The 115,343-nt window shown below is 68.1% G+C and carries 107 protein-coding genes and 1 pseudogene (1 of these 108 running past the window's edge); 79 read left to right on the forward strand and 29 right to left on the reverse strand.

What is annotated here, in order from left to right; all coding sequences use genetic code 11:
• Positions 1-148: 148 nt before the first annotated feature.
• Positions 149-610, reverse strand: a complete 462-nt coding sequence (locus DFQ14_RS15805) for a tRNA (cytidine(34)-2'-O)-methyltransferase (RefSeq protein WP_114454076.1) — start codon at positions 608-610, stop codon at positions 149-151.
• Between the two features lie 164 nt (positions 611-774).
• On the opposite strand from DFQ14_RS15805, the gene DFQ14_RS15810 reads away from it, so the two are divergent.
• Positions 775-2,829: a primosomal protein N' gene (locus DFQ14_RS15810; protein ID WP_114454077.1), complete on the forward strand. Its 2,055-nt coding sequence runs from the start codon at positions 775-777 to the stop codon at positions 2,827-2,829.
• Between the two features lie 30 nt (positions 2,830-2,859).
• Here DFQ14_RS15810 and DFQ14_RS15815 read toward each other — a convergent pair whose 3' ends face one another.
• Positions 2,860-3,885: a polysaccharide deacetylase family protein gene (locus DFQ14_RS15815; RefSeq protein ID WP_246195600.1), complete on the reverse strand. Its 1,026-nt coding sequence runs from the start codon at positions 3,883-3,885 to the stop codon at positions 2,860-2,862.
• Between the two features lie 273 nt (positions 3,886-4,158).
• On the opposite strand from DFQ14_RS15815, the gene DFQ14_RS15820 reads away from it, so the two are divergent.
• From DFQ14_RS15820 to hypB, 34 genes and pseudogenes are all read left to right on the forward strand, one after another.
• Complete coding sequence (locus DFQ14_RS15820; RefSeq protein ID WP_114454078.1) at positions 4,159-5,775, forward strand: putative glycoside hydrolase; 1,617 nt, start codon at positions 4,159-4,161, stop codon at positions 5,773-5,775.
• A gap of 303 nt (positions 5,776-6,078) precedes the next feature.
• Positions 6,079-7,061 (forward strand): annotated as a pseudogene (locus DFQ14_RS15825) (ABC transporter permease).
• Between the two features lie 13 nt (positions 7,062-7,074).
• Positions 7,075-8,010 (forward strand): ABC transporter permease, encoded by a 936-nt coding sequence (locus tag DFQ14_RS15830; RefSeq protein WP_114454079.1) that lies wholly within the window; start codon positions 7,075-7,077, stop codon positions 8,008-8,010.
• A 50-nt stretch (positions 8,011-8,060) separates the two neighbouring features.
• Entirely contained in the window at positions 8,061-10,166 is a 2,106-nt protein-coding gene (locus tag DFQ14_RS15835) for a dipeptide ABC transporter ATP-binding protein (RefSeq protein ID WP_114454080.1), read from the forward strand.
• Between the two features lie 101 nt (positions 10,167-10,267).
• Positions 10,268-11,989 (forward strand): ABC transporter family substrate-binding protein, encoded by a 1,722-nt coding sequence (locus tag DFQ14_RS15840; protein WP_141921327.1) that lies wholly within the window; start codon positions 10,268-10,270, stop codon positions 11,987-11,989.
• Positions 11,990-12,188: 199 nt separating this feature from the next.
• Complete coding sequence (gene fmt / locus DFQ14_RS15845) at positions 12,189-13,115, forward strand: methionyl-tRNA formyltransferase (RefSeq protein ID WP_114454082.1); 927 nt, start codon at positions 12,189-12,191, stop codon at positions 13,113-13,115.
• Positions 13,112-14,533, forward strand: a complete 1,422-nt coding sequence (locus DFQ14_RS15850) for an RsmB/NOP family class I SAM-dependent RNA methyltransferase (RefSeq protein WP_114454083.1) — start codon at positions 13,112-13,114, stop codon at positions 14,531-14,533. The genes fmt and DFQ14_RS15850 overlap by 4 nt, the downstream gene beginning before the upstream one ends.
• A gap of 91 nt (positions 14,534-14,624) precedes the next feature.
• Positions 14,625-15,089 (forward strand): nucleoside deaminase, encoded by a 465-nt coding sequence (locus DFQ14_RS15855; protein ID WP_114454084.1) that lies wholly within the window; start codon positions 14,625-14,627, stop codon positions 15,087-15,089.
• A 138-nt stretch (positions 15,090-15,227) separates the two neighbouring features.
• Positions 15,228-15,641, forward strand: coding sequence for an OsmC family protein (locus DFQ14_RS15860; RefSeq protein WP_114454085.1), 414 nt, complete (start codon positions 15,228-15,230; stop codon positions 15,639-15,641).
• 148 nt (positions 15,642-15,789) lie between these two features.
• Positions 15,790-16,470, forward strand: a complete 681-nt coding sequence (gene rpe, locus DFQ14_RS15865) for a ribulose-phosphate 3-epimerase (RefSeq protein ID WP_114454207.1) — start codon at positions 15,790-15,792, stop codon at positions 16,468-16,470.
• A 76-nt stretch (positions 16,471-16,546) separates the two neighbouring features.
• Positions 16,547-17,539, forward strand: coding sequence for a bifunctional diaminohydroxyphosphoribosylaminopyrimidine deaminase/5-amino-6-(5-phosphoribosylamino)uracil reductase RibD (ribD, locus tag DFQ14_RS15870; RefSeq protein ID WP_114454208.1), 993 nt, complete (start codon positions 16,547-16,549; stop codon positions 17,537-17,539).
• Positions 17,540-17,550: 11 nt separating this feature from the next.
• Entirely contained in the window at positions 17,551-18,198 is a 648-nt protein-coding gene (locus tag DFQ14_RS15875; protein ID WP_114454086.1) for a riboflavin synthase, read from the forward strand.
• 60 nt (positions 18,199-18,258) lie between these two features.
• Positions 18,259-19,527, forward strand: a complete 1,269-nt coding sequence (locus DFQ14_RS15880) for a bifunctional 3,4-dihydroxy-2-butanone-4-phosphate synthase/GTP cyclohydrolase II (RefSeq protein ID WP_179951595.1) — start codon at positions 18,259-18,261, stop codon at positions 19,525-19,527.
• Positions 19,524-20,024 (forward strand): 6,7-dimethyl-8-ribityllumazine synthase, encoded by a 501-nt coding sequence (ribH, locus tag DFQ14_RS15885; protein ID WP_114454088.1) that lies wholly within the window; start codon positions 19,524-19,526, stop codon positions 20,022-20,024. Before DFQ14_RS15880 ends, ribH begins: the two co-directional genes overlap by 4 nt.
• Complete coding sequence (locus DFQ14_RS15890) at positions 20,021-20,482, forward strand: PH domain-containing protein (protein ID WP_114454089.1); 462 nt, start codon at positions 20,021-20,023, stop codon at positions 20,480-20,482. The genes ribH and DFQ14_RS15890 overlap by 4 nt, the downstream gene beginning before the upstream one ends.
• Before the next feature lie 38 nt (positions 20,483-20,520).
• Complete coding sequence (locus DFQ14_RS15895) at positions 20,521-21,543, forward strand: beta/alpha barrel domain-containing protein (RefSeq protein ID WP_246195601.1); 1,023 nt, start codon at positions 20,521-20,523, stop codon at positions 21,541-21,543.
• A gap of 52 nt (positions 21,544-21,595) precedes the next feature.
• Positions 21,596-23,728 (forward strand): excinuclease ABC subunit UvrC, encoded by a 2,133-nt coding sequence (gene uvrC / locus DFQ14_RS15900; RefSeq protein WP_114454090.1) that lies wholly within the window; start codon positions 21,596-21,598, stop codon positions 23,726-23,728.
• On the forward strand, positions 23,725-24,603 hold the full coding sequence (gene rapZ, locus DFQ14_RS15905) for an RNase adapter RapZ (RefSeq protein ID WP_114454091.1): 879 nt from the start codon (positions 23,725-23,727) through the stop codon (positions 24,601-24,603). Before uvrC ends, rapZ begins: the two co-directional genes overlap by 4 nt.
• A gap of 50 nt (positions 24,604-24,653) precedes the next feature.
• Complete coding sequence (locus tag DFQ14_RS15910) at positions 24,654-25,616, forward strand: gluconeogenesis factor YvcK family protein (protein ID WP_114454210.1); 963 nt, start codon at positions 24,654-24,656, stop codon at positions 25,614-25,616.
• The gene (gene whiA, locus DFQ14_RS15915) at positions 25,607-26,635 is read left to right on the forward strand and encodes a DNA-binding protein WhiA (RefSeq protein WP_114454092.1); all 1,029 of its coding nucleotides are present in this window, start codon (positions 25,607-25,609) and stop codon (positions 26,633-26,635) included. Before DFQ14_RS15910 ends, whiA begins: the two co-directional genes overlap by 10 nt.
• Before the next feature lie 123 nt (positions 26,636-26,758).
• Positions 26,759-27,769, forward strand: a complete 1,011-nt coding sequence (gap, locus tag DFQ14_RS15920; RefSeq protein ID WP_114454093.1) for a type I glyceraldehyde-3-phosphate dehydrogenase — start codon at positions 26,759-26,761, stop codon at positions 27,767-27,769.
• Between the two features lie 265 nt (positions 27,770-28,034).
• Positions 28,035-29,237, forward strand: coding sequence for a phosphoglycerate kinase (locus DFQ14_RS15925; protein WP_179951596.1), 1,203 nt, complete (start codon positions 28,035-28,037; stop codon positions 29,235-29,237).
• Positions 29,238-29,239: 2 nt separating this feature from the next.
• Complete coding sequence (gene tpiA / locus DFQ14_RS15930) at positions 29,240-30,025, forward strand: triose-phosphate isomerase (protein WP_114454095.1); 786 nt, start codon at positions 29,240-29,242, stop codon at positions 30,023-30,025.
• Between the two features lie 103 nt (positions 30,026-30,128).
• The gene (gene secG, locus DFQ14_RS15935) at positions 30,129-30,365 is read left to right on the forward strand and encodes a preprotein translocase subunit SecG (protein WP_114454096.1); all 237 of its coding nucleotides are present in this window, start codon (positions 30,129-30,131) and stop codon (positions 30,363-30,365) included.
• Between the two features lie 103 nt (positions 30,366-30,468).
• Complete coding sequence (locus tag DFQ14_RS15940) at positions 30,469-30,831, forward strand: RNA polymerase-binding protein RbpA (RefSeq protein ID WP_114454097.1); 363 nt, start codon at positions 30,469-30,471, stop codon at positions 30,829-30,831.
• 430 nt (positions 30,832-31,261) lie between these two features.
• The gene (locus tag DFQ14_RS15945; protein ID WP_114454098.1) at positions 31,262-31,885 is read left to right on the forward strand and encodes a D-sedoheptulose-7-phosphate isomerase; all 624 of its coding nucleotides are present in this window, start codon (positions 31,262-31,264) and stop codon (positions 31,883-31,885) included.
• The gene (locus tag DFQ14_RS15950) at positions 31,882-32,121 is read left to right on the forward strand and encodes a HypC/HybG/HupF family hydrogenase formation chaperone (RefSeq protein ID WP_114454099.1); all 240 of its coding nucleotides are present in this window, start codon (positions 31,882-31,884) and stop codon (positions 32,119-32,121) included. Before DFQ14_RS15945 ends, DFQ14_RS15950 begins: the two co-directional genes overlap by 4 nt.
• A gap of 5 nt (positions 32,122-32,126) precedes the next feature.
• Positions 32,127-32,855, forward strand: a complete 729-nt coding sequence (locus DFQ14_RS15955) for a D-sedoheptulose-7-phosphate isomerase (RefSeq protein WP_114454100.1) — start codon at positions 32,127-32,129, stop codon at positions 32,853-32,855.
• 70 nt (positions 32,856-32,925) lie between these two features.
• Complete coding sequence (locus DFQ14_RS15960; RefSeq protein WP_114454101.1) at positions 32,926-33,639, forward strand: NifU family protein; 714 nt, start codon at positions 32,926-32,928, stop codon at positions 33,637-33,639.
• 140 nt (positions 33,640-33,779) lie between these two features.
• Complete coding sequence (locus DFQ14_RS15965; RefSeq protein WP_114454102.1) at positions 33,780-34,052, forward strand: HypC/HybG/HupF family hydrogenase formation chaperone; 273 nt, start codon at positions 33,780-33,782, stop codon at positions 34,050-34,052.
• Between the two features lie 36 nt (positions 34,053-34,088).
• Positions 34,089-35,216, forward strand: coding sequence for a hydrogenase formation protein HypD (gene hypD / locus DFQ14_RS15970; protein ID WP_114454103.1), 1,128 nt, complete (start codon positions 34,089-34,091; stop codon positions 35,214-35,216).
• Entirely contained in the window at positions 35,213-36,430 is a 1,218-nt protein-coding gene (gene hypE / locus DFQ14_RS15975; protein ID WP_246195602.1) for a hydrogenase expression/formation protein HypE, read from the forward strand. The genes hypD and hypE overlap by 4 nt, the downstream gene beginning before the upstream one ends.
• A 15-nt stretch (positions 36,431-36,445) precedes the next feature.
• Positions 36,446-36,775 carry a hydrogenase maturation nickel metallochaperone HypA/HybF gene (locus tag DFQ14_RS15980; protein WP_114454104.1) on the forward strand — a complete coding sequence of 110 codons (330 nt, stop codon included), beginning with the start codon at positions 36,446-36,448 and terminating at the stop codon, positions 36,773-36,775.
• 2 nt (positions 36,776-36,777) lie between these two features.
• Entirely contained in the window at positions 36,778-37,602 is an 825-nt protein-coding gene (hypB, locus tag DFQ14_RS15985; protein WP_114454105.1) for a hydrogenase nickel incorporation protein HypB, read from the forward strand.
• Positions 37,603-37,612: 10 nt separating this feature from the next.
• Here the strand turns inward: hypB and hypF are convergent, their stop codons facing one another.
• Both hypF and DFQ14_RS15995 read right to left on the reverse strand, forming a co-directional pair.
• Entirely contained in the window at positions 37,613-39,907 is a 2,295-nt protein-coding gene (gene hypF, locus DFQ14_RS15990) for a carbamoyltransferase HypF (protein WP_114454106.1), read from the reverse strand.
• 135 nt (positions 39,908-40,042) lie between these two features.
• A complete protein-coding gene (locus tag DFQ14_RS15995; RefSeq protein WP_114454107.1) occupies positions 40,043-41,197 on the reverse strand; it encodes an FAD-dependent monooxygenase in 1,155 nt (384 codons plus the stop codon).
• 123 nt (positions 41,198-41,320) lie between these two features.
• Here DFQ14_RS15995 and DFQ14_RS16000 point away from each other — a divergent pair, with 123 nt between their 5' ends.
• Genes DFQ14_RS16000 through rraA form a run of 3 tightly spaced genes read left to right on the forward strand, consistent with a single transcriptional unit; the run spans position 41,321 to position 43,337 of the window.
• The gene (locus tag DFQ14_RS16000) at positions 41,321-42,190 is read left to right on the forward strand and encodes a metallophosphoesterase family protein (protein WP_114454108.1); all 870 of its coding nucleotides are present in this window, start codon (positions 41,321-41,323) and stop codon (positions 42,188-42,190) included.
• A complete protein-coding gene (locus DFQ14_RS16005) occupies positions 42,187-42,843 on the forward strand; it encodes a 4'-phosphopantetheinyl transferase family protein (protein WP_114454109.1) in 657 nt (218 codons plus the stop codon). The genes DFQ14_RS16000 and DFQ14_RS16005 overlap by 4 nt, the downstream gene beginning before the upstream one ends.
• 20 nt (positions 42,844-42,863) lie before the next feature.
• Positions 42,864-43,337 carry a ribonuclease E activity regulator RraA gene (gene rraA / locus DFQ14_RS16010; RefSeq protein ID WP_114454110.1) on the forward strand — a complete coding sequence of 158 codons (474 nt, stop codon included), beginning with the start codon at positions 42,864-42,866 and terminating at the stop codon, positions 43,335-43,337.
• A gap of 17 nt (positions 43,338-43,354) precedes the next feature.
• On the opposite strand, the gene DFQ14_RS16015 is transcribed toward rraA, so the two are convergent.
• The 9 genes from DFQ14_RS16015 to DFQ14_RS16055 all read right to left on the reverse strand — a co-directional run bounded on the left by DFQ14_RS16015 (position 43,355) and on the right by DFQ14_RS16055 (position 56,744).
• A complete protein-coding gene (locus DFQ14_RS16015; protein WP_158546710.1) occupies positions 43,355-44,869 on the reverse strand; it encodes a glycosyltransferase family 39 protein in 1,515 nt (504 codons plus the stop codon).
• Between the two features lie 182 nt (positions 44,870-45,051).
• Positions 45,052-47,121 carry a prolyl oligopeptidase family serine peptidase gene (locus DFQ14_RS16020; protein ID WP_114454112.1) on the reverse strand — a complete coding sequence of 690 codons (2,070 nt, stop codon included), beginning with the start codon at positions 47,119-47,121 and terminating at the stop codon, positions 45,052-45,054.
• An 88-nt stretch (positions 47,122-47,209) separates the two neighbouring features.
• Positions 47,210-47,956 (reverse strand): 6-phosphogluconolactonase, encoded by a 747-nt coding sequence (pgl, locus tag DFQ14_RS16025; RefSeq protein ID WP_114454113.1) that lies wholly within the window; start codon positions 47,954-47,956, stop codon positions 47,210-47,212.
• Complete coding sequence (gene opcA, locus DFQ14_RS16030; protein WP_114454114.1) at positions 47,953-48,966, reverse strand: glucose-6-phosphate dehydrogenase assembly protein OpcA; 1,014 nt, start codon at positions 48,964-48,966, stop codon at positions 47,953-47,955. The genes pgl and opcA overlap by 4 nt, the downstream gene beginning before the upstream one ends.
• On the reverse strand, positions 48,963-50,492 hold the full coding sequence (gene zwf / locus DFQ14_RS16035; protein WP_114454115.1) for a glucose-6-phosphate dehydrogenase: 1,530 nt from the start codon (positions 50,490-50,492) through the stop codon (positions 48,963-48,965). Before zwf ends, opcA begins: the two co-directional genes overlap by 4 nt.
• Complete coding sequence (locus DFQ14_RS16040) at positions 50,489-52,144, reverse strand: glucose-6-phosphate isomerase (protein WP_114454116.1); 1,656 nt, start codon at positions 52,142-52,144, stop codon at positions 50,489-50,491. The genes zwf and DFQ14_RS16040 overlap by 4 nt, the downstream gene beginning before the upstream one ends.
• A 94-nt stretch (positions 52,145-52,238) precedes the next feature.
• On the reverse strand, positions 52,239-53,342 hold the full coding sequence (gene tal, locus DFQ14_RS16045) for a transaldolase (RefSeq protein ID WP_114454117.1): 1,104 nt from the start codon (positions 53,340-53,342) through the stop codon (positions 52,239-52,241).
• 47 nt (positions 53,343-53,389) lie between these two features.
• On the reverse strand, positions 53,390-55,459 hold the full coding sequence (tkt, locus tag DFQ14_RS16050) for a transketolase (RefSeq protein ID WP_114454212.1): 2,070 nt from the start codon (positions 55,457-55,459) through the stop codon (positions 53,390-53,392).
• 316 nt (positions 55,460-55,775) lie between these two features.
• Positions 55,776-56,744, reverse strand: coding sequence for a quinone oxidoreductase family protein (locus DFQ14_RS16055; RefSeq protein WP_114454118.1), 969 nt, complete (start codon positions 56,742-56,744; stop codon positions 55,776-55,778).
• A gap of 151 nt (positions 56,745-56,895) precedes the next feature.
• Between DFQ14_RS16055 and DFQ14_RS16060 the strand changes: the two genes are divergently transcribed.
• The 5 genes from DFQ14_RS16060 to DFQ14_RS16085 all read left to right on the forward strand — a co-directional run bounded on the left by DFQ14_RS16060 (position 56,896) and on the right by DFQ14_RS16085 (position 59,544).
• Positions 56,896-57,237: a hypothetical protein gene (locus DFQ14_RS16060; RefSeq protein ID WP_114454119.1), complete on the forward strand. Its 342-nt coding sequence runs from the start codon at positions 56,896-56,898 to the stop codon at positions 57,235-57,237.
• The gene (locus tag DFQ14_RS16065) at positions 57,237-58,133 is read left to right on the forward strand and encodes an ATP-grasp domain-containing protein (RefSeq protein WP_114454120.1); all 897 of its coding nucleotides are present in this window, start codon (positions 57,237-57,239) and stop codon (positions 58,131-58,133) included. The genes DFQ14_RS16060 and DFQ14_RS16065 overlap by 1 nt, the downstream gene beginning before the upstream one ends.
• A gap of 233 nt (positions 58,134-58,366) precedes the next feature.
• Positions 58,367-58,822, forward strand: a complete 456-nt coding sequence (locus DFQ14_RS16070; protein WP_114454213.1) for a GbsR/MarR family transcriptional regulator — start codon at positions 58,367-58,369, stop codon at positions 58,820-58,822.
• Between the two features lie 229 nt (positions 58,823-59,051).
• Positions 59,052-59,252 (forward strand): hypothetical protein, encoded by a 201-nt coding sequence (locus DFQ14_RS16080; RefSeq protein WP_114454121.1) that lies wholly within the window; start codon positions 59,052-59,054, stop codon positions 59,250-59,252.
• A complete protein-coding gene (locus DFQ14_RS16085; RefSeq protein ID WP_114454122.1) occupies positions 59,212-59,544 on the forward strand; it encodes an ECF-type sigma factor in 333 nt (110 codons plus the stop codon). Before DFQ14_RS16080 ends, DFQ14_RS16085 begins: the two co-directional genes overlap by 41 nt.
• Positions 59,545-59,577: 33 nt before the next feature.
• Here the strand turns inward: DFQ14_RS16085 and DFQ14_RS16090 are convergent, their stop codons facing one another.
• The 5 genes from DFQ14_RS16090 to mptB all read right to left on the reverse strand — a co-directional run bounded on the left by DFQ14_RS16090 (position 59,578) and on the right by mptB (position 64,870).
• Entirely contained in the window at positions 59,578-60,546 is a 969-nt protein-coding gene (locus tag DFQ14_RS16090; RefSeq protein WP_179951597.1) for a COX15/CtaA family protein, read from the reverse strand.
• Positions 60,547-60,596: 50 nt separating this feature from the next.
• The gene (locus DFQ14_RS16095) at positions 60,597-61,466 is read right to left on the reverse strand and encodes an SCO6745 family protein (RefSeq protein ID WP_114454123.1); all 870 of its coding nucleotides are present in this window, start codon (positions 61,464-61,466) and stop codon (positions 60,597-60,599) included.
• Positions 61,467-61,497: 31 nt separating this feature from the next.
• Positions 61,498-62,199, reverse strand: coding sequence for an ABC transporter permease (locus tag DFQ14_RS16100; RefSeq protein WP_114454215.1), 702 nt, complete (start codon positions 62,197-62,199; stop codon positions 61,498-61,500).
• 95 nt (positions 62,200-62,294) lie between these two features.
• Complete coding sequence (locus tag DFQ14_RS16105; protein ID WP_114454216.1) at positions 62,295-63,233, reverse strand: ABC transporter ATP-binding protein; 939 nt, start codon at positions 63,231-63,233, stop codon at positions 62,295-62,297.
• Between the two features lie 11 nt (positions 63,234-63,244).
• Entirely contained in the window at positions 63,245-64,870 is a 1,626-nt protein-coding gene (mptB, locus tag DFQ14_RS16110; RefSeq protein WP_170206344.1) for a polyprenol phosphomannose-dependent alpha 1,6 mannosyltransferase MptB, read from the reverse strand.
• Between the two features lie 85 nt (positions 64,871-64,955).
• On the opposite strand from mptB, the gene DFQ14_RS16115 reads away from it, so the two are divergent.
• The 7 genes from DFQ14_RS16115 (at position 64,956) to DFQ14_RS16145 (ending at position 71,595) form a co-directional block, all read left to right on the forward strand.
• Complete coding sequence (locus DFQ14_RS16115; RefSeq protein ID WP_420810181.1) at positions 64,956-65,774, forward strand: helix-turn-helix transcriptional regulator; 819 nt, start codon at positions 64,956-64,958, stop codon at positions 65,772-65,774.
• A 14-nt stretch (positions 65,775-65,788) separates the two neighbouring features.
• A complete protein-coding gene (sufB, locus tag DFQ14_RS16120) occupies positions 65,789-67,255 on the forward strand; it encodes a Fe-S cluster assembly protein SufB (RefSeq protein WP_114454125.1) in 1,467 nt (488 codons plus the stop codon).
• 2 nt (positions 67,256-67,257) lie between these two features.
• Positions 67,258-68,448 (forward strand): Fe-S cluster assembly protein SufD, encoded by a 1,191-nt coding sequence (gene sufD / locus DFQ14_RS16125; protein ID WP_114454126.1) that lies wholly within the window; start codon positions 67,258-67,260, stop codon positions 68,446-68,448.
• Between the two features lie 109 nt (positions 68,449-68,557).
• The gene (sufC, locus tag DFQ14_RS16130; protein WP_114454127.1) at positions 68,558-69,331 is read left to right on the forward strand and encodes a Fe-S cluster assembly ATPase SufC; all 774 of its coding nucleotides are present in this window, start codon (positions 68,558-68,560) and stop codon (positions 69,329-69,331) included.
• Positions 69,328-70,677, forward strand: coding sequence for a cysteine desulfurase (locus tag DFQ14_RS16135; RefSeq protein ID WP_114454128.1), 1,350 nt, complete (start codon positions 69,328-69,330; stop codon positions 70,675-70,677). The genes sufC and DFQ14_RS16135 overlap by 4 nt, the downstream gene beginning before the upstream one ends.
• A 10-nt stretch (positions 70,678-70,687) precedes the next feature.
• Entirely contained in the window at positions 70,688-71,149 is a 462-nt protein-coding gene (gene sufU / locus DFQ14_RS16140) for a Fe-S cluster assembly sulfur transfer protein SufU (protein WP_114454129.1), read from the forward strand.
• 92 nt (positions 71,150-71,241) lie between these two features.
• Complete coding sequence (locus DFQ14_RS16145) at positions 71,242-71,595, forward strand: metal-sulfur cluster assembly factor (RefSeq protein ID WP_246195667.1); 354 nt, start codon at positions 71,242-71,244, stop codon at positions 71,593-71,595.
• Between the two features lie 163 nt (positions 71,596-71,758).
• Here DFQ14_RS16145 and DFQ14_RS22665 read toward each other — a convergent pair whose 3' ends face one another.
• Positions 71,759-74,365: an MFS transporter gene (locus tag DFQ14_RS22665; protein ID WP_114454131.1), complete on the reverse strand. Its 2,607-nt coding sequence runs from the start codon at positions 74,363-74,365 to the stop codon at positions 71,759-71,761.
• 44 nt (positions 74,366-74,409) lie between these two features.
• Here DFQ14_RS22665 and DFQ14_RS16155 point away from each other — a divergent pair, with 44 nt between their 5' ends.
• Positions 74,410-74,652 carry a hypothetical protein gene (locus DFQ14_RS16155; RefSeq protein ID WP_114454132.1) on the forward strand — a complete coding sequence of 81 codons (243 nt, stop codon included), beginning with the start codon at positions 74,410-74,412 and terminating at the stop codon, positions 74,650-74,652.
• 33 nt (positions 74,653-74,685) lie between these two features.
• Here DFQ14_RS16155 and DFQ14_RS16160 read toward each other — a convergent pair whose 3' ends face one another.
• Entirely contained in the window at positions 74,686-76,506 is a 1,821-nt protein-coding gene (locus tag DFQ14_RS16160) for a GGDEF domain-containing protein (RefSeq protein ID WP_114454133.1), read from the reverse strand.
• A gap of 181 nt (positions 76,507-76,687) precedes the next feature.
• The gene (locus tag DFQ14_RS16165) at positions 76,688-77,902 is read right to left on the reverse strand and encodes a lycopene cyclase family protein (protein WP_179951598.1); all 1,215 of its coding nucleotides are present in this window, start codon (positions 77,900-77,902) and stop codon (positions 76,688-76,690) included.
• Positions 77,903-77,968: 66 nt separating this feature from the next.
• On the opposite strand from DFQ14_RS16165, the gene DFQ14_RS16170 reads away from it, so the two are divergent.
• From DFQ14_RS16170 to DFQ14_RS16200, 7 genes are all read left to right on the forward strand, one after another.
• Entirely contained in the window at positions 77,969-79,552 is a 1,584-nt protein-coding gene (locus DFQ14_RS16170) for a deoxyguanosinetriphosphate triphosphohydrolase family protein (protein WP_114454134.1), read from the forward strand.
• A gap of 73 nt (positions 79,553-79,625) precedes the next feature.
• Complete coding sequence (locus tag DFQ14_RS16175) at positions 79,626-80,297, forward strand: acVLRF1 family peptidyl-tRNA hydrolase (protein WP_114454135.1); 672 nt, start codon at positions 79,626-79,628, stop codon at positions 80,295-80,297.
• Between the two features lie 213 nt (positions 80,298-80,510).
• On the forward strand, positions 80,511-82,139 hold the full coding sequence (locus tag DFQ14_RS16180) for an ABC-F family ATP-binding cassette domain-containing protein (protein ID WP_114454219.1): 1,629 nt from the start codon (positions 80,511-80,513) through the stop codon (positions 82,137-82,139).
• 261 nt (positions 82,140-82,400) lie between these two features.
• Complete coding sequence (locus tag DFQ14_RS16185) at positions 82,401-82,610, forward strand: helix-turn-helix domain-containing protein (protein WP_114454220.1); 210 nt, start codon at positions 82,401-82,403, stop codon at positions 82,608-82,610.
• A gap of 171 nt (positions 82,611-82,781) precedes the next feature.
• Positions 82,782-83,603, forward strand: a complete 822-nt coding sequence (locus tag DFQ14_RS16190) for an enoyl-CoA hydratase/isomerase family protein (protein WP_114454136.1) — start codon at positions 82,782-82,784, stop codon at positions 83,601-83,603.
• A gap of 298 nt (positions 83,604-83,901) precedes the next feature.
• The gene (locus DFQ14_RS16195) at positions 83,902-85,131 is read left to right on the forward strand and encodes an RNA-guided endonuclease InsQ/TnpB family protein (RefSeq protein WP_114454221.1); all 1,230 of its coding nucleotides are present in this window, start codon (positions 83,902-83,904) and stop codon (positions 85,129-85,131) included.
• Between the two features lie 38 nt (positions 85,132-85,169).
• Complete coding sequence (locus DFQ14_RS16200; RefSeq protein WP_246195605.1) at positions 85,170-85,904, forward strand: Imm1 family immunity protein; 735 nt, start codon at positions 85,170-85,172, stop codon at positions 85,902-85,904.
• A gap of 41 nt (positions 85,905-85,945) precedes the next feature.
• On the opposite strand, the gene DFQ14_RS16205 is transcribed toward DFQ14_RS16200, so the two are convergent.
• Together DFQ14_RS16205 and DFQ14_RS16210 are read right to left on the reverse strand one after the other, a co-directional pair.
• Positions 85,946-86,578 (reverse strand): nucleoside/nucleotide kinase family protein, encoded by a 633-nt coding sequence (locus DFQ14_RS16205; RefSeq protein WP_114454138.1) that lies wholly within the window; start codon positions 86,576-86,578, stop codon positions 85,946-85,948.
• Positions 86,579-86,581: 3 nt separating this feature from the next.
• Positions 86,582-87,508: a S66 peptidase family protein gene (locus DFQ14_RS16210; RefSeq protein WP_114454139.1), complete on the reverse strand. Its 927-nt coding sequence runs from the start codon at positions 87,506-87,508 to the stop codon at positions 86,582-86,584.
• 307 nt (positions 87,509-87,815) lie between these two features.
• On the opposite strand from DFQ14_RS16210, the gene DFQ14_RS16215 reads away from it, so the two are divergent.
• The 13 genes from DFQ14_RS16215 (at position 87,816) to DFQ14_RS16270 (ending at position 101,265) form a co-directional block, all read left to right on the forward strand.
• Complete coding sequence (locus DFQ14_RS16215) at positions 87,816-88,382, forward strand: DUF3090 domain-containing protein (RefSeq protein WP_114454140.1); 567 nt, start codon at positions 87,816-87,818, stop codon at positions 88,380-88,382.
• 6 nt (positions 88,383-88,388) lie between these two features.
• A complete protein-coding gene (locus tag DFQ14_RS16220) occupies positions 88,389-89,180 on the forward strand; it encodes an SCO1664 family protein (RefSeq protein WP_114454141.1) in 792 nt (263 codons plus the stop codon).
• A 26-nt stretch (positions 89,181-89,206) separates the two neighbouring features.
• Positions 89,207-90,154, forward strand: coding sequence for an MBL fold metallo-hydrolase (locus DFQ14_RS16225; protein WP_420810183.1), 948 nt, complete (start codon positions 89,207-89,209; stop codon positions 90,152-90,154).
• 6 nt (positions 90,155-90,160) lie between these two features.
• On the forward strand, positions 90,161-90,298 hold the full coding sequence (locus tag DFQ14_RS21910; RefSeq protein WP_158546711.1) for a hypothetical protein: 138 nt from the start codon (positions 90,161-90,163) through the stop codon (positions 90,296-90,298).
• Between the two features lie 61 nt (positions 90,299-90,359).
• Complete coding sequence (locus tag DFQ14_RS16230) at positions 90,360-91,763, forward strand: sigma 54-interacting transcriptional regulator (RefSeq protein ID WP_246195606.1); 1,404 nt, start codon at positions 90,360-90,362, stop codon at positions 91,761-91,763.
• Entirely contained in the window at positions 91,763-93,733 is a 1,971-nt protein-coding gene (locus DFQ14_RS16235; RefSeq protein ID WP_114454142.1) for a vWA domain-containing protein, read from the forward strand. The genes DFQ14_RS16230 and DFQ14_RS16235 overlap by 1 nt, the downstream gene beginning before the upstream one ends.
• A gap of 344 nt (positions 93,734-94,077) precedes the next feature.
• On the forward strand, positions 94,078-95,763 hold the full coding sequence (locus DFQ14_RS16240) for a BCCT family transporter (RefSeq protein ID WP_114454143.1): 1,686 nt from the start codon (positions 94,078-94,080) through the stop codon (positions 95,761-95,763).
• 113 nt (positions 95,764-95,876) lie between these two features.
• Entirely contained in the window at positions 95,877-97,112 is a 1,236-nt protein-coding gene (gene mshC / locus DFQ14_RS16245; RefSeq protein WP_114454144.1) for a cysteine--1-D-myo-inosityl 2-amino-2-deoxy-alpha-D-glucopyranoside ligase, read from the forward strand.
• Between the two features lie 139 nt (positions 97,113-97,251).
• Positions 97,252-98,571, forward strand: coding sequence for a sensor histidine kinase (locus tag DFQ14_RS16250; protein ID WP_114454145.1), 1,320 nt, complete (start codon positions 97,252-97,254; stop codon positions 98,569-98,571).
• Positions 98,568-99,011: a roadblock/LC7 domain-containing protein gene (locus DFQ14_RS16255; RefSeq protein WP_114454146.1), complete on the forward strand. Its 444-nt coding sequence runs from the start codon at positions 98,568-98,570 to the stop codon at positions 99,009-99,011. Before DFQ14_RS16250 ends, DFQ14_RS16255 begins: the two co-directional genes overlap by 4 nt.
• 17 nt (positions 99,012-99,028) lie before the next feature.
• On the forward strand, positions 99,029-99,400 hold the full coding sequence (locus DFQ14_RS16260; RefSeq protein ID WP_114454147.1) for a DUF742 domain-containing protein: 372 nt from the start codon (positions 99,029-99,031) through the stop codon (positions 99,398-99,400).
• Positions 99,375-99,971 (forward strand): GTP-binding protein, encoded by a 597-nt coding sequence (locus tag DFQ14_RS16265; RefSeq protein WP_246195607.1) that lies wholly within the window; start codon positions 99,375-99,377, stop codon positions 99,969-99,971. The genes DFQ14_RS16260 and DFQ14_RS16265 overlap by 26 nt, the downstream gene beginning before the upstream one ends.
• Positions 99,972-100,035: 64 nt before the next feature.
• Positions 100,036-101,265 (forward strand): styrene monooxygenase/indole monooxygenase family protein, encoded by a 1,230-nt coding sequence (locus tag DFQ14_RS16270; protein ID WP_114454148.1) that lies wholly within the window; start codon positions 100,036-100,038, stop codon positions 101,263-101,265.
• A 36-nt stretch (positions 101,266-101,301) separates the two neighbouring features.
• Here DFQ14_RS16270 and DFQ14_RS16275 read toward each other — a convergent pair whose 3' ends face one another.
• Entirely contained in the window at positions 101,302-102,183 is an 882-nt protein-coding gene (locus DFQ14_RS16275; protein WP_114454149.1) for a PAC2 family protein, read from the reverse strand.
• On the reverse strand, positions 102,180-102,332 hold the full coding sequence (locus tag DFQ14_RS21915; protein ID WP_158546712.1) for a hypothetical protein: 153 nt from the start codon (positions 102,330-102,332) through the stop codon (positions 102,180-102,182). The genes DFQ14_RS16275 and DFQ14_RS21915 overlap by 4 nt, the downstream gene beginning before the upstream one ends.
• Positions 102,333-102,460: 128 nt before the next feature.
• Between DFQ14_RS21915 and DFQ14_RS16285 the strand changes: the two genes are divergently transcribed.
• The 4 genes from DFQ14_RS16285 to DFQ14_RS16300 all read left to right on the forward strand — a co-directional run bounded on the left by DFQ14_RS16285 (position 102,461) and on the right by DFQ14_RS16300 (position 105,435).
• Positions 102,461-103,252 (forward strand): HAD family hydrolase, encoded by a 792-nt coding sequence (locus DFQ14_RS16285; RefSeq protein ID WP_257233747.1) that lies wholly within the window; start codon positions 102,461-102,463, stop codon positions 103,250-103,252.
• Positions 103,249-103,512 carry a phosphoribosyl-ATP diphosphatase gene (locus DFQ14_RS16290; protein WP_114454151.1) on the forward strand — a complete coding sequence of 88 codons (264 nt, stop codon included), beginning with the start codon at positions 103,249-103,251 and terminating at the stop codon, positions 103,510-103,512. Before DFQ14_RS16285 ends, DFQ14_RS16290 begins: the two co-directional genes overlap by 4 nt.
• 32 nt (positions 103,513-103,544) lie before the next feature.
• Complete coding sequence (gene hisG / locus DFQ14_RS16295) at positions 103,545-104,417, forward strand: ATP phosphoribosyltransferase (RefSeq protein ID WP_114454152.1); 873 nt, start codon at positions 103,545-103,547, stop codon at positions 104,415-104,417.
• 169 nt (positions 104,418-104,586) lie between these two features.
• Positions 104,587-105,435: a VOC family protein gene (locus DFQ14_RS16300; RefSeq protein WP_114454153.1), complete on the forward strand. Its 849-nt coding sequence runs from the start codon at positions 104,587-104,589 to the stop codon at positions 105,433-105,435.
• Between the two features lie 155 nt (positions 105,436-105,590).
• On the opposite strand, the gene DFQ14_RS16305 is transcribed toward DFQ14_RS16300, so the two are convergent.
• Together DFQ14_RS16305 and DFQ14_RS16310 are read right to left on the reverse strand one after the other, a co-directional pair.
• Positions 105,591-106,382 carry a thioesterase family protein gene (locus DFQ14_RS16305; protein ID WP_246195608.1) on the reverse strand — a complete coding sequence of 264 codons (792 nt, stop codon included), beginning with the start codon at positions 106,380-106,382 and terminating at the stop codon, positions 105,591-105,593.
• A gap of 55 nt (positions 106,383-106,437) precedes the next feature.
• Complete coding sequence (locus DFQ14_RS16310; protein WP_114454155.1) at positions 106,438-107,319, reverse strand: RecB family exonuclease; 882 nt, start codon at positions 107,317-107,319, stop codon at positions 106,438-106,440.
• A 98-nt stretch (positions 107,320-107,417) separates the two neighbouring features.
• Between DFQ14_RS16310 and DFQ14_RS16315 the strand changes: the two genes are divergently transcribed.
• Positions 107,418-108,560, forward strand: coding sequence for a site-2 protease family protein (locus DFQ14_RS16315; protein WP_114454156.1), 1,143 nt, complete (start codon positions 107,418-107,420; stop codon positions 108,558-108,560).
• A gap of 90 nt (positions 108,561-108,650) precedes the next feature.
• Positions 108,651-109,481, forward strand: a complete 831-nt coding sequence (locus DFQ14_RS16320) for a tRNA (adenine-N1)-methyltransferase (protein WP_276513328.1) — start codon at positions 108,651-108,653, stop codon at positions 109,479-109,481.
• 80 nt (positions 109,482-109,561) lie between these two features.
• Here the strand turns inward: DFQ14_RS16320 and DFQ14_RS16325 are convergent, their stop codons facing one another.
• Complete coding sequence (locus DFQ14_RS16325; RefSeq protein WP_114454157.1) at positions 109,562-110,932, reverse strand: FAD-binding oxidoreductase; 1,371 nt, start codon at positions 110,930-110,932, stop codon at positions 109,562-109,564.
• A 953-nt stretch (positions 110,933-111,885) separates the two neighbouring features.
• Here DFQ14_RS16325 and arc point away from each other — a divergent pair.
• Positions 111,886-113,679: a proteasome ATPase gene (gene arc, locus DFQ14_RS16330; protein ID WP_114454227.1), complete on the forward strand. Its 1,794-nt coding sequence runs from the start codon at positions 111,886-111,888 to the stop codon at positions 113,677-113,679.
• A gap of 94 nt (positions 113,680-113,773) precedes the next feature.
• Positions 113,774-114,727 carry an aldo/keto reductase gene (locus DFQ14_RS16335; protein WP_114454158.1) on the forward strand — a complete coding sequence of 318 codons (954 nt, stop codon included), beginning with the start codon at positions 113,774-113,776 and terminating at the stop codon, positions 114,725-114,727.
• 156 nt (positions 114,728-114,883) lie between these two features.
• Here the strand turns inward: DFQ14_RS16335 and DFQ14_RS16340 are convergent, their stop codons facing one another.
• Positions 114,884-115,343, reverse strand: partial view of an NUDIX hydrolase gene (locus DFQ14_RS16340; RefSeq protein ID WP_246195609.1) — the 3' portion only. 56 nt of this gene lie beyond the right edge of the window; 460 of the gene's 516 nt are visible here — the last part of the coding sequence; its start codon lies beyond the right edge, outside the window; it ends in the stop codon at positions 114,884-114,886.

The following is a 115,343-nucleotide window of genomic DNA, read 5'->3' on the forward strand; positions in this document are numbered from 1 at the left end:
CTGCACCCGATCTACGCGCCGACGGCGGCCTACGGGCACTTCGGCCGCACCGACGTGGACCTGCCCTGGGAGCGCACCAACCGCGTCGACGCCCTCCGGGAAGCCGCCCGGACGTGACCGGCGACAAGCGAGCATGCCCGCAGCGGGCTCACGGCATGGTGAAGCCCTGCTGACGCCATGCCTCGTAGACGGCCACGGCCGCCGAGTTCGCCAGGTTCATCGAGCGTATGCCGGGCAGCATGGGAATGTGGACCTGCTGGGTGAGCTGCTCGGAACGCAGCACCTCGTCCGGAAGTCCGGTCGATTCGCGGCCGAACAGCAACACGTCGCCGGGCCGGTAGGCAATCGTTTCGTAGGAGTGTTGCGCCGATGCGGTGAACGCGATGACCCGCTGCGGCTCCAGAGATCGCCATGCCGCCTCGATATCGGGATGCACGTGCAGAACGGCCTTGTCGTGATAATCCAGACCGGCACGCCGCAACTGGGCGTCCTCGACCGAGAACCCCAGCGGCTCGATGAGGTGCAGGACGCAGCCGGCCCCGGCGACCATCCGGATCGCGTTGCCCGTATTGCCCGGGATTTCGGGGTGGTGGAAGACGACGTGGAACACCTGCGCCCCTTTCGCGTCGTCGGTCCCGCCACTTCCCGCGCGGGCGCCATCGTAACGAGTGCGCGGCAGGCCGTGTATCGAGCCCGGGCGGTGTGCGTTCAGCCGATGTGCGCAGCACCGGTTGCCGCCCTGTCGCCTCCCCTGCTTCTGGTACACAGGTGCGTATGACAGGTGCGGGTTCCCGGCGCGGGAAGGCGCAGGGGGCGCCCCGGAAGTCCGCGCAGCGCGAGAGCACGCGTGTCGCCGCCTCCGAACTGCCGGTCGCGCGTGTTGCCGTCGATGTGTCGCCCCCGCATCTGGACCGCCCTTTCGACTACCTCATCCCCGAACGCCTCGATGCCGAAGCCGTACCCGGTTGCCGTGTCCGGGTGCGCTTCAATCGCAGGCTGCTCGACGGTTTCCTGCTGGAACGCGTCGCCGAGTCCGATTTCGCGGGGCAGCTGTCCTGGTTGGAACGGGTCGTTTCTCCCGAGCCGGTGCTTTCCGAGGACCTGCTGCGCCTGGCTCGAGGAGTGGCCGGGCGCTACGGGGGGACGCTCGGCGATGTGCTGCGGCTGGCCGTGCCACCACGCCATGCGCGGGCGGAGGGTGAGGCTCCCTGGGCTCCCGCCGCCTCCCCGCAGCGCCCGGCCGTACAGCACTGGTCCCGTTACCAGCACGGCACGTCGTTCCTGGACGCGGTGTACGCGGGCATATCGGCCCGTGCGGTGTGGCAGGCGCTTCCGGGGGAGCAGTGGTCGGACCGGCTGGCCGAGGCGGCCGCCACGGCTGCCGCGGCAGGACGCTCGGCGGTGATCGTCGTGCCGGATCACCGCGATGTGCGCCGCCTGGAGAAAGCGTGCGCCCGCCTTGTGGGGCAGCACGGTGTGGTGGCACTGACCGCCGAATCGGGCCCCGCCGAGCGGTATCGCCGCTGGCTGGCGGTGCTGCGTGGCGCCGTGCGGGTCGTGGTCGGAACCCGCGCGGCCATGTTCGCGCCGGTGCGTGATCTGGGACTGGCCGTGGTGTGGGACGACGGGGACGAACTGCATGCCTATCCTCAGGCGCCGTACCCGCATGCCCGGGACGTGCTGACCCACCGGGCGCATGCCGCCGGGGCGGCCCTGCTGGTCGGTGGGTTCGCTCGGACGGCCGAAGCGGCACTGCTGATCGAATCGGGGTGGGCCCGTGAGGTCGTGGCGCACCGGCAGGAGGTGCGCGCGGCGGCGGCTCGCGTGACCGCGATCGGCGAGGACGATACACAGCTGGCAAGGGATCCCGCTGCGCGGGCGGCACGTCTGCCGTCGGTGGCGTTCGAGGCCGCCCGTGCCGCGCTGCGTGCGAACACACCCGTGCTCGTCCAGGTTCCGCGGCGCGGCTACATGCCCGCGCTGGCGTGTGCACGGTGCCGTGAACGTGCGCGATGCCGCCGGTGCGCGGGGCCGCTCGCGTTGCCGGGAGGGACCGAGGAGGGAGTTCCGAAACCGGCCGCGTGCCGCTGGTGCGGGGCGACGGAGGCGGCATTCCGGTGCCCCTCGTGCGGGGACCGGCGATTGCGGGCGGTGGTGATCGGAGCCGGGCGCACCGCCGAGGAGCTGGGGCGCGCCTTCCCCGGCGTGACCGTACGCACCTCGGGCGGTGGGGAAGTGCTCGAATCGGTTCCCTCCGGGGCTGCTCTGGTCGTGTCCACTCCCGGGGCCGAACCGGTTGTCGAGGGCGGTTACGGAGCCGCACTCCTGCTGGACGGTCGTGCTCTGCTGGCCAGGCCGGAGCTGCGCGCCTCCGAGCAGGCCTTGCGCCTGTGGTTCGCCGCGGCGGCGATGGTGCGCCCCGCCCGCGACGGGGGACGCGTCGTGGTGATGGCCGATTCCGCACTGCAACCCGTGCAGGCACTGGTGCGGTGGGACCCGTCCTGGTTCGCGTCGCTGGAATTGGCCGAGCGGGAGGAACTGGGTTTCCCGCCGACGAGACGGGTCGCCTCGGTGGATGGCTCTCCGGAGGCCGTGGCGGACATGCTGGATTCCGTGGCGCTCCCCGACAGCGGTGAGATCCTGGGGCCGGTGCCGCTGGGAGAGGTCGACGACAGCGGCAACTCCGACCGCGAGCGTGCCCTCCTGCGGGTCGCGCGCCAGGACGGCCGGGCGCTGGCCGACTGCCTGTACTCCGCCCAGGCCGTACGTGCTGCCCGGAAGGGCGCCGAGCCGGTACGTGTTCAACTCGATCCGCTGGAACTGCTCTGATCGGTGGGACACGACCGGCTCGGCGCTCTCTCAGTACGGGTGTGCCCGCGTTGCGAGAGGTTCGGCGATGCTCCCGTCGCTGCCGTCGGGAAACGAGATGCGTTCGGGGTCACCGTCCGATGTGTACCGCCGCTGTGGGTTCGCGGCGAGCTTGTCGAGCCAGGCCGTCGACCCGAACCGTGCTCCCTTGCCGGAGTCGCCCTGCGAGCGGATACGCGGGATATTGAGCGGGTCGAACTCCTGCGAGAACGGTGACGGCGCCGGTCCGGCTCCCACCAGCAGCACCGCCTCGTGCCGGTACCGCGTCCCCTCGAAGGAACCGGACCGGGCGAGTTCCTCGTTGTCGGGAGCGACCCCCAGCGGCAGCGCCATGGTGCGGACCCGGGCGTCGGGAACCGCGGAGGTGATCTCCTGCTGCATGGTGGCGATCTGGCGCTGCACTTCTCGTGCCGAGACCTGGCCGAGGTTGGGGTGCTGCCGGGTGTGGTTGCCGATCTCGAAGCCGTGCTCGTGCAACCAGCGGAGAGTGCGCTGGTTGTCCTGCTTTCCGAACACCGGTTCGGTGACGTAGAACGAAGCCACCGGTCGAAAGTCCGGATGGTCGGCGGCCACGTCGAGCAGGATGCGCACCGCGGTGCCTTGTGCCGGTTCGCCGTTGGCGTCGAGGGAGAACTGCGAGACCGAAGAGTCGTCGAATGTCAGCACCACGGGATGGCTCCCTGCCGGGATGTCCATGTTGCCGGTGGCGTATTCGGCTGTCGTGACGGGAACGTAATCCTCACGAGCGAGCCGCTCCAACTCCGCGCGGAATTCCTGCGGAGTCCGGTCGTAGACGCTGGAGGGGTTCGGGGTGATCCGGTGATACATCAACACCGGCACCTGCCCCAGTTCGTTCGCCGCGACGGAGGCGGGGGGAGGTGGTGGTGAGGTGGTGGCCGATGAGGTCGTGGGCTGTGGCGGGTCCTGCGTCGCAGCCGGTTCGACCTCACGTGGAGCACCGCAGCCGGTGACCAGAGTCAACCCGGTGACCGCGATGAGCGCGGTGAGCCCGGACATGGTGCTTCGCCCGGATGGAGGAGAACGGAAGAGCCGTCCACGATTTTCACTGATCGAGAGCATAGGTACCACACTGTAGGGAATGGAAAGTCGGTCTTGATTACTCCAAGTCGGTCTTGCTGTCGCCGATGATCACCTGCCGGTGTGAGTGACTGATACCGTCCTCGGAGGATGCCGATACCTGCCAGGACGCTTTCGGCGGCACCGGCGGTATCCAGGGTGGCAGCCTGGGATATTTTCGGCCACTGTGGTCGGTAACCGAGGAGGCGCACGATGGTCGATTCGACACAGGAGGAAAATGCACCCGCATCCGGCACGGAAAAGCGACCATCGTCGTGGTTGAGCAAAAGCCTGCTCGCCGCTGCCGCTCTCGTGCTCGTGGTGGGAGGTGTCTGGCTGCTGCACCTGTCGTCCGGCTGGGGTGTGAAAATCGCCGGAATCGGTGAGCATCCTGTCACTCCCTCAGCGGTGTCCGACGGGGCCATCCAGGTACGCGGAGAATCGGTGAACCATCTGCGAGCCTACGTGGACGGTCGCCCCGTGTCCGTGCACGTCGGTCAGGGCCACGCCGAGATCCGCCCGGAGGACCTTGCCGACGGGCGTCACGAGCTGCGGATCTCCGTACCGTCGGTGATCCCGCTGCTGGGCGATCGCAGTTTCACCGAGCAGTTCACCGTGGACGGCACAGCGCCACAGCTGGCCACCGAAAAATCCCTGAGCAGCGAGTCGTTCGATGCTCCCGTGACGGTCTCCGGTACCGCGGAGGGAGCGGCACGCGTCACCGTCGCGGGTAATCCCGTGCCACTGGACAAGTCCGGGAAGTTCACCACCTCGATGCAGCAACCGCCTGCCACGATCCCGGTCGTGGCCAGCGATCGAGCCGGTAACCGCACCGCTGTCGACGTCACCGTCAATGTCACTCACCCCGGCATGCGTGCCGTGCACATGACCGGCCACGCGTGGACGAGCGATCAGCTGCGCGAGCCGGTCCTGCAGATGGCCCGTGAGGGCAAGATCGACACGGTCGAACTGGACATCAAGGACGAGAGCGGCGAGATCCCCTACGACTCGCAGGTTCCACTGGCCAACAAGATCGGCGCGGACAAGGGCTATTACGACGCCCGCAAGGTCATCGACAAGTTGCACAGCATGGGTGTGCGCGTGGTGGGCCGTCTGGTCGCCTTCAAGGACCCGATCCTCGCCGAGGCCTCGTGGCAATCCGGGCACCGCGAGCGGGTCGTGCAGACCGCAGGCGGCGGCGCCTACAACGGTGGATACGGGAACTTCTCCTTCACCAATTTCGCCAATCCCGCGGTACGCCAGTACAACATCGATATTGCCGCCGAGGCCGCTGCCCTGGGATTCGACGATATTCTCTACGACTACGTGCGGCGCCCGGACGGCAACATCGACAGCATGCGGTTCGCCGGCCTGGAAAGTGCCCCCGGGGAAAGTATCGCCTCGTTTCTCCAGCAGACCCGCGAGCGGATTCGCGAGCACGACACCTTCCTCGGTGCCTGCGTGTTCGGCATCACCGTGACCCGCCCCGAATCGGTCGGGCAGAACATCCCCATGATGGCCGAGCACCTCGACTACGTCGCACCGATGATCTACCCCTCGCACTGGGGGCCCGGTGAGTACGGTGTCGCCAACCCGAACCGGGAGCCGTACAAGATCGTGCACCGTTCCCTGCAGGACTGGCGCGAGGCGGTGCGCGGCACCAACACCCAGGTCTTCCCGTGGCTGCAGGACTTCAGCCTCGGTGTGGCCTACGGCCCCGAGGAAGTCAAGGCCCAGATCACGGCCAGCCGGGACAACGGGATCGACTCGTTCCTGCTGTGGTCGCCGGCCTGCCGCTACACCACGGCAGCGCTGTCCGCGCGGCCGTGACCTTTCCGTAGCTGTACGGAAGACGTGCGCCGTTTCCGTCCGGGCGAGGCCGGACGGAAACGGCGCGGATCGTCGGCACCGGGTGGTCACGGCCGCGCCATGGCGCAGCGGCGGCCACGCCGCGATGGCGATGTCCCGCAGAATTGTTTTGCCGATTTTCCCGGAATTCCGTCCTCCGGGAAGCGCGATACGGCCACGCAAGTAACGTTTTGACAAATAGCCCTTGCGTGGTGTGCATCACCCAATAAACTCCCGTGCCAACCGAAATCGAACGCGATCGAGTGTGGAACGGGAGGCGCTTGAATGGCGAGATTCCTGTTTCGCCGGTTGTTGAACTACGCGATTCTGGTCATTGTGGCCTCGAGTGTCGCTTACCTGCTCGCCGCGGTGAGTCTCGATCCGCGATCGAATTTCGCGCAACGAAATCCGCCTCCGCCGCCGGAGGTCGTGAATGCGACGCTGTCCGAGCTGAACATGAACGACCAGGACCCGTTGCTCGCCCGTTACGGGACCTGGGTGGGGGTGTTCTGCAGGGAGACTTCGGCAAGACGATCGACGGCGGTTCCGTCAATGCCGAGATGGGCCGGCGAATCGGGGTCAGTCTGCGGCTGCTGCTCATCGGGACCGTTCTCGGTACGGGACTCGGAGTGCTGCTCGGCGCGTGGAGCGCGGTCAAACAGTATCGATTGTCCGATCGGGCGATCACTCTGCTGTCATTTCTGTTGCTTGCCGTTCCCGTCTTCCTGACCGCGGTGATGCTCAAGTACGCCGCAGTCAATGTCAACGACATGCTGGGATTTCGGGTGTTCGAGTACACCGGCGAGTACACCCCGGCTTCGGATACGGGATTCTGGGGAAATCTCGGCGATCGGCTCAGTCATCTCGTGCTGCCCACGCTCACGCTCATCCTCGTCGAGGTCGCCCGGTACAGTCGCTATCAACGCAGCACCCTGCTGGACGTGCTCGGCAGTGACTACCTGCGTACGGCACGAGCGAAGGGATTGCCGCGCTCCAAAGCGATCCTCAAGCACGGGTTGCGCACCTCCATGATTCCCGTCGCGACGTTCTTCGCCTACAACTTCGGATTGCTGCTGACCGGTTCGATTTTCGTGGAGAAGATCTTCGCCTGGCACGGCATGGGCGAATGGTTCATCGACTCGGTGCACCGCCAGGACGTCAACGCGGTTGCCGCGGTGAGCCTGTTCGCCGGCGTCATGGTGCTCGTCGCCGGACTGCTGGCCGATGTGATTCTCGCGTTGCTCGACCCCAGGGTCCGAGTCGGTTAAGGAGCGTCCAACCATGGTGGAACCCGGCAGGACGGTGAGTGCTCTCGAAGCCGACGAGGTGGCCGACGGCGACGTCGAAGAGCCGGAGCCGGCAGGAATTCCCCGGCGCAGGCTCGTATTTCGCCGCTTCCTGCGCAACAGGATGGCGCTGGTGGGGCTGGTGGTGATCGTGCTGCTTTTCGCGATCGCCTACCTCGGGCATTACCTGACTCCCTGGGACTACAACGAGCAGGATTTCACCTCGTTTCTCGAACCCCCTTCGGCGGAGCACTGGTTCGGCACCACCCGCACGGGGGGCGACGTGTTCGCCCTGACGATGCGAGGGCTGCAGAAATCACTGGTCATCGGTTTGCTGGTAGGACTGATAGCCACCGGATTCGCCACCGTCATCGGCACGTTCGCCGCCTACTACGGCGGAGCAGTGGACCGCGTCCTGATGTGGGGCGTCGACCTGCTGCTGGTACTTCCGGCGTTCCTGGTCATCGCGGTTCTCTCGCCGACTTTCCAGGGAACGACGTGGTTGATGTTCGTGGCGCTGCTGGCGCTGTTCAGCTGGATGGTTCCCGCCCGGGCGATCCGTGCGATGACCTTCTCGGTCAAGGAGCAACCGTACGTGCAGGCGGCCCGCTTCATGGGGGTGTCCGGGCCGCGCATCGTGTTCCGGCACATCATTCCCAACATCTCCTCGTTCATCATCATCGACGCGACGCTGCAGGTGGGCTTCGCGGTGATCGCCGAAGCCGGGCTGTCCTACTTCGGTTTCGGGGTGCAGCCACCGGACGTATCCCTGGGCACGCTGATCTCCGACGGCGCGCGTTCGGCGATCTCCTATCCCTGGTTGTTCCTGTTCGCCGGTGGTGCGCTCGTGCTGTTCGTGCTGGCCGTGAACTTCGTCGGAGACGGCTTGCGGGACGCCTTGGATCCGGACGCGGAGGGCGGTTCCCGATGAGCACGCCGCGCGGAGAAATTCCGAAGACCGGGAGTGGGAGAGGTGGCCACATGACCGTGACCAGCCGGGTCGGTGCCGCCGAGTGCGGTGGCACGGACACGCCGGTCCTCGAAGTTCGTGATCTCGACGTCGCCTTTCCCAGTGAGAGCGGGCGAGTGCACGCCGTGCGCGGGGTGAGTTTCGATCTGGAGGCCGGCGAGGTTCTCGGCATCGTGGGGGAGTCCGGGTCGGGCAAATCCGTGTCGTCGCTGGCATTGATGGGCTTGCTGCCCGAGGAGGCACAGGTCGGTGGTTCGGCCCGGCTGCGGGGACAGGAACTGCTCGGCAAGCGCGATTCCGAACTCTCCCGGCTGCGCGGCAGGAAAGTCTCGATGATCTTCCAGGATCCGCTCAGCGCGCTCACACCGGTGTACACCATCGGCGAGCAGCTCGTGGAGGCCATCCGCACACACCGCGACACATCCGGACGCGATGCCATGACCCGCGCCGTGGAGCTGCTGCGCATGGTGGGGGTGCCCAATGCCGAGGAACGGGTGAACTCCTTCCCGCACGAGTTCTCGGGTGGCATGCGCCAACGTGTCGTGATCGCCATGGCCATCGCCAACGAGCCCGACGTGATCATCGCCGACGAGCCCACCACCGCGCTGGACGTGACGATCCAGGCGCAGGTGCTGGAGGTGCTCAGGAGGGTTCAGCGCGCCACCGGCGCGGCACTGATCATGATCACGCACGATCTCGGTGTGATCGCCGGTCTGGCCGATCGGGTCATGGTGATGTACGCGGGCAGGCCTGTCGAGGTCGCCGATGTCGACGACCTCTACCGCCGTCCCCGGATGCCCTACACGCTGGGGCTGCTGGGAGCGGTACCACGCGCCGACGACCGCGAACGCCTGCCCCTGACCCCGGTGGACGGCAACCCCCCGTCGATGGTGGACCTGCCGCCGGGATGCCCGTTCGCGCCGCGGTGCCCGATGGCCGTGGCGACCTGCCGCCGGACCGAGCCCGAACTGCTGGCCGTGGATTCCGCTCGGCACCGTGCCGCCTGCCACCGCAGCGACGTGCTCGCCGAGCGGGATCTCGCTCCCGGCGACATCTTCCCGCGTCCGCAGACCACCGGAGCGGGTGTCGGGCCGGACAGGCGTGAGCAGCGCCCGGCCGTGCTCGAAGTGAGCGAGCTGGCCAAACACTTTCCCGTGCTCAAAGGCACGGTCATCAAGCGGCCGGTCGGCACGGTCTACGCCGTCGACGGCGTCGGCTTCGACATCCGCGAGGGCGAGGCACTGGCGCTGGTGGGTGAATCCGGCTGCGGCAAGACGACCACGCTGATGCAGGTGCTGGAGCTGGCCGCGCCACAGCAGGGCGCGATCAGCGTGCTGGGCTCGTCGACCGCCGAACTCGGGCGCCGCGACCGCAAGCGGCTGCGGCAGCGGATGCAGGTGGTGTTCCAGGACCCCATGTCCTCACTGGACCCGCGCATGCCGGTCGGTGAGATCGTCGGCGAGCCACTGCGCACCCACGGCAGCGACGCCGCGGCCACCGCGAAGCGGGTGCGGGAGCTGCTCGAACTCGTGGGCCTGCGCGCATCGCACGCCGACCGCTACCCGCGGCAGTTCTCCGGCGGGCAGCGCCAACGGATCGGCATCGCGCGGGCGCTCGCCCTGGATCCGCAACTGCTCATTCTGGACGAACCGGTCTCCGCGCTGGACGTGTCGATTCAGGCCGGCGTGATCAATCTGCTCGAGGAATTGCGGGCGAACCTGAATCTGTCCTACCTGTTCGTGGCGCACGACCTGTCGGTGGTTCACCACATCTGTGACCGGATCGCGGTGATGTACCTGGGCAAGCTCGCCGAGATCGGCAGTGTCGACGCCGTGTTCAACACGCCGGCGCATCCCTACACCCAGGCGTTGCTGTCCGCCGTCCCGCTGCCGGACCCGGCACGGGAACGCACGCGGGAGCGGATCCTGCTCGACGGCGATCTCCCGAGCCCTGCCGATCCTCCGTCCGGATGCCGGTTCAGAACTCGCTGTCCGAAGTTCGCGGTCCTCGACGCAGACAGCAAGCAGCGCTGCATCGACGAGGAGCCGCCGATGTACGACCGAGGCACCGACCACGGGGCCGCGTGCCACTACGCCGAATCGCTGGAGGTCCTGTGATGTGCCGATGACGACCGGAACCAGGGATATCGAACAACGGCGCCCGGCGTGCCCGGAGCACTCCCGTGGACACCACCGGCGCCGAATCCGCAGGAGGAAAGATGCATCGAAGGCGACGCGGTCTCGTGCTCATCGCACCGGCCATCGCGCTGGTCATGGCCCTCGGTGCCTGCAGCAGTGCAGGCGGTAACGGCCAGGGCGGCGACACCGCCGAGGCGCCGGGGGTACAGGCTGTCACGATCAACAAAACACCGCGCTCGGAGATCAAGGACGGGGGCACGCTGCGGTGGCCGATCGAGCAGTTCTCCACCCAGTGGAACTACAACCACCTCAACGGGCCCGAGGTGTCGACCGCGGACGTGATGTACGCGATGATGCCCAGCCCGTATCGGGTCACCGCCGAGGGCGTTCCCGAGTTGAACCCGAACTACGTCACCGACGTGCGCGTGCGCAGGGATCCGCAGCAGGTGGTGACCTACGTGCTGAACCCGAAAGCCGAGTGGTACGACGGCACTCCGATCACCTGGAAGACCTACCGCGCGCAGTGGCAGGCGCTCAACGGTGAGAACAAGGCCTACCAGGTGGCCTCGACAACCGGCTACGACCAGATCGCCAGTGTCGAGAAGGGCGAGGACAAGTTCCACGTCGTGGTCACGTTCGAAAAGCCCTACGCCGACTTCGAGTCCCTGTTCAGTCCCCTGTATCCGGTCACGACGAACAGCGACCCACAGGTGTTCAACGAGGGATGGCTGAGTGAGATCAGAACCACGGCGGGCCCGTTCAAGCTGAGCAAGATCGACAAGGCGGCCAAGACCATCACCCTCGTGCGCAACGAGAAGTGGTGGGGGCCGAGGGCGAAGCTCGACAAGATCGTCTTCGTCAACATGAGCCCCGATGCCATGCAGGGTGCGTTCGCCAACGGGGCGATCGACTTCTTCGACGTCGGAGCCGACTCGGGCGCCTACAAGCGCGCGAAGCAGGTTCCGAACACCGACATCAGGGTCGCGGGAGCGCCCAACTTCCGGCACTTCACGCTCAACGGACGCAGTCCCGTGCTCTCCGACGTGAAAGTCCGCAGGGCGGTGGCGCTGAGCATCAATCGCAAGGCGCTGGTGCAGTCCGACCTCAAGGGATTGCCCTGGCCGGACAAGGTGCTCAACAACCACCTGTACCTGCCCAACCAGAAGGGGTATCGGGACAACACCGGCCGGATCGGCAAGTACGACCCGAAGCAGGCCAGGAAGCTGCTCGACGAGGCCGGCTGGACCGGGCAGAACGGGATACGCACCAAGGACGGCAAGAAACTCGAGCTGACATTCCTCATCCCCACCGGCGTCTCCACGAGTGAGAACGAGGCGAAACTGACCCAGACGATGCTCAAGGAGATCGGCATCAAGGTCGACATCAAGGCGGTGCCGACCAACACGTTCTTCGACAAGTACGTCAGCCCGGGCAACTTCGACATCGTCCCGTTCTCCTGGATCGGAACGGCGTTCCCCTCGAGCAGCTCCTCCATCTACGCCAAGCCCACTCAGGGCGAGAACGGTCTGAAGATCCAGCAGAACTTCGCCCGGATCGGCTCGGAGGAGATCGACAGGCTGTTCAACAAGGCGGGACAAACCCTGAATCCGGAGAAGTCCCGTAAGCTCTACAACAGGATCGACAAACTGATCTGGGACGAGGTGCACTCCCTGTCGTTGTACCAGCGCCCCGAGATCATCGCGTGCAACGCGGACCTGGCCAACTTCGGCGCGTTCGGCTTCTTCAGCGGGAGCACGAGCGGTGGTACTCCGATCTACGAGAACGTCGGCTTCGTCAAGTAACCGTTCGGGCGGGGCGGCCGTTTCCGTCGGTATGGCCGCCCCGTCGGTGATGAGCCCGCGGGCGGGAGCGCCCGGATGGTTCCGACTAGACTGACCTCCGTACCGTGCACCCGGCGTTACCTCGCCCCAGCACTGTCGACACTCCAGGGGGTTCGCGTGACCGTCCGGCCGTTCCCGGTTTTCCGAAGGGCGCACTGAGATGCGCGTCGTCTTCGCCGGTACGCCCGCACCGGCCGTGCCCGCGTTGCGGGCGCTGCTCGACTCCCCGCGCCACGACGTCGTCGCCGTGGTGACGCGTCCCGACGCACCGGCCGGGCGTGGTCGCACACTGACGCGTTCCCCGGTCGGCGCGCTGGCCGACGAGCACGGGCTCGAGGTGCTCACACCCGCACGCGCCTCGGATCCGGACTTCCTGGCGAGGCTGGCCGAGCTCGCACCGGACTGTTGCCCCGTGGTGGCCTACGGCGCGCTGCTGCCGGAGAAGGCCCTCGCCGTCCCGCGGCACGGGTGGATCAACCTGCACTTCTCCTTGCTGCCCGCGTGGCGGGGAGCCGCGCCGGTGCAGGCCGCGATTCGCCACGGTGACGAGATCACGGGGGCGACGACGTTTCGGATCGTTCCCGAGCTCGACGCAGGCCCGGCGTTCGGGGTGGTCACCGAGGAGGTCCGCGCCGACGACACCGCGGGGGCGCTGCTCGAACGATTGTCGGTGTCCGGGGCGGAGTTGCTGGTGAAGACCCTGGACGGGATCGAGGACGGCACCCTGCACGCCGAGGAGCAGCCGACCGAGAACGTCAGCTACGCGCCCAAGGTCACTGCCGAGGACGCGAAAGTGGATTTCGCGGCACCCGCGCAGGCCGTGGACCGGATGATCCGCTCGGTCACCCCGGACCCGGGTGCGTGGGCGTGGCTCGGGCAGGAGCGCTTCAAGCTCGGCCCGGTTTCGGTCGTGGACACAGAAGACCTGCAGCCGGGGGAACTCCTCCTGCAACGGCGGCGCGTACTCGTGGGTACCGCCACCACGGCGGTCGAGCTGGGCGAGGTGCAGGCACGCGGCAAGAAACGCATGGCCGCCACCGACTGGGCGCGCGGAGCCCACATCGAGCAAGGACTGAAACTGCAGTGAACCGGAACCGTCCCGGGCGGTCGTCCCGTCCGAAGCAGTCCCGCCCGCCACAGCGACGGCGAGGGCCGAGCCGACCTCCGGCCGACGACCCCGCCCGCCTCGCGGCGCTGGAGGCGCTGCGGGCGGTGCGCGAACGCGACGCCTATGCGAATCTCGCCCTGCCCGCGATGCTGAGCCGCCGGCGAGTCAGCGGCCGCGATGCGGCGCTGGCCACGGAGCTCACCTACGGTGCCTGCCGTGCGCAGGGGCTGCTCGATGCGATCATCACGGAGTGCAGCGCGCGCGATCTGTCCGATGTGGATCCACTGCTGCTCGATGCGTTGCGCTTGGGGACGTATCAACTGCTGCGGACGAGGATTCCCGCGCACGCGGCCGTCGCGGCCACCGTGGACCTGGTCCGTGGCCAGGTCGGCTCCAAACTGGCGGGATTCGCCAATGCCGTACTCCGCAGGGTCGGCGAGCACGACGAGCAGCACTGGATCGAGCGGATCGCTCCGGACCGGGACACCGACCCGGTCGGGCATCTGGCGCTGCGCTACGCGCACCCGCGCTGGATCGCGCAGTCCTTCTCCGATGCCCTGGCCACGACAGGGGAGGAGCTCGAGGCGGCGCTGGCCGCCGACGATGCGCGCCCGGCCGTGCACCTGGCCGCGCGTCCCGGTGAGATCAGCGCGGACGAACTGGCCGCGATCACCGGTGGGGACCCGGCGCCGTACTCCCCGTACGGGGTGCATCTGGATCCGGGCTCGGGCGATCCCGGAGAACTGGAACCGGTCCAGGAGGGCTTTGCCGCCGTCCAGGACGAGGGCAGTCAGCTCACCGCGCTGGCCATGGCCGGAGCGGAGCTCGACGGGACCGACACCCGGTGGCTGGATCTGTGCGCGGGGCCGGGCGGAAAGGCGAAACTTCTGGGGTCCTTGATCACGCTCGACGGTGGCACGCTCGATGCCGTCGAGCAGGCCGAACACCGCGCCGAACTGGTCGAGAAAAGCACCGAGGGGCTCTCGGTGAACGTCCACGTCGCCGATGGTCGCTCTCCCGGCCTGACCGGCGGGTTCGACCGGGTTCTGGTGGACGCGCCCTGTACGGGGCTCGGCGCGTTGCGCCGCAGGCCGGAAGCGCGCTGGCGGCGGGATCCGGCGGATGTGCCCGGGCTTGCTCGCTTGCAGCGGGAACTCCTGCTGTCGGCGATCGAACTGACTCGTCCGGGCGGGGTCGTGGCTTACGTGGTCTGCTCGCCGCACCTGCCGGAAACCGAGGGAGTCGTGGCCGATGTGGTGCGGCGCACCGGTGTGGGCACCCTCGATGCGCGGCAGCACTTTCCCGGCGTGCCGGCTCTCGGCCCGGGTCCGCACGTGCAGTTGTGGCCGCACCGCCATGGCACCGATGCCATGTTCTGCGCGCTGCTGCGGGTGTGAGCAAGAGGCAGCGACGACGCCCCGGACGGCGGCATCCGGGCAATGACAGCCGACAGCGAGGGCCCGACGGCCCACGGCGAGGAGTGGAACGATGAACACCTCACACGCGGACGCACAGGATTACCGCAGCTGGCTGGCGGTTGCGGTCGCCGAGGCGCGGGCCGGTGCGGCCGAGGGCGGGGTACCGATCGGCGCGGCCCTGGTGGGCGGCGACGGCGAGATTCTCGGGAGGGGGCGCAACCGCCGGGTACAGGACGGGGACCCTGCAGCGCACGGGGAGACCTGCGCTTTCCGCGACGCCGGTCGGCAGCCTTCCTACGCGGCGACGACGATGGTGACCACGCTGTCACCGTGCTGGTTCTGCAGTGGCCTGGTGCGCCAGTTCGGCATCGGCCGGTTGGTCGTCGGTGAGGTCCGGAACTTCCACGGTGCGCACGAGTGGCTGGCCGAGCACGGTGTCGAGGTGATCGTGCTCGACGATGCGGAGTGCGTGCGCATGATGTCCGAGTTCATCGCCGAGAAGCCACGGCTGTGGCACGAGGACATCGGCGAGTAGTACGCCACCGGGCCGAGCGCGTGCGATGTGGTGAAACGCGCAATGTGGTGAGAACGGCATCCGCAGCGCTTCCCGGGAGGCCGCGGTGACGAGTAAGTTCCACGGTTTGATTCCGCCAAACGAGTGAAACGGATACGGATGTCTTCCACACCGGTCGAGGTGCGGCGCAGTTCGCAACAACGATTCGTCGCCCGCAACGAGCGCGGGGGTGAGGTGCCCATCGGGCCGGACGGGGCTCCCGAGGCATTCACTCCGGGTGAGCTGCTGCTGGCCGCGATCGCCGGTTGCTCCGGGCTGACCGGGGAACAGCTGCTGATCCGGCGGGTCGGGGAGACGGCCCCGTTGAGCGTGCACGCCGATCGCAGCAAGGATCCGCAGGACCCGCACAAGTTCTCCTCGATCCAGGTGTCCTTCGACGTCGATCTCTCCGGTGTCGACGATGCCGAACGCGGGAAGCTGGTCGCCGCCGTGGAAAGCGCCGTCGATCGGCTGTGCACGGTCAGCCGCAGCGTCGAGGAAGGCACTCCGATCACCGTGTCGCTTCCTCGCTGACACGCCCGCGCGTTCGGACCACGGGCGTGGGCCCGAGTGACTTTCTCGCATCACCGGTGGCTTTCCGGGATCGATCTCTCGACCGACCGCACGGCCGTGGGAGGCGATCTCGGCCGAGGACTACACTTCGCGTGTGTCGAACCAGCCGATGATCGCGCCGTCCTTGCTCTCCGCCGACTTCGCCCGGCTCGCCGACGAGATGGCCGCCGTGAGCGGTCAGCCCGGCCAGGGTGCCGACTGGCTCCATGTCGACGTGATGGACGCGCATTTCGTGCCGAACCTGACACTGGGGTTGCCGGTGGTGCAGTCGTTGCTGAACAGCACCGACGTTCCGCTGGACTGCCACCTGATGATCGAGAACCCGGACCGCTGGGCGATCGGTTACGCCGAAGCGGGGGCCCACAACGTCACGGTGCACGCCGAGGCGGCCGACGATCCGGTGGCCATCGCGCGCGACCTGCGCGCCGCAGGCGCCAAGGCGGGGTTGTCGATCAAACCGGACACCCCGCTGGAGCCCTACACCGACATACTCAAGCACTACGACACGTTGCTGGTGATGTCGGTCGAACCGGGCTTCGGCGGGCAGAAGTTCATCGCGGAAGTGCTCGACAAGACCCGCCGAGCGCGCCGGATGGTCGACACCGGCCATCTCAACCTGGTGGTGGAAATCGACGGTGGTATCAACACGGACACCATCGAGCAGGCGGCCGAGGCCGGTGTCGACTGCTTCGTGGCGGGCTCGGCGGTCTACGGTGCCGACGACCCGGTCCGTGCCGTCGAGGGGTTGCGGGGCCAGGCGGCCGGCGCGTACGCGCACGTGCGGCAGTGAGGGCGTGATCGGTGTGAGCGGCGATTCCGGGGCCGGTCGGCTCCCGGCCACGATCGAGGACCCGCTCGACGCGGTGATGCGGAGCGCGGTAGCCGCCAGCGAGGAAGTACGGGGAACGACGAGCCCGAATCCACCGGTGGGCTGTGTGATCCTCGACACCGAGGGCCAGGTTGCCGGGACCGGCGCCACCCAGCCTCCGGGAGGCCCTCATGCCGAAGTGGTCGCCCTCCGAGCCGCCGGTACCCGTGCCGCCGGCGGAACGGCGGTGGTGACGCTGGAGCCGTGCGTGCACACCGGTCGGACGGGCGCGTGTACGGACGCGCTGCGGCAGGCCGGGGTGGCGCGGGTGGTCTACGCGGTGGCGGATCCGAGTCCTCGGGCAGGTGGTGGTGCTGCTGTGCTGCGTGAGGCGGGCCTCGAGGTTCGCGGCGGCATGCTGGCCGAGGAAGTGGCTCGGGGACCGCTGCGTGCCTGGCTGCATGCCGTGCACACCGGCCGTCCGCATGTCACCTGGAAATACGCGGCCACCCTGGATGGGCGGTCGGCTGCGGCCGATGGCACCAGTCAGTGGATCAGCTCGGAACTCTCGAGAGCAGAAGCTCACCGACTTCGGGAGCGGATGGACGCGATCATCGTGGGGACGGGCACGGTCGTGACCGACAACCCGCATCTGACCGCCCGTGGCGCCGACGGTGAGCTGACCCTGCGCCGGCCACTGCGCGTGGTGGTGGGTGATCGGAACATCCCCGCCGATTCCCGGGTGCTGGATCCGGTGGCCGAGACCCTGCTGCTGCCGGGCGACTCTCCCGAGTCGGTTCTCGCCGCGCTGGGTGACCGTGGAGTGGTGGACGTGCTTCTCGAAGGAGGGCCGAGCCTGGCCGGTGCGTTCCTCGCCGCCGGGTGCATCGATCGGGTACTGGCCTACATCGCACCGAGCCTGCTCGGCTCGGGTCCTGCCGCGCTCGGTGATGCGGGCGTGGCGAGTATCTCGCAGGCATGGCGCTTGCGGATCGAAGAGACCACCATGAGTGGTGCGGACGTGCGTATCAGCGCGGTTCCGGCGGATTAGGAGGGCGTCACGTGTTCACCGGGATCGTCGAGGAACTCGGCACGATCACCGCGATCGAATCACTGGCCGACGGTGCTCGGCTCACGGTGTCCGGACCGGTGGTGACCGCGGACGCCAAGCCCGGTGACTCGCTGTCCGTCAACGGCGTGTGCCTGACGGTGGTCGAGATCTCGGACGGCCGGTTCACCGCGGATGTGGTCGGCGAGACGCTGCAGCGCTCCACTCTCGGCGGCCTGCGCGAAGGCGATCGCGTGAATCTCGAGCGGGCGATGGCTCTGGGGGATCGTCTCGGTGGCCACATCGTGCAGGGGCACGTGGACGGCACCGCGACGGTGCTCAGCGTCGACTCCGATGGTCTGACCCGCTTCGAGCTGCCCGAACGGCTGTCGCGCTACCTGGTGGAGAAGGGGTCGATCACCGTCGACGGCGTTTCCCTGACCGTGGTGGATGCCGCAGCCACGGAGTTCGGTGTCGCCGTCATCCCCACCACCGCGGAACTCACCACGCTGGGCCTGCGGCACCCCGGAGATCCGGTCAACCTCGAGGTCGATGCGCTGGCGAAGTACCTCGAGAAACTGGCCGAACCACAGTTGACCTCTCTCGCTCGTGGTCACACACCGCAGCGAGAGGACAATGGAGGTGCCACGGGACGGCAGTGACAGGCTGCCGGACGAGGGACATTCGGACACGGGATACGGGACGGCAAGGGTACGAACAAGGTGAGCACGGAGAAATTCGACGACATCGAGCGTGCGTTGGCCGATATCGCGGCCGGACGGCCGGTGATCGTCGTCGACGACGAGGACCGCGAGAACGAGGGCGATCTGATCTTCGCCGCGGAGAAGGCGACACCGGAGCTGGTGGCGTTCATGGTGCGCTACACCTCGGGCTACATCTGCGTCGCGCTCACCGGTGAGGACTGCGACCGGCTCGACCTGCCGCCGATGTATCACGTGAACCAGGACTTGCGTGGGACCGCCTACACCGTGACGGTGGACGCCGCCACCGGCGTCACCACCGGGATCTCGGCCGCCGACCGGGCCCGCACGATCAAGACCCTGGCCGATGCCGACACCGAGGCGAAAGACCTCAACCGGCCGGGCCATGTCGTCCCGCTTCGTGCTCGCGACGGTGGTGTACTCCGCAGGCCGGGGCACACGGAGGCCTCTGTGGATCTCGCCCGTCTCGCCGGCCTGAGGTCGGCGGGGGCGCTGTGCGAGATCGTCAGCGAAAAGAGCGAAGGCGAGATGGCTCTTCGCGACGAGCTGGAGGTCTTCGCAGGCGAGCACGACCTCGCGCTGATCACGATCGCGGATCTGATCGCCTACCGCCGCCGGTTCGAGCGGCAGGTGGCGCGGGTCGCCGAGGCGCGCATCCCGACCGAGCACGGCACTTTCCGCACGGTCGGCTACGACAGCCTGCTCGACGGGATCGAGCATCTGGCGCTGATCTACGGCGACATCGGCGACGGCGAGGACATCCTCGTGCGCGTGCATTCGGAATGCCTGACCGGAGATGTACTCGGCTCGCTGCGCTGCGACTGCGGCCCGCAGCTCGACGCGGCGATGGCCAAGGTCGCCGAAGCCGGGCGTGGTGTCGTGCTCTACATGCGCGGGCACGAGGGGCGCGGTATCGGCCTGATGCACAAGCTGCAGGCCTACCAGCTGCAGGACAGCGGTGCCGATACCGTCGATGCCAACCTCGAACTGGGAATGGCCGTCGACGGCCGTGACTACGGGCAGGGCGCGCAGATCCTCTACGATCTCGGCATCCGGTCGATGCGGCTGCTGACGAACAATCCCGCCAAGCGGATCGGCCTGGAGGGCTACGGCCTGCGTATCGTCGGCCGTGAACCATTGCCGATCCGTCCGAACGAGGAGAATCTCCGCTATCTGCGTACCAAGCGGGACCGGATGGGCCACGAGCTGGACCATCTCGGCGACGGCGAGGACTCCTCGATCGGCGGTGACTCGGAGGTGACGGCATGAGCAGGCAGGGCCGCCCGGAAGCCGCGGTTCCGCAGGTCGGGGACCTGCGGTTGGGCATCGCCGCGATTCGCTGGCACGCGAGCATCAGCGACCGGCTTCTCGAGCGTGCCCTGACGGCCGCGGGGGAGGCCGGTATCGACGAGCCCACCGTGGTGCGGGTGCCGGGCTCGGTCGAGCTGCCGGTGGTCTGCCAGCAGCTTGCCCACCAGAACGACGCCGTGGTCGCGCTGGGTGTGGTGATTCGCGGAGGAACGCCGCACTTCGAGTACGTGTGCGAGTCGGTGACCTCCGGCCTGACGCGGGTGGCACTGGACGAGTCCACGGCGGTGGGCAACGGTGTGCTGACCTGTGACAGCGAGCAGCAGGCCATGGACCGTGCCGGGTTCTCCGAATCCGTGGAGGACAAGGGATTCGAAGCCACCGTCGCTGCTCTGGAGACCGCACGGGTGCTGCAGGAGCTGCGCGGTGGGTGGAGTCGCGAGGGAGGGTTCCTGTGAGTGCGCCTGCCGACGGTGCGGGCACGACCGTGGTGGCCCGACCGCGCAAGGTCCGCCGCCTGGTGATTCCCGTGGCGGCGCTGGTGCTGATCGTGTGCACGGTCGCCGGGATCTTTCTGCAGAACTCCACGACCGGCGTGTTTTTCACCGTGTCCGACCAGGTGGCGATGGTGGGAATCGGGGCGGTGCTGGCAGGCATCATCCTGCTGCCGATGCGGCCGCGGATGCGCGCGGACGAGAGCGGGATCGAAGTCCGCAACACCATCAACACGCATCACTACACCTGGCCGGAAGTCGAGGGGGTGAGTTTCCCCGACGGTGCGGGGTGGGCACGGGTGGACCTGCCCGACGACGAGTACGAACCGATCCTGGCGATCCAGGCGTTCGACGGTGAGCACGCGGTTCGGGCGATGCGGGAACTGCGCGAACTCCGTCGCCACATCGGCCACATCGAGTGAAGGGCGCCCGAGCCGGCGCCGGTACGAGGAGAGCGATCGTGAGCGTGACCCAGGAGCGGAATCTGCGGCTGGTCCGGGACGAACCGCGCGAGCCCGCGGTGCGGCTCGGTGACATCGCGCTGCGCAATCGGCTCGTGACCTCCTCCAGCCTGCTCGGCTACGGGGTGGCCAACAAGCCGCTGTTTCGCTGGGGCATGAGCCCCATCTCCACCTTCGTTCCGCTGGAACGCTTCGGCGCGGTCACGACCCGGACCCTGACCCTGCAGCCCCGCGAGGGGCATTTCGTCCTGCGTGACGACTGGAACCTCAACGAGCTGCCCGGACTGCTGCGTCGCTACGGCCGGGTGCTTCAGCAGGTCGACGGGGGCTGGCTCAACGCCTTCGGCTGGTGCAACGTCGGTATCGACGCCTACCTGCGCGACTACTACCCCCGAACCCGGGAGCAGAACAGGATCATCTCGGTGGGCGGTTTCTCCGCCGAGGAATTCGTGACCCTGGTCGACAGGATCAACGCGGCCGTGCCGACCGGCGAGATCGCCGCCGTCGAGTTCAACGTCTCCTGCCACAACGTCAACTTCGACTTCAACGGCATCATCGAGGAGGTACTGGCCGAGGCGGTGCCGCGCAGCAACCACCCGGTCATCCTCAAGCTCTCCCCGGACTACGACTACCTCGCCCACGCTCGACTGGCCGCCGCGCACGGGGTCTCGGCGCTCACCGCGATCAACACCGTCAAGGGTCTGCGGCTGGATCCGGACACCGGGCAACCACTGCTGAGCAACGGTTTCGGCGGGCTGTCGGGCCGTGCGATCAAGCCGGTCGGTCTGCGGGTGATCTCCGAGCTGCGCGACGCCGGGGTGACGCTGCCGATCATCGCCACCGGCGGTATCCGCAGCTTCGACGACTGTCGCGAGTACTTCTGGGCCGGTGCCGATGCGGTCAGCCTCGGCAGCGCGAGCTGGTTCGCCAGCTACCCCGGCTACGCGCTGTCCCCGCTGCATGCCGCGCGGATCCGTCGCCTGCTCAAGCGCATCGAGCACTACGAACCGCCCCGGCGCTGAGCGCCGCCCCACCAACGCGCCCGGGCGTGTCGCGCGCACGTAGGGTGGGGGCGTGGCCGACCCGTCCACCTACCGACCAGCTCCCGGGACGATCCCGGACGCCCCCGGCGTCTACCGCTTCCACGACGCCGAGGGGCGCGTCATCTACGTCGGCAAGGCGAAAAGCCTGCGCAGCAGGCTCGCCTCCTACTTCGCCGATCTCTCCGGCCTGCATCCGCGCACCCGGCAGATGGTGACCACCGCGACCGGGGTGCGGTGGACCGTGGTCAACACCGAGGTCGAGGCACTGCAACTCGAATACTCCTGGATCAAGGAGTTCGATCCGCGGTTCAACGTCCGCTACCGCGACGACAAGTCCTATCCGGTGCTGGCCGTGACGCTGCACGAGCAGTACCCGCGCCTGCACGTCTACCGGGGCCCGCGCAAGAAGGGCGTGCGCTACTTCGGCCCGTACGCCCACGCCTGGGCCATCCGCGAAACCCTGGACATGCTGCTGCGCGTCTTCCCGGCCCGCACGTGCTCCGACGGGGTGTTCAAGCGCCACGCGCAGATCGGGCGGCCGTGCCTGCTCGGCTACATCGACAAGTGCTCGGCGCCCTGCGTCGGTCGCGTCGACGCCGATCAGCACCGCGCCATCGTCGACGACTTCTGCGACTTCCTGGCCGGGCGCACGGACGCGATGATGCGCAGGCTCGACAAGGAGATGCAGCAGGCCTCCGAGGAGCTGCAGTTCGAGCGGGCCGCGCGGCTGCGCGACGACCTGGAGGCGCTGCGCCGGGCGATGGAGAAGCAGGCCGTCGTGCTCGGCGACGGCACCGACGCCGACGTGGCCGCCTTCGCCGAGGACGAGCTGGCCGCCGCGGTGCAGGTGTTCCACGTCCGCGGCGGGCGCGTGCGCGGGCAGCGCGGGTGGGTGATCGACAAGGTCGAACAGACCTCGACCACGGAACTGACCGAGCAGTTCCTCACCCAGTTCTACGGTGAGCAGGCTTCCCTGGCCGAGCAGGCCGACGCCGGAGGGGGCAGCCCCGTGCCGCGCGAGGTGCTGGTGCCGCAGCTGCCCGAGGATCCCGACGCGGTCGGGCAATGGCTCAGCGGCCTCCGGGGCAGCCGGGTCACCCTGCGCGTGCCGCAGCGCGGCGACAAGCGCACCCTGCTGGAAACCGTGGAGCGCAACGCGAAGGAAGCCTTCGCCCAGTACAAGCTGCGCCGGGCCGGGGACATCACGGCCAGGTCGGCGGCCCTGCAGGAACTGCAGGAGGCCCTGGCCCTCGACAGCGCGCCGCTGCGGATCGAATGCGTCGACGTCAGCCACATCCAGGGCAGCGACGTCGTCGCCTCGCTGGTGGTGTTCGAGGACGGCGTTGCCCGCAAGTCCGAGTACCGACGTTTCTCGATCCGCCAGGGCGCCGAAGGCGGCGACGTCGGCTCGATCGCCGAGGTCGTCCGGCGCCGCTTCGCCCGCTACCTCAAAGAGGCCGAGACCGGGGCCGAGGGGGGAGCCGGCTCCGAGGCCGGCGCTTTCGCATCCGAAGCCACCCCCCAGGGTGTGCAACCCGACGCCACCGCCGCCCTCGCGGCCGAGGACGCTGCCGCGAACGGTGATCCGGCGGCGGGAGACGAGCCGGTGACCGACAACACCGAGCCGAATCCCGGTATCGACCCCGGGACGGGGCGCCCGCGCAAGTTCGCCTACCCGCCGAACCTGCTGGTCGTCGACGGCGGCGCACCGCAGGCCAACGCCGCCGCCGATGCGCTGGCGGAGCTGGGGATCACCGACGTGGCGGTGATCGGTCTGGCCAAGCGGCTGGAGGAGGTGTGGTTGCCCGCAGAACCCGACCCGGTGATCCTCGCTCGCACCAGTGAGGCGCTCTACCTGCTACAACGGGTCCGTGACGAGGCTCACCGCTTCGCGGTCACCTATCACAGGCAGAAACGGTCCACACGCATGACAAGCTCCGAACTGGATGCGATCCCGGGCCTGGGGCAGACGCGCAAGGCGGCGCTGCTGAAGCATTTCGGATCGGTGCGCAAGATTCGGCAGGCCGGCGTCGACGAGATCAGCGCGGTTCCCGGGTTCGGGCGGAAAACCGCCGAGACGGTCCGGGAGTCCCTGAACGGGGCTTCGAAGGACGGGGTCTCGACGGACGGGGCATCGGACCGGACCGAAGGGGAGGGGCATTGAACGAGGAGCAGTCGGGCATCGAAGTGGCGGTGGTCAGCGGTCTGTCGGGGGCGGGCCGGAGTACCGCTGCGAAGTGTCTGGAGGATCTCGGCTGGTTCGTCGTGGACAACCTGCCGCCGGAACTGATCTCGACGATGGTCGAACTCGGAGCCCGCTCCAGCGGTGCCATCACCAAGGTCGCCGTGGTGATGGACGTGCGCAGCAGGGCGTTCACCGAGGACCTCGGATCGGTCATCAAGGACCTGGACGCGCGCGGCTACAAACCCCGGGTGCTGTTCCTGGAGGCCACCGACGAGGTCCTCGTCCGGCGCTTCGAGCAGGTCCGCCGGGAACATCCACTGCAGGGCGGGGGCAGGCTGGCCGACGGGATCGCCGCCGAGCGGTCGCTGCTGTCGAAGCTGCGAGCCGAGGCGGACCTGGTCCTGGACACGACGGGACTGTCGGTGCACCAGCTGCGTGCCAAGATCGAGGATGCCTTCGGCACGGAGATGACCACCAACACGCGCGTGACCGTGCTGTCCTTCGGCTACAAGTACGGCCTGCCGATGGACTCCGATCTGGTGATGGACTGCCGGTTTCTGCCCAATCCCTTCTGGATCCCGGAACTGCGCGAGTTCAGCGGTCTCGACGACGAGGTGCGCAACTACGTGCTCGGTCAGGAAGGGGCCGAGGAGTTCCTGCGCGAGTACCAGAAGCTGTTGCGGCTGGTCGGTGCCGGCTATCACCGGGAGGGCAAGCGGTACCTGACGCTGGCCATGGGGTGTACGGGCGGCAAGCACCGCAGCGTGACACTGGCCGAGGAGCTGGCCAGACGCCTGGCCGACGAGGACGGGGTGCAGGTCAAGACCGTTCACCGGGACCTGGGGCGCGAGTGAGTGTCGAGCAGGACGGCCGCCCCGACACCACGGCGCGGACCGAACGCCCGTTGCGCGCCGTGGCGCTCGGGGGCGGCCACGGGTTGCAGGCGAGCCTGGCCGCGCTGCGGCAGTTGACCTCCGATGTGACCGCCGTGGTCACGGTCGCCGACGACGGTGGCTCCTCGGGTCGACTGCGTCGCGAACTGGGCATGCTGCCTCCGGGAGATCTGCGCAAGGCACTGGCCGCCCTGTCGTCGGCCGACACGTCCGGGCAGATGTGGTCGCAGGTCTTCGAGCACCGCTTCGGCGGCAACGGCGCGTTGGCCGGGCACGCGGTGGGCAATCTCGTGCTGGCGGGGTTGCTCGAAGTGCTGGAGGACCCGGTCGAGGTGCTGGATCAGGCCTGCTGCCTGCTCGGGGTTCGGGGCAGGGTGCTGCCGATGTCGGCCGCGCCGGTGGACATGGAGGCCGACGTCACCGGGTTGGACACCGACCCCCGAGCGATTCGCACGATCCGGGGACAAGTCGCGATTGCAAGTACACCCGGTCGGGTAAAAGAAATTCGTCTCTTCACGACCGACGGGCAACGCAAGCAGCCCATCGCCACCCCGGAGGCGGTCCGTGCCGTCTTCGACGCCGACGTGGTGGTACTCGGCCCCGGATCCTGGTTTACCAGCGTTCTTCCGCATGTGATGGTGCCCGAACTGCGCGAGGCGCTGGTGACCACACGGGCTCACCGCCTCGTCGTGCTCAATCTCGTCCCCCAGCCCGGAGAGACCGCGGGCTTCTCACCGGAACAACACCTCCACGTACTCTCACAGCACGCACCGCGACTGCGGGTGGACGCGGTCCTGGCGGATACGGCTTCCGTGCCCACTCCTGATCGTCTTCGCGCTGCGGCGGCGGAGCTGGGTGCGCAGACTTTGCTTGATCAGGTCGCCACATCGGCATCACCGGGCAGGCACGAGCCCGGTGCGTTGGCGGCGTGCCTGGCGGCCGCACTGGAGAGGAGGACGGATTGGTGGCGATGACCTCGGCGGTCAAAGACGAGCTGAGCCGGTTGCCGGTGACCAAGGCATGCTGCCGGAAGTCCGAGGTGTCCTCACTGCTGCGCTTCGCCGGCGGCCTGCACATCGTGGCGGGACGCGTGGTGGTGGAAGCCGAGCTGGACACCGGTTCCACCGCGCGGCGACTGCGTGGGGAGATTCACGAGCTGTTCGGTCACCACTCCGACGTGCACATGATCACGTCGGGAGGCTTGCGCAAGGGCACGCGTTACGTGGTGCGCGTGGTCCGGGACGGCGAGAGCCTGGCCCGCCAGACCGGCCTGCTGGACCCGAGGGGACGCCCGGTGCGCGGGCTGCCCGCGCATGTCGTGTCCGGAGGCGCCTGCGACGCAGAGGCGGCGTGGCGCGGTGCGTTCCTCGCGCACGGGTCGCTGACCGAACCCGGCCGGTCGTCGTCACTGGAGGTGACCTGCCCGGGACCGGAGTCGGCGCTGGCGCTGGTCGGGGCCGCGCGCAGGCTGGAGGTGCAGGCGAAGTCGCGGGAGGTCCGGGGAGCGGACCGGGTCGTGGTGCGCGACGGGGATGCCATCGGGGCGCTGCTGACCCGCCTCGGGGCGCACACGAGCGTGCTGTCCTGGGAGGAACGCCGTATGCGGCGCGAGGTCCGCGCCACCGCCAACCGCCTGGCCAACTTCGACGACGCGAACCTGCGACGCTCGGCCCGCGCGGCCGTGGCCTCCGCGGCACGGGTCGAGCGCGGCCTGGAACTGCTGGGGTCCTCGGTGCCGGAGCACCTGCTCGTCGCGGGTCGGCTGCGTCTGGAACATCGGCAGGCGTCCTTGGAGGAGCTCGGACAGCTCGCCGACCCGCCGATGACCAAGGACGCCGTCGCCGGGCGGATCCGGCGGCTGCTGGCGATGGCGGACAAGCGTGCCCGCGAGCTCGACGTGCCGGACACCGAGTCCGCGGTGACGGCCGAAATGCTGGATGCCCACACCGCCACGCACACCTCCGCGCGCACCGATGCCCAGGCCGAGGTGTGAGACCTGCACGATCCCGGCTCCCGGCCGCGCGGACCCGCCCGGTCGAGCGATAGGGTGGTGGCGAGTCCATCAACCGCTCACCCGCCGCGTTGCCGGCCGGGTCAGTCACGAGGAGAGATCGGCGTGACCGTTCGCGTAGGGATCAACGGCTTCGGTCGGATCGGACGGAATTTCTGGCGTGCGGCGGCCGCCAGCGATCACGACATCGAGGTCGTCGCCGCGAACGACCTGGGCGATGTCGCGACCATGGCGCACCTGCTCAAGAACGACAGCGTGCTGGGTCGGCTCGCCGAAGAGGTCAGGGTGACCGACGAGGGCATCCAGGTGGGCAACAAGACCATCAAGATCCTGGCCGAGAAGGACCCGGGCAAGCTGCCCTGGTCCGACCTCGGCGTGGACGTCGTCGTCGAGTCCACCGGTTTCTTCACCCAGGCCTCCGACGCTCGCAAGCACGTCGACGAGGGTGGCGCCAAGAAGGTCATCATCTCCGCTCCGGCCAAGGGCGAGGACATGACCGTGGTACTCGGCGTCAACGACGACCAGTACGACGGTTCGCAGACCATCATCTCCAACGCGTCCTGCACCACGAACTGCCTGGCGCCGATGGCCAAGGTGCTCAACGATTCCTTCGGCATCGACAACGGCCTGATGACCACGGTGCACGCCTACACCGCGGATCAGAACCTGCAGGACGGCCCGCACAAGGATCTGCGACGTGCGCGTGCCGCGGCGGTCAACGTCGTGCCCACCAGCACCGGTGCGGCCAAGGCGATCGGTCTGGTGCTGCCGGAGCTCAACGGCAAGCTGGACGGCTACGCGATGCGCGTGCCGGTGCCGACCGGCTCGGTCACCGACCTGACCGCCACGCTGAACACCGATGCCACGGCCGAGGAGGTCAACGAGGCATTCCGGGCGGCCGCCAACGGGGGCGCCCTCAAGGGCATTCTGCGCTACAGCGAGGAGCCGATCGTCTCCAGCGACATCGTCACCGACCCGGCTTCGACGATCTTCGATGCGCCGCTGACCAAGGTGATCGGCAACCAGGTCAAGATCGTCGGTTGGTACGACAACGAGTGGGGTTACTCCAACCGGTTGGCCGATCTCGCCAATCTGGTCGGCTCGAAGCTGTCCTGATTCGAGGTACCAGGGCCGTTTCGTAGCGGCATGCTCAGCGGAACCTCAGGCGCCGCCTCGACTGTGGGATCCCCGACATCATGTGGCCACCCACACCACGTCGGGGCTGTCCGCGCGAGGCGACGCCTGAGAACCCGCGGCGGTGCCGGTTGCGTGCATGGTGAAAGCGGATGGCACCGCTTGCGGAACTGCCCTGGAAGAGCCCATTCGGACCGTTTTCGGCCGGGATCGACTTTTCCCGGAACCTTGGCGAGGAGCGACAGGCGTGAAAAACCTCGACGATCTGCTCTCCGAGGGGGTGCAGGGCCGGTACGTGCTCGTGCGTGCCGACCTCAACGTCCCCCTGGACGGCGAGACCATCACCGACGACGGCCGTGTCCGGGCGTCCGTGCCGACCATCGACAAGCTCGCCTCCGCCGGCGCGCGGGTCGTGGTCACCGCCCATCTGGGTCGCCCGAAGGGGGCGCCGGATCCGCAGTTCTCCCTGGCTCCGGTTGCTCGCCGGCTCGGTGAGCTGCTCGGCGCCGAAGTGGCTCTGGCCGACGACGTGGTGGCCTCCTCGGCCCATGCCGTCGTGAGAGGGATGGCCGACGGCTCGGTCGCCCTGCTGGAGAACGTCCGTTTCGACGCGCGGGAAACCAGCAAGGACGACGCCGAGCGCGAGGGTCTGGCCGACGACCTGGTGGGCCTGGTCGGCAGCGATGCCGCTTTCGTCTCCGACGGTTTCGGCGTCGTGCACCGCAAGCAGGCCTCGGTCTACGACGTGGCGAAGAAGCTGCCGGGATTCGCGGGCGGCCTGGTCCTGGACGAGGTCGACGTCCTGCGGACGCTGACCGGGGACCCGCAGCGCCCCTATGTCGTCGTGCTGGGCGGATCGAAGGTCTCGGACAAGCTCGGCGTGATCACCGCGCTGCTGCCGAAGGTCGACAAACTGGTCATCGGCGGGGGCATGGCCTACACCTTCCTGGCGGCCCAGGGCCACGATGTCGGCGGCTCGCTGCTGCAGGAGGATCAGATCGCCTCCACGCGGCAACTGCTCGACGAGCACGGTGACAAGCTCGTCCTGCCGGTGGACGTCGTGGTCGCCGACCGGTTCGCCGCCGATGCGCAGACCCAGGTGGTGCCCGCGGAATCCATCCCCACCGGTTGGCAGGGTCTGGACATCGGACCGCGGAGCGCAGATCGGTTCGCCGAGCTGCTCGGCACGGCACGCACGGTGTTCTGGAACGGTCCTGCCGGGGTTTTCGAATTCGCCGCGTTCGCCGAAGGCACCCGGAAGGTGGCCCGTGCCATCGCGGATTCCGATGCGTTCAGCGTCGTCGGCGGAGGTGACTCGGCCGCGGCCGTGCGCAGCCTGGGACTGCCCGAGGACGGTTTCTCGCACATCTCCACCGGGGGCGGGGCCTCCCTCGAATTCCTGGAAGGGCAGGAACTCCCCGGTGTCGCGGTCCTGGAAGGAAGAGGCTGAGCATGGCCAGGCAACCCCTGATCGCCGGTAACTGGAAGATGAACCTGAACCACCTCGAAGCCATCGCGTTGGTGCAGAAGGTGGCCTTCGCGTTGCCGGAGAAGTACTTCGACAAGGTGGAGGTGGCGGTTCTGCCGCCGTTCACCGACCTGCGCGGCGTGCAGACGCTGGTCGAGGGCGACAAGCTGCTGCTCCGGTACGGGGCGCAGGACGTTTCCGACCAGGACTCCGGCGCTTACACCGGTGACGTGTCCGCACCGATGCTGGCCAAGCTCGGCTGCAGCTATGTGGTGGTGGGGCACTCGGAACGCCGGGAGCATCACGCCGAAACCGACGAACTGATCAACCGCAAGGCCCGTGCGGTGCTCAAGAACGACATGGCGCCGATCCTGTGCGTCGGTGAGCAGCTGGAGGTCCGCGAGGCGGGCAACCACGTCGAGCACTGCACCACCCAACTCCTCAACGGGCTCAAAGGGCTCAAGGCCGATCAGGTCCGCAGGACCGTGGTCGCCTACGAGCCCGTCTGGGCGATCGGTACCGGGAAGGTGGCCACCGCCGAGGACGCGCAGGAGGTGTGCGGGGCCCTGCGGACCGCGCTGGCCGACAAGTACGGCACGGAGGTCTCCGAGGAGGTGCGGGTTCTCTACGGGGGTTCGGTGAAGTCGAGCAACATCACCGAGCTGATCGGCCAGTCCGACATCGACGGCGGCCTCGTGGGCGGCGCCAGCCTCAACGGTGACGAATTCGCCAAGATGAGCGCGATGGCCGCGGGCGGCCCGCTGCCATGACGTCCTCCTCCGGGGAGGAAGCGGTGAGCCGGACGGCCGTTCCTCCCCGGGCACCCCGACCCGGTAGGCTGTGGCCGCGAACCGCTGTGCGAACGAGGACGGTATGACACTTTTCCTGCGGATCCTGTTGCTCGTGACAAGTGTGCTGCTGGTGCTGCTGGTGTTGCTGCACCGGGCCAAGGGTGGCGGGCTCTCCTCGCTGTTCGGTGGCGGTATGCAGTCCAGCCTGGCGGGCTCCAGCGTGGCGGAGAAGAACCTCGACCGAGTGACCCTGTTCGTCATCGCGTTGTGGGTCATCTCCATCGTCGGCACCGGCTTGCTGATCAAGCTGAACGGCTGATTGCTTCCGGGCGTGCCCGGCCGGATCGATCCCCCTTCGGACGGCCGTGGGGTGCGGCAGGCCGGCTATCGACCGGTGAACGGGCGGCTTGGTGGGAGGACATATGACCGGTGACAGCACGATCCGGGGCACGCGTCTCGGTGCGGGCCCGATGGGCGAGGTGCAGCGCGGAGAGGCGGCGCCGCGGCAGCGGGTGGACTACTGGTGCGACAACGGTCACCACGTGCAGCCCTGGTTCGCCGTGGACGCCGAGGTTCCGGAGCTGTGGGACTGCCCGCGCTGCGGGCTCCCGGCAGGCCGGGACGAGGGCAACCCGCCGGCTCCTCACCGGCACGAGCCGTACAAGAGCCACTTGGCCTACGTCAAGGAACGTCGCAGTGACGCCGACGGGATGGCCCTCCTGGACGAGGCGCTGAGCAAGCTCGGGGAACGCAAGGGGCGTCAACGCCCCACCGGGAGCTTCTGAAACACGACCCGGTCGGTCGTGTCGTGGACGGTGATTCGCGGCGGGCCGGGCGAGGGGTCCTCGCCCGGCCCGCCGCATGCCGTGTGTGCCACCGAGGACGCGGGTCCGGTCGCGATCGTCGTCGGCCGGCGAGAGAACGGATGTGTGGCGGAAGAACCGTTCCCGCCTTCCCGTGGTACGTCTCGCGTGCGGGTGAAAACGAGACCCGGAGCGCTGCGAGCAAGATCGAAAATTGTCGATCACCGGATCATGCGTCGGCGCTTTCGGGTATTCGTGCCGGGTGAATCGTCAAATCTCGTGCGAGAAATGCATTCGTTTTTGATCGATTCCCTCGACCGGGGGTTTCCGGTGGGGTCGAGTTGTACGGTCCGGATTGCCGATCTAGCTTGAAAAGCGCTGCATTCTCCACCGCACGAGGAAGTGACCGACGATGGCGTGGTCGTCCGGGATCGGCGCGCTCGAATCCGTCGATCGGCTTTTCGAGCGCAGGGTCGAACCGATCAATCATGTGCTCGCGAACGCGGAAAGTGTCGCGCGAACCTGTCATGCCATGGCGCGGCGCTTCCATCACGGCGGAAAGCTCGTCGTTTTCGGTAATGGTGGGCCCAGTACCGACGCGCAACACGTCGCGGTCGAATTCGTCCACCCCGTGATCGTGGGCAAACGCGCTCTGCCCGCCATCTCGCTCACCTCCGATGTCGCGACGGTGACCGGTGTGGCCAATGGGGAGGGGCTGGACGAGGTGTTCGCGCACCAGGTGCGCCACCTGGCGGATCCGAACGATATCGCGCTCGGGATCTCCACCGACGGCAACTGCACCAACGTGCTGCGCGGGCTGCGGGAAAGCCGGAACCGGGGGCTGCTCACGATCGGCATGGCCGGTGGTGATGGCGGGACGATCGGCCGGGCCGACATCGATCACGTTCTCACCGCACGCGCCGACGATCCGCGCGTGATCAAGGAAGTCCACGTGACGATGTATCACATCCTGTGGGAGCTGGTGCACGTCTTCTTCGAGCATCCGGGCGCACTCACCCCGGAAGTGCCCGCATGAATCCCACCCCGCTTCCCGATCCCGTTCCCGCCGGGCGTGCCTGCCACGGCGATACCTGTGTGACGTGCTCCGACGAGGCCGTTGCGGTCACTGTCGTGCGATTGCTCGACGACGGATTCGCCGTCGTGGACACCGCAGCGGGGCAGGAGGAAATCAGCGTCGCTCTCGTGTCGGCCCGGGTCGGTGACACCGTCCTCGTCCACGCGAGCGAGGCCATCGCGATCGTGAAGGAGTAACCACTGTGCGGAGTTCACACGACGACCCGGCCGGCGACGCCACCGCGCTGTATCCGTTTTTGACCACCTCCGAAGGCGACGTCGAAGCCGTGCTCCGCGATGTGCAGCAGTCCACCCGGGACAAGGCGCGCGAGATCTTGGAACTGCGCAGCCACGTGCGCCACCACGAGGGGGAGAAGCTCGTCGACTGCGCGACGGCGATGGCCGAGGGATTCCGCGCGGGCGGCAGGCTGCTGGCGTTCGGCAACGGCGGGAGCTCGACCGATGCCCAGGACATGGCCAGCCTGTTCCTGCACCCCGGCCCCGACGAGCGCCCGCTGCCCGCCATCGGGCTGACCAGCGACATCGCCGTGGTGACGGCGCTGTGCAACGATGTCGGTTTCGACGTGATCTTCGCCCGTCAGATCGGAGCCTTCGGCCGGCGACACGACATCGCGGTGGGGATGTCGACCAGTGGCAACTCGCCGAACCTGCTGCGCGGCTTCGACGAGGCGCACCGGCGTGGGCTGCTGACCATCGGAATCGCCGGCTACGAGGGCGGCAGGATGGCCGAGTCGGACAGCGTCGACCACCTGTTCGTGGTTCCGTCGCCGTCGGTGCACCGGATCCAGGAGGCGCAGACGACGCTGTATCACGCGCTGTGGGAACTCACCCTGCGCTGCCTGGCCGACGAGCAGCAGACCGCCGAGACCGTGCAGGAACCTGCCCGGGCGAGCGAGGAGATCGGGACATGAACCGCCGCGGACGAACCCCGGTATCGCACCGGCGCCCCGTGGCCGGCCGGATATGGGCCGGTGAGCGCCGATGAGCGACAGGAACGAGGCGAGCGCGGTACGAACCGAGGGACGGGTCCTCGAGGCTCTCGACAGGGCCCGACCCTACCTGAGGTCGCATTCCGGTGAGGTCGAGCTGCTGAGCATCGAGGGCGGGACCACGGTGCGCCTGCGGTTGCGGGACAACTGCCACGAGTGCCCGTTCTCGGCCGTGACCACCAAGCTGGTCATCGAGGACACGATCCGCCGGGCTGCGCCCGAGATCACCGACATCGACGTGGAGGGAGCCCTGGCTTGGCAACCGCCGTCCGGAACCGGTCCCGGCGGGCGCCCGTTGCTTCCGCTGATCTCCGCAGAGGTCGAGGTCGGTGGTGACTCCGGGGCCGCGGCCTCTCCGTGGAAAGTCGTCGAGGAGGCCCACGGCCTTGCCGCCGGCGACCTGAGGTCGGTGATCGTGGGTAGCGAATCCGTGCTTTTCTGCAATGCGGGCGGGGTGCTCTACGCCTACCGTGACCGCTGCCCTTCCTGCACCGCCGAGCTGTCCGGCGGGCGGCTGGACGGCGCCGTGCTGGGATGTCCCGCATGCCCGGAGCGCTACGAGGTGCGGCTGGCCGGCCGTGGTGAGCGGCGCCCCGCTCTGCAGTTGATGCCGCTGCCGTTGCTGCCGGGTGACGGAACCGTGCATGTCGCGTTGCCCGCGGAAGGCGTGCCGGAACGACGTCCGGTCGAACAGGCCGGTGTGTGAGTGACGATTTCTCGGAGGTGTGCCGTGTTTCGACGATTGTTCCTCTGGTCCGCGGTGATCGGATTGACCGCTGTCTTCGTCCGGACGATCGGGCCGGACGTGCGGGGCTACATCACAACCAGGCGGATGTGAGGAGAGCGATGTGCCTGGCGATCCCCGGTGAGATCATCGAAATTCTTCCCGACCGCCCCGAGCTGGCCAAAGTGGATGTCAGCGGGGTGCGCCGCAGTATCAACATCGGGCTGCTCGGTGACGACTCTCCCGTACCGGGCGAGTGGGTCCTGATTCATGTCGGATTCGCACTGTCCAAGATCGACGAGCAAGAGGCCCAGGCGGTTCTGGAATTTCTGGAGGACATCGGAAATGCCTACACCGATGAACTCGAGGCTCTGCAGCAGTCCTGGATCGAATGAGGCCGGCCGGACCCACGCTCGAAGGAGCTGACACGTATGCGTTTCGTCGACGAGTACCGTGATGCCGAGAAGGCGCGCGCACTCTCCGCGAAAATCGCCGACTTGTGCGAGCCGGGGAGGCAGTACAAGTTCATGGAGGTGTGCGGCGGTCACACCCACACCATCTACAAGCACGGTCTGGAGGACTACCTCCCGGAGAACATCGAGCTCGTGCACGGTCCGGGTTGTCCCGTCTGCGTCATCCCGATGGGGCGCATCGACGATTCGATCCACATCGCGCGCCAACCGGGCGTGCTGATGACCTCGTTCGGCGACATGATGCGGGTGCCGGGAAGCAACGGATCGTTCTTCGACTCCAACGCCGAGGGCACCAATATCCGCATGGTGTACTCGCCGCTGGATTCACTGAAGATCGCCCGGCAGAACCCGGACCAGCAGGTCGTGTTCATGGCGATCGGGTTCGAGACGACGGCTCCTTCCACCGCGATGACGCTGTTGCGGGCCGAGGCCGAGGGGCTGCGGAACTTCTCGGTGTTCTGCAACCACGTCACCATCATCCCGGCGATCAAGGCGATCCTGGACTCGCCGGATCTGCGGTTGGACGGTTTCCTCGGTCCCGGCCACGTCTCGACGGTGATCGGGTGCCGCCCCTACGAATTCATCGCCCGGGACTACGGCAAGCCGCTCGTCGTGGCCGGATTCGAACCGCTCGACCTGCTGCAGTCGATCTACATGCTGATGCTGCAGCTCACCGAGGGACGTTGCGAAGTCGAGAACCAGTACCGGCGCGTGGTTCCGTGGGACGGCAATCCCGTGGCGCTGCGGACGATCAACGAGACGATGGAGCTGCGCCCGTACTTCGAGTGGCGGGGCCTCGGGTTCATCTCGCACTCGGCCACGCGGCTGCGCGAGCGGTACGCCGACTTCGACGCGGAGCGCCGGTTCGAGCTGCCCGGTATCCGGGTGGCCGACCCCAAGGCGTGCCAGTGCGGAGAGGTTCTCAAGGGCGTGCTCAAACCGTGGGAATGCAAGGTGTTCGGGACCGCCTGCACACCGGAGACCCCGATCGGAACCTGCATGGTCTCGCCCGAGGGTGCCTGCGCGGCCTATTACAACTTCGGCCGCTTCAGCCGGGAACGCGTCAAGGAGGCGAGCAGGGTATGACCGCCGACCACGACCACTCGCCGGAGCAGCTCTCCGGCGTCGGCGCGCAGGCACACCCGGCCAACTGGGTCGAGGAGGCGATGGCCGAGCATCACGCTCGAACCGAGCCCGACCATGCCGCCCGGAGGCCGGACGAGGAATCCCGAAATCGCGAGCAACAGGTTCTCGAGCGCATCGAGAAGGCCAGGAATCGCAAGGCCAAGATCAAGGAAGAGCGGATCACGCTGGCCCACGGCGCGGGCGGCAAGGCGACCCAGACGCTGATCGAGGCGGTCTTTCTGGAGCACTTCCGCAACCCGCTGCTCCAGCGTCTGGAGGACGGTGCCGAATTCGCGGTCGGCCGCTCACGCCTGACCGTCACCACCGACTCGTTCGTGGTGTCTCCGCTGTTCTTTCCCGGCGGCGATATCGGGGACCTCGCCATCAACGGCACGGTCAACGATCTCGCGGTCTCGGGTGCGAGGCCGCTGTACCTGTCGGCGGGCTTCATCATCGAGGAAGGTTTCCCGGTCGCCGACCTGACACGCATCGTGAAGTCCATGGCCGCCGCGGCACAGGCGGCGGGAGTGCAGGTGATCACGGGGGACACCAAGGTGGTGCAGCGCGGCAAGGCGGACGGTTGCTACATCAACACCACCGGTGTCGGGGTGATCGACACCGAACACGAGCTGGGCATCGACACGGTGCGGACCGGGGACTCGGTGCTGGTGTCCGGCCCCCTCGGCGATCACGGCATCACGGTGATGCTGGCCCGCGGTGAGCTCGACATCGACGCCGACCTCGCCTCGGACACCGCCCCGGTGCACGGCCTGACCGCGGATCTGCTGCACTCGGTGCCCGGTGTCCGGGCGATGCGCGACGCGACGCGCGGCGGTGTGGCGACCATTCTCAACGAGGTCGCCACGGCCTCGAAGGTGGCCGTGGTGGTCGACGAGGACCGGCTGCCGGTCCGCACCGAGGTGCGCGGAGCTTCCGAACTGCTCGGGATCGACCCGCTCTACGTCGCCTGTGAGGGCAGGATCGTCGTTGTCGTCGACGGGGAGCAGACCGAGGCGGCCCTGGCGGCCATGCGCGCACACCCGGTGGGCTCCGATGCGGCGGTGATCGGCCGGATCGGGGAGGACCCGCCGGGCCTGGTGCTGCTCAACACCGCCTTCGGGGGAACGCGCATCGTCGACCTGCTCGTGGGAGACCCCCTGCCGCGAATCTGCTGACGAGAGGTGCGGGCAGTGCACGAGTTGGGCATCACCCAGAGCGTGGTGGAGGCGGTGCTCGACGCGGTCGCGGAACCGCGCATCACCCGGCTGCAACTGGAGATCGGCAAGCTCTCCGGTGTGATGCCCGACTCGGTGCGGTTCTGTTTCGACCTCGTCGCGCAGGGCACGGCCCTGGAGGGTGCGTGCCTGGACATTGTGGAGCCCGCGGGCAGCGGTCGATGCCACGCGTGCGGCATCGAATGCGAACTGTCCGACCCGATCGTGCTGTGTTCCTGCGGGAGTGCGGACGTGACGGTGCTGTCCGGGCAACGGTTGCGGGTCAGATCGGTGGAGGTGGCATAGCGATGTGCGGCACGTGCGGATGTTCCGATGAGGCCGGTGTCCGGATCAGCGGTCCGCTGGGCACGGAACAGCACCGCGAGCAGGGGCACGGCCATGGCCACGGTCCCGGGACGGATCCGGAAGCCTCGGGCAGGGCGCGCACGATCCTGCTGGAGCAGGATGTGCTGGCCAAGAACGATCGGCGGGCACAGCGCAACCGCGCATGGTTGGCCGACCGGAGGGTCCTGGCGCTCAATCTCATGTCGTCCCCGGGGTCGGGCAAGACGACGCTGCTCGAGCGCACGCTGCGGGAATCCGGTTCCCGGCTTCCGGTCTCGGTGATCGAGGGGGATCAGGAGACCCTGCTGGATGCCGACCGGCTGCGGGACACCGGATGCGCGGTCGTGCAGATCAACACCGGAGCCGGATGCCACCTCGACGCGGACATGCTGGCGCAGGGATTGTCCTCGCTGGACCCGCCGCGGGATTCGGTCGTGCTCGTCGAGAACGTCGGCAACCTCGTCTGCCCGGCCCTGTTCGATCTCGGGGAGCACGCCAAGGTCGTCATCGCCTCGGTGACCGAGGGTGAGGACAAGCCGCTGAAGTACCCGCACATGTTCCGCGCCACCGATCTCGTGCTGCTGAACAAGACCGACCTGCTGCCGCATCTGGACTACGACGTCGAGCTGTTCACCACGTACGCGAGAAAGATCAACCCCCATGTTCGGGTCCTGCCGGTCTCGGCGGCGACAGGAGACGGCCTTGCCGACTGGTACACCTGGATGCACGAACACCTTCAGATCCCGGAGGGGAGTGAACGCCGACTCTCGCCCGCTCCGGCCGAGTGAAAGTTGACGTTCACCTCGGGAGAACAGCACTGTCGCACCGGTCCCGCGCTCCGGCGACGGCGACCTGGCCGAGACTGATGCCGCCGTCGTTGGTCGGTACCCGCGCGTGCACGAGGACGCGGAAGTCACCGGCTTCCAAGCGCGCCGTGGTGCGCTCCAGCAGCAGCATGTTCTGGAAAACCCCTCCGGACAGCGCCACTGTGGACACCCCGGTGCTCTCGCGCAGCCGCGTACACACCTCGGCGATCATGTCCGCGACCCCGTTGTGGAAGCGCGCCGCGATCACCGGTGCGGCCACGCCGGCCCGCAGGTCCTCGACCACGGCCCGTACCAGATCGGAGCCCGGCACCCGCAGAGGTTCGCCACCGGCGGGAACCGTGACCGGGTAGCTGCCCCGCTCGTCGAGATCGGTGCCTTGTTCGAGTTCGACCGCCGCTTGACCCTCGTAGTTGATCGCATGTCGTACGCCGAGCAGGGCGGCCACGGCGTCGAACAGGCGGCCCGCGCTGGAGGTCGGCGGCGCGCTGACGCCGCGCGCGGCCAGATCGGCCACGGCGGGCCACTGCTGTTCGTTGCGCCGCAGCAGGTCGAGCTCTGCGGGCAGGTGCTGCCCGTAGGCCGAGACGAGATGGGCGACGGCCATCCGCCACGGCTGCCGGATCGCCGTGGTCGCCCCGGGCATCGCGACCGGTTCGAGGTGGGCCAGGCGCCGGAAATCCACCAGATCGGACAGCAGGAACTCGCCGCCCCACAGGGTGTCGTCGGTGCCGTAGCCGAGGCCGTCGAAGGCCACCCCGAGCACGGGGCCGCTTTCGGCGTTGTCGACCAGACACGCGGCGATGTGCGCGTGGTGGTGCTGCACCCCGACGAGTTCGACGTCGTCGAGCCCCTGGGCGTACTTCGTGGACAGGTACTCCGGGTGCAGATCGTGCGCCACCAGCCGGGGGTCGACTTCGAACAGCCTGCGGAAATGCTCGATCCCCTCGGCGAACGAGGCCAGGGTCTCGTGGTTCTCGAGATCGCCGATGTGGTGGGAGACGAAGGCGTGGTGCTGCTTGGCCACGCAGAAGGTGTTCTTCAGCTCCGCGCCGCAAGCGAGTACGTGCCGTGGGAAGTCCCATGCCAGCGGTATCGGCTGCGGGACGTAGCCGCGCGAGCGGCGCAGCAGCATCTCGCGGCCGCGAAAGGAACGCACCACGGAATCGTCGGTGCGCATGTGGATCGCGCGGTCGTGGGACAGGAACACGTCCACGATGCCCGACAGCCGCGCCCGCGCCTGCTGCTCGGTGTAGGCGATCGGTTCGTCCGCAACGTTGCCGCTGGTCAGCACGATCGGTGTGTCGAGCTGCCGGAGCAGCAGGTGATGCAGCGGCGTGTAGGGCAGCATCACGCCGAGCCGGCGATTGCCGGGCGCCACCGCCGCGGCCAGTGCTGTTCCGGTCCGGGCACGCAGCAGGACGATCGGGCGCCGGGGCGAGGTCAGCAGCGCCTGCTCGTCCTCGCCCACCACACACAGGTCTTCGGCCCGCTCCGGCCCGGAGACCACGACCGCGAACGGCTTGTCCTCGCGGTGCTTGCGCTTGCGCAGAGTCGCGGCGGCGTCCTGGTTGGTGGCGTCCACGGCGAGGTGATATCCGCCGAGTCCCTTGATGGCGACGATCTCCCCGCGTTCCAGCGCGGCCACGGCCCCGGCCAGTGGATCTCCCGGCAGCACCACCCCCGCGGCATCGTGCAGCCGAAGCCGCGGGCCGCAGTCCGGGCAGCACACCGGCTGCGCGTGAAATCTCCGGTCGGCCGGATCGTGGTACTCGGACTCGCAGCGAGCGCACATCGCGAACGCCGACATGGTGGTCAGCGGCCGGTCGTACGGAATGTCGCGCACGATGGTGAACCGGGGTCCGCAGTTCGTGCAGTTGACGAACGGATGGCCGAATCGCCGGTCGTGCGGGTCGAGCATCTCGCGCAGGCAGTCCGCGCAGGTGGTGCTGTCGGCGGAGACCAGTGTCCCGCGCGTGCCCGCGGCCTCGCTGGCCACGATCTCGAACGAGCCGCTGCCGCAGGCAGCCAGCTCGTCGGTGGTGATCCGCTCGATCACGGCCAGGGGAGGGGCTTGTTCGGTCACCGAGACCAGGAAACGTTCCACCGCCGCAGTGGTTCCCTCGACTTCGAGGAAAACCCCGTGCACGTCGTTGCCCACGTGCCCGGACAGGCCGAGTCGGGTGGCCAGGGAGTGGACGAAGGGGCGGAAACCGACGCCCTGCACGACGCCCTCGACACGCGCACGCCTGCGAACCCGCTGCTCCATCCGGCCAGTGTCACGCCGTGATCGCCCGGAAGCCATTCGAAAACACCGGAACGGGTGGTGCTCAGCGCAGCATGATCGAGCCGCCGTCGGCCATCGGGACAGGCCCACCCCGGTCCGCTCCCGACAGGGTCCGAACTACCGATCCGGCCGGATGGTCGGTGCTTCCCAGGACGCGAAAGTGGACATGCCGCGCATGCTCAGTGCGGAGGGGATCAGCCGCAGCGCCGCGTCACGCATGACGACGGCCGGCGAGCTGCTCAGCTGCTGGCCGAACCTCCCCATCCGGCGAGATGAGCGGGAGATCGCCTGGCTGCGTGGTCTCCGCAGCCTGTCGTAGCGGTGCAGGATCTCGGGCACGGAATCGTGTGCTGCGGCCGATGCCGCGAGCACCACAGCGTCCTCGATGGCCTGACAGGCACCCTGCCCGAGATTCGGCGGCATGGCGTGCGCGGCATCGCCGAGCAGCGCGACACGGCCGTGGACGTAGCAAGACAGCGGTTCCTCCAGAAAGGAGCCCTCGTGCCGCAGAATCGCCTCGGCGGGCGTGGACGCGATCAGCTGCCCGATCGGATGGTGCCAGGAACGGAAGTGCCGAAGCAGGAACTCCTTGTCCTCGTCGTTCTCGGTGACGGTGTCCGCGTTGATCGACGCGTACCAGTACAGCCGCCCGTCGACCAGCGGGATACTGCCGAACTCGGTTCCCCGCCCCCAGCTCATCCCGAAGGCGGGACTGCCGGGATCGTCGATGACGGCGCGCCAGTCGACTGTCCCGGTCGGGGACGGGCCCGGGTGCCGCGGCCACAGACTCGACCGTATGAGGCTGTGGATGCCGTCGGCGCCGACGACGAGATCGGCGTCGTCGATATCGCCGGAGGACGAGGTGAGTCCGGCGCCCGCTGTGACGCCGGTGATCTCCGTGCCCTGTCGCAGCGACTCCGCCGGCAACGCCTCCAGCAGCGACGCAAGCAGGTCCGCGCGATGCACACCGAGCACCGGGCCGCCGAGCACGCGTTCGGCGGCGGAGTGGTCCATACGCATCAGCCACGTGCCGCGGCGGGTTCGTATCCCGCCCTTGGCCTGCGGTGTGCTCAACGCGCGCATGCGTTCGTGGACACCCAGCGCCCGCAGGGCCCGAACGGCGTTGGGCCACAGCATGATGCCTGCCCCGATCTCGCCGAACCGCGAAGCTCGTTCGGCGACGGTGACCCGCCATCCCGCTGCACGCAGGCCGATGGCCGCACACAGGCCGCCGATTCCGCCGCCGACGACGACCGCATGCGGCCCGCTCATCGGAATCTCCCGGTGCTCTTCTCCACAACCGAGCAATGACACCTGGCAGGACCGTTGTCAACAGGATGCAAGGTTGAGCACTTCGTGGCCGTGCGGCAGCGCCCGGACGGTAGGCTCTGGCGCATGTCGTCGCCGTCCCTGCTCGCGACCAGCGACCTGCACGTTTCCCATCGGGACAACCGTGCGGTGCTGGACGAGATCCGGCCGCGAGCCGATGGTGACTGGCTGATCGTGGCCGGCGACGTCGCCGAGACCACCGAGACGATCATCCGGTCCCTGCGGATGCTGCGGGATCGCTTCGAGCAGGTCATCTGGGTACCGGGCAACCACGAACTGTGGACGACGGGCAGTGACGACACCGGGCTGCGGGGAGTTGCCCGCTACGAGCATCTCGTCGAACTCTGCCGGGACATCGGGGTGCTCACCCCGGAGGATCCCTACCCGGTGTGGGAAGCCGCCGGCGAGGCCGTGGTCATCGCGCCGCTGTTCGTGCTCTACGACTACAGCTTCCGGCCCCCCGAATTGTCGGTGGAGGAGGCGTTGGCCCACGCCCGCGAGACGCGTGTGGTCTGCTCGGACGAGGCGCTGCTCAAGCCCGACCCGTACGCCGACCGGCAGACCTGGTGCAAACAGCGTGTCGCCGAGACCCTGCCGAGACTGGAGGCGATCCCGGAGGAGTGCTCGACGGTGCTGGTCTCGCACTGGCCGCTGCACCGCGATCCGACACTGCGGCTGCGCCACCCGCAGTTCGCCCTCTGGTGCGGCACCGAGCTGACCGCGGACTGGCACCGGCGCTTCCGCGCGATCACCGAGGTGCACGGACACCTGCACATCCCGGTTACCGACCGCATCGACGGCGTTCCGTTCGAGGAGGTCTCGCTCGGGTACCCCCGGGAGTGGCGGCGGCGCACGCGGCATCCCGATCCGCTGCACAGCATCCTGCCGCCCGCCGAGGAGCGCACCTTCGAGAATTTCGTGAGGGCGCACCGGTGATCGAGCGCCTGCTTCCCGACACCGTCGCCTCCGCCGAGACCCTGGGCGAGGATCCGACCGCCTGCCTCCTGCCGGAAGAGGAGCAGTTGGTCACCAGAGCCGTCGAAAAACGGCGGCGCGAGGTCACACTCGCGCGCACCTGCGCCCGGCGCGCTCTGACCGATCTCGGGCGGGACGCGGTCGCCGTTCTCAGCGGCCCCCGGCGAGAGCCGCTCTGGCCCGGCGGCATCGTCGGCAGCATCACCCACTGCGAGGGGTACTGTGCGGCGGCCGTGGCCGAACACGGACCGGTGACCGCGGTGGGCATCGACGCCGAGGTCGCCGACGTCCTGCCCGACGGGGTCCTGGACTATGTCAGCTCTCCGGGAGAACGCGCACTGCTGGAGAAGCTGCCGCAGGACCGGCACTGGGATCGGATCCTGTTCAGTGCCAAGGAAAGCGTCTACAAGGCGTGGTTCCCACTGACGGGGCGCTGGCTGGGGTTCGAGGACGCCGTCGTCAGCATCGATCCGGTCCGTGAGACCTTCCGGGCCGACCTGCTCGTCGAGCCACCCGTGGCACAAGGCCGGACACTGTCCGGCTTCGACGGGCGGTTCCTGGCCGAACAGGGCCTCGTGATGACCGCGGTCACCGTGGCCTCCAACCGTGTATGAACCGACCAGAGGAGCTTGCGATGGACCTTTCGACCGCCGATCTCGCCGACCGCGACGGGGATGCCGTCCGCAGCTGCGACGTGCAGTTCCGCCAGTACGGTGGCCGTTCCGCCTTCGCGGGGCGCATCCGTACGGTGCGTTGTTTCCAGGACAACGCGCTGCTCAAGAAGGTGCTGTCGGAACCCGGGGACGGACAGGTGCTGGTGATCGACGGGCACGGCTCGATGCACACGGCCCTGATGGGGGACCTGATCGCCGAGCTGGGCCGGTCGAACGGCTGGAGCGGCGCGGTGATCAACGGTCCCGTGCGGGACTCTGCGGTGCTGGCCGAGATGGACTTCGGGATCAAGGCGCTGGGCACCAATCCTCGCAAGAGCGCCAAGGTCGGCGAGGGAGAGCTCGACGTGGTGCTCGAGCTCGGCGGGATCAGTTTCGTCCCCGGCGAGTACCTCGTCAGCGATCACGACGGGATCGTGGTCAGCTCCGAGGGGTAACACGGCGGACACCGCGTTCAGGGTCGGCGTAACTCGGGCCACAGCCGTGACCACGGTGTCTCGCGTCCGGAACACAACCACAGCGTCACGTCCTTGTTGATCCCGGTGAAACCGGTTGTGCCGTGCAGTGCCGTGATCCTGCGTACCTGCCGAAAGTGCTTCCGCAACTCACCGGGTTCGTCCCCGATGAACAGGACGGTGTCCGCTTCCTCGGAGGGTGCTCCGAAGTACCAGTAGCCACGGTGCGGGCTGTGGGCGCGCGGCAGCCCGCTCTGCGGGCCGAAACGGTCGAGGGCGCCGGCCTGCCAGTAGTGGTCGGTGAGCACGGCGGTGTCCTGCCGGGTCTCCGGCGGCAGGGAGCGGTAGGTATCGGCGACCGTGCTCGTGAGTTGCCGCCATCCCGCGCTTCCCAGGGACAGCACGTTCGCGTGTGCCGCCCACGGCAACGACTGGGCGGCGACGGTGAGGGCGAGGACCAGGGAGGCCGAGAGCGCGTAGGACGGCCAGGTGAGAACCCAGCTCCACCACCGTGCGGGCGGGTGTCGCTGGAGTTCCACCGCCGCCGCGGCCCAGCACAGCGGGAAAAGACCCGCACAGTAGTAGTACCGGCCACCGGCGAGCAGGAAGAGGAGAGTCACCCCCACGCAGGTCCAGCCCAGGAATCGGTAGGCCCGCAGGTGCGGCGAGCGCAGGAGTCTCCACAGGCCGTAGCAGACCAGGACCGCGCCCACGGCGACACCGGCAGTCAGCACCGTCAGTGGCAGGAAGGCCGGCCGGCCACCTGCCCACGCGGCCACTTCGACCGCGACCATGCTCGCCACCTGCAGTTGCGGCCAACCGTGGGCGACCTGCCAGACGAGACTGGGCAGCGTGGCCAGTACCGCCAACGCGGCGCCGACCCACAGTGCAGGCCGCCGGAGCAACTCCCGGGGCCCCGTCAGCAGCAGGCTCACCCCGAGCGCGAGCCAGAACGCCACGATCAGGTACTTGTTCTGCAGGGCAAGAGCGGTGACCACGCCGAGCCAGAGCAGCGGCCGGGCGTGCCGCCGCCGGACCCACCGGACGAGCAGCAGGGTCGTCACCGCCCAGAGGAACGCGTCCACGGTCGGGGTCAGCAGCAGGCGACCGGACGCGAGGGTTTGCGGCGAGACCGTGTATGCCGCTGCGGCCAGCAGCTGGGCCCGGGGCCGCCCACCGAGCTCCCGCGCGAGGAGTGCGGTCACGAACACGCCCGCCGTGGTCAGCGCCATCGCGGGCAGTCGGAGCCCGAGCCGGGATCCTGCGAAGACGGTGTCCATTGCCCTGGCCAGCAGTGGCAGCAGCGGTGGTTGATCGGCATATCCCCAGCTCGGGTGCTGCCCTGCCGCCAGGAAGTACAGCTCATCGCCGTGGTAGTCGTAGACACCGCCGGTGAGCACCAGGACGGCGAGCAGGCCGCCGCCGAGAGCCAGCAACCCCCGGTACGGCAGTGCAGCCAGCGGAGGACTGCCCGGCGGGACCGTGCCCGTGCCGCGGGATGCGGGTGTGGTCACGGTGCCTTGTCGCCGCGGGCCGGTCGATGCGGAAACGTTCGGGGGACCGTTGTGGCGGCGCGCAGGCTCCAGGTGAGTCACCCGCGCAGTATGGGGTGGCTCGCCGGGATCGACCATGTCGACCGTGCCGCATCACCCGACCTTGTGATCAAGGAACGCCGACGGTCTCGCCTCGACGATCCTCACCCGAGAAGACTCGGTGGTTGCCACTCCTCGCCGTGCAGGTGGTGGGCGAGGAAGGCGAAGATCGTGGAATACCAGACCTTCGCATGGTTCGGGGCCAGGACCCAGTGGTTTTCGTCCGGAAAGAAGAGGAACTTGTGCGGTGTCGAACCGTCCTCCGTCTTCGACCGGGACGAGAGGTCCCACCACAGCCGCAGGCCCTCGCCGATCGGTACCCGGTAGTCCTTGTCACCGTGCACGACGAGCATCGGCGTGGTGATGGCGTCGGCGAAATGGTGCGGTGAGTGGGCTTCGGCCATCTCCGGGGTCATCTCCCGCCCCGACTCGTGCGAGCCGTCGGTGGTCGCCAGGAACTGGTCGAGCGCCCAGATCGAGGCGTGGGTGACGATCGCCGCGAATCGGTCGGTGTGCCCGGCTACCCAGTTGGCCATGTAGCCACCGAACGAGCCGCCCATCGCGGCGGTGCGATCGGAGTCGATGTCGTCACGGTTCTGCGTCGCCTCCGTCATCGACATCAGGTCGGTGTAGGGCACATCACCCCAGGCGCCCCAGCCACGCCGGATGAAGTCGATACCGTAGCCGGTCGACAGCGCGAAATCGGGCTGCAGGACCGCGTAGCCCCGCGCCACCGCGACCCAGGGATTCCAGCGCCACGACCATGCGTTCGCCGAGAAGAGCGGACCGCCGTGGATCCACAGCAGCAGGGGAGCGGGCGAATCGGTTCCAGCGTCGTGCGGTAGCGAAAGCCACGCTCGTAGCTGTGTCCCGTCCGCTGCGGTGGTGGTGACTTCCTCCAGACGTCCGGGCAGGCCGATGGTCGTCCCGAGCGCCTCCACCGGGTCCGGCAGCCCCGTGACGGCGGACCCGTCGAGAGCCACGCGGACCGGAGTGGGTGGGCTGTCGATCGCCGAGCGCAGCGCGTGGACGCGACGCCCGTCCGGGGACACCCGGACGTCGCTGAATGCGCCGCCGTGTGTCAGTCGGGTGACCTGGCCCGTGTCGGCGTCCACGCGCCACAGCGGTGAGTGGCCGTGGTCGTCGGCGGCCACGATGAGCGCCTCGCCACTCGGTGTCCATTGTGGTGAGTGTGGCCGGCGGTCCCACTCGGAGGCCAGGGCTTCGACACCCCCGCCGGCGACGGGGACGATCCCCAGCCGGTAATCGTCGGGCTCGTGCGGGGTCGGCCGTCTGCGGACCTGGACCGCGACGCGCGTTCCGTCCGGGGAGACCCTGGGCGAGTCGTACTCGTGGTCGGCAGCATCGGCGAGCGTGCGACGCTTGCCGGTCGCCACGTCGATCGCCACCAGCGTGTACCGCTGTGAACCGGCGGGTTCGTCCACCGCCCACATGGTGATCACGGTATTGCCGTCCGGTGTGACGTCCCAGGTGCACTCGTCGCTCAACGCGTGACCGACGTGGCCGGTCAGGTCCCGAAGGTCCAGCAGGGCTTCACCGGCCGTGACCTCCTCGGAGAGATCGGCGGCCAGCAGGCGGATTCGGTCCGGGCCCAGGTCGTGATCCCAGTGCCGGACAGGATACTGCTCGTGCAGGATCGCGGAGACCGCCGATTCCGTGCGTCTCGCGCGGACCTCCTTGTCACCGTACTCGTCGGCGGCCGCAGGCATCATCGGTGAGCCGATCACGACTGTCCCGGTCTCGCTGACGACGACGCCACGCACGCCGCCCGGCGGGCACGCGACGACCTTGGCATCGCCTCCATCGGCGCGCTGCAGCCACAGGGCCGTCGTCGCCGCTGCCCCGTCGGGCCCTCCGTCGGGATCCGGCCGTTCCGAGAGGAACAGCAAGTCTCCCGATGGTGTGAAGGCCGCTGCCGACTCGCCTCGGGCGCTGCGGGTCAGCCGCCGAGCCGAACGGACCCCGTCGGGATCGACCTCCCACAGCGCCGTTGTGTAGCGGGTCTTCTTGCGGTCGGGCGTCGCTACACCGACGACGACCCGGCGGCCGTCCGGCGACAACCACAATCCCTCGACCCGGGGGAGAGCAACGTAGGCGTCGAGATCGGAAAAGGGGTCGACGGGAGGTTCATCCGAGTCGGATTCGGTGATCACCGAATCTTTCTACCACCGCATGCCGATTGACGTCAGGGCTTTTTCGCATGGGTGCCGGCTGGAGGGAGCCTCTCACGCCGACGCTGCCTCAGCCCGCCGCCTCCCGGTCCAGCAACCACAGCGTGCGCTCCCGGCCGCGGGGGCCCGCCGCCGGGATCTCGACCGGGTCGGAGCCGGCCAGTGCCGCCGACACCGCCTCGGCCTTGCCCGCACCCGCCACCACCAGCCACACCTCGGAGGCCGCCCGGATCGCGGGCAGGGTCAGTGAGATGCGGGTGGGTGGTGGCTTCGGACAGTCGTGCACCCCCACCACGGTTCGCTGGGACTCCTGCACGTACGGGGTGTGCGGAAACAGCGAGGCCGTGTGCCCTTCTTCCCCGATCCCCAACAGCAGGACGTCGAAGGCGGGCACTGCGGTCTCGGTGTCCCCTGCCGCGGTGGTGGCCAGCACCTCGGCGTAGTGTGCCGCCGCCTCGTCCGCCTCGTTGCCGAACTTCCCGCCGGAGGGGGCCATCGGATGCACTCGCTCGGGATCGACACCGACGTGGTCCAGCAGCGCCTCGCGTGCCTGGGTCTCGTTGCGTTCCGGGTCGCCGTCCGGCAGGAAACGCTCGTCGCCCCAGTACACATCGACGCGGGACCAGTCCACCGCATCGCGTGCGGGAGAGTGCCGGACCTGCCTGAGGACCTCGATGCCCGTGCCCCCACCCGTGAGAACCACCGAGGCCGCACCCCGCGCTGTCTGCGCATCGACCAGGCGGGTGATCAATCGAGCTGCCGTGGAGGCGGTGAGTACGTCGCTGTTGTCGGCGACGACGACATCGGTGCGGCTCATGCGCGCTGCTCCGTGTGCTCCGTGTGCTCTGTCTGCTCCGTTTGCTCCGTCTGTTCCGGGGCTTCGGGTACGCCGGTCTCCTGTGTTTCCTCACCTCGCACGATCTCGGCCAGTCCCTGCAGCGTGGCCTCGTAGATCTCGTCCGGGTCCAGCCTGCGGAGCTCCTCGGTCAGGCAGTCCCGGATGTCGCGCCGGTGCAGTGCCACCTGGCGGTCCGGCTGGCCCGGCTGGCTCAGGGAACCGTTCCTGCCGTCCGGGCGCACGATCTCCACGTTGCCGGAGGGCCGTTCGAGTACCGCTGAGACGATGCCCGGACCACGCGAATGCTGCACCCGGCGCACCGGAACCTGCAGGTAACTCGCCAGCCACGCGCTGAGCAGGTCTGTGGAGGGAGAGGAGCTCGCCCCGGTGACGGTGGCGGATGTGACCGACTCGAACGGCGGGAGGTCCAGCGCTGCCGCCAGCAGTGCCCGCCACGACGTCAACCGCGTCCACGCCAGGTCGGTGTCGCCGTTGGTGTAGGAGCGCGCCCGTGCCTGCAGTGCCCCGATCGGATCCTCGTCGGCGGCGGCATCGGTGATCCGGCGGTGCGCCAGTGCTCCGATCGGGTCCTTGGCCGGATACTCCGGTGCATCACTGGGCCACCACACCACGATCGGGGCGTCCGGAAGCAGGAACGGGATCACCGAGCCCGCACCCTCGTCGGCCAGCGGGCCGTACAGCCGCAGCACGATGACCTCGGAGGCGCCCGCATCACCACCGATCCGGATCTGCGCGTCCAATCGGGCCGCCGCCTGCCGGGTGCCCCGCGCCACCACGATCACGCGTGCCGGGTGTTCCCGGCTGGCATCGTTGGCCGCCTGGATCGACGGTTCGACCTCCGCGCCGTCGCTGGTGACGATAGCCAGCGTCAGCACCCGGCCGAGCGCCACGGCGCCGCCGGACTCCCGCAGCTCGACCATCTTCTTGTTGACCTGCGAGGTGGTGGTGGAAGGTAGATCGACGATCACGGTCGCCTCCAGGCGCGTCCGGTACGGGCCAGCATCGTCTCGGCCGACGGTGGCCCCCAGCTTCCTGCCTTGTACTTCTCGGGGCCTCCGTACGAGGCCCAGTGATCCAGGATCGGGTCGAGGATCTGCCAGGACAGCTCGACCTCCTCGTTGACCGGGAACAGCGAGGGTTCACCGAGCAGCACGTCGAGCAGGAGCCGCTCGTAGGCCTCCGGGGACGACTCGGTGAAGGAGTGGCCGTAGCCGAAGTCCATCGTCACGTCCCGTACCTCCATGGAGGTGCCGGGAATCTTCGCGCCGAATCGCATGGTCACGCCCTCGTCCGGCTGGACCCGGATCACCAGGGCGTTCTGCCCGAGCTCCTCGGTCATCGTGTTGTCGAAGGGCAGGTGCGGTGCGCGCTTGAACATCACCGCGATCTCGGTGACCCGGCGACCCAGACGTTTGCCGGAGCGCAGGTAGAACGGCACGCCCGCCCAGCGCCTGCTCGCGATCTCCAATGTGATCGCCGCGAAGGTCTCCGTGGTGGAGTCGGGAGCGAAGCCGGGTTCCTCGTGCAGGCCCGGAACCTTCTCGCCGCCCTGCCAGCCACCGGTGTACTGGCCGCGTGCGGTGGTCTCGGAGAACGGGCCGACCGGTTTGGTGGCCGAGAGCACCTTGCTCTTCTCCGCGCGCAGGTTGCCCGGTGAGAACGACACCGGTTCCTCCATCGCGGTCAGCGCCATCAGCTGCAGCAGGTGATTCTGGATGACGTCCCGGGCCGCACCGATGCCCTCGTAGTACCCGGCACGTCCGCCCAGGCCGATGTCCTCGGCCATGGTGATCTGCACGTGATCGACGTAGTGGGCGTTCCACAGCGGTTCGAACATCTGGTTGGCGAAGCGCAGGGCCAGGATGTTCTGGACCGTCTCCTTGCCGAGGTAGTGATCGATGCGGAACACCGAGTCCTCGGGGAACACCTCGTTGACGATGCGGTTGAGCTCTCGAGCGCTGTGCAGGTCGTGGCCGAACGGTTTCTCGACGACCACGCGCCGCCACTGGTCCTCGGCCTGCTCGGTCAGTCCCGAGCGGGAAAGCTGGCTGAGCACCGTGGGAAACATCGCCGGCGGTACCGACAGGTAGAAGGCGTGGTTGCCGCCGGTGCCGCGCTCGGTGTCGAGTTGCTTGACCGTCTCGGCCAGCCGGTCGAAGGTGCCGGGGTCGTCGAAACTGCCCGGGACGAACCGGATTCCCTCGGCGAGGCGGTCCCAGACGGATTGGTGGAAGGTGGTGCGGGCGTTCTCCCGGACCGCGTCGTGGACGATCTGCCCGAAGTCCTGGTGCTCCCATTCGCGCCGGGCGACACCGGTCAGCGCGAAGCCCGGCGGTAGCAGGCCGCGGTTGGACAGATCGTAGATGGCCGGCATCAGTTTCTTCCGGGACAGGTCGCCGGTCACCCCGAAGATCGTCAGCCCGGAGGGACCCGCGATGCGCGGCAGACGCTTGTCCCGTGGATCACGCAGTGGGTTCTGCCCTGCCGAAGTCACGTCCTGTCCTTTCCTGTCCCCTGATCGGGTTGTGCCTCACGGAGTTCCTGGATGGCCTTGACGAGCTCCACCAGACCAGCAGCCCGATCGGTCAGGTGCAAACGCAGCACCGGACGATTGTTCTGGGCCAGTACCTGCCCGTCGCCGAGTGCCTGGGCGCGTTGCAGGCTCGCCAGTGTGTACGGCCGGTCGGGAACATCCAGGTCGGCCTCGGGCTCGCCGGTGATCTGCAGGAACGCGCCGTTCTGGTGACCGCCCTTGTGGTACTGGCCGGTCGAGTGCAGAAACCTCGGTCCCCAACCGAAGGTGGTCTGGATGCCGCTGCGGCGAGCCAGTTCCGGCCGCAGCACCGTGGCCGAGGCATCGTCGAGCCGGTCCAGATAGGCCTGTATCGCGAGATATCCGGTCTCCGGAGCTGCCGCGATCAGTGTCCGCAGTGCCTGCGTCACGCTTCCCACGCCGGGTGCCAGCCAGGTGCCCGCGGTGTGCACCTCGATCGCACCCTCGATGAGTGCGGGGGTGGATATCGGGCCACCTCCCGGTTCGTCGAGCAGGCTCCGGGTGGCCTCCTTGGAGGCCTCGACGTCGGGCTGGTCGAAGGGGTTGATGCCCAGCAGGCGCCCGGCGACGGCGGTGGCGAACTCCCAGAGCAGGAACAGTCCGCCGAGTCGGCCGCTGGTGCCGACCTGTGCGGGACTGCTCGCGGGGCCCACCGCCACGGTGGTGGTGTCGCGGCCCGCCGTGGCGAAGCCGGGGGCCTGAGCATTCTCCACGGGGACGGGAAGCAGGCCGGTTCCGTTCTTGCCGGTGGACTCGGCGATGAGCTGCTCCGCCCAGTCGCCGAATCCCACCACGCCCGAATCGGTATCGGCCAGCGCGACCTTTTCCGCACCCTGCGAGTGGGCCGCTGCCAGCGCCGCGGCGAGCCGGAGGGCCGGATTGCCTTCCTCGTCGGCGTTGAGGAGGCCGAACGTGTCGGCGGCATCATCGAGCAAGGTGGCGACGTCGGCGCCTGCGAGCCCGGCGGGCACCAGGCCGAAAGCGCTCAGTGCCGAGTAGCGCCCGCCCACGTGCGGATCGGCGGTGAAGACCCGGCGATAGCCGGCGTTCCTGCCCGCTTCCTCCATCGGCGATCCCGGGTCGGTGACGACGACGATACGGGAAGCTGGATCGATTCCGTTCTCGGAGAATGCCTGCTCGAACAGGATTCGGTGACTTTCGGTTTCCAGGGTGGTCCCCGACTTGGAGGACACCACCAGCACCGTCCGCTCGAGGTCGCCGGAGAGCGCATCGGCCACTTGACCCGGATCGGTGGTGTCGAGCACCACCAGGGAGACGCCGGCAGTGGCCGTGATCACCTCGGGAGCCAGGGACGACCCGCCCATCCCGGCGAGCACGATCCGATCCAGACCCTCGGCATGGAGCTCCGCGCGCAATGCGTCGATGTCGGCAGGCAGCGAGCGCGAACTGTCGTGCAGCGTCGTCCACGACAACCGGGTGGCCGCTTCGCTCTCGGCATCCGGGCCCCACAGGCTCGGATCCTGAGCAGCCAGCTTGCCGGCGATTCCCTCGTCGACCAGCTGCCGGACCAACGGTTCCGCGGCTGTTGCCAGCGCTTCGTCGGTGATCTCGACTGAAGTTTCGGTGGTCATGTGATTCCTTCAGCTCGATGTTCAACACTGGCAGGGTCACCGGCATCTCGCCCCGCCGAAACAGGGCGGAGCGAGATGCCGTTGGCTGGGGGAATTACTGTGCCCGGCCGAGCTGGTCGCTCACCGTCTGCAGCAGTTCGTCCCAGGACTTCTCGAACTTCTCCACGCCTTCCCGCTCGAGCACGGCGAAGACGTCGTCGAGATCGACCCCCACCTCGGTGAGGGAGTCGAAGACCTGTTGCGCGCTTGCCGCCGTCCCGCTCACCTTGTCGCCCTGGATATCGGCGTGGTCGGCAGCCGCGTAGAGCGTGGCCTCCGGCATGGTGTTCACCGTGTTCGGCGCCACCAGTTCCTCGACATAGCTGGTGTCGGAGTACGCGGGGTCCTTGACACCGGTGGAGGCCCACAGCGGGCGTTGCACCTTTGCTCCGGCCTGCTCCAGCGCCTTCCAGCGTTGGCCGGCGAAGATCTCCTCGTAGGCGGCGTAGGCCAGCCGGGCATTGGCGATGCCGGCTTTGCCCAGCAGGTCCTCGTTGCCGAGGGCGTTCAGCCGCTTGTCGACCTCCGTGTCCACGCGGGAGACGAAGAACGAGGCCACCGACATGATCCGGCTGATGTCGTGGCCGTTGGCCTGGGCCTGTTCCAGACCGGCCATGAAGGCGTCCATCACCTCGCGGTAGCGCTCCACCGAGAAGATCAGCGTGACGTTGACGCTGATGCCCTCGGCGAGCGTGCGGGTGATGGCGGGCAGCCCTGCGGCCGTGGCCGGGATCTTGATGAACAGGTTCGGGCGGTCCACGGCCTTGGCCAACTCCTGTGCCTCGGCCACGGTGCGCTCGGTGTCGTGGGCCAGACGCGGGTCGACCTCCAGCGAGATCCGCCCGTCCACGCCACCGGTGCGCTGGTGCACGGTGCGGAACAGGTCGGCGGCCTCGCGAATGTCGGTGGTGGTGATCTCGCGCGTGGCCTCGTCCACGCTCGCCCCGCGCTCCGCGAGCCGGCGAACCTGGTCGTCGTAGTCCTCGGCGTTGGACAGGGCCTTCGCGAAGATCGTGGGATTGCTCGTCACGCCCACGAGCTCGTAGTCGTTGATCAGCTCGGTGAGGTTGCCCGAGTTGATCCGTTGGCGGGACAGGTCGTCCAGCCAGACGGCGACCCCCGCTTCACTCAGCGCCCTGAGATTGTTGTTGTTGGTCACTGTGTTCCCTCCGCTCGCAGCGTCGGTGTCTGTTCTGGCTGGCCGCTTCAGCCGGACCGGGCGAGGTTCAGGCTCCGCCGCGCCGCCTCGGCCACGGCTTCGGCTGTGAAGCCGAATTCCCGGAACAAGGTCTTGTAGTCCGCCGAGGCGCCGAAGTGCTCCAGGGACACGATCTCGCCCGCGTCGCCGACAAAACGATGCCACGACTGGGCGACACCGGCCTCCACGGCGACCCGGGCACGGACCGAGGACGGCAACACCCGCTGCCGGTAGGCCGCGTCCTGTGCCTCGAACCACTCCACACAGGGCATCGAGACCACACGAGTGGCAACGCCCTCGGCTTCGAGCATTCTCCTGGCCTCCACAGCCAACTGCACCTCGGAACCGGTACCGATGAGCACCACCTCGGGGGTACCCGAAGAAGCCTCGTTCAGCACATAGCCACCCCTGGCCACTCCTGCGGCGTCGGTGCCCTCCAGCGTCGGCACCCCCTGACGGGTCAGTGCCAGGCCTGCCGGACCGCTGGAATCGGCCAGGACGGCCTTCCAGGCGGCGGCCGTTTCGTTGGCATCGGCCGGGCGCACCACCGCCAGGCCGGGGATGGCCCGCAACGAGGACAGTTGCTCGACCGGCTGGTGGGTGGGTCCGTCCTCGCCGAGCCCGATCGAGTCGTGCGTCCAGACGTAGATGACCGGGGCCTTCATCAGCGCCGCCAGCCGCACGGCCGGCCGCATGTAGTCACTGAAGATGAGGAACGTGCCGCCGTAGGGGCGGGTCCCGCCGTGCAGCGCGATGCCGTTGAGGATCGAGCCCATCGCGTGCTCGCGGACCCCGAAGTGCAGCGTGCGCCCGTACGGCTGCGCCGGGAACATCTCGGTGGAGATGCTCTCCGGGCCGAAGGAGTCCGCCCCCTTCATCGTGGTGTTGTTGCTCTCGGCCAGGTCCGAGGAACCACCCCACAGCTCGGGCAGCACGTCGGCCAGAGCGGCGAGCACTTCGGCGGAGGCCTTGCGGGTGGCCAGACCCTTCTCGTCGGGTTCCCAGCTCGGCAGGTTCTCGGCCCACCCGGCGGGCAGCTCGCGGGCGCGCATGCGATCGAGCAGTGCCTTGCGCTGCGGGTTCTCGCTCGCCCACGTGTCGAAGGCGATCTGCCACTTCGCGTGGGCGGTCTCCCCCCGCTCGGCAACGGCACGGGTGTGCGCCAGGACCTCCTCGTCGATCTGGAAGGACTGCTGCGGGTCGAATCCCAGAACCTTCTTGACCTCGGCGACCTCCTCGGCGCCGAGTGCGGCACCGTGGGCCTTACCGGAGTTCATCTTGGTCGGAGCGGGATAGCCGATGACCGTGCGCAGCACGATCAGGCTCGGCCGATCGGTCTCGGCGCGTGCCGCCTGCAGCGCGTCGAGCAGGTCGACGACGTTCTCCCCGCCGTCGACGGTGACCACGTGCCAGCCGTAGGACTCGTAGCGCTTGGCGGTGTCCTCCGACAGCGCGATGTGGGTGTCGTCCTCGATGGAGATCTCGTTGGCGTCGTAGATCACCGTCAGATTGCCCAGTTGCTGAGTCCCGGCCAGCGAGGAGGCCTCCGAGGTGACGCCTTCCTCGATGTCGCCGTCCGAGGCGATCACGTAGATCTGGTGATCGAAGACGCTCTCGCCGGGCTCGGCCTCCGGGTCGAGCAGTCCGCGCTCGCGCCGGGCGGCGATGGCCATGCCCACGGCATTGGCCAGACCCTGTCCCAACGGGCCCGTCGTGGTCTCCACCCCCGGGGTGTGCCAGTACTCGGGGTGACCCGGCGTCTTCGAGTCCCAGGTGCGCAGTGCCTGGATGTCGGACAGCTCCAGTCCGTAGCCGGACAGGAACAGCTGCAGGTACAGGGTGAGGCTCGAATGACCGGCCGAGAGCACGAACCGGTCGCGGCCGATCCAGCTCGCGTCGTTGGGGTCATGGCGCATCACGCGCTGAAACAGTGCATAGGCGGCAGGCGCCAGGCTCATCGCAGTGCCGGGATGCCCGCTTCCGCACTTCTCGACGGCATCGGCGGCCAGGACTCGAACCGTGTCCACGGCGCGCTGGTCGAGTTCGGTCCAGTCCGCGGGAAGCCGTTTGGTGGTCAAGCGAGCAAGATCGTCTGTCACGGACACGCCACGCAGCTCCAGTCTCCTTCGGCGCGGTGCATTCGGCCCTACTTGACCGATTCGCACCGCTGTTATCCCTCGTCCGGGGAGTAGCCTAATCCCGCTGATCGATGAGGTACCGACCCGTCCACCGCTGTATCCGAACGAAGGTCGTCCGGGTAGCGTGATCTCTCGCTTCTCGTGGCCGGCCGTGCACGGCATCCGCGGGGAGGTGGTTCCTGCATGCACCGCCGTGTGTGCCTGCGACTCGAACGCAGTGTCAGCCTCCGTCACGGAGCCGGCCAGGTGAGAGCCGTCAGGGCTCCAGCAGCAGCTTTCCGGTGGTGCGGCGCCCCTCGAGATCCTCGTGTGCGCGCCGTGCCTCGGCCAGCGGGTAGCTGCCGCCGATGCGGATGCTCAGCTCGTCCCGGGTGATGGCCTCGAAGATCTCGCTCGCGCGCCAGTCGAGTTCCTCGCGAGTCAGGATGTGATGTGCCAGGGTCGGCCGGGTGAGAAACACCGAGCCCGCGGAGTTCAACCGCTGCGGGTCGACCGGCGGCACCGGCCCGCTGGCGGCACCGAACAGCGCCAGCATGCCGCGCGGGCGCAGGCTGTCCAGGCTCGCCTCGAAGGTGCTCTTGCCGACGCCGTCATAGGCGACGTCCACACCGCGGTCGTCGGTGAGATCGCGGACCTGCTCGGCCACATCCGCCTCGGTGTAGCGGATGACCTCGTCGGCTCCCGCCTCCCGGGCCAACTCCTCCTTCTCCGCCGTGGAGACCGTGCCGATCACGTTGCCGCCACGTGCCTTGACCAGTTGGGTCAGCAGCAGGCCCATGCCTCCGGCCGCGGCGTGAACCAGGGCGGTGTCGCCGGTCCGCACCGGATGGGTCGAGGAGACCAGGTAGTGCGCGGTCATTCCCTGCAGCATCGTGGCGGCGGCCGTGCGGTCGTCGATCCCGTCGGGAATCCGCACGGCCTTGTCCGCGGGCACCGCCGCACGATCGGCATAGCTACCGGGGGCCATCGCCCATGCCACGCGGTCGCCCGGGGAGAAGCCCGACACCTGCGAACCGACCTCCCGGACGGTGCCCGCACCCTCCGAACCCGGAGTGAACGGCAGGGTCACGGTGTAGACCCCGCTGCGCTGATAGGTGTCGATGAAGTTCACCCCGCAGGCGGCGACCTCGACCAGAACCTCGTGTGCGGCCGGACTCGGGTCCTCGACCTCGGCCGGTTCCAGAACTTCCGGCCCACCGTTGGCCTGTACCCGGATCGCGCGCATGCCTACCTCCACGTTCGCAGTGTCCTCACGGGATTCTCGCGGGCCGACTCGACACCGTTCTTTCGTCCACGCCCGGTGCCATCCTGCACGCGGAGAGGCCTACGACACGAATCGGGGGCGGTGCGGGCAGCGCGGTGTTTAGGATCCCTGCATGGCTACGGAAGAAGGAAACGAGCCCCGGAGCGGGGAAGCTGTGCCGCAGAAGGCCGTCAAATCCGCGGCCGGGTTCGTCGGCGAACACGGTGGCTCGGCGCGGGCCGTGGTGGAGAACGTGGGGCACCAGGCCGGAGCCCGCATCGTTCTGATCGGTGCGGACGGCGCTCTCGGCGACGTGATGGTGGCCGACGTGGCCACCGCGGAATCGGTGGTCGGTGCCGTGGAGGAGCTGGAGCTGAGTGACTGGGATGCCGACACCACGGCTGCCCTGAAGATCGGTCCCGAGCACCGCAGGCGCATGGCCCGCTCGCACGCCTCCCGTTCGCGCGTGAGCTGATGGTCGCCACGAGGCGGCAACCACAGGTTCTCCTCGCCTCGTGCGCGGAGTTGCCCACCTCGAACGGGGACGACACGCAGCTGCCCGCGGCTCTGGCCGAACTGGGCGTGCAGGCCTCCTGGGCGGTCTGGGACGCCCCCGAAGCGGATTTCGCGCAGGCCGACCTGGTCGTTCTGCGCAGCACCTGGGACTACACACGTCGCCGCGCGGAGTTCCTGCGGTGGTGCGAATCCCTGCCTGCGCTGGCCAATCCTGCCCGGGTCGTGCGGTGGAACACCCACAAGTCCTACCTGGTGGACCTGGCCGCGGCCGGGGTGGCCGTGGTGCCCACGCAGGTGATCGCACCGGGAGAGCGTGCCGAGTGGCCGGAGCACGAGTTCGTCCTGAAACCGGCGGTGGGTGCCGGATCGCGGGATGCTGCCCGTTTCGACCCCGCTGACCCCACCGCCGCCCGTGCGCATCTGCGCACGCTGCACGAGCAGGACCGGACGGCGGTGGTGCAGCCGTACCAGGAGGCGGTCGATGCCGAGGGGGAGACCGCGCTGGTCTTTCTCGGCGGGGTGTTCTCCCACGGGTTCGTCAAGGGACCCATGCTCACTCCGGCCACGGCGCGGGAGGCCTCCGAGTTGTTCGTTCCCGAGGGGCTGCGACCGACCGATCCTCCGGCCACGATGCGCCGGGCGGCCGAGGACGCCCTGGATGCGGCCTGCGGTCTGCTCGGCCTCTGCAGGTCGGAGTTGCTGTATGCCCGCGTCGATCTGGTGCGGGCAACCGACGGGGAACCCCTGCTGTTGGAGCTGGAGCTCTCGGAACCGTCTCTCGGGTTCCGGCAGACCGATTCCGCTGCACAACGTCGTTTCGCTTCGGCGGTCCGAGGCACTCTCGCCCGGCGCTGAGGCACGCCGTGCTGTGAGTGAACGGAACTTTCGTTACTTCTACACGGGTGAAAGTTCCGTTCACTCCGCGCGACACGCGGCAGGTTGCTGGTATCGATCTTTGTTTTCGCCTATCTTTTCAGTGTTGACAAAAGTCGATCACAGCGATCGTGCGGGTCCGAGCGGCAGGCGAGGAGCGAACAGTGTCCGACCACCCCCATTCCGACTACCTCCAGCGCACCGACCGGCCGGCGATGTCGGAGTGGATCGAGCAGATGGCGGCCCATTTCGAGGCCAGCGAGGGGATGCCGCTGATCGCCGGGCGCATCCTGGCGTTCCTGCTCATCTGTGATCCCCCGGAGCGCACGGCTGCCGAGCTCTCGCACGGGCTCAGCGCCAGCACCGGTTCGGTGAGCACCAACGTACGCCTGTTGCTGCGGTTGGGGATCATTTCCAAAACCACCCGGCAGGGCAGGGAGGCCGCCCTGTACCGCGTGGAGGAGGACCGGTGGCCGGAGCTGGTGCGCCAGCGGATGCAGCGGGTGACCCAGATCGAGGAGCTCACCGAAGCGGGCCTGCGGATGTTCAGCGGCCAGGGAGAGCGTGCGCGGCGGTTGCGCACCGTCCACGAGTTCTACAAATGGCTGGCCGAGGAGATACCCGAGCTGTGGCGGCGTTGGGAGCGGGAAGGGCGTCCCCGCACACGCTAGCTGCCGACGGTGGCGGTGTCGGGGGTCGCTGTCGGGGGTCGCTGTCGCCGGTCGCGAGCGGGGAAGGTCACCGCGGTAGCGGGACTCGCCCCACAGGAACGCCACCGTGATGATCACCAGGGTGGCCCCCAGCACGTGCAGTACGACCATCGCCTCGGGAACTCCGAGCCCGATGTACTCCGGCCGTTCCTGCTGTACAAGCCGTCGCTAGACAAGGTAAGTTGTCTGTGTGCGGATCGGTGAGCCAGCACGCAAGCACGGCATCCGCCACGGGATGCGCCGGATTGTCATGGACGAGGACCTGACGATGCTCATCGAACCGTCGCGGGCCGGGGCCCTGCTGGAGATCGGAGTCCTCGACCTCGATGGCGACGACCCCGTTGCCATCCATGCCATGCCCCTGCGTGGCAAGTTCCATCGATTCCTGTAGCCGAGGAGGTGACCACCAGATGCGACACACCGATGCCGATCTCGACCGTGCTTCGCAACGGTTCGAGCAACTCGCCGACGACCTTGACGCCACCACTGTCGAGGCCGAGCACACCGACGACCTCCGCGCCATCGCCACCGCGGCCGAGGCTGTGGCCACCGATCAGGCCCGACTACGGGAAGCCGTCGCGCTGGCCCGTGCCCGGGGCCGGTCGTGGAACGAGATCGCCATCAGCCTTGGAGTCTCCCGTCAGGCCGCCCGCCAACGCTTCGCCGACGCGTCCGCGGCCTGACGGGTGCTTTGCACCAAGACCACCAGAAACGCTCTAGCTGCCGACGGTGGCGGTGTCGGGGGTCGCTGTCGCCGGTCGCGAGCGGGGAAGGTCACCACGGTAGCGGGACTCGCCCCACAGGAACGCCACCGTGATGATCACCAGGGTGGCCCCCAGCACGTGCAGTACGACCATCGCCTCGGGAACTCCGAACAGGTACTGGACGGAGCCCAGCACCCCTTGTGCGAGCACGACAACGCACGTGGCTCCATAGGCGCGCAGGAGCGCCTTCGTCGGCCGGGTGTTGCGCAGCCAGACCCCGAACACCGCCAGCAGGCACAGGTAGGCCATCACCAGCAGGCCGTGCACCTGCACGAGCGCGGGAATGGGCAAGGGCAGCCGGGGAGTTTCGGCGTCCCCGGCATGCGGCCCCGCAGCGGTGACGAGAGTGCCCGCGACGAGCATCCCCACCGCCACCGCGGTCAGCGCCACCAGCAGTCGCCGCATCCGCTGCGGCACCACAGGCCGCGCGGGCTCGTCACCTTCGCCTGCGACCTTGACCAGCAACGTCGCCAGCCAGATCAGCACCGCCGAAGCCAGGAAGTGGATCGACACACTCCACCACCGCAGGTCCACCAGCACCGTCATCCCGCCGATCACGGCCTGCACGATCACTCCGATCGGCATGACCAGAGCCAACCGCACCAGGCGGGGCCGGTAGGGCCGGTACCACCACGCGGCCAGCAGGCAGGCCAGCGCGACGAATCCGACGAGACCCGTCAGGGTCCGGTTCCCGAACTCGATGATCTGGTGCAGCGTGCTGACCTCGGGGTGGGAGATGGGCACCATGCTGCCGGGAAAGCACCGAGGCCACGTCGGACACCCCAAGCCGGAGCCGGTGACCCGGACAACCGAGCCGGTGACCGAGATCAGTACCTGGGTCACCAGTACCGCCAGCGCGAGAGCGCGCACCAGTGTGGTGGAGGAGTGGGACAGTCGGTTCAGCAGCGACGATGCGGGCACATGCCGATGGTAGGGGTAGCGCGATCCCGGCCCACCGGGGGATTGCGGCGTCACTCGCGGCGGGACGAGCCTGCCGCGAAGATTTCCCGCGGAAAAGCCCCGGCTTTGACGAGGGACTTGCTCAACTCCGCTCCGTGCGCGATCAACCGCTCGACCTCGGCGGCACCAAGATGGGTCCACGGCGCCATCGACTGCGCATCCGTGGTGGCCTCGACTCCCTCACGCAGTTCCTTGCCCGCGGTGGTGAGTGTCCCCTCGGTGTCGAGGAGTCCTTCCTCGCAGAGTTCGTCCCGAGCATCCGACCACTCCTCGTCCGACCAACCACGAGTCATCTTGGCGGCTGCCTCGGTGAATCCCTCACCGGTCGCGGTGTGCAGCACGAGAGCTTGCAGGCCCGTGATCCCGGCCGCCTGCAGGGCGGCGATGTGCGCGTCACCGCGGAACTCCCGAAGCAGGGACAACGCATGCCAGAGCCGCAGGTGCGAAGTCTCCGGCCAGTCCAGGTCGGCGTGCGCGGCGAACAGCGGTTTCCCGGCGGGGTCGCAGGCTCGGCATGCTTCGGTGGCCAGGTGTACGGACTCGGCCACGACTTCCGAAGTGAGCACCTCGTCGCCCAGCATGCGCCGCAGTGCCGCATCGGCCGCGCGGAACCGGGCCGCGACGATCTCCTCGGGCGCTGCGATCGACCATGCGCGGGGGATCTCCTTGGCCACGGCTCGCGGGCTGAAGTTGTAGAAGGTCGCTGTCACGACCCCGGACCCGACAGCGCCCATCGGGGCGGCGCGGCCGGCGAAGTAGGGCATCCGGCCACCTGCCAGACCGAGTGCACCGAACTCCTGCTCGGTCTCGGGAGCGAAGTAGATCATGGCGTGCGGAGCTTCGAGTGCGTTCTTGCACTGTCGGGCGATATCGGCGTGCATGGCCGCAGCCTACTGGTCGGTAGTCTGAAGATCAGGTGGGGCGCGTGGTGCGGCTCGCGAGTCCTCCTGCCGCGGCGCCCCAGACGAGGAGCACGAGGACCGGCTGCAGTCCCGGCGGTTGCCCGGAGGTGAGCACCGCTTGGAGGGCTTCGGCCAGGGCGCCGGAGGGCAGGAAACGGGCGAGGATTCCCACCGCGCCGGGCAGCTCTTCGGGCGGCACCGCCAACCCTCCGGCGAGCAGCAGCACGAACCAGATCGCATTGGCCAGGGCCAGCACGATCTCGGCACGCAGGATGCCGCCGACGAGGACTCCCGCCGCACCGAACGTCACCGTGCCGAGCACGAGCAGCGGAATCGACAGCAGCAGGCCGCCGGCCGGCGGTGCCCAGCCGAGCAGCACGGCGGTGATGCCGAGAACGATCGCCTGCAGCGCCACGACGATCAGGGTGGCCAGGACGCGTCCGGAGATCAGCACCCACCGCGGCAGCGCCGTGGCGGACAGGCGCTTGATGACCCCGTAGCGGCGATCGAAGCCCAGTGCGATGGCCTGCCCGGTGAAAGCCGTGGACATCACGGCCAGGGCCAGGATGCGCGGGACGATCGCGTCGACGGCACCGGGGAGCAGGGTGCTCGCTCCGATCAGCAGCCCCAGCGGGATGATCAGAGTCAGCAGCGCCTGCTCGCCGTGACGGAGGGTGAGTATCGCTTCCGTTCGGGTGTGTGCCGCGAGCATCCGCAGGGGATGTGCTCGTCCCGGCGAGGGTCGGAAGGTGCCGGGAGGGAAGGCGGCCGCGGCCTCACCGGAGGTCCGTGCTTCGGAGTCGGCCTTCAATTGCGTAGCTCCCGTCCGGTCAGTTCGAGGAAGACGTCCTCCAGGCTGCGCCGACTGACCCGCAGTTCCTGGGCGAGCACTCCGTGGTGCGCGCACCAGGACGTCACCGTCGAGACGGCCTGGGGATCGATGGCACCGTGCACGACGTAGTGGCCGGACCGTACCTCGGTGGCCCGGCAACCTTCGGGCAGCGCGGCCAGGAGCAGCTCGAGATCGAGTGCGGGCTGGGAGCGGAATCGGAGTTCCTGCTGCCCGTGCGGGGGTGCTGTCAGTTCGTCCGGGGTGCCCTCGGCCACGGCGCGGCCCTGATCGACGATGACCACCCGGTCGGCGAGAGTTTCCGCCTCGTCCATCAGATGGGTGGTCAGCAGCACGCTGACACCGTCGGCGCGCAGTGCCGCGATCAGCTCCCAGACCAGTCGCCGGGCCTGCGGATCCATTCCGGCCGTGGGCTCGTCGAGGAAGACCAGCTCGGGACGCCCGACGAGGGCACATGCCAGGGACAACCGCTGTTGTTGTCCGCCGGAGAGCCGCTTGTACGGGGTGCGACCCGCGGCGCTCAACCCGAGTATGTCGAGCAGCCAGGCCGGATCGAGCGGGTCGGCGGTGCAGGAGGCGACCAGCCGGAGCATCTCTGCCGCGTGGATCCCCGGATAGGCCCCCCCGCCCTGGGGCATGACCCCGATCCTGGGGCGGAGCTGCTCGGCCCGCGTCACCGGATCGAGCCCGAGAACCCGGGCACGGCCGCTGTCGGGCCGCAGAAATCCTTCGCAGATCTCGACGGTCGTCGTCTTGCCCGCGCCGTTCGGCCCGAGCAGTGCCAGCACGCTGCCGCGTTCCAGGCCCAGGTCGAGTCCGGCGACCGCCGCGGTGTCGCCGAAGCGTTTGCTCAGCCCGCGTACTTCCACGGCAAGGCTGTCGGCGTTCGGGCTCACGGCCTTCAAGCCTATGACGTGATGGGGGGAACGCTCTTCCGGGGCGGCAGCAGGGGAGGAACCTTGCCCCGCACGAGCAGCAGTGTGACGGCGAACGCGATCAGCGCGGCGATCACCGCGAACGGGATCATGTATCCGCGCAATACATAAGCCGCCCCGGTCGGGGGGACCACCAACGCGACGAAGGCGCTGATCGCAGCTGCTGCGATGCGGAACCGGTTGTTGCCGGTCGACAGCGCGAGCGGGGGAAGCGCCCACAGCAGGTACCACGGGTGCAGCACGGGCCCGAGCAAGGCCACGGCTCCGAGCGTGATGCCGAGTCCGGCCAGCGGCTCGATCCGCCCCCGGAACGACACCCACAGCAGGCGGAGGCACACCACCGCGCTGATGCCGTAGCCGACGAACTTGGTGATGACGAGCATGGCTTCGGTGTGGTTGCCCAACCCCAGGATCATGCCGATGCCGGCACCGGTCATCCCGAGCGCGGTCACGGGGGCCAGCCAGGTCTTGATCCGGTTCGGTACGTCGAAGGTCTCGAGCCAGCCCAGGCCCCAGCCGCTGGCCACCGTGATGACGGTCATGGCGGCCAGAAAGATCACCGTCAGCAGCAACGCCACGCGCACCAGGTCGGAATACTTCCCGCCTCTGCGGTGCACGAGATAGATGCCGAAGAAGCCCAGAGCGACGAAGGCGGGGGGTTTGATGGCTCCGGCGATGACGATCACGATGGCGGCCACGATGGTGCCCAGCAGGTGCCGCCAGCGCAATCCCAGTTCGATCCCTGCCAGCATGATCCCCATCAGCAGGGCCTCGTTGTGCATACCGCTGACCACGTGGAACAGCACGAGGGGGTTGGCCACGCTGAGCCACAGGGCCGAGACCGGCTGGATGCCGCAGCGTCGCGCAAGCCGCGAGATCGCCCAGACCGCCAGTGCGAGCCCGGCCAGCATGACCGCACGCCAGAGCAGGACGCCGGCCACGACGTTGTCCCCGACGATGGTGGCGATGATCCGCCCCAGCATGAGAAATCCCGGCCCGTAGGGGGCAGGGGTGTCCCGCCAGATGTTGGGCACGTTGGCGGTGAAGGGATGGTCGACGCCCAGCGCGGCCGCGGGCCCCAGGACGTACGGGTCGATGCCGCGTGCGGCGATCTCGCTCTGTGCGAGGTAGGCGTACATGTCGCGGCTGAACAGAGGCGGGGCGATCGCCAGCGGCAGCGCCCACATCACCACCGTGCGGTCGAACTGGGCACGGGAGATCATCCTCGCGCGTCCCGGCCAGGACAGTTTTCCCAGCCACAGCCAACCGGCCACGAGCATGAGCATGCCCAACCAGGCAAAGGCCATGGCCACGGTCGGCATGCGGGCGGGCAGTCCGATCAGTCGGACACCGGACAACGGGTTGTCGACCGGGGCGGCTCCGGCACCGATGGCGCCGAATCCCAGCAGGAGGGAGCCGGTCGTGCCGAAGCGCCGGACGACGGTGAGCCGGTGTCGTTCGGTGCGATCCAGCGATGCGGGTTCGGGGATATCCCGGATGTCTCCGGCCGTGTCGCCGGGGTGTGCACCTGTCCGGTGCCTGCCGACTGCACGGTCCCCGTCGAACCGGTGATCGCCGGTTGTTTCGCCTGCCGTCACGGTGAGCCAGCGTAACGAGGTGATTCAGATCACAGGGGCACCCCGCGCGGTGGCGTCGCTCGACGAAATAGGTAACATCAGTGTTGTGAAAAAAGTCGGGACGTCGTCGCCTGCCGCGGTGGTCGACATGGACACCGCCGCCCGGAGCTCTGCGCAGCAGAGCGCGGCCGGGCAGGCCGGTGATGGGCGCACCCGGCACACGGTCGCGCGGTTACTGCTCGAGCGGGGGCCGATCACCGCCGTGGAAGTGGCCGAGGAACTCGGCGTGAGTCCGACGGCGGTGCGCAGGCACCTCGACGCGCTGGTAGCCGAAGGCGAGGCATGGACGAGGGAATCGTCGCGCCGTGGTCGTCGCGGCCGTGGTCGACCCGCGAAGCTGTTCCTGCTCACCGAAGCAGGGCGCGCACGGTTCGGTCACGCCTATGACGATCTCGCGGTAGCGGCGCTGCGGTTCCTTGCCGAGCAGGCCGGGGAACAGGCGGTGCGTTCATTCGCCCGGCAGCGGATGGCCACCCTGGTGTCCCACCACCGCGATGCCCTGGCGGCCGGTGAAACCCCGGCCGAGCGTGCCGAGGTACTGGCCAACGCACTGACCCGCGAGGGCTATGCTGCCTCGACACGAAGTGTCGGCGCTGGTGAGCAGCTCTGCCAGCACCACTGCCCGGTGGCGCACGTGGCTGCGGACTTCCCGCAGCTGTGCGAAGCCGAGACGGAGGCTTTCGCCGAAGTTCTCGGCACCCACGTGCAACGGCTGGCCACCATCGCCAACGGCGATGCGGCCTGCACCACGCACGTACCGCATACGCGGTCCGAGCGACCGGGCGCGCACGACCGCTCGGACACCGAACTGACGTCTGCCGGCCCGAACCCGCACGGCCGGTGGAACACCACCGCAGATTCCTGATGGAGGGAGTCCTTATGACTGCCGCTGCGGAGCAGCGCACACCCACCACGGTGCCGAACACCTCTGATCAGCCACTGACCCAAGAGGAAACTCTGGCAACCCTGGGCAACTACGAGTACGGCTGGGCCGACCCGGACATCGCCGGTGCCGACGCCCGCCGAGGCGTGGACGAAGAGGTCGTCCGCGAGATCTCGCGCAAGAAGGACGAGCCGGAGTGGATGCTGGAGCAGCGGCTGAAGGCGTTGCGGCTGTTCGACCGCAAGCCGATGCCGCAGTGGGGCGCTGACCTCTCGGGGATCGACTTCGATCAGATCAAGTACTTCGTCCGGTCGACCGAGGAGCAGGCCCAGACCTGGGACGACCTGCCCGAGGACATCAAGACCACCTACGACAAGCTGGGCATTCCCGAGGCGGAAAAGCAGCGGCTCGTGGCCGGTGTCGCCGCGCAGTACGAGTCCGAGGTCGTCTACCACCAGATCCGCGAGGACCTGGAAGCCCAGGGCGTGGAGTTCCTGGACACCGACACGGCGCTGCAGAAGCACCCGGAGATCTTCAAGGAGTACTTCGGCTCGGTCATCCCGGCCGGGGACAACAAGTTCTCCGCGCTCAACAGTGCGGTGTGGTCGGGCGGCTCGTTCATCTACGTGCCCAAGGGCGTCCACGTCGACATCCCGCTGCAGGCCTACTTCCGGATCAACACCGAGAACATGGGCCAGTTCGAGCGGACGCTGATCGTGGTCGACGAGGGTGCCTACGTCCACTACGTGGAAGGCTGCACGGCCCCGATCTACTCCAGTGACTCGCTGCACTCGGCGGTCGTGGAGATCGTGGTCAAAAAGAACGCCCGCTGCCGCTACACGACCATCCAGAACTGGTCGAACAACGTCTACAACCTGGTCACCAAGCGGGCCAAGGCCGAAGAGGGCGCCACCATGGAGTGGGTCGACGGCAACCTGGGCTCCAAGGTGACCATGAAGTACCCGTCGGTGTTCCTCATGGGCGAGCACGCCAAGGGCGAGGTGCTTTCCGTGGCCTTCGCCGGGGAGCAGCAGCACCAGGACGCGGGCGCGAAGATGGAGCACATGGCCCCGCACACCTCCTCGTCGATCGTGTCCAAGTCGATCGCTCGGGGTGGAGGCCGTACCTCCTACCGTGGGTTGGTCAAGGTCGCCAAGCGGGCCAACCACTCCTCGTCCAACGTCAAGTGCGACGCGCTGCTGGTGGACAACATCAGCAAGTCCGACACCTATCCCTATGTGGACGTGCGTGTCGACGACGTGTCCATGGGTCACGAGGCCACCGTCTCCAAGGTCAGCGACGACCAGCTGTTCTACCTGATGCAGCGGGGTCTGACCGAGGACGAGGCCATGGCCATGGTGGTGCGCGGGTTCGTGGAGCCGATCGCCCGCGAGCTGCCGATGGAATACGCACTGGAACTCAACCGCCTGATCGAACTGCAGATGGAAGGGGCCGTCGGCTAAAGATGACGGAGTCGACACTCGAGAAATCCGGCCCGCACGGCCTTGATGAGCACTCCCACGGGGGGACCGCGGTTCCGCAGTCCTCCCGGGGGCACCGCTTCACCTCCTACGACGTGGAGGCCTTCGAGGTGCCCGGTGGCCGTGAGGAGGACTGGCGTTTCACGCCGGTGAAGCGCCTGCACGGTCTGCACGACGGTTCCGCGGCGGCCACGGGATCGCTGCACGTGGAGGTCGGCGGCGACTCGGCGGTCCGCGTGGAGACCGTGGGCCGCGACGACCAGCGGCTGGGCACCGCCGGTGCCCCCGCCGACCGGGTCGCCGCGCAGGCGTGGTGCTCGTTCACCGAGGCCACCGTGGTCACGGTTCCCAAGGACACCCAGACCGCCGAACCGATCACCGTCACGGTGCACGGCCCGGGGAAGGGCGAAACCGCCTACGGGCACCTGCAGTTGCGTGCCGAACCGCTGTCGGAGTCCGTGGTCGTGCTGGACTACCGCGGCTCCGGTGTGATCGGGGAGAACGTCGAACTCATCGCCGAGGACTCGGCGCGGCTGTCGGTGATCACCATCCACGACTTCTCCGACGACGCCACCCAGGTCAGCTCCGAGCACGTCCACCTGGGCAAGGACGCGGTGTTCCGCCACTTCGCGGTCACGCTCGGCGGTGACCTGGTGCGGGTCAACACCAAGGTGACCTTCGGCGACCGCGGCGGTGACGCCGACATGCTCGGGGTGTACTTCTCCGACAGCGGCCAGCACCTGGAGCACCGTCTCCTGATGGACCACGCCCAGCCGAACTGCCGCAGCAACGTCACCTACAAGGGCGCGCTGCAGGGTGACTCGGCGCGGTCGGTCTGGATCGGCGACGTGCTCATCCAGGCCGCGGCCGAGGGCACCGACACCTTCGAGCTCAACCGCAACCTGGTGCTGACCGAGGGTGCTCGCGCCGACTCGGTGCCCAACCTGGAGATCGAGACCGGCGAGATCGTCGGGGCCGGACACGCCAGCGCGATCGGGCGCTTCGACGACGAGCAGCTGTTCTACCTGCAGGCCAGGGGCATTCCCTACGACCAGGCCCGGAGGCTGGTCGTCCGCGGGTTCTTCGGCGAGATCCTGCAGAAGATCCCCGCCACCGACGTCCGCGAGCGGCTGGAGGCCGCGATCGACGAGGAACTGGCGGCAGTCGGAGCATGACCGGCCACGGCCGGGACGTGCGCGTTCCGGCCGTGCCGCCCCGTGCCGCCGATCCCGTGCGGCACCCACAACAGCCTTTCGCACCAACACCGGGAGAAGAACGAACACGATGGCCACCCTGGAAATCAAAGACCTGCATGCCGAGGTCGACACCGAGGAGGAGTCCAAGGAGATCCTCACCGGCGTCAATCTGACCGTGCGCTCGGGCGAGACACACGCGTTCATGGGGCCGAACGGATCCGGCAAGTCCACGCTCGCCTACGCGATCGCCGGGCACCCCAAATACCGCGTCACCGCGGGTTCGGTGCTGCTCGACGGTGAGGAAGTCCTGGAGATGAGCGTGGACGAGCGCGCCCGTGCGGGCTTGTTCCTCGCCATGCAGTACCCGGTCGAGGTGCCGGGGGTGTCGATGTCGAACTTCCTGCGCAGTGCCGCCACGGCGACCCGTGGGGAGGCGCCGCAGATCCGTCACTGGGTCAAGGAAGTCAAGCAGGCGATGAACAATCTCGACATCGACGAGTCGTTTTCGGAGCGCAGCGTCAACGAGGGGTTCTCCGGCGGTGAGAAGAAGCGCCACGAGATCCTGCAGCTCGACCTGCTCAAACCGACGTTCGCGGTTCTCGACGAGACCGACTCCGGTCTGGATGTCGACGCGCTGCGCGTGGTCTCCGACGGGATCAACCGCTACACCGAGAGCGGCGACAAGGGTGTTCTGCTGATCACCCACTACACCCGGATCCTCAAACACGTCCGGCCCGACTACGTGCACGTGTTCGTCGGTGGCCAGGTCGTCGAGTCCGGCGGTCCGGAGCTGGCCGACGAACTCGAGGAATCCGGCTACGTCCGTTTCACGGAGAAGAAGGAGGCAGCCGTCCAGTCATGACCGTTCAGCCTCCCGGTACCTCCCCTGTGGGTACCTTTGACGAGCGAGCTGCCCATGTGGGCACCGTCGCCCCGTTGGACGTTCCTGCGATCCGGTCGGACTTTCCGATCCTGCAACGTACGGTCCGCGACGAACGCCCGCTGGTGTACCTGGACTCAGGGGCCACATCCCAGCGGCCTCGTCAGGTGCTCGACGCGGAGCGTTCCTTCCTGGAGTCCTCCAACGCGGCGGTGCACCGCGGTGCGCACCAGCTCGCCGAGGAGGCTACGGACGCCTACGAGGGGGCGCGCGCGAAGATCGCCCGTTTCGTGGGGGTCGGTGCGGACGAGGTGGTGTTCACCAAGAACGCCACCGAGGGGATCAATCTCGTCGCCTACGCGATGAGCAACGCCGCGACGGCCGGCCCCGAGGCGGAACGTTTTCGTCTCGGGCCGGGCGACGAAGTCGTGGTCACGGAGATGGAGCATCACGCCAATCTGGTGCCGTGGCAGCAGGTGTGCCAGCGCACCGGGGCGACGTTGCGCTGGTTCGGGGTCACCGATGAGGGGCGTCTGGACCTGTCCGACATCGACAGCGTCATCACGGACAACACGAAGCTGGTCGCCGTGAGCCACCAGTCGAACGTGCTGGGCACGGTGAACCCGCTCGAGGAGATCGTCAGCCGGGCACACCAGGTCGGCGCACTCGTCGTGCTCGACGCGTGCCAGTCGGTACCGCACGCGCCGGTCGACTTCGCCCGGCTCGGGGTGGACTTCGCGGTGTTTTCCGGACACAAGATGCTCGGGCCGTCCGGGATCGGCGTGTTCTACGGTCGCCGCGAGCTGCTCAAGGCGATGCCTCCCTTCCTGACCGGCGGTTCGATGATCGAACTCGTCCACATCGATCGCTCCACGTTCGCCGAACCTCCGCAGCGGTTCGAGGCGGGGGTCCCGATGACCTCGCAGGCCGTCGGGCTCGGCGCTGCCGTCGACTATCTGTCGGTCGTGGGGATGGAGCGCATCGCCGACCACGAACGCCGGCTCACCGAGGCGGCTCTGCGCGAGTTGTCCGCGATCGAGGGGGTGCGCATCATCGGCCCCACGGACACCGAGCACCGGGGCGCGGCCGTGTCCTTCGTCATCGACGGAGTACACCCGCACGATGCGGCACAGGTCCTGGACAGTCAGGGGGTCGAAGCGCGGGTCGGGCATCACTGTGCCTGGCCGTTGCACCGGAGGATGGGCGTCCCCGCCACGGTGCGGGCGAGCTTCTACCTGTACAACGAACTCGACGAGGTCGGGAATCTGGCGGATGCGGTTCGCGAGTCGCAGCGTTTCTTCGGTGTGACGCCGTCGTCGACCGGTTGAGGAATTGGTGATGCAGCTCGAACAGATGTACCAGGAGATCATCCTGGACCACTACCGCAATCCGCACCGGCATGGCCTGCGTGATCCGTTCGATGCGGAATCCTTTCAGGTCAATCCGGTCTGTGGGGACGAAGTGACCCTCCGGGTGCGGTTGACCGGCACGGGAACCGAAGCGACCGTGGAGGACGTCTCCTACGCGGGACAGGGATGCTCGATCAGCCAGGCCTCGACGTCGGTGTTGACGGATCTGGTGGTGGGGCGCCCGCTGCAGGAGGCGCTGACGAAGCAGGCCGCTTTCAGCGAGATGATGCACGGCCGTGGTCAGGTCGATCCCGATGAGGACGTCCTGGAGGACGGCATCGCGTTCGCGGGAGTGGCGAAGTACCCGGCACGTGTGAAATGCGCGCTGCTGGGATGGATGGCTTTCCGGGACGCCGTATCGCGCGTTGTCGACGAGGTGGGAGCGTCATGACCAGTACTGAGGATCAGACCCGGGTGCAACAGCAGGAACAGACCACCGGTACCGAGGCGCAGGACGCCGAGGTGCAGCGTGGGGCCGAGGGGATGCCGCAAGCCCCGGCTTCCGGCGCGGATCTCGCCGCTGTCGAGGATGTCGAGGAGGCCATGCGCGACGTCGTGGACCCCGAGCTCGGCATCAACGTGGTGGATCTCGGTCTCGTCTACGAAGTCCAGGTCGAACAGGACAATTCGGCCACCATCAACATGACGCTGACCTCACCGGCCTGCCCGCTGACCGACGTCATCGAGGACCAGACGCGGTCGGTGCTGGTGAACGGGCCCGGTGGTGGGATCGTCAACGACTTCCGGATCAACTGGGTGTGGATGCCGCCGTGGGGTCCGGAAAAGATTACCGAAGAGGGCCGCGATCAGCTGCGCGCCCTCGGGTTCACGGTCTGAAGCGACTTCCGTGACCGAAAAGGCCCCGGCAGCGTAACGCTGCCGGGGCCTTTTTCGTCGTGTGCAGGGCATCGCCCGCAATTGCCGCCACGGCGGGATCGTGCCGCAACGGCGGGTTCCCGCCGCCCGGTTCGTCCGGGAGGGGCGGAGCCGAAAGGACCACTCAGTCCTGCGTGGGATCACCCGCGGATTCATCCGCGGAGTCGGCGGGCCCGTACATGCGTCGCGACAGCCGACGAATGTTGCCTTCATCGACGGCGACGGTCAGTGCCTGCCCGAACCTTCCCGGACCCCAGTAGCGGGCCCCGACGAGCCGTGCGAGTTGCTGACGATCGGTGGGGCCGTGCTCGTTCAACGCCCGAACCAGCATGTTGATCTCGCGGTCCGGCTCACTTTCGATCCCGGTTCGTGCAGGGGACACATCGAGGCCGCCCATCCGGGCGCTGCCGAGCACCGAGCCGGGCCCGGGAATGAATCGCCGCAATCCCTGGCGTTCTCGTGCTTGCCTGCGGGCGACCCGCTCGCGGATGTGCTGCTCGGTTTCACGTGCCTGCCGTTCCCGTTCGGCGATTTCGGCGCGCTGCGCCTCGGCCTGCTCGGCCGTGTGGACCTCGCTGTACAAACCGTCCGCGACGGCGCGATGCTCGCTCGAGCGTACGCGCTCGTCCGCGGCCATCGCCGCTGTCTGCAGTTCCGCTGCCTCGCGCTCGTACCGTTCGGCGGTGTCGTCGTCCTGTTCGGCGCGAGCAGAATGGAGCTCGGCCAGCTTTTCGTGCCGGTGTGCCCAGGCAAGATGCATATCGGCACGGGCCTGCGAAACAGTGGCGTCGGCTCCCTCCGCCTCGCCGGCCTCGGAGCGGCTCTGCTCGGCCAGCGCTCGCTGCTCCTGGGCCCGGGCCCGTTCGGTGGCTGCCTCGGACCGTTCCTGGTCCCGCCGGGACTCGGTATCCGATTCGGCGGTCAGTGCCGTCGCCTGCTCCACGAGCGCGGCAGCACGCTCCTCGGCCGCCCGTGCGCGACAGGTGGCGACGGCCGCTGCGTGCTCGTCTCGGCTCTCCTCGGCCACGGCGAATTCGTCGTGCGCGTTCGCTCGCTCCTCGAGTTCCTGGGCATGCAGATCGGCGACCTCGGCCATGGTCTGCTCGGCCTGGACCTGTTCCGAAGTCCCTTCACTGCGCAACTCGTGTATGCGTGCCCGGCGTTCGGCAGCCTGCGAGCGGGCGTGTTCGGCTTCGACGCGGCAACGGATCGCCTCCTGGCGCTGCTGCGACTGCTGCTGCGGTGTTTCCACTTCCTGCTGCGTGCCTTCCTGGTCTTCCGTACCTTCCTCGGCCTCCTGCGCGGTGAGCGGTTTGGCGAGGTTTTCGAGGCTGGTCTGCTCGGCGCGCACGCCCAGGAACAGTTCGGCCACACCGCCCAGAGCCATCACCCCGGCGCCGATGAGGAAGGCGATGATGACGTATCCGCGCTGCTCGGTGTCGATGAGTTGACCGAACAGCAGTGGTCCGGTGATCCCGCCGACCGCGGTGCCCACGGCGTAGAAGAACGCGATCGCCAGCGCCCGGGTCTCCATGGGGAAGATCTCGCTGACGGTCAGGTACGCGGAACTGGCACCGGCCGAGGCGAGGAAGAAGATCGCCATCACCATGGCCAGGAACGTCCAGCTGCTGAGCGCACCGTTGAGGAACAGCACGACCAGGGGGATGGTGAGTGCGGCCGACCCCAGGTAGGTACCCGCGATCATGGGTATTCGCCCGATGGTGTCGAACAACCTCCCGAGCAGGACAGGGCCGGCGAAGTTGCTCAGCGCGTAGAGCACGATGAACACCGGTACGACGGCGGAGGCCACCCCGTAGAAGGTGCTGAGCAGGGTACCCAGGTTGAAGGTGAGGCCGTTGTAGAGGAATGCCTGACCGGTGAACAGGGCGATCCCGAGTACGGAACGCCTGGGGTAGAGCTTGAAGGCGGTCTCGGCGATCATGCGGAACGGGATTCTTCTGCGCTGGCGGACGGTGATCGAATCCCCCGGCTCCGCCAGCTCCTCGCCGGTTTCCCCGGCGACCTCGCGCTCGATCCGATCGACGATCCGCTCCGCCTCGTCCTGCCTGCCGTGGATGAACAGCCAGCGTGGGCTTTCCGGGACATGCCGCCGCACGAGTATGATCCCCACGCCGAGCACGGCGCCGACGGCGAAGGCGACCCGCCAGCCGAGCCAGGTGGCGAAGATGGCCTCGTTGAGAAAGAACACGGCGGCCGCCGCGCCACCGGCCGCCCCCAGCCAGTACGAGCCGTTGATGATCAGGTCCACCCGGCCGCGCACCCGCGCCGGAATGAGCTCGTCGATGGCCGAGTTGATCGCCGCGTACTCGCCACCGATGCCCGCGCCGGTGAAGAACCGGGCCAGGTAGAAGTACCAGGGAGAGAAGGCGAACGCGGTGGCCACGGTGGCCACGAGGTAGACGAGCAGGGTGAGCATGAACAGCTTCTTGCGGCCGAGCATGTCGGTGAGCTGGCCGAAGAACAGTGCTCCGAGGCAGGCCCCGAGTACGTAGATGGCCGCGGCGGTGCCGATCTGGCCGGAGCTGAGATTGATGCCGCTGCCGGGCTCGACCAGCCGCGCGGCGACCGAACCGACCATGGTGACCTCGAGCCCGTCGAGGATCCACACGGTGCCCAAGCCGACGACGATGCGCCAGTGGAACCGCGCCCACGGCAATCGGTCCATACGAGAGGGCACTCGGGTTTCGATCGTCCCGGTCTGGATCGTCATACACCGGGAGGTACCCGGACTCTCCACTGTATAATCTTGCCGATATGTGGAGCTGTCGACTGCTCGGCCACAGGTACCGCTTCCGTTCCGAGGGGCGCGAGATGCTGTGGATGTGCGAGCGTGGTTGCGGTGCCGGAGGTGCCAAGAGCTACCCTGCCGCCGCTGACGCTGCCCGCTATGCGCACGCCTTCGACCGTCGGGACAGTGACGACCTCGGCAAGCGTGCTCCCCTGCTCGGCCTGCTGCCGTTGCGAGCGTGGCGGGCGCTGCGCCGTTCCCAGCGCTGATGTCGCTCGATGGTGTGGCTGTCGCCGGTGGGTTCAGGGGTCCCTGGGAGGCTGCCTGCCGTCCGGGAAACTGTGGGGAGGGGGATGGAATCTTTGGGTGATCTCCGTGGGCGTCGGCTCCCGGGCGGGGAATTCGGAGTGGTCCCGCAGGACGCCGGACTGTTCACCGCGCAGCACGTCGATCCGCTCGGAGCCGAACCACGACATGATCCAACTGGAACCCCGCAGCGATTTCGCCCGGTGCTTCAACGGGGCGAGCATGCGTGAGATTTCGTCGTAGGACGACACGCCGCCCTGCGGGCACACCAGCGTGGCCAGGGACAGGCTGACCTCGATATCACCGGCACGGCGTGGTGGATCGAGCAGCTTTTCCGACAGTGCCGTCAGCTCGTCGAGGTCGGCGACCAGCAGGAAGTCATCACCGCCGACGTGTCCGATCCGGACGGACTCGAGGGAGGCGGCGGCGTCGGTGAGGCTGCGTCCCACCGACTGGATGAGTTCGTCACCGGCGGAGAAACCGGCCGAATCGTTGATGCGCTTGAACTCGTCGATGTCCAGCCAACTCACCGCGAAGGTGTCACCGGCCTCGATCCTGCGGGTGACCTCCTTGGCCACCGCGCCGCTGCCGGGTAGCCGGGTCAGCGGGTTGAGAGCGGCGGCCTCTTGAACCTGCAACTCGGCCATTCCGCGGATCAGGTGACTGGCCCGGACCGTGCCCAGACACCGGCCGTCCTCATCGACGATGATGGCGTCGTCGTACACCCGATGTTGCTCGGAACCGGTCACGATCCCGAGTGCTTCCATCGCCGTGGTCGCCGTGGTGACGAGGCGAGGTTCGTCGGCCAGGCGGGCGGCCGGACGCTGGGCGTGGAGGGCGTGCCCGTAGGGGCCGGTGACCGCGAGCAGGAAACGGTTGCGATCGACCGACCACTGCGGCCGATTGTGCTCGTCGACCAGTACCACACCGCTGACCTCCGGATGATCGGCGAGCACACCGCGTACCGTGTCGGCGGTCGAGTCGGCGGGCAGCAGCGTGGCCGGGGAGAGGAACTCGGTGATGCGTGGTCCTGCTGTGGTGGTGCTGACCATGCGGTCGTGGGGATCGGTGATCTCGGTGGCCACATCGGGAACGCTGAGTGTGGTGGGCGGTCGCCGTGCGGCCGGAGCGAGCAGATTGCCCTGGACCAGCCGGATGCCCCTGCGGCGCAGCTCCCGCAACTGTGGTTCGCTTTCCACTCCTTCGGCGACGAGCCGGGCCCCGGTGCTTTCGCAGAGATGCCGGACCGAGTCGAGCACTGCCGCGTGGCCGGAGGTCTCCAGGGCACCGGCGACCACTTCCCGGTCGAGCTTGACCATGTCCGGTTCGAGGTCGGCAAGCAGGGTCAGAGAGATGTCGCCGTGGCCGACCCCGTCCATCGCGATGTGGTACCCGAGGGAGCGCAGCTGCCGGACGTTGGCCAGCAGCAGGGCGGGATCGAGACGGGAGAACGGCGGGCCGAGCTCGAGAGTGATCTCGTGCGGGTGGCGGCCCACGGCACCGAGCTTGTCGTGCAGCGCCTGCAGGAGGTCGAGATCGTGGGCGACGGTGCCGCCGAAGAGGTTCAGGTGCAGCGGGAGCAGTGTCCCGTGCTCCGCGGCCGAGGTCACCGCCGAGACCGCCAGGTCGGTATCGAGCTCCGCCAGACGCCGTGCACGCGCTGCCTGACGGAAAAGATCCCAGACGTCACCGTCGATCGGCCGTGCAAGGGCTTCGACAGCCACGATTGCCCCGGTGCCGACGTTGACCACCGGCTGGAACGCGAAACGTGTCTCGTTCGCCGGTCCGAGCACGGGATCGATGTTGCCCGTACTCATGATGCCTCATCGAGCCTGTTCACGATCCGTCCACCGACATTTCGATTCCATCCCCCTGTTCGGGGAGGATGCACCATCCCATCGAACAAGGTAGCGCGGCTCAGTGCCTGCGAGCAGCCATGCTACCCACCGCCTGTGTCCATAAACACAACGGCATGGCCACATTTCATTACGGTGAGTATCAGGTGTGCGCGGCCCGCAACCGCGGTGGTGGCCCGCTTGCCGCCATGTACCGCCGCAGGCCCCACGGTGCCGACCGGAACGCGGCGGCCATGGCGGCGGAGGTGCCCGGCAGATCGAAGTCCGGGGACAAAAACGCCCGCCGGTGATGCTCCGGCAGCGAAAAGAACACGTCGAAGAACTCGGGAACGCGCTGCGGCGGCATCGACAGCAGTGTCCGAAGCGCGTGCCTGCGCAGACCGTGGGTGGCTGTCGCGCTCGGTGGCCACAGCAGCGACCATGCCGCCCTGGCGGCGGCAGCAGGACCGTCGACGAGACCTCCACTGATGGCACCGGCGACCCAGGGGGCGAGCCGGAGGGAGGCCGCGACGCTGAATCCCGTCGCGGGATGCACCAGTCCGGCGGCTGCTCCGAACGGAACCAGCCCGGCCGGTGATCCGAGCGGGGCGATACGGCGCTGCCGAGGCAGGGGATCGTCCACCGGAAACCGCACGCGTTCCTCGGACGCCGCCGCGGGCAGCGTGATGCCTGCGGCGGCGAGGCGTGCCCGCAACCTGCGGCGCAGCGAGGCCAGCGGCAGACCCGGACGCCGGGCCAGGGAGGTCTCCTCCAGCAAGGTCCTGCCCGGGGCCACCGGAACCGCATACAGGAATGTCGGCCATCCCCCGTCCACACCGGGCACCTGCCGCCAGTCCATGAGCACGCCGGTCCCGGGTTCGAGGATCGCGCCGGCCTCGGTCGTGTCGACGACCACACCGACGGCGGTCTGTTGAGCCGGGGTCCGTGCCGGGCGTCCCCCCGAAAGCGTGCGCGCCGCACCCGAAGCGTCCACCACGACGGCCGCGGCGAGACGCCGCCCGTCCTTCAGATGCACGGTGGAGCCGGCGGCACCGTGTTCGGCGGAGGTGACCGTGCCGGTCACTTCGGTCACGTCCGCCCGCCACAGGTGTTTCCACAACGCCGTGTTGTCGAGCACCGCGTACTGCCGGTCCCACTCGTACGGCGCTGCGGTGCCGATCGTCAGCATCCGTTCCGCGACGGCGGCCGACGCGCGGGCCACACCGGCAGGCAGTTCATCGCGCCACGCGGCATAGGTGTGCGGCCACACGCGGCGCGGCGCCGGATCGACCAGGCTCACTCGCATTCCGGCATCACTGCAGGCGGAGGCGGCCGCGCGCCCCGCAGGGCCACCACCCACGACGAGGACATCCACCACCTGCACATCAGAGCACGTCCGGTGTGCATGGCGCCCGGTGACCACCGCCGACGATAGCGTGGAACCATGCGGACAGAGCCAGGATCTCTCCGAGCAGGCCGGCGCAGTACCCGGCTCGGGGATCCCCAGCAACCCGGTGACCTCGCAAGCAGCCCGTTCCGGGCCGACCGCGACCGCGTGTCGAGCTCCGCGTTCTTCGCACGCCTGGGGGGTGTCACGCAGGTGGTCAGCCCCAGCGGCTCGGGTCTGCTCCTGCACAACCGGTTGACCCACAGCCTGAAGGTCGCGCAGGTGGCCCGGGCGGTGGCCGAAGGACTGCTCGACGATCCGGCCGAGGCCGAACGGCTCGATCGGCTCGGCGGGTGCGACCTCGACGTCGTGGAGGCCGCCGGGCTCGGGCACGATCTCGGACATCCCCCGTTTGGCCACCTCGGTGAGCGGGTGCTCGATCGAGTGGCCCGGCAGCGGTTCGCGCTGCCCGACGGGTTCGAGGGAAACGCGCAGTCCTTCCGGATCATCAGCAGCATCGACGTGCGGGGGTCCGGAAGCGATGGGCTGGATCTCACGGCCGCGGTCCGTGCGGCGCTGTTGAAGTACCCGTGGACGCGACTGATGCGCCCGCAGCCGCATCCGCGCCGGCTGCCGGTTCCTCCCCGAGGGGCCTCCGAACCGGAGGACGGTGCGGGCACCGGGTCGGCGAAGTTCTCCTGCTACGTCACCGAACTCGACGACATGCTGGACTGCCGTGCCCCGTTCGCCGATCGGGTGGAGGACTGGCAGCAGACCGTCGAGGCCTCGATCATGGACACGGCCGACGACATCGCCTACGCCATTCACGACCTGGAGGACTTTCACCGGGTCGGGATCCTGCAGCACACCACCGTTTCCCATGAGCTCACCGAGTGGCTCGATCATTCCGGCGAGCTGGCGCGGGTGCCCGATGCCGAGCTCGAACGGTCGGACGATGCGCCGGGGCGCTCACTGGAACGGCTCCGGCGTCGCCTGCACGCCAAGGACTCGTGGATCGCCGACGACGATGTCTTCGTCGGCGCGGTGAACAAGGTCGTCTCGGACCTGGTCACCAAGCTGCTGAAGGTTCCTTTCGACCGTTCCGAGCAGGCCGAACAAGCTGTGGCTGCGTTCTCCGGGGAGTGGACGCGGCGCCTGGTGCGGGGAGTCGTGGTCGACGAGAAGCCGACCACGCGCTCCGGCCACGTCGCACTGGACACCGAGCAGTGGCACGAGGTGCAGATCCTGAAGTTCGTCCATCGCCGTTTCGTGCTGCAGCGGCCCGACCTGGCGCTGCATCAGCGTGGTCAGGACCGGCTGCTGAGCAAGCTGGTTCAGGCTCTGGACGAGTGGCTGATCGACCGCAGCGAGGCCGCTCGGCTGCCGTATCGGCTCCGCGACCTGTTCGATCGCTCGCGGGACGAGCTGCACGCGCTGCGCCGCGACGATCCGGACACGCTGGTGATGCCGGGAGAGCAGCCACCGAGTGGCCCGGCGGCCGGCGAGCACGTCGAGCGGATGGCCCGGGGACGCGCGGTGATCGACTTCGTCGCGTCGTTGACCGATGACCAGGCCGCGGCACTGCTGGAATCCCTGTCCGGCCGGACCACCCAGCTCTGGGCCGATACCTTCGTGCTCTGATGAGTGGTTCGGTTCACTCGTGCGGAAGAGCAGATGTGGTGGGGCGGCGAGGGAGTCTTCCTGTGATCGACACGTGAGCAGGGTGCGGCAGCTGCCGGGGGGCGGCCGCGCGGTCGAGGTCGGTGCGCACCGGCTGCAGGGATGGTTCGAGCGCTTCGCCGACGGGCACGGTGGGGCGTCGGCCACCCGCATCGAGCCTCGCCGCGTGCAGGTGTGGGCGGACGACGGGGCACTGGCCGTGGTGCCTGTCGCCTTCGAGGCGCTGCCTTGTCCGCCGGGGGACCACCCGGGCCTGGCGGTGTCCGGCCTGGTCGAGCACGCCCGCCTGCCGCGGCGCATCGGGCTGGTGCTGGTGCGACTCGGGGCCCACAGCGTGGGAATTTCCTCGGCGGGTGAGGTCGTGGCGTCCTCGACCGATCGCCACCCGGTGCACGGCAGGAACAAGGCAGGAGGCTGGTCCCAGCAGCGCTTCGCGCGCAGGCGAGCGGAGCAGTCCCGTCGCTCCCTGCAGGCGGCGGCCGATGCCGTGGTCCGGATCGTGCTCCCCGAGCGGGGCACCTTGGACGGCCTGGTGCTCGGGGGAGATCGGAAGGCATTGGCCACTCTCGCCGAGGACTCCCGGTTGACGGAGCTGCTCGCCTCGGCAGAGAGCAGGGTGCTGGATGTGCCGGAACCCCGGCGTGCGGTCCTGGACGAGGCCGCTCGTCGCGCGATCGCCGTCGAGGTGCAGGTCCACGATCCGTGACCGGGCGGGTTTCCGGTGGTGTCGCCGCTCGGAAGGTCGCTGTCGTGAGGTGCGTCGAAACGCGCTCGTTTTCGCCGGTACACTTGTTCGGTGGTCCTGATGTGTCCTGCGGTTCTTTCCGCCGATTAGCGACGATATCGCCGGCCGGCCCCGACGTGATCCCGGCGGGTGATCCCGTGCGTATCCGCTCGACCACTACTTCCGGAGCGTGTGTTGATCTCTGCCAGTGGCCTCGAACTGCGGGCCGGCTCCCGCATCCTGCTCTCCGACGCCAGTCTGCGCGTCCAGCCGGGCGATCGCGTCGGGCTGGTCGGTCGCAACGGTGCGGGCAAGACGACGACCCTGCGCCTGCTGGCGGGGGAAGGTGAACCCTACGCGGGTGAAGTCATGCGCCGGGGAGAGATCGGCTACCTCCCGCAGGATCCGCGGGAGGGAGACCTGTCGGTGTCGGCCAAGGACCGCGTGCTGTCCGCGCGGGGTCTCGATCGGGTACTGCGCGACATGGAAAAGGCGCAGTCCGAGATGGCCGAACTGGTCGACGATCGGCAGCGGGACCGGGCGATCGCCCGCTACGGGAAACTCGAGGAGCGGTTCGCGACGCGAGGCGGATATGCCGCCGAGAGCGAGGCTGCCCGCATCTGCGGCAACCTCGGCCTGGACGGCAGCGTGCTGCACCAGCCGCTGCAGACGCTTTCCGGGGGGCAGCGCCGCAGGGTGGAACTGGCCAGGATCCTGTTCGCCGCCTCGGAAGCCGGGCCGGGCGGTACGTCGTCGACGACCCTGCTGCTCGACGAGCCCACCAACCATCTCGATGCCGACTCCATCAACTGGCTGCGCGATTTCCTCAAGACCCACGACGGCGGCCTGGTGATCATCAGCCACGACGTCGACCTGCTCGACGCCGTGGTGAACAAGATCTGGTACCTCGACGCGGTGCGCGGAGAGGCCGATGTCTACAACATGGACTGGAAGCGCTACCAGGAGGCGCGGGCCGACGACGAGAAGCGGCGCCGCCGCGAGCGCGCCAACGCCGAGAAGAAGGCCTCCACGCTGCAGGCGCAGGCCGACAAGCTGGGCGCGAAGGCCACCAAGGCGGTGGCGGCGAAGAACATGGCCCGGCGGGCCGAGCAGATGCTCTCGGATCTGGAGGAAGAGCAGGCCTCGGAAAAGGTCGCCAAGATTCGCTTTCCCGAGCCGGCCCCGTGCGGGCGTACTCCTTTGACGGCGAACGGCCTGTCGAAGTCCTACGGCTCCCTGGAGATCTTCAGCGGGGTGGACCTGGCCATCGACCGGGGATCGAAGGTTGTCGTTCTGGGGCTCAACGGTGCCGGGAAAACGACCCTGCTGCGTTTGCTCGGTGGCATGGAAACCCCCGATTCGGGTGAGGTCGCCGCCGGATACGGGTTACGCATCGGTTATTACGCACAGGAACACGAGACCCTCGATCAACACGAAAGCGTGTGGTCGAATATCCGCCGGGTGGCGCCGGATACTCCCGAGCAGCAACTGCGGACTCTGCTGGGGGCATTCCTGTTCAGCGGGGAGCAATTGCAGCAGTCCGCGGACACGTTGTCGGGCGGTGAAAAGACCCGGCTGGCGTTGGCCGGTCTCGTCTCCAGTGCCGCCAACGTGCTGCTGCTCGACGAACCGACCAACAACCTCGACCCGGCCAGCCGTGAGCAGGTGCTCGATGCGCTGCGCAGTTTCACCGGATCGGTGGTTCTGGTCACGCACGATCCCGGTGCGGTGGAGGCGCTGGAACCGGAACGGGTGATCCTGCTTCCGGACGGCAACGAGGATCACTGGTCCGAGGAGTACCTGGATCTCGTGCAGCTCGCCTGAGTGCCTGCCGCACGTTGTGCGGCGCTCGGGCGAATGTGCTTTCCTGCGTCGGTCCGATCGGTGGGCCGGCTCGGTCGCTGCCTTCTTTGCGGCGTTGTCACGAACGGTGAAGCGCATTTCCATGATCATCGGCTGCTGAACTCGACCGTTGCCGGATCTTTTTCCATGATCGCCTGGCGTTTGCGGCTTTCCTGTTCGATCATTGCCAACGACAGGGGTCGCGAGCGGCCCGACCTGTTCGACAGGGAAGGCGGGGACACTGTGGCTGACCTGAAGAAGGGTGCGCGTATCACCGGAAGCGCACGCGACAAGCTTGCCAGTGACCTGAAGAAGAAGTACGAGAAAGGGGCCAGTATTCGTGCCCTCGCGGAGCAGACCGGCCGTTCCTACGGTTTCGTGCACCGCGTTCTCAGCGAGTCGGGAGTGCAGTTGCGTGGTCGTGGGGGCGCGACACGGACGAAGAAGAAGTAGAAACAGCGGCGAAGAACGCGTGGCCCGGCACGGCCTGGAGTTCCCGGGGTGCCGGGCACGTGACATTCCTGCTGTCGGGAGCCCGTGCCGATGGTGATCGGCACAAGAAAATTCATGGATGATCGGTCTGTAGGGTGGTCTCCGCCCTTGGCCGATCATTGATGAATCGCAATGGAGGACCGCTTGGCGGACTCGACAGTGGAAGCCGATCTGTTGGACCGTGGTGGTGTACGGCTCTCGGTCCACGGGTCACGTGCCACCATCTCTCTCGATCGCCCGGACACGCTCAACGCGCAGACGCCGCATACCTGGCAAGCGCTGCACGAGATCGGCCGGAACCTCGATTCCGAGGTTCGGGTCGTCGTCGTCCGTGCCGAGGGGAGATCATTTTCGGCCGGACTCGATCGCAGGCTCTTCGGTTCCGAGGACGTCGAGGGGTCTCCGGGGTTGATCTCCCTCGGACAGCGGCCGACGGAACAGGCCGATGCCGATATCGACACATTCCAACAGGGATTCAGCTGGCTCCGGGAACCGGACCGGGTGACCATCGCCGCCGTGCAGGGACACGCGATCGGTGCGGGCTTCCAGCTCGCGCTGGCCTGCGACATGCGGGTCCTGGCCGATGACGCGTCGCTGTGCATGGCCGAGACCGGATTGGGGCTCGTGCCCGATCTCGGCGGCACTTTGCCGCTGGTCCAGGCAGCGGGGTATGCGAAGGCGGTCGAGATCTGCTTGACCGGCAGGCAGGTTCCGGCGCAGGAGGCGCTCCAGCTCGGCCTGGCCAACTCGGTGGTGCCGGTACAGGAACTGACCGACTCGACTGACCGGCTCGCGGAGGCCGTGACCCAGGCACCGGCGGGTGCGGTCCGCGAGACCTTGTCGCTGCTGTCGCAGGCCAACGAGGCCGTGGATCCCGAGCAGCAGCTCGCTGCCGAGCGTGCGGCGCAGCTACGCCGGATCGCCGACATGGCCGAGCTGCTCGGATACGGCTGACCGGGAAACGCGGTACGCGCCGGGCGCTCCGGCATCCGATCGAGAACGCCCGGTGTGGCTGCGTGGCGGGTGGAGCAACTCCCCGCGGACTCTCCGCGGCGGTCCCGTCACCTGCTGTTACGGGCACGAGGCGAGTGGTACGACCACCGGCCGTTCACCCGGGTGCGGATTCTTGGCATCATCGGGACTTCCAATCGGTGGAAGCCTCGGCGTTCAGCCGGGGAGGAGCCGTTCCCGGATGGTCGTTGGTGACCAACACGGAACGAGCTCTCACATACGAAATTGCTACCATATGATCATGGCCAGGACGCGGGTGAAACGGGCGTACAAGTACCGCTTCTATCCCACGCAGCAGCAGCGCACCGAGTTGCTGCGTACGTTCGGTTGCGTCCGCAAGGTCTACAACCTCGCTCTGGACGCGCGGACCCGCGCGTGGTTCACCGAGCATCGCCGGGTGAACTACGCGGAAACCTCGAAGATGCTCACGGAGTGGAAGCGCTCCGAGGAACTGTCCTACTTGGGCGAGGTGTCCAGCGTGCCGTTGCAGCAGGCGTTGCGGCACCTGCAAACGGCGTTTGCGAACTTCTTCGCTCAGCGGGCGCGCTATCCACGGTTCAAGTCGCGAAAGAAGTCCCGCCCGTCGCCCGAGTACACCCGCTCGGCCTTCACGTGGCGCGACGGCCGGTTGACGTTGGCGAAGATGGCTGAGTCGCTGACCATCGTGTGGTCCCGACCGTTGCCCGAGGGGGCGGAACCGTCCACGGTGACGGTGTCCCGCGATGCGGCCGACCGGTGGTTCGTGTCGATCCTGGTCGAAACCAGCACCGAGCACTTTCCGACCACCGACAACACGGTTGGCGTGGATGCCGGGTTGGACTCGCTGGCCACCCTGTCGACCGGGGAGAAGATCACCAACCCGAAACACGAGCGTCGCGACCGGAAGAAGTTGGCGAAAGCCCAGCGGGAACTGGCCCGCAAGGACAAGGGCAGCAACAACCGTGCCAAGGCGCGGCGGAAGGTGGCCCGCATCCACGCGCGGATCACCGACCGGCGCCGCGACCACCTGCACAAGGTGTCCACTCGACTCGTCCGTGAGAACCAAACGGTCGTGATCGAAGATCTTCAGGTGCGCAACATGGTGAAAAACGGCACGCTCGCCCGTGCGATCAGCGATGCCGCGTGGCGCGATTTCCGCATGATGCTGGAGTACAAGGCCGAGTGGTACGGCCGTGCGGTGATCGCGGTCGATCGCTGGTTCCCGTCCAGTAAGACGTGTTCGGTCTGCGGCAGGCTCGCCGGCGCGATGCCGCTGCACATGCGCACGTGGACGTGTTCCGGCTGTGGAACGTCCCATGATCGGGACGTGAACGCGGCAGTGAACATCAAGGCCGCCGGGCTGGCGGTGTCGGCCTGTGGAGCCGGTGTGAGACCTCAACGGGAGTCCTCCCGGACGGGGCAGTCGGTTGAGAAGCAGGAACTTTCCGGCGCGAGCCGGAAGGAAGTCCCCGCCCTTCAAGGCAGGGAGTAGTCAAGATCGGACCATGTTCGTGTGCGTAGCACCATCCAGTGGGGCGCAAGGAAGAGATGTCGAATCCGCTGTCGCAAGACGAGTCCGGACCGCGTGAGCCCAGTGCGGAGGTGTTCGCGCGGCTCGCCGATGTGCCGCTGGAGAGCATCGACAAGCTGATCGAGACCACCGAATCCGCCTACACCGACCTCAACAAGGTACGAGGGCACCCGTACTGGGGCGACCTCGTGCTGCAGCAGAGCGCCGCACTTCGGGCGCTGAACGAGGCTCGGGACGGGCTCGACGGTCTCCGCGCGGAGGCGATCGGTGCGCGCAACACCGAGCTGGGGATCACGGTGACCACGGCTGTCATCGACGGCAAAACTCACTGTGCCGAGAGGGACGACGAGAAGCCCTCCCTGGTCGATCGGCTGCTACGCCCGGAGCAACCGGGCCGGGCAGGACACCTCTACGTCTGGGACCGTCCCTATGACAACGACCGGTCCGGTGGTCCGTACCAGCAGATCCGAGTGGTCACGGCGGCCGAGGAGGAGCTGGGTGTGCTGAACTACACCGAGGAGACCGAGGAGGGGGAGCTGCTCTCCTGGCATACGTACACCCCTCGGCCCCCGGACGGTGCACCGGTTCTGCGCTTCGACGCGGGGAGCCCGCTGGCGTTTCCCCGCGACGCGGTGCTTCCGTTGCCGGAGCTGCGTGCGGCGCTGAGCGAGTTCACCCGAACCGGCCTGCGTCCGGAGTCGGTGCAGTGGCAGCGGGCACGCTGGGGCGATTGACCGGCTTCGCTGCCGGGAGCCTCGGGTTCGGAGCACGACGCTCAGGACAGGGCGTCGACGACGGCGGGGTGGCCGGGCCGGTCGACCCGTACGACGCAGTCGGCCGTGCGCTCGGGGATCACCTCGGTCGCATAGCGGTCGAAGGCGGGCAGCCGCCAGCGCTGTGCTTGCGGGGTGCGTCGCTGGAGCGTTGCGGGGGCAAGCCACAGGTGCACGGTGAGGTCGAACGGCAAGCTGCCGCCGAGCAGCAGGGGACCGTCGACGAGCACGACTCCTCGCTGCTGCAGCGGTATCCGTGCCAGCCGGGGTGATCGACCGGTTTCCGGATCCCGCAATGCCGGGAGCACGTACCCGTTGCCACCGGCGGCGAGCGGGGCCAGCGCCTCGCGGACCAGGCCGTCGAAGTCGAACCAGTCCCGGTAGTACGAGTCCGGGTCGTGGTGGCCGTGCTCCAGGCGCAACGAGGCCGGGCGGAGGTAGTCGCGGGTGCGTACCCGAACCGCCTCGCGTCCGCGCACGCGGAGCGGATCCACCATCGCGTCGGCCAGTTCGGCAGTACCTGCTTCCGGGGCGCCGTCGATCGCGACCCGGGTCCACGGGCCGGTGGAGTGCGCCTCCACGAGGTCGACAAGCTCGGTCACGAGGGCGTCCGGAGTGATCGGGCGGATCCGCACGGGTCACACCAGGGCCGGCTGCAGGAGGGTGAGCTGCCGAGCGTCGGCGTCCAGCTCGGCGGCGACGCCGAGTGGGACGGTGTGCTGACCCGCGCAGTGGCCGAAGGCCAGCTCCCCCAGGATCGGGATGCCGAGGTCGCCGAGCAGGTCCAGCATCACCGCCCGCACCTGCTCCGGCGGGCCGCAGTCGGTCCAGGAACCGAGGGCGATGGCGCCGGCCCGGTCGAACCAGCCGGCACGCAGGAGCTGGGTCACGAACCGGTCCAGCCGGTAGGGCTCCTCGGTGACATCCTCCAGCAGAGCGATTCCCCGCTCCGGCGGTGCCTGCGCGTCGGGAGTCCCGAGCATCCCCGCAAGCAGGCTCAGGTTTCCACCGTAGGTGACCCCTCGCGCACGTCCCGGTAGCAGTGTTTCCGCGGCCGGTTGTTCCAGGGTGGTGACGGATTCGGGCTCGAACAGGGTGCGGCGAAGGTGCTCGCGCGCCGGTGCGTCCTCGACGAAGGCTTGGGTGGCTGTCATCGGGCCGAACACGCTGGCCAGGCCGAGGTGGCGGGCCACCGCGTCGTGCAGCGCCGTGAGATCACTGGAGCCGGCCAGAATCTTGGGTCCCGCCGCTGCCATCGCCGGCCAGTCGATGCGGTCGAGGAGGCGCATGCTGCCGTATCCTCCGCGTGCGCACAGCACCCCGGCCACCGCCGGGTCACACCAGGCCTGCTGCAGGTCGGCGGCCCTGTCGGCGTCCGTAGCGGCCAGGTACCCGAGCCGCGGGTGCCGTCGGCGGACGTGCTTGCCGACCACCACGCGCAGACCCCAGGACTCGAGGTGCGCGAGCCCCGCGTCGAGGAGATCGTCGGGGACGGGCCCGGCAGGAGCCACCACGGCGACGGTATCGCCGGGCCGCAATCGGCGCGGTCGCCTGCGTTCACACATGCTCGATCGCGGGGCTCGGCAGGTGGGGGTGATCGAGTGACCGTCGACGGCACCCGGAATCGGCGATCTCCATCACGCGCCGACCCTATCCGCGATGGCTTCCGGTCCGCCCGGTCGGGCGAGCGCCGGGGAGACCGCCGGAGTGTGCGTTCGCGTTCGGCGAACGTAGGGTTGCAGGCAGTACCGGAACCGCGGAATCGTGCTGCGGTGTTCTGCGGAGGCGATTTGCCTGCACGGAAGCGGGGAAATCCGGATGGGGGGAGGGGCGAGTCGTCGGCGGGACCCGTGGCTTAGTGTCGAGGTTGCCATGGCTCGTGTCATCCACGTCTTCCGTCAGCCCGACCGCTTCATCGTGGGAACGGTCGGGGAGCCCGGTGAGCGCACTTTCTACCTGCAGGCCACCGAGGATGTTCGCACGGTGAGTGTCCAGCTGGAAAAGCAGCAGGTCTCGGTGCTCTCCGAGCGGATCGGTGCCCTGCTGGAGGAAGTGCAGCGCCGGTTCGACACCGAACTCCCATCGGAACCACCCGAGGAACTGGTGGATTCCGAGCCGCTCGCCGTTCCGGTGGAGGAGGAGTTCCGCGTGGGAACCATGGGGCTGGGTTGGGACGCCGAGACCGAAGCCGTCGTCGTCGAACTGCTCGCGGTCACCGAGGAGGAGATCGACGAGTCGGTGGTGCTCGACGACACCGAAGAGGGCCCCGATGCCGTGCGGGTGTTTCTCACCGCGGCCCACGCGCGTGCCTTCGCCGAGCGTGCCGAGCGCGTCATCAACGCGGGCCGCAAGCCGTGCCCGCTGTGCTCGGAGCCGCTGGACCCGGAGGGGCACATCTGCCCGCGCCAGAACGGGTACCGCCGCTCGGAAGAGGAATAGTCGCCCGTGCTCGCCGACGACGCCGCCTGGGAACTGCTCCGGCACGGGCACCTCGAAGTTCGGGGGCGGTTGGTGGAGGCCTCCAATGCGACACTGCTGTGCTCCATCGAGCACGAAGGAGTCGAAGCGGAGTGCGTCTACAAGCCCGTGCGCGGTGAGCGCCCGCTGTGGGACTTCCCGGACGGGACGCTTGCGGGCCGCGAGGTGGCTTCCTGCCTGCTGTCGGAGGCCACCGGGTGGGGACTGGTACCGCCGACGCTCCTGCGGGAAGGCCCCTTCGGACCGGGCATGCTCCAGCTGTGGGTGGACGTCGAGGAGGGCTCCGAGCTGGTCGATCTCCTCCCCCCTGCGGAGGTGCCGGACGGCTGGCTGCCCGTGCTGCACGCCCAGGACCACCACGGAAACCCGGTCGTGCTCGCCCATGCCGATCACGAACGGCTGCAGCTGCTCGCCGCCTTCGACGTGGTGATCAACAATGCGGACCGCAAGGGCGGGCACGTGCTGCACACGCCGCAGGGACGGGTGCTGGGCATCGACCACGGTGTCAGCCTGAACACCGACGACAAACTGCGTACCGTGCTGTGGGGATGGCTCGGACACGCACTTCCGGAGGAGGTCGTCGAGCGCCTCGGCGATCTACGGGCCCGGCTGGAGGGGCCGCTGGCGCAGGATCTCGCCGCCCATATCACCCCGAAAGAAGTGCACGCCGTGACCGAACGGATCGACCGACTGCTGGCCGACGGTGCCTTTCCGGCGCCGTCGGGGGAGTGGCCGGCGATCCCGTGGCCACCGTTTTAGACGAGTACCGCAACGTGGAGGTGCCTGTGAAACGTCGATCGTTCGCCGACCGGCTGTCCGTGTCTCCACCGGGACTTTCCGACATGCTGCTCCTGCTGTGGGTGGGGGGACTCGGCATGACCCGCAACGACGGTGACGGGGTGCCGATCCTGCGTACCGGCCTCCCGTCGATCGGCGCGGATGACGTGGCGGTGACCTGGGTCGGGCACGCGACGTACCTGATCCGTGCCTGCGGTATCAACCTGCTGGTCGACCCCGTGTGGTCGGGACGTATTCCCGGGGTACGGCAGCGGCTCACTCCGCCCGGTGTGGCATTCGCCGAACTGCCGCCGATCGACGCGGTGCTGATCAGCCACAATCACTACGATCACCTCGACGCCCCGACGTTGCGGCGCCTGCCGCGCGACACGCCGGTGCTGGCGCCCCGGGGACTGGCCATGTGGTTCGGCCGCCGTGGTTTCACCTCGGTCACCGAGATGGACTGGTGGGAGTCGACCCGCATCGGCGGGATCGACATCGATTTCGTGCCCGCGCACCACTGGAGTCGCCGCACGTTGTGGGACTTCTGCCATAGCCTGTGGGGTGGCTGGGTCATCACCGCACCGGACGGGCGACGGCTGTATCACGCGGGCGACAGTGGCTACGGCGAGTACTTCACCGAGATCGGACGCCGCTATCCCGATATCGACGTCGCAATGCTGCCGATCGGGGCGTACGAACCGCGCTGGTTCATGCGGCCGGTGCACATGTGTCCCGAGGAGGCGGTACGGGCGGCCTCGGATCTCGGCGCCGCGCGCATGGCGGGGATGCACTGGGGCGCCTTCGCGCTCAGCCAGGAACCGCCCGTGGAACCGTTGAACCGGGTACGCAAAGCCTGGCGTGAGGCCGGGCGCGATCCGGACGAGCTGTGGGATCTCGCCGTGGGGGAGACCCGCGTCCTCGGCGGAAGGGACCACCCGGCCGATCACGGATGAGGCCGGATGGACCACGTCGAGCGTGCGGGGTTGCGCGAGGTCGATCGGACGCCGAGTGGGCTGCGCCCCGACTCCGAGTGTCCGACCAAGGCGGTGGATGGCACCCTGGAACCGCTCGACTCGGTGGTGACCGCTCGAGGCTGAGCACCGGCCGTGGCAGCGCGATGAGCGGCGGGTGCTCGCGCAAGGCGGTAGCGTCGACGTCGTGACGGACACGCTGGCACAGCCCGCGGAACTGCCTCGCACGGCAGGCGAGCTCCGCGCCCGGGGACATCATCCCCGCAGTGTGAAAGCGGAGCTGCGCGGCAACCTGCTGGAAGCGCTGCGTTCCGGCCGCACACTCTGGCCCGGGGTCGTCGGGTTCGACCGCACCGTGCTGCCGCAGCTCGAACGGGCACTGCTCGCCGGCCACGACACGGTCCTGCTCGGTGAGCGCGGTCAGGGCAAGACCCGGTTGCTGCGGGCCCTGCCCGAACTGCTCGACGAGTGGACCCCGGTGATTTCGGGGTCCGAGCTCGACGAGCACCCGCTCGAACCGATCACACCGGTATCGCGGCGCCGCGCCACCGAGCAGGGCGATGCGCTGCCTGTCGCGTGGCGGCATCGCAGCGAGCGCTACATCGAAAAGCTCGCCACCCCGGACACCGCTGTCGCCGACCTCGTCGGCGATGTGGACCCGGTGAAGGTCGCCGAAGGCAGGTCCCTCGGCGATCCCGAGACCATCCATTTCGGCCTGGTACCGAGGGCGCATCGTGGCATCGTGGCGATCAACGAGCTGCCGGATCTGGCCGAGCGCATCCAGGTGGCGCTGCTCAATGTCATGGCCGAGCGCGATATCCAGATCCGCGGCTACAGCCTGCGGTTGCCGCTGGACGTGTTCCTGGTCGCCACCGCCAATCCGGAGGACTACACCAACCGGGGCCGCATCATCACGCCGTTGAAGGACCGATTCGGCGCGGAGATCCGAACCCACTATCCGGAGACCCTCGACGCCGAGATCGCGCTCGTGCGGCAGGAGGCTGCTCTGGAGGCCGAGGTCGGCGACCACCTGCTGGAGGTGCTCGCCCGTTTTGTGGCCCATCTGCGCGAGTCACCCGCGGTGGATCAGCGCTCCGGTGTGTCGGCACGGTTCGCCATCGCCGCGGCGGAGACGGTTTCCGCGGCCGCCGTGCACCGAGCTGCGGTCACGGGGGAGTCCGCTGCCGTGGGCAGGCCCGTCGACCTGGATGCGGTGATCCCGGTGTTGCGGGGCAAGCTGGAATTCGAGGCGGGTGAACAGGGCCGCGAGGACGAAGTGCTGGGATATCTGCTGCGCCGCTCCGTCGCCGACACGGCCCGCGGCGTCTTCGCCGGGCTCGACATGCAGTCGCTGGTGGATGCCGTCTCCGGTGGACACCGGGTGGCCACCGGAGATCGTATTGCCGCCCACGAGGTCCTGACCGCACTGCCCGAACTGCCCGTCCTCCAGCAGGTGGCCGAACGCCTCGGTGTCCGCGCCGAGGCCTCGCCGGGCAGGATCGCCAGTGCCGTGGAGCTTGCTCTGGAGTCGCTGTACCTGGCCAAGCGACTCGCCAAGGACACCGACGACGACGGGATGGTGTACGGCTGATGTCCGATCACTCCCGCCGCTACCGGTACGGCGCCTGGCACGGCGGTGCCGATCCGTTGGAACCTCCGACGGATCTGCGTTCGGCGCTGGCCGAGATCGGCCGCGAGGTCATGGAGGGCGCCTCGCCGCGCGCGGCCCTCGACGAGCTGCTGCGCACGGGGACGGAAGACACCACCGGCCTGGACGAACTCACCCGACGCCTGTGGCAGCGCCGCAGCGAGCTGCAACGGCATTACCGGATCGACGGAACGATGCGCGAGGTGCGCGAACTTCTCGACCGTGCACTCGAGCAGGAACGGCAGGCGCTGTCGGCCGAGCACAGCGAGGATGCCCGGTTCCGGGAACTGCGGATGGCGGCGCTGCCCACCGACACGGCGGGTGCCGTTTCGGAATTGGCCGACTACGACTGGCGCTCACCACAGGCGCGGGAGAGCTTCGAAGACATTCGGCGCCTGCTGGGCAGCGAGATGCTGGAGCAGCGCTTCCGGGGGATGAAGGAAGGGCTGCAGCAGACCACGCCCGACGACGTCGAGCGGATCCGCGAGATGCTCGACGCCCTGTCGAACCTCCTTGCGGCGCACACTCGGGGAGATGCCGACGTCGAACGGCGTTTCCAGCGCTTCATGGCCGACTACGGGGAGTTCTTCCCGGAGAACCCCCGCACCGTGGACGAGCTCGTCGATGCGCTGGCCGAGCGTTCGGCCGCCGCTCGGCGACTGCTGAACTCGATGAGTGAGCAGCAACGCAACGAGCTCGCCTCGCTGTCGCAGCAGGCGTTCGGTGACCCTCGGATCGCTCGGGCGCTCGAGCGGATGGACGCACAATTGCGGTCACTGCGTCCTGATGAGGACTGGGACTCGCGGACACGATTCCGCGGGGACGAGCCGATGGGGCTCGGCGCGGCCACGGCGGCGATGGCCGAGCTGGGGGAGCTGGAGCGGTTGGCCGAGCAGTTGGGCCAGTCCTACCCCGGTGCGCGGCTGGAGGACATCGATCTGGAGGCGTTGGGCAGGCAACTCGGTGAGCAGGCGGCGGTGGACGCGCAGCGGTTGTCGGAACTGGACCGGCAACTGCGGCAGCAGGGCATGCTTCAACGGGGGCCGGAGGGAAGTCTGCGGCTGAGCCCCCGAGCCCTGCGCCGCTTGGGGGAGACCGCGCTGCGCTCGATGATCGCGCAGTTGCGTTCGCGCCGCGGTGAGCGTGACACGAATCGCACGGGCGCGGCGGGAGAGCCGACCGGAGCCACCCGGCCGTGGAGTTTCGGTGATTCCGAGCCGTGGGACGCCGCCCGGACCGTACGCAACGCCGTTCTGCGCAGGGCCCGGGACAGTGCTGCCGGAGTGCCCTCGGCACAGCTGGAGCTGTCCGATCTCGAGGTGACGGAAGTCGAGCAGCGATCCCGTGCGGCCGTGGCGTTGTGCGTGGACACGTCGTGGTCGATGGTCCAGGACGGGCGGTGGGTGCCGATGAAGCGCACGGCACTCGCGCTGCACCATCTGATCTCCACCCGCTACCGCTCGGATTCCCTGCAGTTGATCACGTTCGGTCGGTACGCCGCGACGGTGGACGTGGGCGGGCTGACGGCTCTGGAGGGAGCCTGGGAGCAGGGGACGAACATGCACCACGCGCTCCTGCTGGCCGGGCGACACCTCCGGCGCCATCCCGACGCGCAGCCGGTCGTGCTCGTGATCACCGATGGTGAGCCGACCGCACACCTGGAGCCGGATGGTGCGGCGGTGTTCGACTACCCCCCGACGCCACGAACACTGTCGGTCACGTTGTCCGAAGCGGATGCGTTGAGCCGCCTGGATGCCGCACTCAGCGTCTTCATGCTCGGCGAGGACGATCGGTTGGCGGCCTTCGTCGACATTCTCGCCCGAAAGTCACGGGGGCGCGTCGTCGCTCCGACGGCCGACGGGCTCGGCGCCGCGGTCGTCGGGGACTACCTCCACACCAGGCGGCGCCGCTGAACGAGTGCCGTTGAACGAGTGCCGTTGAACGAGTGCCGTTGAACGAACCGGGTCTCGCCGGCTCGCATCGGTCCGGCTCGCATCGGTGGCGCTGCCGCCTTATCCTGTTCTCACTCCGATCAGGATCGGTCGTGCTCGTACTCGGCCGAGCACAGGGAATCGAGCAGAGGGCTTGCTGACCTCCGTTCCGGCAGGCCACAGCGATCGCTTACCGTGCCGCCGCCGGTGGCTCGGCTTGACCTGAACAGGTGGTGGCACAGAGGGACGCGGCGCCGCATCGGCGGCACCGGCCGCGCAGATTCGTCGCAGACTCTCGAAAGCGGCACTCGGAGAGGTGAGCCGCAATGGTCCAGTACCTCAAGACACACACGAATCCGCCGGTGTTCGTCATCTCGGCGCTCGTGACCCTGGCCTTCGTACTGTGGGGTGTGCTCGCCCCGGCCAATGTCGCCACGGTGGCCGGCGCGGTGAACAGTTTCATCACGACGAATTTCGAATGGCTCTACATCATCGCCGCGAGTTTCTTTCTGATTTTCGTCCTCCTCATCATGATCAGCCGATACGGAACCATCCGGCTCGGTCCTCCCGATTCCACACCGGAATACGGCAACACGGCCTGGTTCGCCATGTTGTTCACCGCCGGTATGGGAATCGGACTCGTGTACTACGCGGTCAGCGAGCCGGTGACGCATTTCCTCAACCCCCCGGTCGGTGAGGGCGGTACCCGGGAAGCGGTCCCGCAGGCGATGAACCTGACGTTCTTCCACTGGGGTCTGCACCCGTGGGCGATCTACATCGTTCTCGGCCTGGCGCTGGGCTACTTCGCTTTCCGCAAGGGACTCCCGTTGCGCCCCGCCGCCGCCTTGTACCCGCTGATCGGCGACAGGCTCTACGGATGGCTCGGCAACACCATCGACATCCTCGCGGTGTTCGGAACCCTGTTCGGGCTCGCGACCTCGCTGGGACTGGGCGGTCAGCAGGTCGGAGCCGGGCTCGAAGCGCTGTTCGGCATACCGAATACGACGTTCCTGCAGATCGTGTTGATTCTGGCGATCACGTCCATCGCGGTCGTGTCGGTGATGCTCGGTATCGACAAGGGGATCCGGAACCTCTCGCTGATCAATCTCTGGCTCGCGTTGGCACTGATGGTGTTCGTGTTCGGGTTCGCCTCCTCGCGGGACCTGCTCAATGCGCTGGCGGCGAACATCGGAACATACCTGCAGAATCTGCCGGTCACCAGCTTCGAGACGTATCCGGGAAACAACGCGGCCCAGGAATGGCAGGCCTCCTGGACGCTGTTCTACTGGGGCTGGTGGATCTCGTGGTCACCGTTCGTCGGCATGTTCATCGCCCGGATCTCCTACGGCCGCACCATCCGGTCGTTCATCGCCGGGGCACTGTTCGCGCCGGTCGGTGCCTCCATGGTGTGGCTGACGGTCTTCGGTGACGCGGCACTGCGCTCGCTGCTGCGCAATCCCGACAACCCGCTGGCCGAAGCCGGTGCCGAGACCGCGATGTTCTCGCTGCTGCAGCAATTACCGATCCCGCAGGCGCTGACCGTGCTCTCCTCCGTGGTCGTGATCGTCGTGGTCGTGTTGTTCTTCGCCACCTCCTCGGACTCCGGGTCGTTGGTGGTCGACATCCTGACCAATGGCGGGGATCCGCATCCGAGGTGGCAGCAGCGCCTGTTCTGGGCCGTGCTGGAGGGGGTGATCGCGGCCATTCTGCTGGCCGCGGGTGCGGTCAGTGGTGCGGACGCACTCAGCGCCCTGCAGGCGGCCTCCATCGTGGCCGGGTTGCCCTTCTGCATCGTGCTGCTGGTGATGTGCATCGGGATATGGCGCGGGTTGGCTTCCGAGCGGGGCGTACTCGCGGGTACCCGGGAACCGAGTCCGCTGGTTGCCATGCGAGCGGAAACCATGCGCTCCAGGGGTTCCAGCAGTACCCGCACGGATGTCGCCGAGCGGGAGGCCGAGACCGGTTCGACCGAGAGCGCGGAGGAGGACACCGGCTCACCGCCGCAGCGGTGAGCCGGTGCCGCGGCGGGACGAGGCCGGCGCCCGGCGGTCCGTGCCCGGTGGAAGCGGTGGCTGGAGCAACCACCCGAGCGAGCTTGCCGCCCTCTTCATCTAGGCTCGGGCGCATGCAACCCTGGTCGTCGGTTCCCGTTCCCAGCGTGCCCGGTACACCGCGCCCCCTGCGGCTGTTCGACACCGCCACCGGTGAGATCCGCCCCACCGGAGCGGGTCGGCAGGCGCGGATGTACGTGTGCGGTATCACTCCCTACGACGCGACCCATCTCGGGCACGCCGCCACCTACCTGGCCTATGACCTGGTGCACCGCATCTGGCGGGACAACGGCCACGACGTGCACTACGTGCAGAACGTCACCGACATCGACGATCCGTTGCTGGAGCGGGCCGAGCGGGACAACGAGGACTGGATCGTGCTCGGCATGCGTGAAACCGCCCTGTTCCGTGAGGACATGGAAGCTCTGCGGGTACTTCCGCCGGGAGACTTCATCGGTGCGGTCGAGGCGATGCCCGAGATCGTGCAAGCGGTCGGCAAGCTGCTCTCCTCCGGTGCGGCCTACCGGCTCGACGACGAGTACCCGGATGTCTACTTCCGGTACAACGCCACGGGCAGGCTCGGTTACGAATCGCACTACAGCCGGGCGGATATGGAGGCGGTCTACGCCGACCGCGGAGGAGACCCGGACCGCGCGGGCAAGGAGCACCCTCTGGATGCCCTGCTGTGGCGCATGGCCAGGCCCGGAGAACCGTCCTGGGATTCCGAGCTCGGTGCCGGCCGCCCGGGGTGGCACCTCGAGTGCTCGGCCATCGCGCTCAACCGGCTGGGGATCGGATTCGACCTCCAGGGAGGTGGCTCGGACCTGGCGTTCCCGCACCACGAGTTCAGCGCCGCCCATGCCGAGGCGCTCACCGGTGAGTATCCGTTCGCGCGCCACTATTCCCACACGGGCATGGTCGGACTGGACGGTGCGAAGATGTCGAAGTCGAAGGGCAACCTCGTTTTCGTCTCCCGGCTGCGCGGGGACCGGGTCGATCCGATGGCCATCCGTCTGGCGCTGCTCGACGGGCACTACCGCAGTGACCGTTCGTGGACGGCCGATGTGCTCACCGGAGGCGCTGCCCGACTCGCGCGCTGGCGCCAGGCGGTCAAGGCGGAGTCCGGGCCGGTTGCGGAGCAGGCGGTGGCCGGGCTTCGGGAACGGCTGTCCGACGATCTCGACACCGAACGTGCCCTCCAGGCGGTGGATGCCTGGGTCGACGAGGTGCTGAGCGGCCGTGGTGACGATCACCACGCCCCGGCGGTGATGCGCGACGCCGTGGACGCCCTGCTCGGTGTTCGCCTGTAACTGCTCGTCGACGGGCTCGAATGCGCCACCGCCGGGGTGATCCCCCCGCATGGACTTTCCCGGTGCCGTCTGATTGGATCTTGCCCATGACTCCGCACACAGCCGGAATCGGCGCCGCGCGCGCGGATGGCGAGGTGCCATGGTGACTCGACTCCGGGACATGCTCGAACGCTCCCGCAAATCACTACTGGACCCCGCGACCAAGCAACGGTGGGAAGGATCCACCCGGCAGTGGTTGCAGCGGTCCCGCGAGACCGTGAGCCAACTGGTCGGCTCCCCGACCGCCCGGGAAACGGGTTCGCAGGAAGTGTTGGCAGGGGTGTGTTCGAGCGTGGCTCTGCGCGATCTCAACCTCGTGGATTCGCTGCTGGAGCAACTCGAGCAGATGGAGTCCGACGAGGACGATCCCGACACGCTCGCACGGCTGTACAAACTCGACCACCTCGCGACTCGTCTACGGCGCAACGGGGAGAACCTCCGGGTGCTGGCCGGGCGCGACGCCGGTGGCAGCCACGCCGAGACGTCTCCGCTGGTCGATGTGATCCGTGCGGGTATGTCCTCGATCGAGCACTACACGCGGATCGAACTGGGCAAGATCGCCACTCTCGGCGTGGTGGGGTTCGCCGCCGACGATGTCAGCAGGTTGCTCGCCGAGTTGCTGGACAACGCCACGACTCACTCACCCCCGAATTCCGCGGTGACCGTCAGCGCACACCTCACCGAGCAGGGCAGCGTCATGGTGCGCATCGAGGACTCGGGTATCGGGCTGCCCGCGGCACGCCTGTCCGCGCTGAACGAGCGGCTGGCCAGCGCACCGGTGCTGGACCGCAACGCGGTGCAGCACATGGGGCTCGCGGTGGTGCGGCGGCTGTCCGCCAGGCACAATGTTCGCGTGTGGTTGGCCCGGCGGGCGCCGCACGGCACCACTGCTTCGGTCCTGCTGCCACCTGCGCTGGTTCAGGGCACCGTGGCTTCCACGCGCCGGCGAGCGAGTCCTGCCGGGGGCGCCGCTGCGGATGCCGGATCGAAGCCACGCACGTCCGGGGTTGCCGCAGCACTCCAGCAGGCACGTTCCCGGCCCGGCGCCGAGAGCCGGGGTTCCATCGCGTCCGGCGTGGGGCAGGAATCGGAAATGGTCTCCGCCGATTCGAACGGCTTTCCGGCGCAGGAGCCTCGGGCAGGAAAGCCCGAGCAGCATTCCACGTCGACGGATTCCGCGACGACGGCCAACGGGCTACCCCGCCGGGTGCCGCAGAGCTTGAAGGAACCGTCGATAACCTGGCCGCCCCCTGCGCCCGAGACCGACGGGTCCGGTGGCTCGGGCGAATCCGACGAGCAGGACCAGCGCGCCGGTCATGAGCAACTGCTCGCCGACCTCGGTGCCTTCGCCGCGGGTGAGCAGGCCGCTCATGCCGAGAACCAATCCCGTACCGACACAGCCGAAGGACACGATCAGTGACGGCGGCAGACGGCAACGCATACCCGCAGGATTTCGACTGGCTGGTCGACGACTTCGTCGGCCGGGTCCACGGCGTGACCCATGCGCTGATCCTGTCCGCTGACGGACTACCGCTCGCGGCATCCTCGACGGTGGGATCGGACGATGCCGAACAACTCGCGGCGATCTCCAGTGGTTTGCTCAGCCTTGCCCACAACAGTGCTGTCCTGTTCGACAAGGGCAGTTGTGAGCAGATCATCATCCGGATGAGTCAGGGTTACTTCCTGTTCATGGGAATCGGGTCCGGTGCGTGCCTGGCGGTGCTGACCTCCTCGGAAGCGGAAATGCGAGTTGTGGCCTACGAGATGACGCAGTTCGTGGAAAACACCGGGCACGCTCTGACTCCCGAGGTGCGTGCCGACCTGCGCCGCGTGGTCACCGCTCGGCGACCCCGTGACTGAACCGCGAAGGAAGCCCGATGGCCACTCATCCGCAGCCCCGTACGGAAAATCGCAGTAGCCGGGTGCGTCCGTACGCCCTCACCGGGGGGCGTACCCGAACGCGTCACCAGCTACTGGTCGAGACGATGATCTCGGTGCCGGATTACGACGCCGATTTCGCCGAGACACTCATGCCCGAATCGCGTGCGGTGTACGAGCAAGCGCGCACTCCGGTCTCGCTGGCCGAGCTGTCGGCCTCGTTGACGATCCCGCTGGGGGTGATCCGGGTATTGGTCAGTGATCTGGCCGCCGGCGGAGACATCTTCATCCATCCGACCGGGCATTCCTACCAGTACGACCACACCATCCTCGAGAGGATTCTCGATGGGCTCAACCAGTTCTCCGCATGACTTCGCCGAGTTGATGCTCTCGGCGAAGATCGTGGTCGCGGGTGGCTTCGGAGTAGGCAAGACCACGTTCGTCTCCTCGGTTTCGGAAGTGCCTCCGTTGAACAGCGAGGCATGGATGACCGAGGCCAGCGAGGGGATCGACGAGATCGACCCCGAAACCGAGAAGACGACCACGACGGTCGCCATGGATTTCGGGCGCATCGAGCTGCATTCGGATCTCATGCTCTACTTGTTCGGCACGCCGGGCCAGTCGCGTTTCTGGTTTTTGTGGGACGATCTCTCCCGTGGTGCACTCGGTGCGATCGTGCTGGTGGACACCCGCCGTCTGCAGGAATCCTTTGCTGCGATCAATTACTTCGAACACGATTCGGACGTCCCGTTCATCGTCGCGCTGAATCTGTTCGAGGGGGAACTCACCCATGATCTCTCCGAGGTCCGGGAGGCACTGGCGCTGGGGCCGGATGTCCCGCTGGTGACCTGCGACGCTCGAGACACAGCGTCCACTGTGGACGCTCTTCGTGATCTTGTTTCCTACACGATGCGGTTGAATGTGACGCATGGAGCCGCCTGAGCCGCCCGAGGGCAGCGTGCGGAACTCGAACGGCGGCACCGGCAATGAGGGAAGGTGACCAAGGATGCGCAAGATCCTCATCATCGGTGCGGGGCAGGCGGGCCTGCAACTGGGACTCAGCCTGCTGGACCACGATTACGACGTGACGGTGATGTCCGCACGGACTCCCGAGGAGATCCGGGGTGGCCGGGTCATGTCCACCCAGGCGATGTTTCACACCGCCCTGCAGCACGAGCGTGACCACAAGCTGAACCTGTGGGAGGACCAGGCTCCCGAGATCGAGGGCCTCGGCCTGTCGTTGGCCGGCCCGGACGGGTCCCGCGCTCTCGACTGGGTGGGATGGTTGGACAACTACGGCCAGTCGATCGACCAGCGCATCAAGATGGCCGGATGGCTCGAATTGTTCGAGGAGCGTGGCGGCAAGGCCATCTTTCACGGTGTCACCACGGCCGATCTGGACGGGTTGATCAAGCACTACGAGCTCGTTCTGGTGGCCGCGGGGAAGGGAGAGCTGGTCCAGCTCTTCCATCGGAACCCGGAGCGGTCCCCCTACACCGCACCCCAGCGCATGCTGTCGGTGTCCTATGTGCACGGTGGGCGGCGGCGACCGGAACATCCCGATGCGGACGCGGTCCGGTTCAACGTGGTCCCCGGTGTCGGCGAGTTGTTCGTCATCCCGGGATTCACGCTGAGCGGTCCGTGCGAGATCCCGTTCTTCGAGGGGTTGCCCGGTGGCCCGCTGGACTGCTGGTCGGATCGTCCCGGCCCGGCCGAGCACTGGAACCGGATGCGGGAGCTCATGCGGCAGTACTTCCCGTGGGAGTACGACCGCTTCAAGGATGCGGAACTGACCGACCCGCAGGCAACCCTCACGGGTGGCTACGCTCCCGTCGTGCGGCATCCGGTCGCGAAGCTGCCTTCCGGTGGACACGTGCTGGGGATGGCCGATGTTGTCGTCGCCAACGATCCGATCACCGGGCAGGGGTCCAACAACGCGAGCAAGTGTGCGGCCTCCTACCTGGACAGCATCCTCGAGCGTGGCGAGCAACCGTTCGATGCGCAGTGGATGGAGGACGCCTTCGAGCGTTACTGGTCTCGTGCCGAGCCGGTCACCCGGTGGACCAACACCATGCTGCAGCCGCCGCCGGAGCACGTGATGAACCTCTTCGGGGCCGCGCAGGAAAACGAGACCATCCGCACCCGCTTTGTCAACGGCTTCGACAACCCGGCGGATTTCGACAACTGGTTCCTCGATCCCGTTCGGGCCGAGGAGTACCTCAAGCAGGTGGGGTAAGAGGGCACGAGGTCCCGGTTGAACCACCTCCGCGGTTCAGCCGGGACCGGGGGCCGGACCTTTGCCCCCGCGCCCGCCGGGTCCCCTGCGCCGCAGGTAGCGTTCGAACTCCGCCGCGATGGTGTCGCCGCTGGTTTCGGTGAGCGCGGTCTCGGCGTCACCGCGTTCCTCCAGGGCGCGCACGTAGTTGCGGACGTCTTCGTCCTCGTCGGCCATCTCGCTGACGGTGTTCTCCCACTCCTCGGCCTGCTCGGGCAGGTTGCTCAGCGGCACCTCCAGATCGAGTGTCTCCTCGACCCGGTGCAGCAGCGCCAGAGTCGCCTTGGGGGAGGGCGGCTGGGAGACGTAGTGCGGGACGGCCGCCCAGAAGGAGATCGCGGGAATTCCGGCCTGCACGCACGCGTCCTGGAAGATGCCCACGATCCCGGTCGGGCCCTCGTACCGGGAACGCTCCAGCCCGAAGCGCTCCGCCGACTCGGCGTCGTAAGCGGCACCGGTGACGGGCACGGGGCGGGTGTGCGGGGCATCGGCCAGCAGGGCGCCGAGGGTGACGACGGTACGAACACCGGCCCGTTCGAGATGGGAGAGCAGCTCCGAGCAGAACGCGCGCCAGCGCATGTTCGGCTCGATACCGTGCACCAGCACGACGTCGTTGTCCGCCCCGGGCGGTCGGCACACGGACAGACGAGTGGTCGGCCATGTCACCTGGCGAGTGACTCCGTCCACCAGGTGGACCGTGGGGCGGGATACCTGGAAGTCGTAGTACGGATCCGGGTCGATCTCGGTCCAGGGGGTCGCATCCCAGGTCAGCTGCAGGTGCTCGATCGCGGTGCTGGCGGCATCGCCGGCGTCGTTCCAGCCTTCGAAGGCCAGGATCGCGGTCGGGTTGTTGAGCTCGGACAGATCCAGCTCGCTCATACCAGCCTCCCGTGTTCGAAGCAGGGGAACGGTTGCGGGAACGGCTCCCGCCCATCGTTCCACCGCTCGAAAGCCGTCACCACGATCGAGCCGGCCGGGGTCGGCTTCGCGGGCGGGGGTTCGGCAGGGCGCAGGTTACGATCGGTCACCGCGTCAGCGTACGTCGTGAGGAAACTGCCGCGCCTGGCGGTGGCCACCGTCGGAGTGTGCGACATCTTCAGTGGGAGTGGCCACATCGATGCCTGCAGAGGGTGAAGAACCTCGTATCCTGGCCGACATGCCCGGTGCCAGCACGTCTTCGGCGAGTCGCGTTCATGAGGCGCGTGCGATCTCCCCGGACGGCTCAGCGCAGCCCTCCGCCGACCTCGCCGCGGTGCTGTTCGACATGGATGGCACGCTGGTCGATTCCGAGCAGCTGTGGACGCTCGCACTGGACGACTACGCGTCTCACCGGGGCGGGGTGATCAGCGATGCCACGCGTGCTCTGATGGTCGGCTCGAACATGCGGCGGAGCATGAATCTGCTGCTGACCGACCTCGGCCTGTCCGCAGGGGAAGGCGATGTCACCGCGGCCGCGCGGTGGGTCGAGCAGCGCACCGCCGAGCTGTTCCGGCAGGGTCTGCCGTGGCGACCGGGAGCGCACCGGTTGCTGCACGACCTCCGGGCCCGTGGCATTCCCACGGCTCTGGTCACCTCCACCTATCGCTCACTGACCGAGATCGCCCTGGAGACCATCGGCCGGGACGCGTTCGAGGTCATCGTGTGCGGCGACGAGGTCGGCGATCGGAACAAGCCGGACCCGGAGCCGTACCTGCGGGCCTGTCGTTCGCTGGGGGTCGAGCCCACCCGCTGCGTGGCGATCGAGGATTCGCCGAGCGGGTTACGGGCTGCGGTCGCGTCGGGCTGTGCGGTCGTCGGCGTACCGTGCGAGGTTCCTCTGGATCCGGAGGACGGGGGAGTCCGGTGCGACTCTCTGGCCGAGTTGGACGCCGGTTCGCTCGGTGAACTGCTCGCCGGCCGACCACTGTCGGCACCCCGGGGCACGGGATGCAAGGATCGTGCATCGTGAAGACCTTCGACGAGCTGTTCATCGAACTGCAGGAACGAGCCCGGTCCCGGCCGGAAGGGTCATCGACGGTGTCCGCACTCGATGCCGGGGTTCATGCCCAGGGCAAGAAGGTTCTCGAAGAGGCAGGCGAGGTGTGGATCGCCGCCGAGTACCAATCCGATGAACAGCTGGCCGAAGAGGCGTCGCAGCTTCTCTACCGCCTGCAGGTCATCCTGCTCGCACGCGGGCTGTCCTTGGACGATGTCTACCGCTACCTGTGAACCGGTTCGCCGGGTGAGAGGAGAACAACCCGATGCTGCGTGTGGCAGTGCCCAACAAGGGCACGTTGGCCGGTGCCGCCTCCGAGATGCTCGCGGAAGCCGGGTACCGGCAGCGCCATGAGCAGCGGGACCTGACCGTGCTCGACAGCGCCAACGACGTCGAGTTCTTCTTCCTGCGCCCCAAGGACATCTCGATCTACGTGGGCTCCGGTGAGCTCGATCTCGGGATCACCGGCCGCGATCTGGCGCTGGACTCGGGGGCGCCGGTGTCCGAGCGGCTCTCTCTCGGGTTCGGCGGTTCGACCTTTCGCTACGCGGCGCCGAACGACCGGGACTGGACCGTCGATGCGTTGGAGGGCAAGCGGGTCGCCACGTCCTACCCCCAGCTGGTGGCCGATGATCTCGCGCGGTACGGGGTGCAGGCCGAGGTGATCCGGCTCGATGGTGCGGTCGAGATCTCGATTCAACTGGGTGTGGCCGATGCGATCGCCGATGTGGTCGGGTCCGGTCGTACGCTGCGCCAGCACGGTTTGATCGCCTTCGGCGAGTCGATCTGCACGTCCGAAGCCGTGGTGGTCGAGCGCGCCGGTGTCGACGGTGACCGTACCCGGGAGCAGCAGGACCAGGAGCGGGCCAAGGAGCAGCTGGTGGCGCGGCTTCAGGGTGTCGTGTTCGCTCAGCAGTACGTGATGCTGGACTACAACTGCCCGCGCGAGTTGCTCGACGAGGCGATGCGCACGACGCCGGGACTGGAGTCGCCGACGATGGCTCCGCTGGCCGACGAACGCTGGGTGGCCGTACGTGCGATGGTCTCTCGCAAGGACGCGCCTGCGATCATGGACCGTCTTGTGGCACTGGGAGCGAAGGCGATTCTGTCCTCCGACATCCGCGCTTGCCGCCTCTGACCGGCATTCCTCGCCGGTGGATCCGGCCGAGTGCGAGCGGCGTGCGGAGGCTGCGGGGCGACACCACCGTGATCGACTGTGTGCTCGAATCGTGATCGAATTCGCCCTGTAAGCCGGCTTCGGAACGCATAATGGGCCGGACATGATCTTGGACGGTGATCGGAGAAGCATGCGCGTCGTGGACCCGGGCTCGTCACCACCCCGGTGGGAGTTGTACGCGGGGATGCCCTGCTGGATCGAATTGGTCACGACCGATCCCGAGCATGCTCGAGAGTTCTATGCGGGCCTGTTCGGCTGGACCTACGAGATCCACCGGGACCGGCAGGCCGGGGACCACGTCATCGCCTTCCGGGACGGGTTCCCGGTCGCGAGCATCCGCACGGCCACGCGCGGACCGAGCGAGTGGCGCCTGTTCCTGGCCACCGCCGATATCACTGCGGCCGTGACTCGGGCCGACAGGCACGGTGCCACGGTGACGGTGCCGACCACGCACGTGTCCGGCGTCGGGGCCAAGGTCGTGCTCAACGGTCCCTCCGATGCCGAGTTCGGGCTTCTCCAGCCCCAGTCCTCCTGGCAGTTCGACGTGGGACTGCCGGGCACCCTCATGTGGGCGGAGCTGGTGACCATCAAGGCTCAGACCGCGGACCTGTTCTTCCAAGAACTGTTCGGCTACACCTCCGAGCAGTTCGGCGCCGAGAACAGATCGGACTATTCGGTGTGGTACCTCGGTGACGAGTCGGTACTGGCCAGGGTCAGCATGCTGCGGGATCACATCACGACCGAGACCCGGCCGCACTGGCTGCTGTACCTGGGCGTGGAGCCGGATACCGGTACCGACGAGCTGGTCCGCCGGGCCGTCTCTCTCGGCGGCCGGGTCCGGGTCGATCCGTACGACTCCCAGCTCGGACGTGTCTCCGTTCTGCGGGATCCCGCCGGTGCGCGGTTCGCGGTGGTGGATCCCACCCAGGCGCCCGGGGATCACGGCAGTGCCGCCAATTACGACCCCTACGGGGACTAGAAGAGGGTACGCGGGTGGGCTCGTGTCGCGGTGCGGGTGGCGGAACCCCGCTGCGGCGCCGGTTGCTCACCCGGAGGAAGCGGCTGACGCCGCTTCCCCGACGGTCGATGCGGCCACACAGTCGGCCATACCGATCGGCGCGGCCACCGAGGAGCCTATCGCGGAGCGAGAAGCAGGGATTGCGCCGACCGGCCCACCGGGCCCGCCGTGTCGTGCAGGGTACTGTGCGCGAGCCCGGCCCCGTCCGGGCCGGAATCCATCCGTGCGTCCAGCCCGATCCACTCGCCCCGCGGTTCGCGGGAAAGGTGCACGGTCAGATCGGTGTTGGCGAACGTCCACTCCCGGAAGCGCAACCGGCTGGAAACCCCGCTCGAGCAGTCGGCGACGGCGAACAGGCGCTGCAGCGCCGTGGGTTCCTCACCACCGAGCAACGGCATCTTCGGCCGTGCCCACACTCGCGCGTGGCCGGTACCGAGCATCGACTCGTCGGCGATACGCCATTCCAGCGCGCTCGCGTAGCCGCCGGTCCACCCGTCGGGCGTCGGCATCGGTGCCCAGCTTTCCGGGGAGTCGAAGGGCTCGGTGTCCTCGGCCGCGATCGAGGTGGTGTCACCGCGAACCATGCGCCAGGCCCGCGCTGTGGCGGCGGGCCGACCCTCCGCGGACAGCGTGGCCGAGACGAGTTCGACCGAGCGGCCCGGCCGGGTCATCTCGGTGTGTATGTCCAGTTCCCCCACGGGGACCGGCCCGAGGACGTCGACGCCGACACGCCTGATCGCCATGTCCTGCCGAGGACGGAACCTCTCCAACTCGCGTACCAGCAGCGCCGAGACGGGACCCAGGTGCTGAGCCTTGTCCGACCACGGCCCGACCGTGTGCTCGGTCGCGTGATACCGACCCTCGCCGAGGGATTCGTAGAAAACTCGGACGGGCTGCGAGATGTTCACGGCATTCCTTGTCGTTCGGGAACTCATTGCGAAGGCGAGGTCGCACGGAGCGCGCTCAGTCGGTGCGGTCCAGCACGCTTTCGGAGCCCGCATCCGGTTCCGGCCACCCCGGATAGGGCGGGGGAGTGCCGCCGTGCGCGGGACACAGCGGCTTGTGGTCGCAGTAGTTGCACAACTTCGACGGATTCGGGCGGAAATCGCCGGAACGTCCCGCGCGCAGAATGGCCTGCCAGATCGCGTTCAGGGTCCGCTCGAATCGCCGCAACTCGGCCTCGTCCGGCGTGTAGGCCAGTGACTGCTTGTCGGCCAGATACATCAACAGCAACTGGCGCGGGAGCTCGCCGCGAGTTCGCCACAACACCAGCGCGTAGAACTTCATCTGGAACAGGGCCTTGGCTTCCCCGACCTCGCGCGGGGCCGCTCCCGTCTTGTAGTCGACCAGCCGGATCTCCCCGGTGGGAGCGACATCGACCCGATCGATGAACCCGCGCAGCAGGACACCGGTGTCGAGCTCGGTTTCCACCTTCAGTTCGCACGCCTCGGGTTCCAGGCGGCGCGGATCCTCCAGCTCGAAGTAGGAATCCAGCAGGGTGCTCGCCGATTCCAGCCAGCTCGTCAACTCGGGATCGTCGGGACCGTCGAACAACGTCCCCAGCTCCGGTTGCTGCGTGAGCAGTTCCTCCCAGCCGGGTGTGAGCAACTCACGCGCGTGTGCCGGGTCGCGCTCGGAAACCGGCAGAGCGAACAGCCGCTCCAGCGCCGAGTGGACGACCGTGCCGCGTACCTGTGCCCGTGTCGGTGTCTCCGGCAGCCGATCCACGACGCGGAAGCGGTACAGCAGCGGGCACTGCTTGAAATCACCTGCCCGCGACGGCGAGAGCGCCGGTCGGCGCCGAGTACTGTCGCCGGTCGCCTCCGTCGGTGCCGTGTCCGTCATGGTTCAGCACCCTAAACGAAGGCTCCGACGTCGCTGTCGCCTCCGGAGGACATGGCGGGCTGTGCCGCTTTCCACGGCAGGCGTTTTACGCTGCGTGCATGGCCACCACTTCAGGGCAAGATCGCAACGGTCTGCACGGGGGAGGGCTGTTGCTCGGCCGTGTGGCGGGGGTTCCCGTCCTGCTGTCCCCCTCGTGGTGGGTGGGGGCCGCATTGATCGTCCTGCTCTACACCCCACTCGTCGGCCGAATCCTGCCCCACACGGGGATCTGGAGCAGCGCGGTGATCGCCGCCGTGTTCACCGTGCTGCTGGCGCTGTCGGTGCTGGTGCACGAGCTCGGACACTGCGTGGTGGCGCTGCGGATCGGGCTGCCCGTACGTCGCGTGCGCCTGTTCCTGCTCGGGGGCATCTCGGAAATAGCACGGCTTCCTCCGAAGCCTCGTCAGGAGGCGCTCATCGCCGCAGCAGGACCGGTCGTTTCGCTGGTGCTCGCGGCGGTGGCCGGACTCGGATGGCTGGCGCTGCACCCCACGGGTGCGATCTGGCTGCTGGTGGCCCAGACGTGCGTGGCCAACGTCGCGGTGGGGCTGCTCAATCTCCTGCCCGGCCTGCCGCTCGACGGTGGCCGGATGCTGCGCGCGGTGACCTGGGCGGTCACCGGTCGGCGGCGTGCGGGCACGACCGCCGGTGTGGTCGGTGCCGCCGTGGTCGCGATCGCGCTGGTCGTCTGGGCCGTCGCCGGCCTGCTCGGCGATGTACGAGGCCAGTGGCTACGGCTCGGCGTGTGCCTGCTGATGGCCTGGTTCGTGGTCGCCGGGGCCGGAGCCGAGCATGCAGCCGAGCAACGCAGGCACTGGCCGGACGGTGTGCAACTGCACGAGCTGGTGCGCCCCGTCCTGCAGTTGCCCGCCGAGAGCCCGGTCCGGGATGCGCTGACGGTCGCAGCGGGCCGGGGAGTGGTGCTGGTGCGCGCCGACGGGGTCGCTGTCGGGCTGCTGGACCAGGCCGCCGCCGAGCGGTTGGTGGCCCGGGCGCCGCAGGAACCGGCCGAGCGGGCCGCCGAACCGGTCACCCAGGAGACCGTCCTGCTGGACGACGAATCCGTCGATGCGATCCTCGAGCGGGTGCACAACGTGGCCGCCGCCCAGTTCCTCGTGGTGGATTCCGAAGGGCGTCCCCGTGGCGTGCTGCGGCGGACGGAACTGCGCAGTGTCACGGGAGCCGGATTGCACGACGAGTGAGCCGTCGTCGGCGTGGCGAGCCGTTCTGGGACGATGATGCGCCGTGCCCGCGTTGGTGGGCGAAAGTCTTCTTCCGGAGGTTTCAAACACGTGAGCACCGTCAGCGGTGAGTTCCGGCCGGGCGACCGGGTCCAGTTGACCGATCCGAAAGGGCGGCGCTACACGATCGTCCTCCGCACCGGTGGTGAGTACCACACGCATCGCGGTGTGCTCTCGCACGATCGGATCATCGGGAATCCGGAGGGGTCGGTGGTCGCCTCGGCGGGCGGGACGTCCTTCCTGGCGCTGCGTCCGCTGCTGTCCGACTATGTGCTGTCGATGCCGCGCGGTGCGCAGGTCATCTACCCGAAGGATGCCGCTCAGATCCTGATGTGGGGCGATATCCGTCCCGGTGCGCGGGTGCTCGAAGCCGGAGCGGGCTCCGGAGCGTTGACCTGCTCGCTGCTGCGTGCGGTCGGCGACGAAGGCAGCGTCGTCTCCTGCGAGGTACGGGCGGACCACGCCGAGCACGCCGAGCGCAACGTCGAGCGCTTCTTCGGTGCGAAACCCGACAACTGGACCCTGCAGGTGTGCGATCTCAACGAGTACGCGGGCGGGCCGGTCGATCGGATCGTGCTCGACATGCTCACGCCCTGGGACGCGCTGGAGACCGTGCACGAGAATCTGGTGCCGGGTGGAGTCCTGGTCGTCTACGTGGCCACGACGACGCAGCTGTCCCGTGTGACCGAGGCGCTGCGCGAGCAGCAGTCCTGGACCGAGCCGGAATCCTGGGAAACACTGCTGCGTCCCTGGCACGCCGTCGGCATGGCCGTGCGACCCGAGCACCGTATGGTGGCGCACACGGCCTTCCTGGTGGTCGCACGGCGCCTCGCCGAGGGCGTCACGCCTCCGAAGCCCCAGCGCCGCTCCGGCAAGGGCTGAGGGAGCCCGCAGCCGGTCCTGCAGCGTCCGGTGCACCGGCTTCGTGCCCGGTGCACCGGTCCATGTCGGCACGGCACTCGCTATGGCTGGATGTTCTGGTTCAGGTGGAACAGGTTGTCCGGATCGTAGGTTCGCTTGACCTCGACCAGACGCTCGTAGTTCTCCCGGTAGTTGGACTTGATCCGGTCCTGGTCGTCGCCGGCCATGAAGTTGATGTAGCCGCCTTCCTGCGAGTGCGGCGCGGTCGCCGCGTAGTAGTCCCGCACCCAGGAGATGTTCGCCTCGTTGTCGGCGGGGTCGGGCCACATCCCGGCGATCACGGTCGCGAAGTTCGCATCCCGGTAGGCGAAGGCCGTGGCTTTGGGGGAGACGCGGTGGCAGGCGCCGTTGATCGGATAGATGTGCATGGTGGAGTTGACTGCGGGCACCTTCGGCCCGTACCGCAGGTGGGCCTCGATCGCCTCATCGTCGAGCTCGGTGACGAAGTTGGCCTTCCAGTAGTGCTGCAGCCCCGGCGGGACCAGCGCGTCGAAAGCGCTGTTGAGCTGCGGGTACGGCATCGGCCCCACGTGTTCGGCCACCACCGGCGCCACATCGCGCAGCGGCTGGACGGCACGCGGCCCTTCCTCGAGCGGTCCGGCCCAGCACGCCACGATCGCGATCAGCGTGTCGCCGTGCCGGTTCGGCGGGATGAACGGCAAGGGCGGTGCGATCTGGAACGCGGGAAAAGCACCGAGCTCCTCGGGGGCGTTGGCGATGAAGTCACGGTAGAAGCGCAGGACGGTGTCCGCTTGGTCCAGGTCGTAGAAGATCGGGCCGCCGTAGATGTCGCCGACCGGGGCCAGCTGAAATTCGAACGAGGTCACCACGCCGAAGTTTCCCCCGCCGCCGCGCAGTGCCCAGAAAAGGTCCGCGTTCTCCCGCTCGCCGGCCACCAGCAGCTTCCCGTCCGCGGTCACGACATCGGCGGAGAGCAGGTTGTCGCAGGACAGGCCGAGTCCGCGTGCCAGGTAACCGATGCCGCCGCCGAGGGTCAGTCCGCCGACACCGGTCGTGGAGATGATGCCGCCGGTCGTGGCCAGCCCGAAGGCATGGGTCGCGGCGTTGACATCACCCCATGTGGCCCCGCCCTCGACGCGCGCTGTCCGGTTGCCGGGGTCGACACGAACGCCCCGCATGCCGGAGAGGTCGATCACGACCCCCTCGTCACAGGTCCCGAATCCGGGCACGCTGTGCCCGCCCCCGCGTACGGCGAGATCGAGCCGGTTCTCGCGCGCGAAGTCGACCGCGGCCATGACGTCACCGGCGTTGCTGCACCGCACGACCGCGCGGGGATGGCGGTCGATCATGGCATTGTGGACCTTGCGCGCCTCCTCGTAGTCCGGGTCGTGAGGACCGAGAACCGTCCCACGTGCCCGCTCGCGTACGTCTTCGATGGTGATCGTGGTCATGATGGAAGTCCCCTTCGCCCGTGCCGGATGAGACCGCCGGTCGAAAGAGAGACAGGCGACCGAGGAACACCTGTCGTCGCAGCGGCCACACAGAGCAGGATGGCGAGGTGTGGGCGGTCCGTCAGGAACCAATGTTCCATCGGCCGCGGTATCCCGATCTCCGCCCGGGATGCTTTCGGGAGTCGGGTCTATTCGGTTTTCCTTGTCGACTCCTCGGCTTTGTTCACCGGGATACGCGCGTTCTCCTACTACCCCGCCGACTCGCCTCGGCCGATTCATCGATTTTTCGGTTTCCTCCCGTTGCCGCCTGCAACTCGTCGTGGTAGGTGAGCTGCATCGTGATCGGCATGCTTCCGCTCGTGGAAGGTGCCGATTGCGCATCGCCGTGGCATCGGAATCGGTGTGGACGACGAACGGGAGTCGCTCGAAGCGCCGTTCGCGGCTCATTCGGTGGTCCGCTGGGAGGTCCGCCGCCGGAGGCCGAGCTCACAGCGGGATGGCGGGGTGCGCCGGAGAGTTGTATCGGTACAGAGGGACAGCATGGCGTGTCCGAGACCGTGGTCGTCCCGGTGGGTCGCTGCCCTCTGTGTGCGGTATCACAATGGCGGCAACACGATGTGGAGTTCCAGATAATGGGAAGGAGCGAGTTTGGTTCTGCGGAAAAAAGAACACCCGAATGCCGATGTGTCTACGCGCAGTAGCGCAGTGGGGTGGGTCATGGGTTTGTGGAACGGGGATCATCCTGCGCTCCCTACCGTATGTGCATATCGAACGGAGCAGCGGTGAAACGCAACGTGTCCGTGTGGTGGTCGCCGCAGGTACCGAATCGGCGCACTTTGTAGGTATTTGCGCTCTTCTGTGGCAGTCTGGATCGTCCGGTGCACTCAACGACGCCGCAGTCGTGGGTGATCGCCGGTACCGTGGTGGTACGAGCACGGGAGGAGGGTGCCGACATGCAGCACGACCGTCCCGGTAGCCGGCCTGAAGAGGGCGGGCAGCAGAGCGGTGGCAGCAGTGCCGAGCTCAACAGCCAGATTCGGGAGCTCGAGGACGAGGTGGCATCGCTTCGTAGCAGGCTCAGCGAATCCCCTCAGCAGGTCAGGTTGCTGGAAAAGCGGCTGGCCGAGGCATCCGAGAGAGTGAGTCAGCTCACTGAACGGAACGCCAAACTCACCGAGACCTTGAAGGAAGCGCGGAGTCAACTGACGGCCCTGCGTGAAGAAGTCGACCGGCTCGCCCAGCCCCCGAGCGGGTACGGGGTGTTCCTGGACCGCTACGAGGACGGCACGGTCGACGTATTCACCTCCGGGCGGAAGATGCGGGTCGCCGTATCACCGAACGTGGAAACCGAGAACCTGCAGCTCGGTCAGACCGTGCGCCTCAACGAGGCGTTGACCGTGGTGGAGGAAGGTTCCTTCGAGCGAGTGGGCGAGGTCTGCACCTTCCGGGAGATACTGCCGGTGAGTGAATCGGGGCAGCCTGCCCGCGCATTGATCACCGGACACACCGACGAGGAACGCGTCGTCTGGCTGACCGCCCCGATGGTCGACGCCGGGCTCAAGTCGGGTGACTCCGTACTGGTCGACAGCAAGGCGGGATACGCCTACGACACCGTTCCCAAGGCCGATGTCGAGGACCTCACGCTGGAGGAGGTTCCCGATGTCGGTTACCACGACATCGGTGGTTTGGGGAACCAGATCGAAGAGATTCGGGATGCGGTGGAGCTGCCGTTCCTGCACTCCGATCTGTACGTGCAGTACCAGCTGCGGCCGCCCAAGGGCGTGTTGCTCTACGGCCCTCCGGGGTGCGGCAAGACACTCATCGCCAAGGCTGTGGCCAACTCGCTGGCCAAGAAGGTTGCCGCGGCGCGAGGCGATGCGGATGGTCAGGCGAAGTCGTACTTCCTGAACATCAAGGGCCCCGAGCTGCTCAACAAGTTCGTGGGCGAGACGGAGCGCCACATCAGGCTGATCTTCCAGCGGGCCAGGGAGAAGGCCTCCGAAGGCACACCGGTGATCGTGTTCTTCGACGAGATGGACTCGATCTTCCGTACTCGTGGCAGTGGTGTGTCCTCGGACGTGGAGAACACGATCGTGCCCCAGTTGCTCAGTGAGATCGACGGTGTCGAGGGGCTGGAAAACGTCATCGTCATCGGTGCTTCCAACCGGGAGGACATGATCGATCCGGCGATCCTGCGGCCCGGCAGGCTCGACGTCAAGATCAAGATCGAGCGTCCGGACGCCGAGTCGGCCAAGGACATCTTCTCGAAGTACCTGACGAAGGAACTGCCGATTCACGAGGAGGATCTGCGCGAGTTCGGTGGCGACCCGGCCACGTGTGTGGACGCGATGATCCAGACCACGGTCGAACGGATGTACGCCGAGACCGACGAGAACCGGTTCCTGGAGGTCACCTACGCAAACGGGGACAAGGAGATCCTGTACTTCAAGGACTTCAACTCCGGTGCGATGATCCAGAACATTGTGGACCGGGCGAAGAAGGCCGCGATCAAGTCGACCCTCGACACCGGTCAACCGGGACTGCGGGTGCAGAACCTGCAGGACGCGATCATCGACGAGTTCTCCGAGAACGAGGATCTGCCCAACACCACCAACCCGGACGATTGGGCACGGATCTCCGGTAAGAAGGGGGAGCGGATCGTCTACATCCGGACCCTGGTCAGCGGTAAGAACCAGGAATCCGGGCGGGCGATCGACACGGCCACCAACACCGGCCAGTACCTGTAACCTCGATCGCCACGCCGGGGGAGGTCGCCGTCGGTGGCCTCCCCCGGCGTGTTTCGGGTGTCGGCGGCAGCGGACAGCGGTTACGTTGCCCTCGATGAGTGAGGCAGCGCGGGAACCGTCGGAGCGGATCGGAGTGGGACTGGCTGCGCTGGGGCGGCCCGCCTACATCAATGTGGGACGTGCTGGCGCACTGCCCGACGAGCGCAGTGTGGAAACGATGCGGGCGCGTACGGGCGCTGTCCTGGACGCGGCCTATGCACACGGCGTGCGCTGGGTCGATACCGCACGTTCCTACGGTAGTGCCGAGCAGTTCCTCGCCGGGTGGCTGCAGCAGCGTGGTCACGGGGATGTGACCGTGTCCAGCAAGTGGGGCTACGTCTACGTCGCCGAATGGCGGGTGGAGACCGAGGTCCACGAGGTCAAGGAGCATTCCGTGGAACGCCTGCGGGAGCAGTGGCCGGCGACCCGGGAACTGCTCGGCGATCACGTGAAGCTGTACCAGGTGCACTCGCTGACCGAGGACAGCCCGCTTTTCGACGACGTCGAGCTGCAGCAGGAGCTGGCCCGGCTGCGCGATTCCGGGGTGCGCATCGGGATGTCCACCAGCGGGGCCGGGCAGGCCGAGACGATCGAACGTGCCCGGACACTGCAGGTCGGCGGTGAGCCACTGTTCAGCGCCGTGCAGTCCACGTGGAACACGCTGGAGCCGTCGGTGGGCCCGGCGCTGCAGCACGTTCACGACATCGACTGGCACGTGCTGGTGAAGGAGACCCTGGCCAACGGGCGTCTCGCCGTGCACCCGCCGGAGAGGCTCACCCGTATCGCGCAGCGTCACGGTGTCACCGAGGACACGGTGGCGCTGGCGCATGTGCTGGCCCAGCCCTGGGCGGACACGGTGCTCATCGGCCCTGCCGGTGTCGAGCAGTTGGAGAGCAACCTGGCGGCGTGCTCCCTGCGGCTCGACCACGAGGACTTCGACGAGCTCGCAACACTGGCCAGTGACCCGGCGACCTACTGGGGCGAACGCGCGGCCCTGCCCTGGCACTGACCGGCGCGAACTCCGCCCCGAGCGAAATTCGGTTCCACCCGGGACGGGCGGCCGGACGGAATCGTCCCGGGAGCCGGTCACCTCGGGTGGGACAGGCGCGGATGTCCGTCTGGCGGCTGCCCGGGGCGGAACAGGCCCGGGGCCTGCCCTGAGTCCTCACACGGCCCACCGCGAGGCCAGCCACTCCTCGAGGAACTGGCGCCCGTCGGGCACGAACGGCCGGTCCGGATCGTCGAGCAGGGCATGCAGCTCGGGGAGAGACGCCCACCATCCCTCGGCGACCTCCTCGGGCTGGTGGACGATCGGTCCGTCCCAGGAGACCTCGTGCAGGAATGCGTGGAACCGCACGCTTGCCCGCTGGTGAACCGTGCGGAACAGGAAACGGGGAGCGGCGTCGATACCGAGCTCCTCGGCGAGCTCTCGCCGCGCGGTCCGCTCGGGTGCCTCGCCCGCCGCGACGACGCCTCCGGCCCAGCAGTCGTACAGGCCGGGATAGACGTCCTTGGTGCTGGTGCGCCGGTGTACGTACACCGACTGCCCGTCGGGCGAACGCACGAGCACCGATGTGGCCGCGTGCCAGAGCCCCTCGTGGCGCATCCTGGCGCGTGTGGCCGAG

Source organism: Halopolyspora algeriensis, from assembly GCF_003337235.1.
Classification (GTDB): Bacteria; Actinomycetota; Actinomycetes; order Mycobacteriales; family Pseudonocardiaceae; genus Haloactinomyces; species Haloactinomyces algeriensis.

What these genes read in the sequence shown, in the direction of transcription:
- DFQ14_RS15810 (WP_114454077.1), top strand. Translation starts at nt 775, where the DNA reads ATGACAGGTGCGGGTTCCCGGCGCGGGAAGGCGCAGGGGGCGCCCCGG.
- DFQ14_RS15815 (WP_246195600.1), bottom strand. Translation starts at nt 3,885, where the DNA reads ATGTCCGGGCTCACCGCGCTCATCGCGGTCACCGGGTTGACTCTGGTC.
- DFQ14_RS15820 (WP_114454078.1), top strand. Translation starts at nt 4,159, where the DNA reads ATGGTCGATTCGACACAGGAGGAAAATGCACCCGCATCCGGCACGGAA.
- DFQ14_RS15830 (WP_114454079.1), top strand. Translation starts at nt 7,075, where the DNA reads ATGGTGGAACCCGGCAGGACGGTGAGTGCTCTCGAAGCCGACGAGGTG.
- DFQ14_RS15835 (WP_114454080.1), top strand. Translation starts at nt 8,061, where the DNA reads ATGACCGTGACCAGCCGGGTCGGTGCCGCCGAGTGCGGTGGCACGGAC.
- DFQ14_RS15840 (WP_141921327.1), top strand. Translation starts at nt 10,268, where the DNA reads ATGCATCGAAGGCGACGCGGTCTCGTGCTCATCGCACCGGCCATCGCG.
- fmt (WP_114454082.1), top strand. Translation starts at nt 12,189, where the DNA reads ATGCGCGTCGTCTTCGCCGGTACGCCCGCACCGGCCGTGCCCGCGTTG.
- DFQ14_RS15855 (WP_114454084.1), top strand. Translation starts at nt 14,625, where the DNA reads ATGAACACCTCACACGCGGACGCACAGGATTACCGCAGCTGGCTGGCG.
- DFQ14_RS15860 (WP_114454085.1), top strand. Translation starts at nt 15,228, where the DNA reads ATGTCTTCCACACCGGTCGAGGTGCGGCGCAGTTCGCAACAACGATTC.
- rpe (WP_114454207.1), top strand. Translation starts at nt 15,790, where the DNA reads ATGATCGCGCCGTCCTTGCTCTCCGCCGACTTCGCCCGGCTCGCCGAC.
- ribD (WP_114454208.1), top strand. Translation starts at nt 16,547, where the DNA reads ATGCGGAGCGCGGTAGCCGCCAGCGAGGAAGTACGGGGAACGACGAGC.
- ribH (WP_114454088.1), top strand. Translation starts at nt 19,524, where the DNA reads ATGAGCAGGCAGGGCCGCCCGGAAGCCGCGGTTCCGCAGGTCGGGGAC.
- tpiA (WP_114454095.1), top strand. Translation starts at nt 29,240, where the DNA reads ATGGCCAGGCAACCCCTGATCGCCGGTAACTGGAAGATGAACCTGAAC.
- secG (WP_114454096.1), top strand. Translation starts at nt 30,129, where the DNA reads ATGACACTTTTCCTGCGGATCCTGTTGCTCGTGACAAGTGTGCTGCTG.
- DFQ14_RS15940 (WP_114454097.1), top strand. Translation starts at nt 30,469, where the DNA reads ATGACCGGTGACAGCACGATCCGGGGCACGCGTCTCGGTGCGGGCCCG.
- DFQ14_RS15945 (WP_114454098.1), top strand. Translation starts at nt 31,262, where the DNA reads ATGGCGTGGTCGTCCGGGATCGGCGCGCTCGAATCCGTCGATCGGCTT.
- DFQ14_RS15950 (WP_114454099.1), top strand. Translation starts at nt 31,882, where the DNA reads ATGAATCCCACCCCGCTTCCCGATCCCGTTCCCGCCGGGCGTGCCTGC.
- DFQ14_RS15960 (WP_114454101.1), top strand. Translation starts at nt 32,926, where the DNA reads ATGAGCGACAGGAACGAGGCGAGCGCGGTACGAACCGAGGGACGGGTC.
- DFQ14_RS15965 (WP_114454102.1), top strand. Translation starts at nt 33,780, where the DNA reads ATGTGCCTGGCGATCCCCGGTGAGATCATCGAAATTCTTCCCGACCGC.
- hypD (WP_114454103.1), top strand. Translation starts at nt 34,089, where the DNA reads ATGCGTTTCGTCGACGAGTACCGTGATGCCGAGAAGGCGCGCGCACTC.
- hypE (WP_246195602.1), top strand. Translation starts at nt 35,213, where the DNA reads ATGACCGCCGACCACGACCACTCGCCGGAGCAGCTCTCCGGCGTCGGC.
- hypB (WP_114454105.1), top strand. Translation starts at nt 36,778, where the DNA reads ATGTGCGGCACGTGCGGATGTTCCGATGAGGCCGGTGTCCGGATCAGC.
- hypF (WP_114454106.1), bottom strand. Translation starts at nt 39,907, where the DNA reads ATGGAGCAGCGGGTTCGCAGGCGTGCGCGTGTCGAGGGCGTCGTGCAG.
- DFQ14_RS15995 (WP_114454107.1), bottom strand. Translation starts at nt 41,197, where the DNA reads ATGAGCGGGCCGCATGCGGTCGTCGTCGGCGGCGGAATCGGCGGCCTG.
- DFQ14_RS16000 (WP_114454108.1), top strand. Translation starts at nt 41,321, where the DNA reads ATGTCGTCGCCGTCCCTGCTCGCGACCAGCGACCTGCACGTTTCCCAT.
- rraA (WP_114454110.1), top strand. Translation starts at nt 42,864, where the DNA reads ATGGACCTTTCGACCGCCGATCTCGCCGACCGCGACGGGGATGCCGTC.
- pgl (WP_114454113.1), bottom strand. Translation starts at nt 47,956, where the DNA reads ATGAGCCGCACCGATGTCGTCGTCGCCGACAACAGCGACGTACTCACC.
- DFQ14_RS16040 (WP_114454116.1), bottom strand. Translation starts at nt 52,144, where the DNA reads ATGACCACCGAAACTTCAGTCGAGATCACCGACGAAGCGCTGGCAACA.
- DFQ14_RS16055 (WP_114454118.1), bottom strand. Translation starts at nt 56,744, where the DNA reads ATGCGCGCGATCCGGGTACAGGCCAACGGTGGGCCGGAAGTTCTGGAA.
- DFQ14_RS16060 (WP_114454119.1), top strand. Translation starts at nt 56,896, where the DNA reads ATGGCTACGGAAGAAGGAAACGAGCCCCGGAGCGGGGAAGCTGTGCCG.
- DFQ14_RS16065 (WP_114454120.1), top strand. Translation starts at nt 57,237, where the DNA reads ATGGTCGCCACGAGGCGGCAACCACAGGTTCTCCTCGCCTCGTGCGCG.
- DFQ14_RS16070 (WP_114454213.1), top strand. Translation starts at nt 58,367, where the DNA reads ATGTCGGAGTGGATCGAGCAGATGGCGGCCCATTTCGAGGCCAGCGAG.
- DFQ14_RS16085 (WP_114454122.1), top strand. Translation starts at nt 59,212, where the DNA reads ATGCCATGCCCCTGCGTGGCAAGTTCCATCGATTCCTGTAGCCGAGGA.
- DFQ14_RS16095 (WP_114454123.1), bottom strand. Translation starts at nt 61,466, where the DNA reads ATGCACGCCGATATCGCCCGACAGTGCAAGAACGCACTCGAAGCTCCG.
- DFQ14_RS16100 (WP_114454215.1), bottom strand. Translation starts at nt 62,199, where the DNA reads ATGCTCGCGGCACACACCCGAACGGAAGCGATACTCACCCTCCGTCAC.
- sufB (WP_114454125.1), top strand. Translation starts at nt 65,789, where the DNA reads ATGACTGCCGCTGCGGAGCAGCGCACACCCACCACGGTGCCGAACACC.
- sufD (WP_114454126.1), top strand. Translation starts at nt 67,258, where the DNA reads ATGACGGAGTCGACACTCGAGAAATCCGGCCCGCACGGCCTTGATGAG.
- sufC (WP_114454127.1), top strand. Translation starts at nt 68,558, where the DNA reads ATGGCCACCCTGGAAATCAAAGACCTGCATGCCGAGGTCGACACCGAG.
- DFQ14_RS16135 (WP_114454128.1), top strand. Translation starts at nt 69,328, where the DNA reads ATGACCGTTCAGCCTCCCGGTACCTCCCCTGTGGGTACCTTTGACGAG.
- sufU (WP_114454129.1), top strand. Translation starts at nt 70,688, where the DNA reads ATGCAGCTCGAACAGATGTACCAGGAGATCATCCTGGACCACTACCGC.
- DFQ14_RS16145 (WP_246195667.1), top strand. Translation starts at nt 71,242, where the DNA reads ATGCCGCAAGCCCCGGCTTCCGGCGCGGATCTCGCCGCTGTCGAGGAT.
- DFQ14_RS22665 (WP_114454131.1), bottom strand. Translation starts at nt 74,365, where the DNA reads ATGACGATCCAGACCGGGACGATCGAAACCCGAGTGCCCTCTCGTATG.
- DFQ14_RS16155 (WP_114454132.1), top strand. Translation starts at nt 74,410, where the DNA reads ATGTGGAGCTGTCGACTGCTCGGCCACAGGTACCGCTTCCGTTCCGAG.
- DFQ14_RS16160 (WP_114454133.1), bottom strand. Translation starts at nt 76,506, where the DNA reads ATGAGTACGGGCAACATCGATCCCGTGCTCGGACCGGCGAACGAGACA.
- DFQ14_RS16170 (WP_114454134.1), top strand. Translation starts at nt 77,969, where the DNA reads ATGCGGACAGAGCCAGGATCTCTCCGAGCAGGCCGGCGCAGTACCCGG.
- DFQ14_RS16190 (WP_114454136.1), top strand. Translation starts at nt 82,782, where the DNA reads ATGGAGGACCGCTTGGCGGACTCGACAGTGGAAGCCGATCTGTTGGAC.
- DFQ14_RS16195 (WP_114454221.1), top strand. Translation starts at nt 83,902, where the DNA reads ATGGCCAGGACGCGGGTGAAACGGGCGTACAAGTACCGCTTCTATCCC.
- DFQ14_RS16210 (WP_114454139.1), bottom strand. Translation starts at nt 87,508, where the DNA reads ATGTGTGAACGCAGGCGACCGCGCCGATTGCGGCCCGGCGATACCGTC.
- DFQ14_RS16215 (WP_114454140.1), top strand. Translation starts at nt 87,816, where the DNA reads ATGGCTCGTGTCATCCACGTCTTCCGTCAGCCCGACCGCTTCATCGTG.
- DFQ14_RS21910 (WP_158546711.1), top strand. Translation starts at nt 90,161, where the DNA reads ATGGACCACGTCGAGCGTGCGGGGTTGCGCGAGGTCGATCGGACGCCG.
- DFQ14_RS16235 (WP_114454142.1), top strand. Translation starts at nt 91,763, where the DNA reads ATGTCCGATCACTCCCGCCGCTACCGGTACGGCGCCTGGCACGGCGGT.
- DFQ14_RS16240 (WP_114454143.1), top strand. Translation starts at nt 94,078, where the DNA reads ATGGTCCAGTACCTCAAGACACACACGAATCCGCCGGTGTTCGTCATC.
- mshC (WP_114454144.1), top strand. Translation starts at nt 95,877, where the DNA reads ATGCAACCCTGGTCGTCGGTTCCCGTTCCCAGCGTGCCCGGTACACCG.
- DFQ14_RS16250 (WP_114454145.1), top strand. Translation starts at nt 97,252, where the DNA reads ATGGTGACTCGACTCCGGGACATGCTCGAACGCTCCCGCAAATCACTA.
- DFQ14_RS16260 (WP_114454147.1), top strand. Translation starts at nt 99,029, where the DNA reads ATGGCCACTCATCCGCAGCCCCGTACGGAAAATCGCAGTAGCCGGGTG.
- DFQ14_RS16265 (WP_246195607.1), top strand. Translation starts at nt 99,375, where the DNA reads ATGGGCTCAACCAGTTCTCCGCATGACTTCGCCGAGTTGATGCTCTCG.
- DFQ14_RS16270 (WP_114454148.1), top strand. Translation starts at nt 100,036, where the DNA reads ATGCGCAAGATCCTCATCATCGGTGCGGGGCAGGCGGGCCTGCAACTG.
- DFQ14_RS16275 (WP_114454149.1), bottom strand. Translation starts at nt 102,183, where the DNA reads ATGAGCGAGCTGGATCTGTCCGAGCTCAACAACCCGACCGCGATCCTG.
- DFQ14_RS16285 (WP_257233747.1), top strand. Translation starts at nt 102,461, where the DNA reads ATGCCCGGTGCCAGCACGTCTTCGGCGAGTCGCGTTCATGAGGCGCGT.
- hisG (WP_114454152.1), top strand. Translation starts at nt 103,545, where the DNA reads ATGCTGCGTGTGGCAGTGCCCAACAAGGGCACGTTGGCCGGTGCCGCC.
- DFQ14_RS16300 (WP_114454153.1), top strand. Translation starts at nt 104,587, where the DNA reads ATGCGCGTCGTGGACCCGGGCTCGTCACCACCCCGGTGGGAGTTGTAC.
- DFQ14_RS16310 (WP_114454155.1), bottom strand. Translation starts at nt 107,319, where the DNA reads ATGACGGACACGGCACCGACGGAGGCGACCGGCGACAGTACTCGGCGC.
- DFQ14_RS16315 (WP_114454156.1), top strand. Translation starts at nt 107,418, where the DNA reads ATGGCCACCACTTCAGGGCAAGATCGCAACGGTCTGCACGGGGGAGGG.
- DFQ14_RS16325 (WP_114454157.1), bottom strand. Translation starts at nt 110,932, where the DNA reads ATGACCACGATCACCATCGAAGACGTACGCGAGCGGGCACGTGGGACG.
- arc (WP_114454227.1), top strand. Translation starts at nt 111,886, where the DNA reads ATGCAGCACGACCGTCCCGGTAGCCGGCCTGAAGAGGGCGGGCAGCAG.
- DFQ14_RS16335 (WP_114454158.1), top strand. Translation starts at nt 113,774, where the DNA reads ATGAGTGAGGCAGCGCGGGAACCGTCGGAGCGGATCGGAGTGGGACTG.